This is a genomic window from Paenibacillus sp. 2TAF8 (assembly GCF_052114825.1).
Classification (GTDB): domain Bacteria; phylum Bacillota; class Bacilli; order Paenibacillales; family Paenibacillaceae; genus Paenibacillus.
This window is the reverse complement of record NZ_JBFRFN010000010.1, coordinates 115,343-230,685: the sequence shown is the minus strand read 5'-3', so window position 1 is coordinate 230,685 and position 115,343 is coordinate 115,343. Positions and strand designations below refer to the sequence as shown.

General features: G+C 46.2%; 84 protein-coding genes (1 of these 84 cut by a window edge). 14 read left to right on the top strand and 70 right to left on the bottom strand.

What is annotated here, in order from left to right; genetic code table 11:
* From AB4Z30_RS17140 to uvrB, 12 genes are all read right to left on the bottom strand, one after another.
* On the bottom strand, nucleotides 1–820 hold the 5' portion of the coding sequence (locus AB4Z30_RS17140) for a phosphatidylinositol-specific phospholipase C/glycerophosphodiester phosphodiesterase family protein (RefSeq protein WP_441928475.1). 56 nt of this gene lie to the left of the window's left edge; 820 of the gene's 876 nt are visible here — the first part of the coding sequence; its start codon is at nucleotides 818–820; its stop codon lies off the left edge, out of view.
* Nucleotides 821–1,157: 337 nt separating this feature from the next.
* Nucleotides 1,158–2,039, bottom strand: coding sequence for a dTDP-4-dehydrorhamnose reductase (rfbD, locus tag AB4Z30_RS17135; RefSeq protein ID WP_441928473.1), 882 nt, complete (start codon nucleotides 2,037–2,039; stop codon nucleotides 1,158–1,160).
* Nucleotides 2,036–3,061, bottom strand: a complete 1,026-nt coding sequence (rfbB, locus tag AB4Z30_RS17130) for a dTDP-glucose 4,6-dehydratase (RefSeq protein ID WP_441928471.1) — start codon at nucleotides 3,059–3,061, stop codon at nucleotides 2,036–2,038. The genes rfbD and rfbB overlap by 4 nt, the downstream gene beginning before the upstream one ends.
* A gap of 53 nt (nucleotides 3,062–3,114) precedes the next feature.
* Nucleotides 3,115–3,663 (bottom strand): dTDP-4-dehydrorhamnose 3,5-epimerase, encoded by a 549-nt coding sequence (gene rfbC / locus AB4Z30_RS17125; protein WP_441928469.1) that lies wholly within the window; start codon nucleotides 3,661–3,663, stop codon nucleotides 3,115–3,117.
* A 227-nt stretch (nucleotides 3,664–3,890) separates the two neighbouring features.
* Complete coding sequence (galU, locus tag AB4Z30_RS17120) at nucleotides 3,891–4,769, bottom strand: UTP--glucose-1-phosphate uridylyltransferase GalU (protein WP_441928505.1); 879 nt, start codon at nucleotides 4,767–4,769, stop codon at nucleotides 3,891–3,893.
* A gap of 149 nt (nucleotides 4,770–4,918) precedes the next feature.
* A complete protein-coding gene (locus tag AB4Z30_RS17115; protein ID WP_441928467.1) occupies nucleotides 4,919–8,602 on the bottom strand; it encodes a DEAD/DEAH box helicase in 3,684 nt (1,227 codons plus the stop codon).
* A gap of 285 nt (nucleotides 8,603–8,887) precedes the next feature.
* Nucleotides 8,888–11,401, bottom strand: a complete 2,514-nt coding sequence (locus AB4Z30_RS17110; RefSeq protein ID WP_441928465.1) for a DUF3656 domain-containing U32 family peptidase — start codon at nucleotides 11,399–11,401, stop codon at nucleotides 8,888–8,890.
* A 373-nt stretch (nucleotides 11,402–11,774) separates the two neighbouring features.
* Nucleotides 11,775–13,670, bottom strand: a complete 1,896-nt coding sequence (locus tag AB4Z30_RS17105) for a stalk domain-containing protein (protein ID WP_441928463.1) — start codon at nucleotides 13,668–13,670, stop codon at nucleotides 11,775–11,777.
* A 43-nt stretch (nucleotides 13,671–13,713) separates the two neighbouring features.
* On the bottom strand, nucleotides 13,714–14,844 hold the full coding sequence (locus AB4Z30_RS17100) for a S1C family serine protease (protein ID WP_441928503.1): 1,131 nt from the start codon (nucleotides 14,842–14,844) through the stop codon (nucleotides 13,714–13,716).
* 313 nt (nucleotides 14,845–15,157) lie between these two features.
* Nucleotides 15,158–15,367, bottom strand: coding sequence for a hypothetical protein (locus AB4Z30_RS17095; protein WP_090923015.1), 210 nt, complete (start codon nucleotides 15,365–15,367; stop codon nucleotides 15,158–15,160).
* A 1,255-nt stretch (nucleotides 15,368–16,622) separates the two neighbouring features.
* Nucleotides 16,623–19,481 (bottom strand): excinuclease ABC subunit UvrA, encoded by a 2,859-nt coding sequence (uvrA, locus tag AB4Z30_RS17090; protein WP_441928461.1) that lies wholly within the window; start codon nucleotides 19,479–19,481, stop codon nucleotides 16,623–16,625.
* Between the two features lie 204 nt (nucleotides 19,482–19,685).
* The gene (gene uvrB / locus AB4Z30_RS17085; protein ID WP_441928459.1) at nucleotides 19,686–21,677 is read right to left on the bottom strand and encodes an excinuclease ABC subunit UvrB; all 1,992 of its coding nucleotides are present in this window, start codon (nucleotides 21,675–21,677) and stop codon (nucleotides 19,686–19,688) included.
* Nucleotides 21,678–21,845: 168 nt separating this feature from the next.
* Here uvrB and AB4Z30_RS17080 point away from each other — a divergent pair, with 168 nt between their 5' ends.
* Both AB4Z30_RS17080 and AB4Z30_RS17075 read left to right on the top strand, forming a co-directional pair.
* Nucleotides 21,846–22,646, top strand: coding sequence for a flagellar motor protein (locus tag AB4Z30_RS17080; protein ID WP_441928457.1), 801 nt, complete (start codon nucleotides 21,846–21,848; stop codon nucleotides 22,644–22,646).
* Entirely contained in the window at nucleotides 22,630–23,469 is an 840-nt protein-coding gene (locus AB4Z30_RS17075) for a flagellar motor protein MotB (protein WP_441928455.1), read from the top strand. Before AB4Z30_RS17080 ends, AB4Z30_RS17075 begins: the two co-directional genes overlap by 17 nt.
* 207 nt (nucleotides 23,470–23,676) lie before the next feature.
* On the opposite strand, the gene AB4Z30_RS17070 is transcribed toward AB4Z30_RS17075, so the two are convergent.
* From AB4Z30_RS17070 to AB4Z30_RS17060, 3 genes are read right to left on the bottom strand one after another with little or no spacing between them, the layout of a single operon-like run.
* Nucleotides 23,677–24,852 carry an ABC transporter permease gene (locus AB4Z30_RS17070; RefSeq protein ID WP_441928453.1) on the bottom strand — a complete coding sequence of 392 codons (1,176 nt, stop codon included), beginning with the start codon at nucleotides 24,850–24,852 and terminating at the stop codon, nucleotides 23,677–23,679.
* The gene (locus AB4Z30_RS17065; RefSeq protein ID WP_441928451.1) at nucleotides 24,845–26,035 is read right to left on the bottom strand and encodes an ABC transporter permease; all 1,191 of its coding nucleotides are present in this window, start codon (nucleotides 26,033–26,035) and stop codon (nucleotides 24,845–24,847) included. Before AB4Z30_RS17065 ends, AB4Z30_RS17070 begins: the two co-directional genes overlap by 8 nt.
* Before the next feature lie 11 nt (nucleotides 26,036–26,046).
* On the bottom strand, nucleotides 26,047–26,982 hold the full coding sequence (locus AB4Z30_RS17060; protein WP_441928449.1) for an ABC transporter ATP-binding protein: 936 nt from the start codon (nucleotides 26,980–26,982) through the stop codon (nucleotides 26,047–26,049).
* A gap of 237 nt (nucleotides 26,983–27,219) precedes the next feature.
* Between AB4Z30_RS17060 and AB4Z30_RS17055 the strand changes: the two genes are divergently transcribed.
* Nucleotides 27,220–28,437, top strand: a complete 1,218-nt coding sequence (locus AB4Z30_RS17055) for a sensor histidine kinase (RefSeq protein ID WP_441928447.1) — start codon at nucleotides 27,220–27,222, stop codon at nucleotides 28,435–28,437.
* A gap of 73 nt (nucleotides 28,438–28,510) precedes the next feature.
* Nucleotides 28,511–29,149 (top strand): response regulator, encoded by a 639-nt coding sequence (locus tag AB4Z30_RS17050; protein WP_441928501.1) that lies wholly within the window; start codon nucleotides 28,511–28,513, stop codon nucleotides 29,147–29,149.
* A gap of 51 nt (nucleotides 29,150–29,200) precedes the next feature.
* Here AB4Z30_RS17050 and AB4Z30_RS17045 read toward each other — a convergent pair whose 3' ends face one another.
* From AB4Z30_RS17045 to ftsE, 5 genes are all read right to left on the bottom strand, one after another.
* Nucleotides 29,201–30,529, bottom strand: a complete 1,329-nt coding sequence (locus AB4Z30_RS17045; RefSeq protein ID WP_441928445.1) for a PDZ domain-containing protein — start codon at nucleotides 30,527–30,529, stop codon at nucleotides 29,201–29,203.
* Between the two features lie 64 nt (nucleotides 30,530–30,593).
* Nucleotides 30,594–32,066 (bottom strand): S41 family peptidase, encoded by a 1,473-nt coding sequence (locus AB4Z30_RS17040; protein WP_441928443.1) that lies wholly within the window; start codon nucleotides 32,064–32,066, stop codon nucleotides 30,594–30,596.
* Between the two features lie 345 nt (nucleotides 32,067–32,411).
* A complete protein-coding gene (locus tag AB4Z30_RS17035) occupies nucleotides 32,412–33,692 on the bottom strand; it encodes a murein hydrolase activator EnvC family protein (protein ID WP_441928441.1) in 1,281 nt (426 codons plus the stop codon).
* A gap of 163 nt (nucleotides 33,693–33,855) precedes the next feature.
* The gene (gene ftsX, locus AB4Z30_RS17030) at nucleotides 33,856–34,773 is read right to left on the bottom strand and encodes a permease-like cell division protein FtsX (protein ID WP_441928439.1); all 918 of its coding nucleotides are present in this window, start codon (nucleotides 34,771–34,773) and stop codon (nucleotides 33,856–33,858) included.
* Entirely contained in the window at nucleotides 34,763–35,449 is a 687-nt protein-coding gene (gene ftsE, locus AB4Z30_RS17025; protein WP_441928437.1) for a cell division ATP-binding protein FtsE, read from the bottom strand. Before ftsE ends, ftsX begins: the two co-directional genes overlap by 11 nt.
* A gap of 253 nt (nucleotides 35,450–35,702) precedes the next feature.
* On the opposite strand from ftsE, the gene AB4Z30_RS17020 reads away from it, so the two are divergent.
* A complete protein-coding gene (locus AB4Z30_RS17020; RefSeq protein ID WP_441928435.1) occupies nucleotides 35,703–37,136 on the top strand; it encodes a VanW family protein in 1,434 nt (477 codons plus the stop codon).
* Nucleotides 37,137–37,583: 447 nt separating this feature from the next.
* Here AB4Z30_RS17020 and AB4Z30_RS17015 read toward each other — a convergent pair whose 3' ends face one another.
* The 3 genes from AB4Z30_RS17015 to AB4Z30_RS17005 form a co-directional block, all read right to left on the bottom strand.
* Entirely contained in the window at nucleotides 37,584–39,146 is a 1,563-nt protein-coding gene (locus AB4Z30_RS17015) for an MDR family MFS transporter (RefSeq protein ID WP_441928433.1), read from the bottom strand.
* A gap of 187 nt (nucleotides 39,147–39,333) precedes the next feature.
* The gene (locus AB4Z30_RS17010) at nucleotides 39,334–40,161 is read right to left on the bottom strand and encodes a hypothetical protein (protein ID WP_441928431.1); all 828 of its coding nucleotides are present in this window, start codon (nucleotides 40,159–40,161) and stop codon (nucleotides 39,334–39,336) included.
* A gap of 13 nt (nucleotides 40,162–40,174) precedes the next feature.
* Nucleotides 40,175–40,798 carry a YhbD family protein gene (locus AB4Z30_RS17005; RefSeq protein WP_441928429.1) on the bottom strand — a complete coding sequence of 208 codons (624 nt, stop codon included), beginning with the start codon at nucleotides 40,796–40,798 and terminating at the stop codon, nucleotides 40,175–40,177.
* A gap of 292 nt (nucleotides 40,799–41,090) precedes the next feature.
* On the opposite strand from AB4Z30_RS17005, the gene AB4Z30_RS17000 reads away from it, so the two are divergent.
* On the top strand, nucleotides 41,091–41,879 hold the full coding sequence (locus AB4Z30_RS17000; RefSeq protein WP_441928427.1) for an alpha/beta hydrolase: 789 nt from the start codon (nucleotides 41,091–41,093) through the stop codon (nucleotides 41,877–41,879).
* Between the two features lie 211 nt (nucleotides 41,880–42,090).
* Here the strand turns inward: AB4Z30_RS17000 and AB4Z30_RS16995 are convergent, their stop codons facing one another.
* Entirely contained in the window at nucleotides 42,091–43,725 is a 1,635-nt protein-coding gene (locus AB4Z30_RS16995; RefSeq protein WP_441928425.1) for a PucR family transcriptional regulator, read from the bottom strand.
* Nucleotides 43,726–43,893: 168 nt separating this feature from the next.
* Here AB4Z30_RS16995 and allC point away from each other — a divergent pair, with 168 nt between their 5' ends.
* The 7 genes from allC (at nucleotide 43,894) to AB4Z30_RS16960 (ending at nucleotide 53,278) form a co-directional block, all read left to right on the top strand.
* Nucleotides 43,894–45,138: an allantoate deiminase gene (gene allC, locus AB4Z30_RS16990; RefSeq protein WP_441928423.1), complete on the top strand. Its 1,245-nt coding sequence runs from the start codon at nucleotides 43,894–43,896 to the stop codon at nucleotides 45,136–45,138.
* A 32-nt stretch (nucleotides 45,139–45,170) separates the two neighbouring features.
* On the top strand, nucleotides 45,171–46,400 hold the full coding sequence (locus tag AB4Z30_RS16985) for a pyridoxal-phosphate-dependent aminotransferase family protein (RefSeq protein ID WP_441928421.1): 1,230 nt from the start codon (nucleotides 45,171–45,173) through the stop codon (nucleotides 46,398–46,400).
* A 217-nt stretch (nucleotides 46,401–46,617) separates the two neighbouring features.
* On the top strand, nucleotides 46,618–47,955 hold the full coding sequence (locus AB4Z30_RS16980) for a uracil/xanthine transporter (RefSeq protein ID WP_441928419.1): 1,338 nt from the start codon (nucleotides 46,618–46,620) through the stop codon (nucleotides 47,953–47,955).
* Between the two features lie 2 nt (nucleotides 47,956–47,957).
* Nucleotides 47,958–49,262, top strand: coding sequence for an amidase (locus tag AB4Z30_RS16975; RefSeq protein WP_441928417.1), 1,305 nt, complete (start codon nucleotides 47,958–47,960; stop codon nucleotides 49,260–49,262).
* Nucleotides 49,262–50,125, top strand: coding sequence for a fumarylacetoacetate hydrolase family protein (locus tag AB4Z30_RS16970; protein ID WP_441928415.1), 864 nt, complete (start codon nucleotides 49,262–49,264; stop codon nucleotides 50,123–50,125). The genes AB4Z30_RS16975 and AB4Z30_RS16970 overlap by 1 nt, the downstream gene beginning before the upstream one ends.
* Nucleotides 50,126–50,450: 325 nt before the next feature.
* Entirely contained in the window at nucleotides 50,451–51,845 is a 1,395-nt protein-coding gene (locus AB4Z30_RS16965) for an NCS1 family transporter (protein WP_441928413.1), read from the top strand.
* 77 nt (nucleotides 51,846–51,922) lie between these two features.
* Nucleotides 51,923–53,278 (top strand): allantoinase, encoded by a 1,356-nt coding sequence (locus AB4Z30_RS16960; RefSeq protein WP_441928411.1) that lies wholly within the window; start codon nucleotides 51,923–51,925, stop codon nucleotides 53,276–53,278.
* A 75-nt stretch (nucleotides 53,279–53,353) separates the two neighbouring features.
* Here the strand turns inward: AB4Z30_RS16960 and argH are convergent, their stop codons facing one another.
* The 7 genes from argH to argC form a co-directional block, all read right to left on the bottom strand.
* The gene (gene argH, locus AB4Z30_RS16955; RefSeq protein ID WP_441928409.1) at nucleotides 53,354–54,757 is read right to left on the bottom strand and encodes an argininosuccinate lyase; all 1,404 of its coding nucleotides are present in this window, start codon (nucleotides 54,755–54,757) and stop codon (nucleotides 53,354–53,356) included.
* Between the two features lie 105 nt (nucleotides 54,758–54,862).
* Entirely contained in the window at nucleotides 54,863–56,098 is a 1,236-nt protein-coding gene (locus AB4Z30_RS16950) for an argininosuccinate synthase (protein ID WP_090922968.1), read from the bottom strand.
* Nucleotides 56,099–56,188: 90 nt separating this feature from the next.
* Complete coding sequence (argF, locus tag AB4Z30_RS16945; protein ID WP_441928407.1) at nucleotides 56,189–57,154, bottom strand: ornithine carbamoyltransferase; 966 nt, start codon at nucleotides 57,152–57,154, stop codon at nucleotides 56,189–56,191.
* 165 nt (nucleotides 57,155–57,319) lie between these two features.
* Nucleotides 57,320–58,573, bottom strand: coding sequence for an aspartate aminotransferase family protein (locus AB4Z30_RS16940; RefSeq protein WP_441928405.1), 1,254 nt, complete (start codon nucleotides 58,571–58,573; stop codon nucleotides 57,320–57,322).
* A gap of 467 nt (nucleotides 58,574–59,040) precedes the next feature.
* Nucleotides 59,041–59,868, bottom strand: a complete 828-nt coding sequence (argB, locus tag AB4Z30_RS16935) for an acetylglutamate kinase (RefSeq protein WP_441928499.1) — start codon at nucleotides 59,866–59,868, stop codon at nucleotides 59,041–59,043.
* 528 nt (nucleotides 59,869–60,396) lie between these two features.
* Nucleotides 60,397–61,635 (bottom strand): bifunctional glutamate N-acetyltransferase/amino-acid acetyltransferase ArgJ, encoded by a 1,239-nt coding sequence (gene argJ / locus AB4Z30_RS16930; protein WP_441928403.1) that lies wholly within the window; start codon nucleotides 61,633–61,635, stop codon nucleotides 60,397–60,399.
* A 143-nt stretch (nucleotides 61,636–61,778) separates the two neighbouring features.
* Entirely contained in the window at nucleotides 61,779–62,828 is a 1,050-nt protein-coding gene (gene argC, locus AB4Z30_RS16925; RefSeq protein WP_441928401.1) for an N-acetyl-gamma-glutamyl-phosphate reductase, read from the bottom strand.
* A 333-nt stretch (nucleotides 62,829–63,161) separates the two neighbouring features.
* Between argC and cls the strand changes: the two genes are divergently transcribed.
* Nucleotides 63,162–64,610 (top strand): cardiolipin synthase, encoded by a 1,449-nt coding sequence (gene cls, locus AB4Z30_RS16920; RefSeq protein WP_441928399.1) that lies wholly within the window; start codon nucleotides 63,162–63,164, stop codon nucleotides 64,608–64,610.
* 171 nt (nucleotides 64,611–64,781) lie between these two features.
* Here the strand turns inward: cls and AB4Z30_RS16915 are convergent, their stop codons facing one another.
* The 39 genes from AB4Z30_RS16915 to AB4Z30_RS16725 all read right to left on the bottom strand — a co-directional run bounded on the left by AB4Z30_RS16915 (nucleotide 64,782) and on the right by AB4Z30_RS16725 (nucleotide 115,171).
* Nucleotides 64,782–65,690 (bottom strand): YitT family protein, encoded by a 909-nt coding sequence (locus AB4Z30_RS16915; protein WP_441928397.1) that lies wholly within the window; start codon nucleotides 65,688–65,690, stop codon nucleotides 64,782–64,784.
* Between the two features lie 124 nt (nucleotides 65,691–65,814).
* Nucleotides 65,815–66,928, bottom strand: a protein-coding gene (gene prfB, locus AB4Z30_RS16910) for a peptide chain release factor 2 (RefSeq protein WP_441928395.1) whose coding sequence is annotated in 2 segments (ribosomal slippage) — nucleotides 65,815–66,855 and nucleotides 66,857–66,928 — 1,113 coding nt in all. Because the reading frame shifts where the segments join, the coding sequence is not laid out codon by codon here.
* A gap of 281 nt (nucleotides 66,929–67,209) precedes the next feature.
* Nucleotides 67,210–69,714 carry a preprotein translocase subunit SecA gene (secA, locus tag AB4Z30_RS16905; RefSeq protein ID WP_441928497.1) on the bottom strand — a complete coding sequence of 835 codons (2,505 nt, stop codon included), beginning with the start codon at nucleotides 69,712–69,714 and terminating at the stop codon, nucleotides 67,210–67,212.
* Between the two features lie 794 nt (nucleotides 69,715–70,508).
* Complete coding sequence (hpf, locus tag AB4Z30_RS16900; protein ID WP_145414115.1) at nucleotides 70,509–71,072, bottom strand: ribosome hibernation-promoting factor, HPF/YfiA family; 564 nt, start codon at nucleotides 71,070–71,072, stop codon at nucleotides 70,509–70,511.
* Between the two features lie 417 nt (nucleotides 71,073–71,489).
* Entirely contained in the window at nucleotides 71,490–71,687 is a 198-nt protein-coding gene (locus AB4Z30_RS16895) for a cold shock domain-containing protein (RefSeq protein ID WP_024631599.1), read from the bottom strand.
* A 353-nt stretch (nucleotides 71,688–72,040) separates the two neighbouring features.
* A complete protein-coding gene (locus AB4Z30_RS16890; RefSeq protein ID WP_441928392.1) occupies nucleotides 72,041–72,346 on the bottom strand; it encodes a hypothetical protein in 306 nt (101 codons plus the stop codon).
* Between the two features lie 28 nt (nucleotides 72,347–72,374).
* A complete protein-coding gene (fliS, locus tag AB4Z30_RS16885; protein ID WP_441928390.1) occupies nucleotides 72,375–72,785 on the bottom strand; it encodes a flagellar export chaperone FliS in 411 nt (136 codons plus the stop codon).
* Nucleotides 72,786–72,803: 18 nt separating this feature from the next.
* Complete coding sequence (gene fliD, locus AB4Z30_RS16880; RefSeq protein ID WP_441928388.1) at nucleotides 72,804–74,687, bottom strand: flagellar filament capping protein FliD; 1,884 nt, start codon at nucleotides 74,685–74,687, stop codon at nucleotides 72,804–72,806.
* 20 nt (nucleotides 74,688–74,707) lie between these two features.
* The gene (locus AB4Z30_RS16875) at nucleotides 74,708–75,094 is read right to left on the bottom strand and encodes a flagellar protein FlaG (protein WP_441928386.1); all 387 of its coding nucleotides are present in this window, start codon (nucleotides 75,092–75,094) and stop codon (nucleotides 74,708–74,710) included.
* Nucleotides 75,095–75,218: 124 nt separating this feature from the next.
* Nucleotides 75,219–76,457: a flagellin lysine-N-methylase gene (fliB, locus tag AB4Z30_RS16870; protein WP_441928384.1), complete on the bottom strand. Its 1,239-nt coding sequence runs from the start codon at nucleotides 76,455–76,457 to the stop codon at nucleotides 75,219–75,221.
* Between the two features lie 130 nt (nucleotides 76,458–76,587).
* Nucleotides 76,588–78,300, bottom strand: coding sequence for a flagellin N-terminal helical domain-containing protein (locus AB4Z30_RS16865; protein WP_441928382.1), 1,713 nt, complete (start codon nucleotides 78,298–78,300; stop codon nucleotides 76,588–76,590).
* Between the two features lie 143 nt (nucleotides 78,301–78,443).
* Entirely contained in the window at nucleotides 78,444–78,689 is a 246-nt protein-coding gene (csrA, locus tag AB4Z30_RS16860; RefSeq protein WP_441928380.1) for a carbon storage regulator CsrA, read from the bottom strand.
* Nucleotide 78,690: 1 nt separating this feature from the next.
* Nucleotides 78,691–79,137: a flagellar assembly protein FliW gene (gene fliW, locus AB4Z30_RS16855; protein ID WP_441928378.1), complete on the bottom strand. Its 447-nt coding sequence runs from the start codon at nucleotides 79,135–79,137 to the stop codon at nucleotides 78,691–78,693.
* Nucleotides 79,138–79,229: 92 nt separating this feature from the next.
* A complete protein-coding gene (locus tag AB4Z30_RS16850) occupies nucleotides 79,230–79,799 on the bottom strand; it encodes a DUF6470 family protein (RefSeq protein WP_441928376.1) in 570 nt (189 codons plus the stop codon).
* 13 nt (nucleotides 79,800–79,812) lie between these two features.
* On the bottom strand, nucleotides 79,813–80,733 hold the full coding sequence (gene flgL / locus AB4Z30_RS16845; RefSeq protein ID WP_441928374.1) for a flagellar hook-associated protein FlgL: 921 nt from the start codon (nucleotides 80,731–80,733) through the stop codon (nucleotides 79,813–79,815).
* Nucleotides 80,734–80,758: 25 nt separating this feature from the next.
* Nucleotides 80,759–82,315 (bottom strand): flagellar hook-associated protein FlgK, encoded by a 1,557-nt coding sequence (gene flgK, locus AB4Z30_RS16840; protein ID WP_441928372.1) that lies wholly within the window; start codon nucleotides 82,313–82,315, stop codon nucleotides 80,759–80,761.
* Nucleotides 82,316–82,334: 19 nt separating this feature from the next.
* Nucleotides 82,335–82,838 carry a flagellar protein FlgN gene (locus AB4Z30_RS16835; RefSeq protein ID WP_441928370.1) on the bottom strand — a complete coding sequence of 168 codons (504 nt, stop codon included), beginning with the start codon at nucleotides 82,836–82,838 and terminating at the stop codon, nucleotides 82,335–82,337.
* Between the two features lie 11 nt (nucleotides 82,839–82,849).
* Nucleotides 82,850–83,134, bottom strand: coding sequence for a flagellar biosynthesis anti-sigma factor FlgM (gene flgM / locus AB4Z30_RS16830; RefSeq protein WP_441928368.1), 285 nt, complete (start codon nucleotides 83,132–83,134; stop codon nucleotides 82,850–82,852).
* A gap of 170 nt (nucleotides 83,135–83,304) precedes the next feature.
* Nucleotides 83,305–83,712, bottom strand: coding sequence for a TIGR03826 family flagellar region protein (locus AB4Z30_RS16825; RefSeq protein ID WP_441928366.1), 408 nt, complete (start codon nucleotides 83,710–83,712; stop codon nucleotides 83,305–83,307).
* Nucleotides 83,713–83,944: 232 nt separating this feature from the next.
* Nucleotides 83,945–84,766: a ComF family protein gene (locus AB4Z30_RS16820; protein WP_441928364.1), complete on the bottom strand. Its 822-nt coding sequence runs from the start codon at nucleotides 84,764–84,766 to the stop codon at nucleotides 83,945–83,947.
* 219 nt (nucleotides 84,767–84,985) lie between these two features.
* Entirely contained in the window at nucleotides 84,986–86,848 is a 1,863-nt protein-coding gene (locus tag AB4Z30_RS16815) for a helicase-related protein (RefSeq protein ID WP_441928495.1), read from the bottom strand.
* Nucleotides 86,793–86,936: a hypothetical protein gene (locus AB4Z30_RS16810; RefSeq protein WP_441928509.1), complete on the bottom strand. Its 144-nt coding sequence runs from the start codon at nucleotides 86,934–86,936 to the stop codon at nucleotides 86,793–86,795. The genes AB4Z30_RS16815 and AB4Z30_RS16810 overlap by 56 nt, the downstream gene beginning before the upstream one ends.
* Before the next feature lie 143 nt (nucleotides 86,937–87,079).
* Nucleotides 87,080–87,445 (bottom strand): hypothetical protein, encoded by a 366-nt coding sequence (locus AB4Z30_RS16805; protein ID WP_441928362.1) that lies wholly within the window; start codon nucleotides 87,443–87,445, stop codon nucleotides 87,080–87,082.
* Nucleotides 87,446–87,860: 415 nt separating this feature from the next.
* The gene (locus AB4Z30_RS16800) at nucleotides 87,861–88,253 is read right to left on the bottom strand and encodes a hypothetical protein (protein ID WP_441928360.1); all 393 of its coding nucleotides are present in this window, start codon (nucleotides 88,251–88,253) and stop codon (nucleotides 87,861–87,863) included.
* Nucleotides 88,254–88,486: 233 nt separating this feature from the next.
* Nucleotides 88,487–89,209 (bottom strand): response regulator transcription factor, encoded by a 723-nt coding sequence (locus AB4Z30_RS16795; RefSeq protein WP_024631627.1) that lies wholly within the window; start codon nucleotides 89,207–89,209, stop codon nucleotides 88,487–88,489.
* A gap of 4 nt (nucleotides 89,210–89,213) precedes the next feature.
* Nucleotides 89,214–90,374, bottom strand: coding sequence for a sensor histidine kinase (locus AB4Z30_RS16790; RefSeq protein WP_441928358.1), 1,161 nt, complete (start codon nucleotides 90,372–90,374; stop codon nucleotides 89,214–89,216).
* Between the two features lie 47 nt (nucleotides 90,375–90,421).
* Complete coding sequence (locus AB4Z30_RS16785) at nucleotides 90,422–93,145, bottom strand: stalk domain-containing protein (protein ID WP_441928356.1); 2,724 nt, start codon at nucleotides 93,143–93,145, stop codon at nucleotides 90,422–90,424.
* Nucleotides 93,146–93,570: 425 nt separating this feature from the next.
* A complete protein-coding gene (locus AB4Z30_RS16780; RefSeq protein ID WP_441928493.1) occupies nucleotides 93,571–97,374 on the bottom strand; it encodes an Ig-like domain-containing protein in 3,804 nt (1,267 codons plus the stop codon).
* 276 nt (nucleotides 97,375–97,650) lie between these two features.
* Complete coding sequence (locus AB4Z30_RS16775; protein ID WP_441928354.1) at nucleotides 97,651–97,857, bottom strand: hypothetical protein; 207 nt, start codon at nucleotides 97,855–97,857, stop codon at nucleotides 97,651–97,653.
* 19 nt (nucleotides 97,858–97,876) lie between these two features.
* On the bottom strand, nucleotides 97,877–98,581 hold the full coding sequence (locus tag AB4Z30_RS16770) for a putative immunity/bacteriocin fusion bifunctional protein (RefSeq protein WP_441928352.1): 705 nt from the start codon (nucleotides 98,579–98,581) through the stop codon (nucleotides 97,877–97,879).
* A gap of 213 nt (nucleotides 98,582–98,794) precedes the next feature.
* Complete coding sequence (metK, locus tag AB4Z30_RS16765) at nucleotides 98,795–99,997, bottom strand: methionine adenosyltransferase (RefSeq protein ID WP_441928350.1); 1,203 nt, start codon at nucleotides 99,995–99,997, stop codon at nucleotides 98,795–98,797.
* Nucleotides 99,998–100,251: 254 nt separating this feature from the next.
* On the bottom strand, nucleotides 100,252–100,527 hold the full coding sequence (locus AB4Z30_RS16760) for an alpha/beta-type small acid-soluble spore protein (RefSeq protein WP_251509509.1): 276 nt from the start codon (nucleotides 100,525–100,527) through the stop codon (nucleotides 100,252–100,254).
* Between the two features lie 147 nt (nucleotides 100,528–100,674).
* Nucleotides 100,675–101,280: a hypothetical protein gene (locus AB4Z30_RS16755; protein ID WP_441928347.1), complete on the bottom strand. Its 606-nt coding sequence runs from the start codon at nucleotides 101,278–101,280 to the stop codon at nucleotides 100,675–100,677.
* A gap of 139 nt (nucleotides 101,281–101,419) precedes the next feature.
* The gene (locus AB4Z30_RS16750; protein ID WP_441928345.1) at nucleotides 101,420–104,092 is read right to left on the bottom strand and encodes a hypothetical protein; all 2,673 of its coding nucleotides are present in this window, start codon (nucleotides 104,090–104,092) and stop codon (nucleotides 101,420–101,422) included.
* Between the two features lie 123 nt (nucleotides 104,093–104,215).
* On the bottom strand, nucleotides 104,216–105,058 hold the full coding sequence (locus AB4Z30_RS16745) for a hypothetical protein (protein ID WP_441928343.1): 843 nt from the start codon (nucleotides 105,056–105,058) through the stop codon (nucleotides 104,216–104,218).
* Between the two features lie 165 nt (nucleotides 105,059–105,223).
* Nucleotides 105,224–108,847: an S-layer homology domain-containing protein gene (locus AB4Z30_RS16740; RefSeq protein WP_441928341.1), complete on the bottom strand. Its 3,624-nt coding sequence runs from the start codon at nucleotides 108,845–108,847 to the stop codon at nucleotides 105,224–105,226.
* A 516-nt stretch (nucleotides 108,848–109,363) separates the two neighbouring features.
* Nucleotides 109,364–109,705: a hypothetical protein gene (locus tag AB4Z30_RS16735; protein ID WP_441928339.1), complete on the bottom strand. Its 342-nt coding sequence runs from the start codon at nucleotides 109,703–109,705 to the stop codon at nucleotides 109,364–109,366.
* A 206-nt stretch (nucleotides 109,706–109,911) separates the two neighbouring features.
* Nucleotides 109,912–113,871 carry an S-layer homology domain-containing protein gene (locus AB4Z30_RS16730; RefSeq protein ID WP_441928337.1) on the bottom strand — a complete coding sequence of 1,320 codons (3,960 nt, stop codon included), beginning with the start codon at nucleotides 113,869–113,871 and terminating at the stop codon, nucleotides 109,912–109,914.
* A gap of 172 nt (nucleotides 113,872–114,043) precedes the next feature.
* The gene (locus tag AB4Z30_RS16725; RefSeq protein WP_441928335.1) at nucleotides 114,044–115,171 is read right to left on the bottom strand and encodes a glycosyltransferase family 4 protein; all 1,128 of its coding nucleotides are present in this window, start codon (nucleotides 115,169–115,171) and stop codon (nucleotides 114,044–114,046) included.
* Nucleotides 115,172–115,343: the final 172 nt, after the last annotated feature.

Below are 115,343 nucleotides of genomic sequence, written 5' to 3'. Positions count from 1 at the left end.
CGTCCGAGTACACACCGTACACGCCCCATTTCTCATAATTGGCTACCTGCTCGGTATCATTTATCGTGTGCACATACGTAACGGCCCCAGCCTTCTTGAGCTTGGCAACAAAATTCTGATTTACTTTATATTCCGGCATCGTTACGGCATCGATATCATTATTTTGCACAAAATCGACAACCTGGTCCTCTGTATCTTGTGTAGCGTATAACGTGTAGATGATCGAGGGGAAGCTGTAAACTTCTTTTACCTTTTCAAGCATCGGCTCATTATAGATTTGCACCACGACTCGACTTAACGCAGACGGATCATGTTTCTTCGCGGCATCCACCAATGATTGAAGCACCTGCTGAATATCTTCATCCTTCTGCTCTTTGGTGTCCGTGACGATATACATATCCGGGTATTTGGACAACACGTTCATAATACCGTCAGCATCCATAGGCTGGTATATCCCGAGGATCGGTGTATTCATGAATTCATCATGGGTGAGAGCTCCAGCCTGCTTATGCTCCGGTAATTGCTCATCCTGCCCCAACATTTTGCTCATATTGGCCGTCCACTCATGTCTGGCTACAGCTACCCGATCCGAAGTGAGCATGAAATCAATTTCGAATACTCGTGTGCCTTTTTCATAATTGGCAATCATGGCTTCATACGCGTTGGTATAAGGCTGTTCCCGAATGCTTCCCATCGCATGGGCAATTAATCGGTAGTTCGTGAATCCGTCGTGTTGCTCCTCACTCTGGCTATCATGTGCCCAGAAGAGCGTACCTACGGTAATAAACAACAATGTCAAAACGGCGGCAATACGTTTCATATCATCTACACATCCTTTGCAGACGTATTCATAACAGTCAGGAATACATGTACTAGTAACCATTGTGAATCTAACTAACTTTTGAGTCCAAATCCCAAAATGGCTGGAACAAGACGTTTTCTATCTGAACATGTTGTGTCATATTGCATTTTGGTAACTAACTACCCGAATCGGGCATAGGCAAAACAAAAAGTCGCCATAAGGCGACTCTTTACGACTATGATATAAATAGTGAATCGTGATGTTTTACAGTAAAACACGAGACGTTACACCATACTTTCTCACTCAAAGACGATCAGAGATCCATCTTTGTAAAAAAAATGATATCTCCATTCGTCTACTCCGTATCTAGCTCATGTAAGAATGCAATTAGTGCTTCTCTCCAAGGTCTCATGGCTTGAAGCCCGTTCGTTCGAATCCCCATATGATCCATCACGGAATACGCTGGACGAGGAGCCGGACGTGGAAACTCAGTCGTGGTGCACGGTACGATTTCAGCTATCTGGACTGCCGCTTGAAAAGTCCCATGTTTAGTCCCTTCCTCTGCAATTGCCTGTGCAAATTCAAACCATGTGCAGCTTCCCGCATTGGAAGCATGATAAATGCCGTATTTTTCGCTTACAGCCAGCTCAGCGATTAGACGAGCAAGATCCACCGTATACGTTGGTGAACCCTGCTGATCATGCACAACTTGAAGCTTTGGACGCATTTCCATCAGATCCAGCATTGTTTTGACAAAATTATGACCATGACTGCCAAACACCCATGATGTGCGGATAATAAACCACCGTGTGCTCAGGCTCTGAACCAGCCGTTCTCCGGCAAGTTTAGATTTGCCGTATACACTTTGCGGATTCGTCTCATCGTACTCCTGATAGGGGCTGTTCCCCATCCCATCAAATACATAGTCTGTACTGATATAGACCAGCTTGGCTTTCACGCTTTCGGCAGCAACTGTTATATTACGTGTACCTACAGCATTAATCGAGAAAGCCGTATCGATATCGGATTCAGCCTGATCAACCGCAGTGTAGGCAGCACAATGAATAATAACGTCAGGCTGATACGCATTGATCTGATCTGTACACTGTTGCTGATTCGTGATATCCATCTGATCCCGGTCACAGCCCAGTACGTGATGACCGTCTGCTTCAAGGGTTTTTACAACATCATATCCCAGCTGTCCTGCTGCTCCTGTTACCATAATTCTATATTTCATGCGCCCGATTCACCCATTCGCTGACCATATTGGAGTTTCACATACTCCTGATACGTGCCGGACTGCACGCTCGCCATCCACTCCTGATGATTCAAATACCACTTTATCGTCTCTTTAATTCCCGTCTCAAAATAGTGCACCGGTTTCCAGCCAAGCTCTGTCTCCAGCTTTGTTGGATCTATACCGTAACGCCGATCATGTCCCAGACGGTCTTGTACGTATTGAATCAGACTCGCCGGTTTGCCCAATTGCTCCAGCACGGTCTCTACAATGTGAATATTTGTGCGTTCATTATTGCCACCAATATTGTATACCTCTCCAGATTGGCCCTGATGGATAACCAGATCAATGGCACGACAGTGATCTTCCACATAAAGCCAGTCACGGATATTCAGACCATCACCGTACACAGGTATAGCTTCTTCCTTCAAAGCACGGGAGATAATGAGCGGAATAAGCTTCTCCGGGAATTGAAATGGGCCATAGTTGTTGGAACAGCGGGTAATGTTAACAGGTAAACCGAAGGTCTCGTGATAAGCTCTGACGAGCAGGTCCCCTCCAGCTTTACTTGCAGAATAAGGGCTGTTAGGCATCAAAGAGGTCTCTTCTGTAAACAGTCCTGTCGGCCCGAGTGAACCATATACTTCATCCGTCGAAACCTGTACGAATTTGGTAATCTGATATTTTTTGGATGCATCCAGCAGTACCTGAGTCCCCATAACATTCGTGCGAACAAAAATATCCGGAGTCAGAATGCTGCGATCCACATGGGATTCAGCCGCGAAATTCACAACCACATCGACACCTTGAGCAAAAATGTTCTCCATCTGCTGTACATCTGCAATGTCAGCTTTAATGAAAGTGTGCCGCGGATTGGACTCAATCGACTTCAGATTTTCCAAATTGCCCGCATATGTGAGTGCATCCACATTAATAATTTCGTAATTCGGATATTCTCGGAGCATATATAACACAAAGTTGCTGCCGATAAAGCCAGCCCCGCCGGTAACCAGTAATTTCATGCTGTCTCTCTCCCTCTGCCTCCATGTTAAGAATGTATCCGAAGGTCTTGTCATTAGTCAAAATTCAGCTCTGCATCCCTGAGCACGGGGTGCTTCTGATCTTTATCCGATAAGATCGGTTCCGTCACAGGCCAATCAATGGCAAGCGCAGGATCATTCCACAAAATACCGCGGTCATGTTCAGGCGAATAATACGCATCCACTTTGTAAGCCACCTGTGTACGTGGAGTCAGTGTACAGAAACCATGGGCAAATCCTTGGGGAACTAACAACTGACGCTGATTATGTTCACTGAGTATGACACCCTTCCATTGTCCGAAGGTGGGTGACTGTCTACGTATATCTACAATTACATCGTAAATGGCACCCGATATCACTCTCACCAGCTTGGTCTGCGCTTTCGGATGAAGCTGATAATGAAGCCCTCGCAGGACACCCGCCTCGGCTGACAAGGATTGATTGTCCTGAATAAACGTATGATGTATCCCATGATTCAGCAGCATCTGCTCATTATAACTTTCCATGAAATATCCGCGGTGATCTCCGTATACCTTCGGTTCCAGTATGGCTGCATCCTTCATAAATAGCGGAATTACCTTCATGCCATCCCCCCGCTCTGCCTTTGACAGTACTCTTCATTTTGATTATATATATGTGAGTGGCCCTCTAAGTGTTTGTTCATTCGCCTCTGTCATGCAGACACAAAAGCCCAGCCGAAACATCGTACGTCGGCTGGGCTGGGGATGGACAGACATTTAAGATAATACAAACTACAAATCGAATACTGCAATATGAATACATTGGATAGACGGAAAAATCACTGGCTCGCTTATCGTTTACCGACAATACTTTCCAGGTACTTCAATAAATCTTCCCGCAGGTCCGGACGCTGGAGCGCATAGTGAATGGACGTTTCAATAAAACCCAGTTTCTCACCCACATCATGACGCAGGCCATCAAAATGATAGGCGAGAATCTGTCTTTGCTCATTCAGACGGGACAAGGCATCCGTCAACTGAATCTCTCCGCCTACACCAGCAGACTGTCTGCCCAATATTTCAAAAATGTCGGGAGTAAGAATATAACGGCCCATGATCGCCAGATTCGAAGGGGAATCCTCCGTCTTCGGCTTTTCAATTAAACGATTTGCCCGGAAGACGCGTTCATCCGTACGAGTTAGCAATTCTCCATCAACGATACCGTACCTAGATACCTCACTCCAATCGACAGGTTGCACGCCTACAATCGGGGACTGCAGCTCGTCATAGACTTCAATCATCTGCTGCAAGCATGGGTGATCCGCTTCAACAATGTCGTCCCCGAGCAGAACGGCAAACGGTTCATTGCCAATAAACTTGCGGGCACACCAGATGGCATGACCAAGTCCTTTGGGTTCCTTTTGCCGGATATAATGGATGTCAGCCATCTCGGAAGGTTTACGCACTTCGTTCAGCAGATCCCACTTCTGTTTATCCGCGAGATTCTGTTCAAGTTCAAAGGAATAATCAAAGTGGTCCTCGATCGCCCGTTTGCCTTTTCCTGTAACGATAATAATATCTTCAATTCCCGAAGCAACGGCTTCCTCAATAATGTATTGAATGGTTGGCTTGTCCACGATGGGCAGCATTTCTTTCGGCATCGCCTTGGTTGCAGGCAGAAACCGGGTCCCCAGTCCGGCGGCTGGAATAATCGCTTTGCGGATACGTATAGGAAACACTCCTTTGGCTGGATCAATAAGGTATAGATAATTAGGAAAACGGGATGAACAAACCATAAATCATATCTAGCAAAAGCGGTGCATTTCTCTATACATTACCACAAATGATTGACAATAGTTGTATAAAAAACGAGTTTGCTCTATACCATTAACAACTCGCGAATATCCTGCTCGGATAGTGTCGTTGATCCCCCGTCGCCCGGTTCAATCACCTCGGCAATCAAATCCTTCTTCCGCTGTTGCAGCTCCAGAATCTTCTCTTCGATGGTGCCCTCAGTCACGAGACGAATCACCTGGACTACCTGTTTCTGTCCCATACGATGCGCCCGCCCTATCGCCTGTTCCTCCACCGCGGGGTTCCACCACAGATCATACAAAATCACAGTATCCGCTCCCGTGAGGTTAAGTCCGGTTCCGCCAGCTTTGAGTGAAATGAGGAACAACTCGGCTTCTCCCTCGTTAAATCTGCGGCACATGTCCACACGACTCTGTGCTGGGGTTTGCCCATCCAGATAAAACAGGTTGTTCCCCTGCGCTGTAAGGGTCTGGCGAATAATACTCAGCATACTTGCGAACTGCGAGAAGATTAGAATACGTCTACCGGCGGCCAGACAGTCCTGGACAGTCTCCAGCAGTTGCTCCATTTTCCCGGAATCCCCTTGATATCCGTCCACAAACAGCGCCGGGTGACAACATAACTGACGCAGACGGGTGATGCCAGCCAAGATTTTAATCCGATTTTTCTGGAAGCCGTTCTCTTCCATATCCTTTGTGGTCTCATCCTGAAGCTGAGACAGATAAGCTGCATATAGCTTTTTCTGTTCCACCGTCAGCTCAGAACGATGCACCGTCTCAATGCGATCCGGCAGTTCTTCCAGCACATCTTTTTTCAGGCGACGGAGAATGAACGGACGCACCATACGCGAGATGCGTTCTGGTGGCAAGTCACGAAATCTTCTGTAACTCGGGAACAGTCCCGGAAATACCGCTTCAAAAATAGACCACAGTTCATCCAGTGAATTCTCGACGGGTGTACCTGTCAGGGCAAACCGGCGCGGTGCTTGAATCTGTTTGACTGCCTGCGCCGTCTGGGACGATGCATTTTTGATTGCCTGTGCCTCGTCCAGAATCAAGGTATGGAAGGTTCTCCCGAGATACGTATCCAGATCACGACGTAGTAGCGGATACGATGTCACGATTACATCTGCTTTGTCCATGTCGGCCAGCATGCTGGCACGTTCATCCTTCTGCCCGGCGGCGATCAATACGTTCAGATGCGGAGCAAACCGTGCAAACTCATTTGCCCAGTTGTAAGTCAATGAAGCAGGCGCAACAACCAGTATCGGCGGATGCGTCATTCGTGTACGAATCGTCAGCCCGTCTTGCTGTGAGGTGTGCCAAGCACCGTCTATCGTTCCAGTAGGGTCGGCCAAGTAAGCCTGCTGAGACTCATTCATGATCCAATCATTAGACATGGTGTTGTCTGCATCAACTGATACCCCTGTCGCCTGTCCCTGCTCATACACAGGTTTCTCTTGTAACGAAGCGGTAATGTAGGCGATGCTTTGCAGCGTTTTACCCAGTCCCATATCGTCAGCCAGAATGCCTCCAAACCGGTAATATGCTAGGGTACGAAGCCACTGATACCCGCTTGCCTGGTAATCCCGCAGGACAGGTGCCAGCGTCTGTGGTAACGGAAAGTCCATCCGGTCAGGATCACGCAGATCATCAAGGAAACGTTTGAGCGAACCGCCCCATTTCACCTGACCGGAAACTTCATCTCTGCCCGGGAGTTGCAAAGCCCTTACAGCAGGCAGACGAATATGGCTGCTCTGAATGTCTCCGGCTTCCAGACCAAGCGCGTCAGCCATGCGAGCGAAGCTGCTCGCGCCTTCATTTTCAAGTGACAGGAAGACACCGCTTCGCAGGCGGAAGAAAGCTTTCTTTTCCACAATGCTGCGCATCAGTTCCTGCAACTCCTGTTCATCGACTCCCTCCATCTCAAAGGAAATCTCCAGCCAGTCCAGTCCTCTTCCCAAATCTGCGCGTACCTTCGGTGGTATAGGATATGTTGGCATCATCGCTTTCACAGCATTCGGCATGTAGATGTCGGCCAGTTTCTCAAACTCAGGCAACAGGTGATACATTACATCATAGATCGCGTCCTCACGTTCGCTTGCCCAGACACTGCCCTCACGCTCCAGAAAAGAGCGATCCAGTCTCTCGATCAGGTTTCGTTCTTTGAAGCGATCACGGATCAAGATGACTTTCTTTTCTTCCTCATCAATCAGATACTCTGCCAGCGGGTTAATGACCATCACACCATAATCAAATTCCAGACGTGCCGTAATGCGTTCCCGGTAAAAGTCGATGTACAGCTTCGGTGACAACTCGGGTTCAGCAATCTGTTCGCGCACACGGGAATCAATCGACAAATGTCCCAAAGTCCGGAGTTCAGGTACAACATGCTGTACGAACTCATCCACCTGCTGTGACGAAATATCAATGCTTTCTTTAATACCGTATGAAGTGAGCGCACTGCTCAGGTCCTCCAGACTTCGCATCTGCATCGGTTCAAGCATGTAAAGCTGACCCTCGACGACTGCCGCATCATACGCCGGAAGCAGGATCAACTCGCGCAGTCCCGACACTTCAAGCTGATACCCTTCATTAGCCCCTTCTGCGATTCGGTAAAATAAAGGTAAAGCTCCTTCACTCAGAGAAAGTGGTCCGTTCGACAGACCCGTGCCCTCCATGCGGCTATCCGCTTGCAGAAGTAGCTCGAGCAACGGTTTCCAGACGATAGGAGCGATTAGAATATCCCTTCCGTCCGAGGCACCTAAATATCCGGAAATGGACTCCCGATACGCCTCTTCACTCTGCCTCATGCGAATGAGCATGGAAAGAATAGCCTGATCTTGGGCACAGAACACATGCATTAGTGGATCATAATGGAATAACTTGGTGAAGGACATAGGCTCGCCCTTCTCGACACAACTCAAGAACTGCTTCACCTTCTGCACAACATAGAGCCTTTTGTTACCCACCTTTAATTCAAGCGCCAGCTTGGCTCCACCTTTATGCACATGTACCAGCTTGCAGATGAACTGTACCTGCAACTCTTCTCGCAGCATGGAGCGGGTAACCGGCGCAGTGTACGTTTGCTCCCGTTCATGTGGCAATCTACGATCCTTGGCAAACATGGATAGAATCTGGTCCGCCGTGCGGTAGGACGGTTTGTCCGCAGAGCGGCCCCAGCCTGAAGCTGAACTTGGACGACCCGCCTGAACAAAAGGAGAAGGAGACAACGTCTGCGGCTTATGCTGCTGCGGTTGGGACATTCCTGATGGTTCAGAGGGGACATCCCCGTTATCGTCCGATAATGCCGATGATCTACCCATTGAATCATTTGATGAAAAAGAGGAAGAAGGTGCGGATGAAGATGGCATTGAAGTTGAATAAGGCCTCTCCCAAGTCTCTTCTTCGACCAGTGTGCCGACTTTCGATGCCGTATTTTTTCCGCTGGACGGTTCTGGCGTTTCTGTACGTTCATGAATCGCGAGCAGAACAGCGGCAATATGCTTGCAGTAATCATAGTAGTTGCCATATGCGGGGCAATTGCAATGTGCTTCAATCTCTCCCGCGTCATCCAGATCAACCTGCACCTTATACGACTTTGTACCCCGGACGATGGCATCATAGTGACATCCGTCCTCACTCACAGTCAGCTTGCCAATCCTTCCTGACTGTTGATACTCTTCGCCACGTTTAAATGCCGTGACCCCGCACAGCAATTTGATATCCATGATCGTAAATGGAGCCACGCTTCACACCTCCTTGGTTGCCACTGCCGCTTTTATAGAAAAAACCCCAAGAGCTCCGGAAAGCAGAGATTGGGGTTGCTTATTAAGTTGAAACACAGTTGTTTACACGTGCACTTCGATGACAGAATAACCTTCCAATCACTGTTATCCCCAGATTTTTTTGATTCCCTTTCCTAAAAGGGAAAATCCGGTGATAAAGGCGAACGCTTCGCTTTTTCAGGTTTTTTCTGTCCTCTCCGTTTTTGTGTAAAAAATAGTTCAACTTATATAGCTTGTTATTCCGTTTCATTTCACCAGTTGACCGCGTGTAACGCCCAATTGATTTGTTGCTTTCAGGGTTTTCCATACTTGCGTACCGCTGATCTCGCCGCGCAGTGCACGGTTGTACAGGTCGATAACTTCCTTCACTTGCTCTGGCGTCTCTTCCAAGAACTCTACACGATAACGGGATACACCCAGATCCATAAAGTTCGTCAGATATTCAGCGCCGGACTGCTCTACTGCATTATATACCGTGTTACGGCAGCCCTCATCCACACGTACCGGGTGAGACATACCAATTCGGTCTTGCAGGGAAGCCCGTTTTTCTTCGCAAGGACGTCCGCAGTTCGTATAGTCCGTTCCTTCACTCATAAACGTACAGTATACACAGTGCTCCGTATGGAACATCGGTAGATGCTGATGGATGACCACTTCAGTCTGACTTGTACGAGAGTTGCCGAGCAAATCAACCATCTGCTGAATGTTCAGGTCGTACGATGGTGTAATCCAGTCGCAACCTGCTTCCAGGAACAGTTCCACGGCCTTATGGTTGGCGATGTTCAAGGAGAAGTCACCAATCAGCTGCGGATGCTTCGCGTCCGGGTTCATTCTGCGGTGACGCAGGTAGAAGTACAACGCACCTGTGTTGCGTACGAGTACCGCATCGGGCTCCAAACGCAGGATGTTATTATGATAGCCGTTCTCGCCCGGCATATGAATACGCGGCGTTGCCAGCGCAATTTTGCGGCCTGCGGCATGTACAGCTTCCACCGCTGCCGGGAACTGCTTGATGAACTCGAAGTCGGCGTAGATCATGCCGACACCCGCCTCCAGCGCTGCCTCCACTTGTGGCAGGCTGCGGCACAGCGCGGTCAGCTCTGCTTGACCGCGAGCTACTGGCGATGCCGGTTGTACCGCATCGCCGTAAACGTCCACCGCCCGTTTCACGTAGACGGGCGGTTTAGGGCGCTCGCCCGCGAGTTGTTCGACCGCCTGACGGCGAATATTATTCAACTCGCGCATCGGGATGATGACGTCACCGTGCAAGCCCACGTCCAGTTCCTCCAGCTGGAACACGGTGCCGCCGAGACGTCCGAATTGCTCCTCGAGCAATTCATGGGTCATCGGACGTTTCTGGGCAATGTCCAGTTCCATCTCTGAATCCACGCGCACGGTCGTTCCCTTCTGCACGTCGGTCCACCACGTGCTGAGCGGCTGGCCCGGGCTGCCGATGACTTTTACTTTGACCGGGAAGACACGGTAAGGCTTATCGATCTCAAAGCTTTGACGCAGACGTTTGTCGAGCGCAGGGTCATTCGTTTTCCATACTTTGTCGCCGACTTTCACACGGCGCAGATCCACATCACTGCGGCCCGGTATAATGTCCACGATCCAGCCTTCGCCGGCTTCGCCTTCGATCTTCACACCTTTACGGCGTACATCATATACACGTCCGCCTTCTTCTTTTTTCGTTGGATCACCAGCGTCAAACACAATACCGTCTCCACGTTTCACGGGTGCATCCAGTTTCAGAACCACACCGTCACGCAATACTTGATCCACACGACCAAGATAAACGCCGCGGCTTTTCGGGAACGTCCCGTCTACCAGCTGTTTGTTGTTCGTGCCGTCCAGGAAACCATGGGTGAATCCACGCGAGAAGCTCTGTTGCAGCTCACGAATTTCTTCTTTGCTTGTCCGTGTATTGTCACCGTCAAAATAACGGTCAATCGCTTTGCGATATTTGCTAACTACATTCGCTACGTACTCTGGCGTTTTGAGGCGGCCTTCAATTTTGAAAGAAGTTACGCCCGCTTCAATTAATTCCGGCATGATATCAATAGCTGCCAGATCTTTCGGAGACAACAGGTATGCCACATCACCCATCGGCTGGTGAACGCCATCTACCATCAGATCATACGGCAGACGGCAAGCCTGCGCACATTCCCCACGGTTTGCGGAACGTCCGCCCCACATTTCGGAAGTCAGACACTGACCCGAATAGGACACGCAGAGTGCACCATGAACGAATACTTCCATCGGAAGTTTCGCTTGGTCTCCAATTTTCTGAATTTGTTTCAGATTGTTCTCCCGTCCGAGTACGACACGTTCCATGTCAAACGGCTTCGTAAACTCCACCGCTTCAGGCGACGTAATCGTCATCTGCGTGGAGCCGTGAATCGGGAAGTCCGGTGAAATTTCACGAATCATTTTGACCAGACCCAGATCTTGCACGATCACAGCATCTACACCCGCATCTACGCAGGCATCGATGAGTTCCTTGGCATCTTTCAATTCATTTTCAAAGATCAATATATTAAAGGTCAGAAACCCTTTCACGCCATAACTGTGCAAAAACGCCATAATCTCCGGCAGCTCGTCCATACGGAAATTGTTCGCTCGCGCCCGTGCATTAAACTTTTCGACCCCGAAGAAAATCGCATCCGCCCCGTTGGCTACCGCCGAACGCATGCAATCCCAGTCCCCTGCAGGTGCCAGAAGCTCAACGTCTTCTCTTCGTATTGTTGCTGTTTTCATGTAAATCCTCCCCATACCGGACTACGCCGGTGTTCTTCCCTTGGTACCTGTGTTTCGGTACGCCCTGTATTGCTGTCAACGTCAAGTATCGCTATATCTATACATTAAGTCTGTATTGCCTGAAATCCAAGCCTACATTCTCTCTATCTCTCTTATCAGCAGTAATAACTCCTGAACTAGTATAGTGTACCACTTCTGCACCCACTCTTCTACGTTTTCCTGAAAAAACCGTTTATCATTTCCATCTTTTTTCATTGGCATTCCACTCAAATTTAATGCAATGCCTTCATACCCCATGCCTCCCCACTTTATAGCAAAACGAAAAAACCGGAAGGTACTGTGACCCTCCGGCAATTTCTACACAGCTTTCATTTTATTTAATAAAAGTAAATGAGTTCACTGCTTTTTCCATCATCGCAGCCTGCACTTGCGTACGGTTCGCATCATTTAGACCACTTGTGATCGTATACGTTATTCCATTCTTTTCAAACACAATCTGACGCCCGGTATACGGCACGCCCTTGTCTACTTCGTGATACGTAAAGGAGAACGCAGGCACACCTGCAAAGGTCAATTCCTCGCTACGAATCAGATTGAAACTTTTCCGAGTTTTGGCTGCCTCTGCATACGCCTCCCTCAGCTGACTAACCGTCATCTCAATCGACTTGTCCTCTGTAGCCGCAATGGAGAAGTCTCCGCCTGTGAACGTATAAACAACAGGTGAGCTTTCAAATCGGTCATTGTACGGCGTCCAGTAGCGCGGAATATCCACGCTGTAATGATATGTTTTAGACGTACGTGTGATCGTCTTCATTTTATCTGTCAGATATGGATCTTCATCCAGCTGACCAAAGTTATCTTTTACCGTATCAAAATCAATTTCTACACTCTTCATAATCTGTTCAAACCAAGCCCGGTCTGCAGCCTGTCCTTCAGGGAAGGTATACTCTGCGTAATAGCGATATCCGTTTTTCTGCAAAAGAACGTCAAACTCGGTCTGCCAGCCTGCACCGAAGTTATAGCGGAATTCATTCACCTCGGCCGTCTCACCAGAGACTTCCGTTGTAAACGCGCCTACTTGCTGATAGCTCTCTGCCGTGAAGGTATCACGCATCCACTTTTCGAGCTGATCACTCCAGTCTTTCACGGTTGCTCCAGACTTGGCTGAAGTCACACGAAGTTGCAAATACGCTCCGTCTTGATCTTGATAGACCATATTTTTATTATCCATAGACCAGCCAGCCGGAACCTTTAATTCAATACCGTAGTCATCATTCCATGCCTCTCGCATGCCTTCTTCCACCGTGGAAAGATCCTTAATCGTGCGATCAGACTGCGCATAGCTTGGCTCAAAGGAATTGAGGAATGAAGCATGCTTGCCCAAATCTTTATAATTGGTCGCTTCATAATCCGCTAAGTAGACATCATATTGACGACCGTCATGAACATACTGGCGCAACTCCCATAACACACCATCCGCATCTTTGACGACAACTCTTGCATAAGGGGTATTCCCTTTAGATACCGCTTCACGATCCAATACCGTATCTCCTGCCTGTTTGGCCACCTGCACCAACTGTGTCAGTAAGTCGTCCGCATCCAGCACAACATTCTGGTCGCTCACATACACTTCGAGAAAATAACTTTCATCCGTAGCGCCAAAGGTCATCATCCGTTCCTGTTCATCGGTTTGTAACACCAGCAGATCAGACGGATAATGAATCGACCAGCCATAATAGCTATTGCCAATTCTCGTTTTCCCCTTGTCCAGATCAATTCTGTCATCATCGGTACCCTCACCTGTTTGCAGCATACGAATGACGATCTCACCCGAACTGTTCGGCGCAAGCGTTGCACCAATTCCTGCAGCAACCGGGCGGAGAGGGACCATTAACACACCATTCACCATTTTCGGCGCAGCACCCATCTCGATTTTCGCTCCGTCAATCCAGGCAATGGAACTGTTGATCTTCAAGGCCACCACGTGTGGACCTTCTTTGATTTTGATGACGTCGTTTTTCTCCAGCCGAATTTCACTGCCAAACGCTTTTTTGAATACACCGACAGGCACCAGCGTCACGCCCTTAACCGTGAGTGGTTTCGTGATGTTTTGTTTCTTGCCGTTGATAAAAGCGCTTGTACTTCCTGCTTTGACCCGTAACTCATTCGTGATCAGATCATCAGCCGCCCATACCGGCAGGGCTGTGCCTGCCAATAACATCCCCGCTAATACCCCCGTGCTCAGCACGCGTAACCATGACTTCTTCATTCCGTTCATTCGTCCTCTCTAGATTCGGGTTGCTTGCCGGGCTTTATTGTTCTTCATCCATTAAAATCGATTCATTGGACTGCTCCTCTAGGGAAGCTCGATCCACGAGTACTACAGTGCGGGTTACAATGTCACCATCCGTTTGCACCAACAGCTTAATCTTCTGTCCAGGTAAATAAGCTTTGAGCAGTTCATTGATATCTACCACAGAAGATACACGTTTGCCCGCCACACTATAGATGGCATCTCCTTCTTGGATCTTGGCTTTCTTCGCTTCAGGACTCAGTACATCCGTAACCGTTAACGGGTCTTCTGCAGGCAGACCTACAATCGCCGACCAGCTCTCTTCCAGCTGTAATCCGAGACTTGCACGTTTGATCGTTCCATATTTGAAAAACTGATTGATGACAAAGTTCACGGTATCCACCGGAATGGAGAATCCCATGTTCTCAATGCCAACCGCAGAAAATTTCATCGAGTTAATACCGACAACTTCCCCTTTCAAGTTAACCAGAGGCCCTCCGCTATTCCCCGGATTAATAGCCGTGTCCGTCTGAATTAAGCGGTAGGAAGCTTCTACACCACGATTCAAACCACTGATCACACCAACCGTGGCTGAATTACGCAATGAAAAAGAAATCGGTGTACCAATCGCAATTACCGTTTCACCCACAGCCGCTTGCGAAGCTTTAGCAAACACCACAGGTTTAAGGGATTTGGCATCAATTTTAATTAGTGCAAGATCACTTAATGGATCACTGAATGATTCTGTAATGTTATATGTATTACCATCCGTCGTTACCACGACTGGATCAACCAACTCATCTACCACATGGGCGTTCGTCACGATCCATCCGTTAGATCGAATGATAACGCCTGTGCCATGTGCAAGATTATAGCGGTCATTTTCCGACCCGTTCTGATTTTCAGTCGTTTTGCCGATAATGCCTACCACGGACGGGGATACCTTCTCGATCACTTGCGGAATGTTTGCACTTCCTTTGTATGTATACGTTCCAGATTTGGCATCATATTGTCCACTGCCACCAAACATTTTCACCAGATCTTTGCTATTCACATACACCTGGCCGTCGATCACCTTGGCTTGCATGCCTGTCTTAGAAGATGCAGCTCCAGCCGTAGCCGCCATACCCATGGAGAGCACTACAATCATCGTCATAGCCGTCGCTCTCTTTAAAAACCTTTTCATGATTTCACCTGACCCTCTCTATACATCCTTCTTGCGCGACTGGACAGCCGATTCATGGCTGAATCTATCTTCTCTCTCATCTGCAATACTGGTATCCCTCAATGTATCATACAAATTATGCCTGTACAATCGTTTTAATTTTCGTTCTTTTTCGACAAAAAATGACTCTTCTCATCGGGATATGCAGGCATGAAAAAAACACCTTCCATCTCTATTATGGAAAGTGTTTAATACGGCTAACACGTATTCGCATCTCTATTGCATAGGTGTGTCTCTGTTAACCAAACCAGCCTGTAATCATCGCGTAGTCTGTCATCAAAAATACCAGCAGACTGACAACTGTAAACCCGATGGCAAACAAATTTTTCTTCGGTGCACGAAGCAGACGAACCAGTCCGATAAAAATCAGGATTGTAAACAAGATGACAAAAATATCAAATGCATTAAAATTCGATGTACTCGCCGTGGCAGCCTCTGCAAGCAGCATGGATAGACAGACCTCCTCACCATAATTGAACAACTAACGCATACCCTAAACTCTTCCTCTATGTTATCTGTACCCTGTTAGTAATGCAAGCCCTATCATCCAGAAAAATGAAAAAAATCCAGCTTGACCGCCTCGCTCATGAAAGCTTACCTAGTCTGATATGTAAACACTTTCATTAATCAGGCATATTAACAGCCAATAGATGATGACGTACACGGGTAGCAGATAAAATGTAGCAGGGAGATCGGAGCAGGGTGGAGAAGAAGTCATCGATGATTAGCGGCAGTTCTAACGATCACCACGGAGCTTATTAGGCCGATTATCACCTGTTTCAAAATCTAACGATCATGAGGAACCTTATTTCACTCAAAATCGTCGAAAAACAGTCTATTCCTCGATTTTTCGATGAAATAACGTCGCTGGTGATCGTTACAATTCTGAGTTGTCTGATTTTGCTCAAATAAGCTCTTCTGTGATCGTTAGAATATTTCGAGTTGGATCGGTAGATGACGGAAACTACTCTGTCGGTTTACCCGCGATCAACTCATTTAATAAATACACTTTAGCGCAATTCTTACACTTAACATAACACCTCCAGCGTAGGCCCCCTCTCATTAAAGACTCCATAACTATTATCAAATATTGTAAAATCTAAAACCCTCTTAAAGATTCTCGGCCCTTTTTAATACTTCTTTTTAATTTTTTAGTGATTACTCCTAACCCCGTACTGATTACGGCTTATTGCTTACTTATTGTTACTTACTACTTGTTACTTACTACTTGCTACTTGCTACTTGCTACTTGCTACTTGCTACTTGCTACTTGCTACTTGCTACTTGCTTAGTAATGCTAACTGTTTATTCTTCTGGTTGACACTGCTGACCTCCTTTATTCCTTTGATCAGTATGTTCCTGTTACCGACCTCTACTTCTACTTCTACTTCTACTTTGATTTCTACTTAATGTACTTATAATCTTTAAGAATCCGCTCCACCTTTTTATCGCTGATTTCTATCCCCCAAATTTCCCCCTACTCTTAAACAACACAAAAAAACCCTCCTCACCGCAGAAAAGGTTGTGGATTGTCATCCAAAGCCTATTTCTCAGCAAAGAAGGTTCATATCTTTATGATAACTCAGTGCCTAATCGAATTTCACAGTACAAGTTACAGGTAAGCCGAACCGATCATGGCGCACTTACATAGTCCGAATTACAGATTCCCCACACTCTTACTCTTACTCTTACTCTTACCCTTACTAGTCCGCCAGTTGCAGGGCTCTGCTCCGCTCCGTATCGCGTTCCAATACTGGTTTCAGATACTTACCTGTATAGGATTCCTGCACTTTAATAATATCCTCTGGTGTTCCTGTCGCTACAATTGTACCGCCCCCGCTTCCGCCTTCTGGACCCAGGTCAACGATATAATCGGCTGTTTTGATGACATCCAGATTGTGCTCAATGACAAGTACCGATTCTCCCGAATCGACGAGGCGATGAAGCACGTTCAGCAGACGGTCAATATCATCGACATGTAGACCAGTGGTCGGCTCATCCAGAATATAAATCGTTTTGCCAGTACTCCGGCGATACAGTTCGGAAGCAAGCTTCACACGCTGTGCTTCACCACCGGACAGTGTTGTCGCAGGTTGACCCAGATTAATGTAACCGAGGCCGACATCAAGCAATGTCTGCATTTTGCGATGAATCTTCGGAATGTTCTCGAAAAATTGAGTAGCGTCCTCCACTGTCATCTCGAGCACATCCGAAATATTTTTGTTTTTATATTTCACTTCAAGTGTTTCACGGTTGTACCGTTTGCCTTTGCAGACCTCGCATGGTACGTATACATCCGGTAAGAAATGCATCTCGATCTTGATAATGCCGTCTCCCCGGCAAGCTTCACAACGTCCACCTTTGATGTTAAAGCTGAAACGACCCTTTTTGTATCCACGCACCTTGGCTTCGTTCGTCTGAGCAAACAGATCACGAATATCATCAAAGACACCCGTATATGTCGCCGGATTAGAACGTGGTGTGCGTCCAATCGGCGACTGGTCAATATCAATTACTTTATCGATATGCTCCAGTCCACGAATCTCCTTGTGTTGCCCCGGGCGTACTCGCGCACGGTTCAGATCCCTTGCCAGCGTTTTGTACAAAATTTCGTTGATCAGCGTAGATTTACCCGAACCGGACACTCCCGTTACAGCGGTAAATACCCCTACAGGAATTTTTACATTCAGATTCTTCAGATTATTCTCTTTGGCGCCGCGTACTTCCAGCCAGCGATCCCCAACACTTCGGCGTTCGTTACGAATCGGTATAAACTTCCGTCCACTAAGGTACTGACCCGTTAATGAGTTTTCATCATTCATAATCTCTTCCGGTGTACCCTGTGACATAATCATACCGCCGTGAATCCCTGCGCCTGGGCCAATATCGATAATGTAGTCCGCAGCCATCATGGTATCTTCATCATGCTCAACCACGATCAATGTGTTTCCGATATCCCGCATATGCGCTAGCGTGGAGATCAAGCGATCATTATCCCGTTGGTGCAGACCAATACTTGGCTCATCCAGAATGTAGAGCACGCCCATTAGGCTGGAACCTATTTGAGTGGCTAGTCTGATCCGCTGTGCTTCACCGCCGGACAACGTTCCAGCGGCACGGCTTAGCGTCAGGTAGTCCAGGCCTACATTAACAAGGAAGCCCAAACGGCTGTTAATCTCTTTCAGGATCAGTTTGGCAATGGTTTGCTCTTTTTCGGTCAACTGCAACGAATCAAAGAATCGTCCCGCTTCACCGATAGACAGACTTGTTACATAAGCCATGTTGTGATCATTAATCGTTACTGCAAGGCTTTCGCGTTTCAAACGCTGTCCTTTACATGTCCCGCAAGGCTTCGCACTCATATATCCTTCAATGAACTCACGGATGCCTTCAGAAGCAGTTTCGCGATAACGACGCTCCAGATTGTTAACGATCCCTTCAAACGTAACCAGCGCTTCCTTACGTTGTCCAAAATCATTTTCGTAGCGGAACTTTATTTTCTCAGAGCCTGTCCCTTGTAGTAACTTGTTCATCTGATCAGCAGGCAGATCCTCGACAGGTACATCCTGCGGAATATTAAAGTGTTCACATACCGAGCGGAGAAACTGCGGATAATACGTGGACGTTCCTCCGGTCCAGGCATCAAACGCCCCTTCTTCAATCGTTTTGCTGCGATCTGGCACAAGCAGATCCGGGTCTACAATCATTTTGACACCCAAACCGTCACAATCCGGGCAAGCACCAAATGGGCTGTTAAAAGAGAACATCCGAGGCGCCAGCTCATCAATGCTGAATCCGCAAACTGGGCAGGCAAAATTCGAACTGAAGCGCAGCTCTTCTTCACCAATGATATCAACGAGCAACTGCCCACCGGACAGATTGAGAGCCGTCTCAATAGAGTCTGCCAGGCGTGCCTGAACGTCATCTTTTACAACGATCCGGTCAACGACAACATCTATTGTATGTTTTTTGTTTTTCTCCAGTTGGATGTCTTCCGATAGGTCGCGTAGTTCCCCATTAACACGCACACGCACAAAACCTTGTTTGGACACATCAGCAAATACACTTTTGTGTTCCCCTTTGCGCCCCGCAACAATTGGAGCCAGAATCTGTAACCGGGTACGTTCAGGGTATTGCATGATACGATCCACCATCTGTTCCACGGTTTGTGATGTAATCTCAATCCCGTGATCCGGACAATGCGGGTGACCGACACGTGCAAACAGGAGACGCAGGTAATCATAGATTTCGGTAACAGTTCCTACCGTGGAACGTGGGTTACGGCTTGTTGTTTTCTGATCTATTGAAATCGCGGGCGACAAACCCTCAATGGAATCGACATCCGGTTTCTCCATCTGACCTAAAAACTGACGTGCATAGGCCGATAATGATTCTACATAACGCCGCTGTCCTTCGGCATAGATCGTATCAAACGCTAGCGAGGACTTGCCTGATCCGCTCAAACCAGTCAATACGACAAAGCGGTCACGCGGAATGGTGATATCGATGTTTTTCAAGTTGTGCGCTCGTGCGCCTTTGATGACAATGTTCTCGCTCGCCAATGGTATTCATCCTCTCATTGCTTTTCTATAAACCTCTTAACCAAATTCGTCATTTTTATCAGTATTGACTCGATTTCGGGATTTCATTATCTCTTATTATCGGGTCAACGGATACATTTCTTCACTCAGCAAGAGAACGGCCAACTGGCCGTTCTCTTAACACAAAGTTTCAATCAAGGAAACTCTTCCTCTATCGATTTATATCTATTCTGCTCGCAATTCCAGCAGTGCATCACGAAGCTCGGCGGCACGCTCAAACTGCAAGTTTTTGGCTGCGTCTTTCATCTCTGCTTCTAGACGCTGAATAAGCGACTGCCGCTCTTTCTTCGACATCTTCTCGGCAGCGCCAGTCAGGTACTCGTTTTTGGATTCAGCAACCTTCGTTGCCTCAATCACATCACGTACTTTTTTGCGAATCGTCTGTGGTGTAATGCCGTGTTTCTCATTGTACTCCATCTGAATGGTACGACGTCGTTCCGTCTCTTTCATCGCTTTATCCATGGAATCCGTCACTTTGTCACCATACAAAATAACTTTACCCTCACTGTTCCTCGCGGCACGCCCGATCGTCTGAATCAGGGAACGCTCGGAACGCAGGAAGCCTTCCTTATCCGCATCCAGAATAGCCACCAGTGAAACCTCCGGTAAATCCAGACCTTCCCGAAGCAAGTTAATTCCAATCAATACATGGAAGGTACCCAGCCTCAGATCACGCAGAATCGACATCCGTTCCAGCGTTTTGATCTCCGAGTGCAGATATCTAACCTTAATGCCAACCTCCTTCAGGTAATCCGTCAGGTCTTCCGACATTTTCTTGGTCAGCGTAGTGATCAGCACCCGCTCGTCTTTGGCAATCCGGTCGTTAATCTCTGCAATCAGATCATCAATCTGTCCTTTCGTTGGACGTAGCTCAATGACAGGATCAAGCAAACCAGTTGGACGAATAATCTGCTGAACCATCGTATCGGTATGTTCGATTTCGTACGGTCCCGGTGTGGCAGATACATAGATGATTTGGTTCATTTTCCCTTCAAACTCTTCGAACTTAAGCGGGCGATTATCGAGTGCCGAAGGTAGACGGAAACCATGATCCACCAGCACAGTCTTCCTCGCTTGGTCACCATTGTACATCGCGCGAATCTGCGGCAAAGTGACGTGAGACTCATCCACCACGATCAGCATGTCATCCGGGAAGTAATCCATCAGTGTGTATGGTGTATCTCCACGTTCACGGAAGGTCAACGGTCCGGAATAGTTCTCGATCCCTGAGCAGAAACCAACTTCCTTCATCATCTCAATATCATAACGTGTACGCTGTTCTAGCCGCTGCGCTTCCAGCAACTTGCCTTGCTCACGCAACACTTCAAGCCGTTCTTCCAACTCACGCTCGATATTCACCAGCGCCACGCGCATCGTTTCTTCTTGGGTTACGAAGTGAGATGCCGGGAAAATGGCAATGTGCTCACGTTCACCGATCAATTCTCCGGTCAAGACGTCAATCTCGGTGATTTTCTCAATCTCGTCTCCGAACAGCTCAACTCGAATGGCATGTTCACCCTTGGAAGCCGGGAAAATCTCAATAACATCGCCACGGACACGGAACGTGCCACGTACAAAGTTAATATCATTTCGCTGATACTGTATTTCTACAAGACGGGACAAAATCTGATTACGTGGTTTCTCCATCCCTACTCGCAGTGACAACAACATGCTGGAATAGTCATGAGGCGAACCCAAACCGTATATACACGACACACTCGCTACAATAATGACATCGCGCCGTTCAAACAACGAACTGGTCGCTGCGTGTCGCAGCTTATCAATCTCTTCATTGATGCTCGAATCCTTCTCGATGTACGTATCTGAGGAAGGAATATAGGCCTCTGGTTGATAGTAGTCATAATAACTGACAAAATACTCAACCATGTTATTCGGAAAAAATTCCTTGAACTCACTCGCCAGCTGTGCTGCCAGTGTCTTATTGTGCGCAATAATCAACGTGGGACGTTGCAGCTTAGCAATGGTCTGTGCAATGGTAAATGTTTTCCCTGTACCTGTTGCACCCAAAAGCGTCTGGTATCTCTTCCCTTCCTGAACACCCTTCACCAATTCCTTAATGGCTGCAGGCTGATCACCCTGGGGAGAAAACTCTGACTCGATTTCGAACGTTTTGTCGCTCATAATAATATCGCTCATTGCCGTATCTCACCCTATCGTCTAAAATAATAGTCACTATATATTGTCGAAGTTCCCCGAATTTCCAGTTGGGAAAACTTATAGTAATAGGAATATTTGTTCCCGTTCAATTATACCTTGTTCGTTTTAGTGATGCAACGTGAAATCAAGATAGGAGTGGGTTAATTTATGGATATTGCGACACTTATCGGTATCATAGCCGGAATTGCCGCAGTTATCAGTGGTTTTCTGTGGGAAGGCGGTCAGTTATCTGGCCTGTTGCAGAAAACGGCTGCTTTAATCGTGTTCGGAGGTACAATTGCTGCCGTAGTAGCCAGCTTTCCTTCATACCGTCTGCGCACGATTCCTGCTGCTTTACGCATGGCGTTTGGACGTCATGCTCATGATTCCAAACAATGGGTTGAAGAACTGATCGAGATGTCATCCATTGCCCGCAGATCCGGTGTGCTTGCCCTGGAACGCAGAGTAGTTGATCATCCACATCCATTCTTACAAGATGGTATCCAGATGGTTGTTGACGGTACAGATCCGGATGTTGTTCGGCAGATTCTGGAGATGGAGATTGATTCTGTAGAACAGAAGCATGAAGGTTATGCCAAAATATTTGAATCTGCCGGCGGTTATGCCCCAACGATGGGTATCATCGGAACCGTAATGGGACTGATTCAAGTGCTAGGAAGCTTAACCGATCCAACAGGACTCGGACCAGCCATCGCTGTTGCTTTTACCGCCACCCTGTATGGAGTTGCCAGTGCTAACCTGATCTTTTTACCCATCGCTTCCAAAATCAAATCCAGAGGGGCTGACGAAGTTCAATCCATGGAGATGATGCTCGAAGGTGTGCTTGCCATTCAGAATGGTGAGAATCCGCAGCTTGTACGCAAACGGTTAGAGTCTTTTACACTCTCACACCGCCGATTCGTACAGCCTCCGCTTGCAAAGGAGGGATTGGATGAGTCGTCGCAGTAAACGGCGTGCCAAACGTGAAACTGCTGATCATCGGGAGCGGTGGATGATTACCTATGCCGATCTCATTACGCTGCTGCTGATCTTTTTTGTCATCATGTATGCCATGAGCAATCTCGATTCCGGTAAATATGATGTCGTGACTCAATCCCTTCAAAGCACTTTTAATAAATCGGACTCCATTCTTGAGCTTGGGGATGGACTCGGCGAGACACCTGGTCAAACAATTACCAAGACACCCCCATCCCAGGTTCAGGGAGGATCAGAGGATAACCCAGACCCGGCATCAGATTCGGGTAAAGATAGCCCAGATGAAAACAACCGTCCACTCACAGAACGAGAAGAACAGTTCAGGACACAGGAGCAGGAACTGCAAAATCTATTCAATGTGATTACCCAATATATTGAGGATAATCAACTGGATAATCAAATTTTTGTCGCGGACAAGCCGCAGGGCATCTCCATTACGCTAAGTGATCGTTTTTTATTTGACCAAGGGCAAGCCGCACTGAAAAAAGATGCTGCGCCCACACTGAGCAAACTCGCCAGTTTGTTTCGCAGTCTTCAGATGGTAGTTAGTATTGAGGGACACACAGACAATATTCCAATTGGGGCAAATTCCACCTTCAAAGATAACTGGGAGCTATCCGGAGAACGGGCGTTATCGGTACTCCGCTTCTTTCTGGATCAAGGTAAACTTGACCCCGACCACTTCCAATACGCGGGTTATGCGGACACTCGCCCAAACGGAGATAATAAAACCGCCGCTGGAAGACAGAAGAATCGCCGGGTTGAAATTACGGTACTTCGCCAGTTGCAACCTTAGTTGATGGCCGCGAGTTGTAACCGTACTGCAAGTCTCGGACAACCATTAATGTGAAATTAGGTAATAAAGTTCATTCGAAAAGTAGAACATCAAAAAGCACGTACTGCGATATTCATCCCGGCAGACGTGCTTTTTCTGATCATTTTATACTTGCATTATACTCAATAACCAGTAATCGTAACCCTGCTCTCGTTCTGTTCTCTTATTCTACGCATCCATCCCTGGCTGATCCGGACGAAGGATGACCGAACCGACAGCTAGCAGTATCACAGCCATGACAAACAGGATTAACAGCGGCAGGGCGATGTCCGCCAACGTGCCTCCGGCAGAGATCGTTTCTACAGCCTGAATCGTCCACTTCTGGGGTACAAAGTTCGCCAGCTTCTGCATATACTCCGGCATGATGGATAATGGCCAGAAGCAACCCCCAATCATACAGGTAGGTACAATAATGAGGGAGTTTAACATACTGGCATTTTTGGTTTCACGAATGAGTCCGCTGACAGCACTTGCAAGTCCCATTGATACCAGCATAAATGCTCCAAGAATCAGGAAGTGAATACCAAACGGAATCCCTGCATCATAATGCAGCACCCATCGGCTTATGCCGAGCACGAGCGTAATCTGGATGACTCCAATCGCAAGACTGCCTAGAAAATTACCAAGCGCGATCTCATATGATCTGACCGGAGCGGTATACATTCGAGCCATGGTTCGCTGCTTTCGGTCTTCCATAATAATAGCAACCGCACTCGTTAATAACCCCATCATGAACATGATTGTAAATCCGGTGACGTTATTTAAGCCCGGCTTGGGATACAGCTGCAGATGTAATGCTTCCCCAGATAGATGATGCTTCCCGATCTCTTGCAGGAGCTGTTCGAGTTTCCCCTCCTGATCCTTAGCGTCAGCGTTAGAAGGCGACATGGCTGCAGATGTTTGTACCGCAGTAACAGATTGTTTCAACCCATCGGCAACCCCTTCGGCGGCTGCCCGAAGGATGTATGAGCTTTCGCTGACACGCATTTCAATCCACTGGATCTCTGCGGGCTTGCCCTGTAGCAATGATTGGGTGTAATTCGCGGGAATCACAATTCCCATGCTTCCTTTTTGCCGAACGATATCAGACTTCACTTCCGCCTCGTTACTCACAGCTTTGAAGCTGAAGTCCTTTGTGCGAGCAAGCTCGTTGATCATCCATGATCCTGCAATCCCCTCATCCATATTGACATAAGAAACGACCGCACGACTTGCCTGCTCACTTCCAAAAAGAGCAACTGCACCAGTCACTACAAGACATGGCAGCAGTAAAAATGCAACAAACCCACGTTTACGCCCCAGTGTTCTCCGGATCATTAGCCAAGCGATATGCAGACTATTCATAACGGTATCCAACCTTTCTGTATACCACTGCTGCAGCGGCTGCGAGCACTGCACACACAGCCCCGAGCATTAAAATATTGTGTATGATCTCTTGCATGGTTGCATTCAGCATCATACTAAGAAAACTTTGAAGCGCCCAATGGTTCACTGTGAATTCGCTGATGCGCTGTACAAAATCAATGGCGATCGGAGTAAATCCTCCGCTAATAAAAGTCATCACGATGATAATACCCTGCATTAAAGCAGTAGCTGAGGCAGCACTTTTACTAACCAAGGCCACAATAATGCCCAGGGTCATGGATGCCAGCGTAATAAGTATACAGATCAGTACGATCAACCAAGGATGACTCCCCCAATTCACGCCAAATAACAGGTTCGTCATCACGATAATAATGATTGCTTGTAAAAAGGCAAGCAGACTGTTGCCTGCAACTTTGCCTGCAAAGATCACTCCATTGCCTACTGGAGTTGCCTGAAGACGCGCAAGCGTTTGTTTGTCGCGCTCCGTAAACAGGCTGTTAACGGTGGTCATACCAGAGTACAACATAAACATCGCCAGCATGGCTGCTGCGTAATATTGTGAAGCGCTGTAGGTTTGACCGGAATGTCCCGGGCTACTGACCCTAATATTGGGCTGTGCAGAGGTTGATCCCTTGCCATCTGGCGTGGCAATCGCCATCATCGTTTCTGCCCCGAGGACTTTTGCAATGGCAGCCTGTCGATTTAGCTCATCCGCAAAGCTGGTGAATAAAGTCTGTGCCACTACATTAAGTGTGTTGTCTTTTCCAAGTATCCATTGCAACTTAACGGTTTCTCCTGCCATCCATTGCTGCACCATATCGGAAGTTATGATGACCGCAAAATCAAGATCCCCTTGTTTTAACGCATCAACCGTTTCGTCCTGCGAAGACATATTTTTAACCTGTATCATTTGGGCCACCTCAGGCGTAGCCACAAAGGCATTCAGAGCTTCGCCTACCGGAGAGGATGCCGCTTCGTTCGATTGCACAATCCCCACGCGCAACGTATCAGGCGTCGTATCTTTTCCAGTCCCCATCGCGCTCGATAATGCCGTTCCTAAGATGAAAATTAATAATAAAGGCAGAATAAACAAATTAATGACCACAGAACGAATTTTCAGAATACGTCTGAGTTCAAAGATACAAATATGCCATATGCTCATGCCATCTCCTCCTAGTCTCGAAGCGTACGCCCGGTCAGATTGAGGAAAAGCGTTTCGAGATCCGGCTCTTCGACCCGGAGGGATTGGATGGATATGTCATGCTTGCTGCAAATAAACAGCATATCTTGCAGTGCCTGCTGTGCCGAAGGCAGCATAATCGTTAATGTGTCTTCCGTAACTTCTACTGCCCGTACACGTGGGTGAAGCTTAAGTTCTTCTACAACACCGGCATCAATGCCCGAAGTTGCAAGTACAATTTTTTCCTCCGATGCAACTCGTTCCCTTAGTTCGGCCTCAGTTCCACAAGCAATAATCCGGCCTTGATCCATGATGGCTACCCGATTACTGATCGCTGCAACCTCCTCCATATAATGACTTGTATAGATGATAGTCGAGCCCATCTTGTTGAGCGTTCGCACCGATTCAAGAATGTGATTGCGGGATTGCGGATCAATGCCGACGGTGGGTTCATCCATAATAATCAGATCGGGTCGATGACTGAGCGCACATGCGATGTTGAGTCTGCGTTTCATGCCTCCCGAGAAGGTAGATGGGGCATCCTTGGCCTTATCTTGCAAACCGACAAATTCAAGAGATTCCTGTACTCTCTCTTTGAGCATCTTGCCTCGTAATCCATACAGCCGGGCAAAAAATGTAACATTATCCGCAGCACTCATCGTTTCATACAAAGCCAAATCTTGCGGAACCAGTCCAATCTTACGCTTCACATCGAGTGGTCTCTCCTTCACCGATATGCCATCCAGTCTGATCTCTCCCTGATCCATGCTGAGCAGACCTGCAATCATGCTAATGGTGGTGCTTTTCCCCGCTCCATTCGGGCCAAGCAGACCAAAAATCTCTCCCTTCTGTACACTTAAGTTGAGGTGATCCACCGATAACTTGCTGCCGTATCGTTTTACAACGTGATCCATTTCCAATATGTTCATCTACGTATGCCCCTCCCATATGAGCTCTTACCGCGATATTCCTAAGTCTATTGTAACGAATGTGTCCTCTTGGCGAAGGTACATAAAGTCATCATCCAAAGGTGACTTAAGTCATCTCCTGATGTTGCGGTGGCCTATGTTATAATCAAGGATGCGTTATCGGGAGTTCTATCCTGGCTTTCTTCCATCTGCAAACACTTTATTCTTCAATCCATATAAAAAGGATGTAATTTACATATGCCCTTGGGATTCCTGCAATATGGTTTATTAGTTGTACCTGCTGTGTTGTTCAGTTTGACCCTTCCTTTACATGGCGAAGCACAGTATACCTTTTACATCCTGATCTCGATCGGACTCGCTGTAGCAAACCGCTTTACTAGTTCAGGCGCAGGGCAAACGCTGTTATTTCTGGCAGAAATTTTGTGGGCAAGCTGGTTGATGGCACTATATGGTCCCTTTATGATTTTCATCTCTCTATCCGTTCTCTATGTTTATATGTATCGACTCGGTGGATCTATAAGATGGTTCATTTTAGGGATTCAGCTGATTACAACGAATCTCGCATTGTACTGGCATGTTGCAACTCCAACTACGCTCAGTCCTGGAGCCATAGAAGTTCAAATGAATACCATTAGCTGRTTCTCGGACTCTGTGAAGATAAGCATTGGTGTGAACCTGCTCCTATGGATGACGGCGGCCCTCTCCTGGCAAGGAGCCAAAGCGGCACACCGTCGTCAGCAACTGGAGCATGTGTATGACGAGCTACGGCATAAGCATTATGAGCTGCAAGAAACGCGTGCACAACTGCTTTTATTTTCCAAACAATTAGAAGATGCGGCTCAGGCAGAAGAACGTGTTCGAATATCCCGTCAGCTTCATGATGATATCGGACATCGTCTAATCCGCACAAAAATGATGTCAGAGGCTGCATTGCTCACGCTACCCTTGAATAACGAACAGGGTACCGAAATGGTCAAGCAGATTCGAGATCAACTTGCCGCAAGTATGGATGATATGCGTAACACGCTTCATAAACTTCGTCCTGATTTTCATGCATCCGATACCTACGCATTGGATCGTCTATTAGAGGAAGTCGGCCGCGATACAGGGATACAGACCCATTACGAAATTGTTGGTCAACCACACGCTCTCTATCCAAGTACGCAGATTGTGTTATTCAAAAATGCCAAAGAAGCTGTGACGAATGCCATTAAACACGGTAAAGCCACTTCCATTCGTTTGCAGCTGGCTTTTGGACATCAGGAGATTTGTATGAGCATCAGTAATGATGGCAGCACACATTCCCTTTTAGATGCCGGTACAACAACGGGCTTTGGGCACGAGGGTATGCGCCAGCGTACACAGTTCATTGGAGGTACCATTGAGGTTCAATCCACTGCCCCATATACCGTTATCACTCGAATCCCCATTACAAACAAAATGAATTTACTGTAAGAAGGAAAGGAATATGCTCATGACGGAACCAAACAATAGTAGCCAGAAAGAAGCCTTGTCTGGGCAACCTTCAATGATCCAGGTCCTTCTTGTCGATGACGATCCCTTCATCCGGGAAAGCCTGAACGTGGTGCTCGGCCTGGATACGGATATCCACATTACAGGTACAGCTTCCAATGGGACGGAGGCACTTGCCTGCCTTGAATCAGGAACTCCAGCAGATGTTGTACTGATGGATATTCGTATGCCCGAATGTGATGGGGTCGAAGGAACTCTTCTGATCAAAACCCGTTTTCCCGCTATCCAGGTGCTGATGCTGACGACCTTTGACGACGATGAATATATCATTCAAGCATTACAGAACGGATCGAGTGGTTATCTGCTCAAAAATGTCCCTCCTGCCCGTATCGTACAGGGCATCAAAACCGTCCATAACGGGGATATGCTGATCCATCCGGATATTGCACGCAAACTTGCGGGTTTGCTTCGCACGCCAGTCCCTCCTTCGGTAAACGAGCCACTTGAAACGCACGGGCTTACCCGCATGGAGCTTTCTGTTGCCGAAGCTATATCTGAAGGACTATCCAACAAAGAAATTGCGGCGAAGCTGTTTCTCAGTGAAGGTACGGTCAAAAACTATGTAACTGAAATTTTGGGCAAACTGCATTTGCGGGATCGCACCCAAATCGCCATCTTTATGCTCAAAAAATAATGCAAAAAGGTACTTCCTCACGCCAGCAAAAGCGTTTGGAAGTACCTTTTATTACATTTCGACCGACCCTTTGTCACTCGCTACAGGGGCTGGTGGCAAAGCAAGTGGAGCCTCATCGGTACGCTGCTCTTTCCGGCGTGTGAATAATTTGAGTGTCATCACATGAAACAGCGTAACCGCACGCGGCTGAACCGCCCAACCCTCGTGTTTATCCGGTGCCATAATCACACCAAGCTGGTGATGCTCGCCTTCGTAAATCGCCCGCTGCATAAACTTGCTCTCTCCCTGATGATTACGAACCTCCAGCTTGCAAAAAGCCGGATTCATCCGCAGTGCCCGGTGCAGTTCTTCTGGAGAGTGCACAAGTACCCCATTCACTTTATATAGTGTTTCCCCGGCTTCAATCCCGAGTTCTGCTGCAGGACTATCCGGAATCACACTCAATACCTTGAGCCCATGTTGTGGGTGAACAAATGCAGGACTAAGTTGTTGCTCCTCGAGTGCACTATACCACACCAGAAGCTCATGCCCGGCAAAAGCAACCAAAGCTGCAATCACCGTCAAAGGTGACCACCATACGGCAAGCAGGCTGAATACAAGCAAAGCCAAGCTATACAGCATTGAACGTTTGGCTGAAAGCTGAAGTTTGCGCCCAGGCAGCATACTCTGTGTGTTCTCGCTAAGACCAAGCAAGATCGGCAGTGCCATCAGCGTATAGCTCTGGCCTGTATGAAATAGCGGAGTCCACGCCAGTTCTGTAATGCCTCCGGTTGTCGGTACAAGAATCAGCAGCGGAATCGCCCAGAAGAGTTGCATCTGATATCCGCCTACCAACTTCCCGCGTTTGCCTTCCATCAGAAACGGTGAGGCCATAGAAACACCTTGCATTCGAGCTAATACAGCTTCGCCAAAATGCAGCAGCGCAGCCAGAACGAGCAGCGCAGGCATGTCCAATGCACGCACCGTGTCCACAGCCTGTCCAAGTATACCGACAGGCTGCCAGTTGGAGGCTACATTCAGAGCAAATTGTAGAATCCCCAGTGCCCCCGCTGCATAGGCAAAGCACAGATAACGGATACGAATTAAAGATAAAACCAATGCTGCAATCCATATGCTGATTATACTGCCCAGCGTAAGATAAGTTCCAAGGAAAAGAGATATCATGGACACCAGCACTCCAATGACAATTCCCCCAAGGACAGCTCGAATCGTTTGCGTGATCGAACTTTGCATACGTACATGGAAGAGTTTACGTTCCTGGAGCAGTTGACGATGATAAATTAAAGCAATCAGAATAACTGCCATATAATAAAACGGCTGAATCAACAACTGTAACAACGCTTCCCCTAATGTAGCTAACCAAGGCCATACCCATTCCATTGTAGCGTTTCGCTCCTCTCCTTCAGCCGGTTCAGAAAAAAAGAAGGCTGAAAATCAGCCTTCTTTATGGCTTCGACACCGCGGACGAAATATCCTTTGAGACATTTTCGATCGCGCGTTTCAGCTGTGCATCATATTGAGGATTGGCAATTCGTTCAATCAGAGAAGCTTCCAGAGATTCTGCCGTTTTTTCATCAATCTGGCCTGTAACCTGAATGCCTTTTTTCTTCTGGAACGCCTTGACGGCTTCTTCGGTTTTCTGGTCGTAGTATCCGTCCACACGATCCGGCTTGAAGTCAAGTCCTCTCAGCATCGTTTGAGCACTTTTCACATCCATGCTGTTGCTGTCATATTTCAGTGGCAGCTTCTCCTTATTAATCGGTGCAACCGAGAAATAGTCTGGCTGGTTCACTGCAATATCGGGTTTGATGCCTTTTTCATGAATCCAGGTACCGTTTGGTGTCAACCACTTGGCGATCGTAATCTTCAGCAGGCTACCGTCGCCCATCTGTTTATCGTAGCTGGTTTGTACAGTTCCTTTACCAAAAGAATTTTCACCCACAAGCGTAGCACCCGCGGACTGTTGCAAAGCTCCTGCCAAAATCTCGGAAGCACTTGCACTACCCTTGTTCATCAATACGGTAATTGGATAAGATTTGGCTGATCCATTCGATTTGCTTTGTTCCTTCTTACCGTTTTTATCTTCAACCTGAACGATGACTTTGCCTTTCGGTACGAACTGTTCTGCAATATCAATGACGACTTGCAGTACACCGCCCGGGTCGTTCCGAACATCGATGATCAGGCCTTTCATATTCTGTTTCTCCAGCTTAGCAAGTTCTTCCTTGAAGCGTTCACCTGTATTCAGCGAGAACTGCGTAATGTTAATGACACCAATATTGCCATCTTCCATATGTGCATAGACGGTTTCCAGATCAATATCATCACGAACAATCGTAAATTCAATCGGCTCTGTCGATCCCGCGCGTTTCACCTGTACTTTGGCTTCGCTACCCTTTGGACCTCTAATCTTGTTAACCGCTTTGTTGAGTTCTAGCCCTTGAAGCGATTCGCCGTTAACCGACATAATGATGTCTTTCGCACGGATACCTGCTTTTTCAGCAGGTGAACCTTTGATTGGGGAAACGACAACGACATTACCGTCTTGTGAGGAAACCTCTGCACCAATGCCGGTAAATGAACCTTCGATGGACTCCTCAAACTGGGCAGCTGTTTCCTGTCCCATATAGTTGGAGTACGGATCACCGAGAGATTCCATCATGCCATTGATCGCACCATCAATCAGTTTGGTACGGTCCACATCTTTATAATAGTTGCCGGAGATCAAATCCATTGCGGTTTCAATCTTCTTCAAATCGTTTTTCTGCTGTGAGCTGCCGGTTACACTTGCCAGCAGTCCTTCGCCGGGTTTAACCTGGCTTGTAATGCCAGGGTAAGTCATTAACACGATGGTTAACAGACTCCCGCCAAGCAGTCCCAAAATAACGAACAGCAGCGCCGATCTTTTTTTCATCATCCGTATGTCACCGCCTTTAGTTTTGAAGCGCATCCGATTCGGACTGCCCCGAATCATTTCCCTGAACATGCCAGCTTAGTATATGTCTAGCTTGTACGGATTATGATTTTTCCATTCGAAGTTTAAACTATATAATTTGAACTGAAAATTTTACACAGCCCACTCCAATGACAGAATAACCTTACAATCGCTGTTATCCCCTGATTTTTGGATTCCCTTTTTTGAAGGGGAAAATCCGGTGATAAAGGCGAACGCTTCGCTTTTCCAGGTTTTTTCTGTCCTCTCCGTTAGAGTGTAAATAAATAGTTCAACTTATATAAGTTGCATCGCATTAAATCAGACAATCTACAAATAGTTCATCGGATTCACAGCTGATCCGTTATCTCGCACTTCAAAGTGCAAGTGAGGTCCAGTCGAGTTACCTGTATTGCCAGACTCGGCAATTGTATCACCTTTGTTTACCGTATCTCCCTTGCTGACCTTAAGTCCACCTTCACGCAAGTGACCATAAAGTGTCCACAGCCCGCCGCCATGGTCAATAATAACTGCATATCCATAACCGCTGTACCATTCAGCCATGATCACAATTCCACCAGAAGCTGCATGAACTGACGTACCTACTGGAACGGCAAAATCGACACCATTATGCATTTTGCCTACTTCTCCCGTAATCGGGTGAACCCGCGGACCAAAAGATGAAGAAATACGTCCACCAGAGACCGGTCTACCAAAAATACCGTTGCCTGATGAATAGGTCACTTCACTGTTGCCGTTCGAGCTTACACGCGTTGGCGCTTTAGCTGCAGCTTTGGCACGTGCCGCTGCTTCAGCCCGAGCTTTGGCTGCTGCTGCTGCCTGTTGCTCACGCAATTTATTTTTTTCCTGTAACAAAGCTGAACGCTTGCCGGCAATCTGCATCAACACAGCATCCTGCTCTGCCGTCAACTCTTCAGATTGTTCAATTTTAGCATCATATGAAGCCAGAAGCACTTGCTTTTCCTTTTCTTTCTCGTTCAACTGCGACTTGCGTTGTTTCTTCTGTGAATACAGGCTTTTAGCTTCTGCATATTGCCGATCCAAATCTGCCTTTTTCTCCACTACAAGCTGCTTGTCCTTTTTATGTTCATCCAGCAGATGTTGATCCTGATCCACAATCGTTTTAAGCGAGTCCGCGCGGGTCAGAAAATCGGTAAAGCTGGTGGAGGACAACAGGACATCAAGGTAAGAGACTGCCCCATCTGTGTACATCAGGCGCACACGAGATTCCAGCAGCTTTTCTCTTGCAACGATCCGGTCTTCTGCCGCTTGCAGATCTTTTTTCGTTGTACGGAGATCTTCCTCCGTATTCTCAATCTGCAATGATACACTCGCCAGCTCATCACTTACGACATTAATCTGTTCCAGAACAACCTTCAGATAATCATTGGTTTTATTTTTGTAATGCTGGGCTTCCTTTTTGTTGGCCGCAGCTTTCTTTTGCTCCTGCTTGGCGGAAGCCGCCTTGCTCTCCAATTGTTTAATCTGCTGGTCAATATCGCTGATGCTATTCTTGGCATATCCGTCAGAAGGTTGAAACGTCATACCGGCCAGTAACATGAAGGCCAGCAGCGAAGCGGTTTTTTTCAAAATGATGATCTCCCATCCTATGAATTCACAAGAAAGCAACCTGCACAGGTGGTGAACAGCATGTTCTTTGCTTTCTTTTATCAAAACAACAGTTGCGTCTTTCCTACATATCGTCAAACAGCGTTCAATAATGAACCTGTTTTGCCATTCTTTTCGACATTTTCTACACTTTGAGCGACTTGCGAATGGACAGTGTACTGCCCAAAATGCCTACGAGCACGCCCAGACCGATCAGCAACGTTCCCATCAGTGGCCAAATTTCACTTAACGGAATCAGATTCAGCATCTGCATGAAGACATCCTGACCAATCGTCGACATCAATTGACTGTATCCGAAGAACAGAACGGCGACTGTAATGATGGAACCGATTAGTCCAATTAACGCCCCTTCAATAAAGAAAGGCCAGCGAATAAAGGTGTTGGTCGCCCCAACCAGTTTCATAATACCAATCTCCCGGCGGCGAGCCAGAATCGTTACGCGAATCGTATTCGAGATCAGGAACATCGACATCAGGCCCAGTCCCCCGACAAAAATAAATCCGATATTACGAACAAGCTTCGTAAATTTGAACAACACATCTACCGTTTCCTTGCCGTAGTTCACTTTCATGATCGGCTTCTCGGCATGTTTCTCGTTTAATTCTTCAATCTTCTGCGCGACAAAATTGACCGTTTCCGGCTCAATCACTTTGACTTCAATCGTATCAGGCAATGGGTTGTTATCTACATCGAAACCACCGAGAACATTGTCGGCATTTTCGCCTAGACGATCACGGAATTCTTTTAATCCTACATCCTTCGGAACAATTCGAATCTCACTGACTTCAGGCATGGCACTGATCTCCTCACCAATGACATTGCGCAGGTTCTCGTCCACATTCAGTTCCAGAAACGTACTAATCTCTACCTGGCTGTCTACCTGATTGGCCATAGAGTTCACGTTAAGTACAAGCAGCATAAACACGCCAAGAATAAACAGAGAGACGATAATCGACATGACGGATGCCACGGACATCCAGCCATTGCGGAATACGTTCTTGAAGCCCTCCCGCAGATGTCGCAAGAGAGTACTAAAATTCATAACCGTATTCCCCTCTCATCTGATCCCGTACAATCTGTCCGCGTTCAATGGCGATAACCCGTTTACGCATCGTATTTACAATGTCTCTGTTGTGCGTGGCCATAACAATCGTTGTGCCCCGGAAATTGATCTCGTCCAGCAACTGCATAATGCCCCATGACGTCTCCGGGTCCAAGTTCCCTGTAGGCTCGTCCGCAATAATGACGGAAGGATTGTTCACAATTGCCCGTGCGATTGCAATCCGTTGCTGTTCCCCGCCTGAGAGTTGTGAAGGTTCCCGGTTGGCCTTGCTGCGCAGCCCTACCAGATCGAGCACTTCCATCACCCGTTTCTTGATATGCCGCTTAGGCGCTTCAATAACTTCCATCGCAAACGCGACATTCTCAAATGCCGTCATCTTCGGCAGCAGACGGAAATCCTGAAACACAACGCCAATGTTACGGCGCACATAAGGAATTTTTCGTGGTTTTAACTTGCCAATATTAAATCCATTAATGGATATTTGCCCTTTGGTCGGCACTTCTTCTCTGTACATCAGCTTCATAAATGTCGATTTGCCTGCACCGGATGGACCAACGATATAGACAAATTCATTGCGGTCGATCTTCACCGACACCCCTTGTAATGCGTGGGTACCGTTGGCGTAGGTCTTCCACACGTCCTGCATTTCTATCACATCATCACTTCCTGCTCGCATAGTTAGCCATTATCATTTCGACACAATCCCGGCATTTCCTTTAAAAAGACCTGAAATTCATCAGGAAAAATCCATCCTGTCCCTCTTTTGATGGTGAAGCATGGATTCATATGAAGTTTATTGTAACAAATTTGTTACCTATTGAGTACCCGAAAGTTTTCCACTCTTGGATCATATAGATAGAGAGTGTTACGAATTCCGGAACAACAGAAGCCAAAAGGAGCGTTCGGTTATGAAAAAAATACATGTAACGGTCATTGCCCTGTTCTCCCTGCTCTTGATCGGCTCCGCGTCCTATGGATTGCTCTATATGTACGTGAATCAGCCCAACTTCCCCAAAGGAATACAGGTCGGTGGCTGGGCACTCGATGGTAAACTTCGAAAGGATGTACTGGCAGAACTGAATACCCGCGTTCAACAACTGCAGGACTGGCCCGTCACCATCGAAGTGGCTGAACCAAACCCAATAACGATGTCACATACCGCCGCCGAACTAGGAGTGAGTTACAGTGCAAACAGTTTCAAGGCTGCAGTAAAACAGCTGGATGAGGGGAACCTGTGGGAACGGGCGTATGCACGGTATCAATTCCCCAAGACCTTCCCACTCGATATGACCTACAACGAACAAACCCTACAACAATTGCTTAGCCCTGCTTGGGAAAAAGAAACCTTCGGTATCCCGGCGGAAGCGATCCGCCGGATCACCGTAAATGATCAAGTGCAGTACATTCCGGAGAAAAGTGTGCGCCGGATTGATTGGAAAACACTCAGCACCCTCATGCAGACTAAGCTACATAGAGATCTGAACGATGTGATTGAGGGAGTAAAACCAGAACCCATCCGTATTCTTTTACCTCTATACACCTTGAAACCAGAGGTAACGATCAATTCGCTGAAGCAGGAAGGCATCGAGCGAAAAATCATTCAATTTTCCACAGGACTGGGAAACAGCAGCCAAGGTCGGATACATAACGTCAGCGCGGCTGCTCAGGCCATCAACGGGATGGTTTTGCCACCTGGAGGTGTGTTCGACTATGAAAAGGTAATTCGCAAAGCGGAGAAGGAATACGGTTTTCGGGAAGCACCGGTCATCGTGAATGGCCGGCTGACACCCGGAATCGGCGGAGGAATCTGTCAGGTATCCAGTACTGTATATAACGCTGCTCTGCTAACGGGCCTGGATATTGTGGAACGGCGTAATCACTCATTGCCCGTTAAATATTTACCGAAAGGGCTGGATGCCACATATGCCTCAGGCGCCATTAACTTTCGTTTTCGAAACAGCACCGAGAAATCCCTGTTGATCCACGCGAAGGTGCAAGGCGGGCGCATGGTCGTGAAATTTTTCGGCACATTCCCGGAGAACGTCAGTTATGCGGTGGAGTCTCGTACGATTGAAACGCTGAGTGTACCCGTAAAGTATGTATCCAGCAACATGCTACCAGACGGCGCCCAGCAAGTGCTTCAGAATGGACAGCCCGGGTACATTGTTGAGACGGTACGTACGAAAAGAGTCGATGGCAAGGTAGTAGAATCCAAGACGATCTCACGCGACACTTACAAAGCACAAAACCGCCTCATTGCCCGATCAGGCCATATTAGCATACCTGATCCACAGCAACCTTCAGTGGTGGAGGATGGCATTCGTGAGGGGAATCAGCCTTAAACTTAGGTGCAAATAGATAAGTTAAAATACATTTTGTTTACACGTAACACTCCAAGGACAGAATAACCTTCCAATCGCTGTTATCCCCGGATTTTTTTGATTCCCTTTTCCAAAGGGGAAATCCGGTGATAAAGGCGAACGCTCCGCTTTTCCAGGTTTTTTCTGTCCTCTCCGTTATTGTGTAAATAAAAGTTCAACTTATTTTTGTTCAAAGTAAATATAAGCCTTAAAAACACCAAACGAATGATCCTTCAAAAGTATAATACACCTGCCTTATACCCTTGTACGGGATATGAGACAGGTGTATTGGATTTACTAATTTGTGAAACCCGTTTAATTGCATACCTTTTGTTTCCTTAGCTTAAGTTTGAAAACGATATAAGCCAAGATCACACTGTATTGATTCTTCAAACACACGGTCGAATATGACTCTGCTATCCATCTACGTCAGTGCCCAGCCGTATACTCGTGCTGCTCTTCTCCTACAACCATCTTCTCGTTCCCCATGAAGAAGGACGCGATCAAAGCGAGGACTGCCGGAATAACCGCCCAAGCAAACAGCTGTACAATGGAAGATGACAATGCATGTGTGATGGAATCCAACACCTGCGGAGGAATCCCTTGACGCAGTTCTGGTGATAGCAGTGCATGCGGATCAGTTAGATCCATCCCCGCAGGCAGACCACCAGCAGGCGCTCCAGCCGATGCACCAGCTTCTCCAGCAGCACCAGACATGCCATCCGTCATTTTGCGTGTAAAGACCTGACTCTGTACAATGCCAAAGATCGTGATGCCCATCGTCATGCCCAGAGAACGCAAAAAGTTCAATGTAGAGCTCGCTGCGCCGCGTCTTTGCGGTTCGAAGGCATTCATAGCCGCGTTACTAAGCACAGAGAAGGATGCACCGACACCAAGGCCAATCATGACCATGTATACCCGAATCGTCCATAAGGATGAACCTTCATCCAATGTCGTCAGTAAGCCCAGACCTACGACAAGCAAGGCCAGCGTTGGAATCATGATATTACGATATTTCGTTTTGGTCATGAGTACACCGCCCATGGAAGCCGTCACGACGGAACCTAGCATCATCGGCAACAGAACAAGACCCGAGTTGGTCGCTTTACCCCCGAGTACACCCTGGATAAAGATCGGGATATACACCGATGCTGTAATAAACGCAGCACCACTGAACATGGCAATAACGTTACTTGACCAGTACACCCGCTTGCGGAACATGCTGAATGAAATAATCGGCTCTTTGGCCTTCGTCTCTGCATACAGGAAGAGCAGCGCCAGCATGACGAATCCGGCAAAAAGACCTAGAATCTGTGCAGAATCCCAGGCAAATGTTTTGCCACCCAGCTCCAGAGCAAAAATCAGGCAGACCACCGCACCAATGAGTGTAACAGCACCCAGCCAGTCAATCTGCTGTGACTGATGCTGATGAGATTCTTTATAGAAAAATGCGATAAACAGAAATGCAATCAACCCGAGAGGCAGATTGATGTAAAACACCCATTCCCATGTTGCATACTCTGTAATATAAGCCCCAAGCAACGGCCCAAATACACTCGAAAGACCGAATACTGCTCCAAACAACCCACCCAGCTTACCCCGGGATTCAGGTGCAACCACATCGAACATAATCGTAAATGCAATCGGCACCAGTGCTCCTGCACCAATCCCTTGAATCGCTCTGTACATCGTCAGTTCCACGATGGATGTCGCAGTTCCACACAATGCGGAGCCAATCATAAATACGATAATCCCGAAGACGAAAAACTTTTTACGTCCATACATATCCGACAGTTTACCGAAGATCGGCATACCTGCCATCTCGGCCACCATATAGGCAGAGGTTACCCAGACGAACTTGTCGAGTCCGCCGAGCTTACCCACGATATCCCCCATGGCCGTAGCCACAATGGTATTATCCATAGAGGCCATTAAGATGCTGAGCAGCAAACCTGCCAGCACAAATCCAATTTTATTGTTGCGTGCAGCCATTATTGTTAATCTCTCCATTCCCGTTCTATTCATATGACTGCATTAGTATATCCGAAAAGAAATAACAAGCAATCAGTCCAAGGACCGATTGCTTTATGGCAAAACCTTCTATCTCGAGGGATAACCATCAGCTCTATCCTTTAAAAGTCATAAGGGTCGTCTCTCGCTCTTATATCATGCCTATTGGCTAGATTCGCGTACTGTTGCCCACCTTTGCTTCCGGATCAACGGATAGTTCACCAGAATACTCCACAAACCGGATATTACAGCCTCGACCGATATGGACCCGATTCCCTCGAACCGTATCTGCTTCGGTATCTTCCAGTACAATTTCATCGCCCTCAATCAGCTGAGCCCTGAAGGATGGTGCCCCGCCTAATCCGAGTGCTTTCCAGAATCCGCTGCGTTCCTTGCGCCGGATGTCGATCCGCTCGCCGCCTACTTCCCTTGCTGAAGAGGACGTGTATAATCGAATCTCCACACTGTCCGCATTAAGAAGTCCGCCCACCTTAATATTACCCTGAACGTCGATTTTCTCTCCCTGCACATCTCCATCAATAGTCGCCATACCCCCGATATCAATACGTTCACCGTTCACTCCACCGCGCACATTACACTTTCCGTTCACGGTAAACTCAGGTGTAGACAGGTCTCCATTAATCGTGGTCATGCCATCCACACGTACCCGGGAGCTAACCAGCGGACCATTAATCGTACACATTCCATTAACCATTGTGCTCTCGGCTTGAGCTGCACCGTGGACTCCCAGTGTTCCGTTGACATCAAGAGACTGGGTGCGAAGTTCTCCCTCCACTTTGGCCATACCATTAACCGTTGTGCTTTCAGAGACGAGGGAACCATAGATTTTCAGCGTGCCGTTAACACTCAGGGAGGAACAATCCAGATCACCATCCAGTTTAGCCATACCGTCGATATTTACCCGATGATAGGAACCGCCTGTTGTTTTACGAGACCCTGTAACATTCAGATCATTTCTCAAGTGACGTTCTTCCATTATAAAATCCCCCTCAGCCTAATTTAATTTTCAATTCTTCCATGAACGTTGCCAGCGGAATGCGGAGTACCACTTTTACCCCATGATCAAAATAAAGCTCTGCTCCCGAGTTCACCACCATAAAGGTAGGTACGCCCATCTTGCGAATAAGCAGCAGTTCACTTGCCCGATCTCGGAACCGATAGTAGTGCTCAGACATCACATCAATCAAGAGCAATCCCTCCTGCTGCGTGATATCCCCGCTGAGAAGCAACTTCTCAAGCACATATAGCATCATAATCTGTTCCAAACCGTATAATGCCTGCTGGCGTCCAGCCTCATTTAACAGATCAAGCGAAGCCAACGAAACAATGTTTCGGTCTAGCAATTGCTGATCGGACATCTCCACCTCACCAAGTGTTGGCGAAAACACATCCGCCAGTTCATCCAGCGACAGTCCGTCTTTCATATGAATGATCTTGTCGATCCGCTGTAAAATCTGCTGTTTTGGAAAAAATGTTTCCTGTCCCGTAAAAGAAGACTTTCGAATAAACCATTCCTCGGGAATGAGGTTTTTCCGTTTCCATCGATATAGTTGACCGTATGAAATACCTGTCAGGTCAAGCAGTTCTTTTTTGGAGATCAAATCATCTGTCATTTTAGGACCCCCTTTCCATTAAATACAGTGTAACAAAACATTGTTACGTTGTAAAGATCCGAGAATCATATGTGATAAAAATAAACTTTTCTTTGTTTGTTGTTTGTTCCTAAACTTGATTGTAAACAAGTTATTTTTGCAATTATCGAATACGTTTTATAACCTTTCGTTGCGTTTACTTTATTTTGGGTATAACCTTGAATAGTAGCTGGTATTGTCCCGCTTTCTTACCTTTTCCATTGCATAGAAACATCTTTTAAACATCCATTCATGAAAGGGGTTACTTTTTGGTATGGCACTCATTAAATGCGATTTCTACTCGGACGCCCTCGGATTAAGCACAAGCATGCATGTCATTCTGCCACAGCAGACCCACACTCAGATCGGTATGGAAAATGTGAAAGGTTCCGGTCTGCACCCCACCCTGTATTTGCTTCACGGAATGTCAGACGATGACTCCATTTGGCTACGCCGTACTTCGATTGAACGTTATGTCGCTTCACTTGGCATTGCGGTCGTTATGCCGCAGGTCCATCGCAGCTTCTACACGGATATGGCAGAGGGAGGGCGTTACTGGACATTTATAAGCGAAGAACTGCCAACACTGGCCCGCTCGTTCTTCCCGCTTTCAGCTAAACGCGAAGATAATTTCGTAGCTGGCCTATCCATGGGTGGATATGGTGCCTTTAAGCTAGCTTTACGCAAACCGGATCAGTACGCTGCGGCAGCAAGTCTTTCGGGCGCTCTTGACATGGCTGCTCATCTAAATAATGACGTCCCGTCCGCTTTACGGCAGGCTGAACTGTTACGCATCTTCGGCCCACAATTTGCAGGCTCAGAGAACGATTTGATCCATTTGCTCCAGGAGAGTAAACATAACACGGCCCCACGACCACTCCTCTATCAATGCTGTGGAACAGAGGATTTTCTGTATGAAGATAATCAGACGTTCCGCAAAGCCTGTGCCGATACAGACTTCAAGTTAACTTATGAGGAAGAGCCAGGAGAACATGAATGGGGTTACTGGGACATGAAAATCCAGGATGTGCTGAAGTGGCTACCGCTGTCTAAAAGAGACTGAGCAAACCATAAACAAATGTGCTCATCATAAAAGCAGGCTTGAAATGAACCACTCTCGGTTACTAACAAATACCCCGGAGTTGCAGTTCATATCAGCCTGCTTTTGCATTGCCATTTGCTTAATCTATCTCTACATCTACATCTACACTTCATGTTGGTTCGAATTTAAATTCACATTACGCTTTCGACCAACAATCCATTCAGCTACTTTTTTACCACTCTGCTTTCCCATCTTCCGGCAGCAAAGCTTTGATCCGAAAGGCCATTCGCAGTCGCAACGTCTCTTCCGGGTCTTTCAAGCTGCGACCAATAATCTCCTCGCATTTCTCCAACCGATAAATTACGGTATTCCGGTGAATGTAAAGTCGCTTGGCTGTCTCGGCAAGATGACAGTGTGTTTCCAGATATACGGACAACGTATGAAGCAGCATATGATGATCCTTAAGTGTCTCGTCCTCGAAGCCTTGCATCGTATCCGCATAAAACTTCCTTAGAGGGTCATGAGGGATCAGACGCAGAATTTCAGATACTTCCTTCGGCTGATACAATTCAATAAAGCTTGTTTTCCCCGATATACTTCCGAAATAGAGCGCCTCATTGGCCTCTTTAAAAGATAAAGGAACTTGAGTAAGCAGCTGGGCATAACTACTGAGACCAAATGACAACTCCGATTCGTAATACATGGCTATTTTACGTTGTAGACGTTCCAGCAACTCGATAAAGAAAGGTTTGATCAGATCCCACTCTTCTACCAGCGGCATAAGTAGCACATAGGATCGGTCATGGGTGAATAGATATATCGGATGACGGAAGTTCCCGAGCTCCCCTTGAAGATGCTCGGCAATCTGATCCTGTTCTGCCTTGTACTGCATGAAAGTCGTCGTTCGATCTTTGCCGCTCAACTTGCCAACCGCACAAAGGTATCGTTGCTCGCTGGACAGTCCGAACTCCCGCGCCCGGCTTGCAATCTCCTCGTTGCTTGAGAAGACCCCTCCAATGAAGTTAGTAAAAAACTCGTTCTGGATCCGGCGCCGGTTCTGCTTCAAAGCATTGTCCTTCATTAATTCAAACGCAATCACGTTCGTTGCCTGCTCAATGGTCAGAATGCTTGAACGTTCAGACGGTGATACATACCCCGCAATACAGAGGAAGTGCAGCTGCCGATGGGTGTATACAGGAAACAAGGTTAACGTCTCACGTTCCTCCCCGAGCAGAGAAAACGCGGAGAACAGGGAAGGTGCAACATGAAATTGACCTCCACCGGATAACAGCACCTCCAGATGCGCTGCCGTTCTAGCAGGAACTCGGCCGAAGATCGGCTGGAGATATGGCCCCAGTAGAAACACAGGCAAACGCAGCAAGGAAGATAGTTGATCTAGCAGCTTCGGTATTCCTTGACCACTCATGATCTGCTGAGTGAACTGCCGATGGGTCTGTATCGCATTATGCAGCTCCGTTGTTCGCACATCGAGAATATGGCTCAGCGATTTATTGACAATATCACCAAGTGAAGGATCAACGGGAAGTTCCATCAGAGGCAGATCTAACTCATTTGCGAGCTGAACCGCTGATTCAGGGATGCTGCCGAGGAATCTTTTGCTTTTGATACCAAGCCCCGCGCATTCCTGGTGCCCCATCTCACGAATCAGTTCAAGCAACGCCGGCAGATCGTCCTTGAAGTGAAAAGCGGTCGTAATTAACAATTCATTTCTTTTTAAGTACGGAATGATATCAGGAGCATCCATCATATTGACGGTATGGACTTCCCTCTTCAAACCATCGTTTCCCCCTACTACGATTGTTCCGTTGAATACAGGCAGCTTCAACAGGTCACTCATTTTCATCATTCTCCACCCCTATGGTTAACATGCACAATGAATTCAGATATTCTTCTACATTTTCGTGAATGATTTTTAACTTTTTTTATTTTACGATGAATTAAACGCAATGCCAAGTTAATTAATCTAACATCGGTTGGAAAGCTAGCGCTGCCGGAATGGGGGATACTGCATTTGATGATTGAACAATCGAAACCATCTGCCTTGTCTAAGCAGATCGAAGAGATGGTCGAATGGCTGGCTTCGTATGGAAAAGACAACAGCGGCGGTGTGACCCGTTTGCTCTATGACCCGGCTTGGAGCGCGGCTCAGAAGGCGATCCAGGCTAGAATAGAACAACTCGGATTATCCGCACGTTATGACGATGTCGGCAATTTATTCGGCAGACTCTCTGGACGTGATCCTGAGGCTAACGTGGTATTAACCGGATCTCATGTTGATACTGTAATCGGCGGTGGCAAGTATGACGGAGCCTACGGAATCATTGCTGCACTCATTGCGGTGGAATATTTGTTGACACATCACGGCCTACCACTCAAACCCATTGAAGTGGTGTCGTTGTGTGAGGAAGAGGGCAGTCGTTTTCCCATGACCTATTGGGGCTCAGGTAACATAACGGGAATAAAAGACCGAGAGGCCGTTCACCACATCAAAGACATAAACGGAATACCGTTTGAACAGGCAATGCACGGGGCTGGCTTCGGACTAGGACTTCATCCACAGCCAACACGCAAAGACCTGGAATGTTTTGTAGAACTGCATATCGAACAAGGCCAGGTACTCGAACGGGAAGAGAAATCCATTGGTATCGTCAGTCACATCGTGGGACAACGCCGCTATAACATAACGGTATACGGTGAGAGCAATCACGCCGGGACAACACCCATGCAATGGCGTCACGATGCGATGTTTACCTCAGCCGAGTTGATCCGGTCGTTGATGCATCGGGCCAAAGCACATGAATCTGGACTCGTCGCCACGGTCGGTCGAATGGAAGTCAAACCGAATGTAGGTAATGTCATTGCACGCGAGGTCACTTTCAGTTTGGATATACGCCACAGTGATGCGGAGACGATTAAGCAATTTTGCGAGTCATGCTTTGGCGAATTTGAGATCATTGCAGCTGAACACGGAACACAGGTCGTATACCATAAATGGATGGATGAACCTCCAATTGCGATGGATAACACGTTGAACCAAACTACTGAGAATATTTTAAAAACCAGAGGAATCTCGTACAAAAAAATGACCAGCGGAGCCGGGCACGACTCACAGATTTTCGGTACGTATTGTCCAACTGGACTGTTATTCGTACCAAGCCAGGGCGGCATTAGCCATTCCCCTGCGGAATTTACCCATACGGAAGATTTACAGCGCGGAGTAATCCTGTTAATCGACCTGTTATATAAGCTGGCATACTGAACGAACAACCAGAAACCAGGAGGCGATATGAGATGACACAGTACCGGGAAATTCACGCACCTTTGAGAACGATTATGACACCAGGGCCAGTCGAAGTTGACCCTAGAGTTTTACGAGCCATGGCAACGCCCATCCTGGGACAATTTGATCCGGAATTTACCCGAATGATGAACGAAACCATGGACATGTTACGGCAGACATTCCAAACGACGAACCAGTGGGCCTTCCCGGTTGATGGGACTTCACGTTCTGGCCTGGAAGCTGTATTGTGTAGCCTGATCGAACCGGGCGACAAAGTGCTGGTCCCTATCTTTGGACGCTTCGGACATCTACTGACTGAAATTGCAGAACGCCACGGTGCCGAGCTTCATCTGATGGAATGCCCGTGGGGAGAAGTATTTGACCAACAAGCGGTGATTGATGAGGTAAAACGGGTTCAACCCAAAATTGTGGCCATTGTACATGGCGAAACCTCCACCGGTTGCATGCAGCCACTGGATCAAATCGGCCCGGCTTGCCGTGAACTCGGAGTATTGACGGTGGTTGATGCTGTCGCTTCCATCGGGGGCGCACCCGTCAAAGTGGATGAATGGCAGCTTGATGCCGTCATTGGAGGTACTCAAAAGTGCATTTCAGTACCTTCAGGTATGGCACCAGTCACCTATAACGAACGAGTAGAACGCATTCTGACAAGCCGCAAAAAAGTGGAACGTGGCGTTGCACTCGAGAGTGATCGCCGGGATGTCGCACACCCGATCCGCAGTAATTACTTTGATCTGAGCCAGTTGCAAGACTACTGGGGTCCACGCCGCTTGAACCATCATACGGAGGCCACGTCCATGTTGTACGCTCTGCGCGAAGGATTGCGCATTCTGCTGGAGGAAGGGCTTGAAGCACGTTTCGAGCGTCATCGATTGCATGAAAAAGCACTGATGGCAGGTATCCGAGGCATGGGGCTAGAGCTGTTTAATGATAAAACCTGGAAACTCCCGGTCGTCACCTGTGTAAAAATCCCTGCAGGCATTGATGGTGAGTCTGTACGCACTACACTTCTGACCCAGTTCGGTATTGAGATCGCCAGCTCATTCGGACCGCTACATGGGCAGATCTGGAGAATCGGTACCATGGGTTACAGTTGTCGGAAAGAAAACGTACTATTCGTCCTATCCGCACTGGAAGCTGTGTTAATCCGCCATAAAGCTCCGATTGTGATTGGACGCGGGGTTCAAGAGGCCCTCGACGTTTACGAGCACGCAGAATAAAGCTACCGGGTAAAGCTCTGAGGCATTATAATACCGCATAGAAACAGGGCTGTTTTCCAATTAGGATCAAGGCTATTTTTCAATATTGAAAGGATTCCGGGAACTGCCGGAATCCTTTTGTACAATTCAGACTTCGTTCAAGATATATCAACTGCATCACGGATTGCCTGAATGCATGGGAAACATTTTCAACGAAGATCCACACGGAAGGTGACACATGCTTAAAATCAACTGGCTACGCTCCGGACTGGGCGGGCTACAATGGCTATTTTTCTTATTTACTAACACAGTAGTCATACCTATTACAGTTGGGGCGGCATTTGCACTGCCCCAGGAACGAATTCAATTTCTGATCCAGTGTTCGTTTATCCTCACTGGAATCGCATGTGCTGTACAAGCATGGCTTGGACATCAAAGGTCCGTCATGGAAGGACAATCCGGATTATGGTGGGGCGTCATTCTAAGTCTCAGCGCGGCAGCACCCTCTCTGGGCATATCGCTGACAGAACTGGGCGGCAGTTTAGCCATCGGTATATTAATCTCTGGTGTGATCACAATCCTGATCGGTTTGTGTGGTCTGGCCACCCCATTATCCAGATTATTCACGCCAGGAGTCATGGCCGTCTTTATGTTCTTACTCGGTTGTCGGCTGAATATTATTTTCCTCGAAGGTATGATGGGCATTTCATCCGGCTCTTCCGATAAAGCATCTGCGATCCAGCCAGACGTTTTCCTTTTGGCTGCAGCAGTGGCTGTTTTCGTTGCTGTCTTATCAGCAAAGGCACGACCAGCAATTGCTCAGTATGCTTTGCTTATTGGCATTTTGGGTGGGTGGGCATTACACACGATGATCTTCAATAACCTAAGTGGAACAGCCCACTCGGGAACACTGGATGCAAGCTGGTTTCCGCTCGGAGAACCAACAGGCGGGCTAAACGCTGGTGTAATCGCGATTGCCGTCATAGCCGGCCTAATCAACACGTCGAATACGTTTGGTGCCCTGAAAGGTACAGACTCTATTTATGAGCAAGAAGCATCGAGCCGCCAGTATAAACGCTCTTTCACTATCAGCGGTATCCTTGCAGTGATATCCGGGATGATTGGGCTTGTCCCATATGCACCTTACGTTTCATCTGTTGGCTTTCTCCAGCAGACCCGTATCCGAGACCGGGTTCCATTTGTCATTGGTGGCCTGTTGTTTGCCGCTATCGGCCTAATTCCTGCTGTGAGTAGTTTACTCACACAACTTCCGCTCAGTATCGGGAGCGCTGTACTGTTCGTGACGTACCTTCGCCTGTTAGGTTCATCTCTCCAGTATTTCGGACAGATTCATATGGATTCGGCGAACCTCTACCGGACGGCTGCACCTCTATTCATAGGTATTATCGTTATGGGATTACCAGCGGAGATTTTTACTACCTTACCTCCATTACTGCGTCCACTCCTCGGAAATGGGCTATTGGTAGGCATTTTACTGGCCTTGTTGCTAAATCAAGTTCGCTCTCGCTCTTCCCTAAGTACACTGAACCCTAATATAAAAATGAAAGGGGAATAACTATGGAACTTCCAAACCAGAAACAGAAAGAAGCCGCAACACCAGCTCCCAATCAAAAGGCGGATCTGCTCCGGTCTAATTCATGGGGAGCCTATGTTAATGCCGAAATCAAATTGCCAGCTACCCACGCTGGCCCACTTAGTGGATTGACTTTTGCAGTCAAAGACGTCTTCGATATTCAGGGAAAAACAAGCGGAGCAGGCAATCCCGATTGGCTTCGCACACATGAGCCTGCAGAATCTACTGCACCTGCCCTGCTTATTCTATTGGAAAATGGCGCAAACCTCGAAGGCACAACACAGACGGACGAACTCATGTACAGCTTGAACGGAGAAAATGCCCATTATGGCACACCAACCAACCCCCTCGCTCCGGATCGGATTCCAGGCGGTTCATCAAGCGGATCTGCCGTTGCTGCTGCTGCGGGGCTAGTTGATTTCGCCATTGGAACGGATACGGGTGGATCCGTACGCATTCCCTCTGCGTATTGCGGTCTCTACGGCTTCCGCCCAACCCATGGAGCCGTCTCGGCAGAAGGTGTTATTCCTCTTGCACATTCATTCGATACAGTCGGCTGGATGAGCCAGAATCCAACGATTTTACGCAATGTAGGCAACGTCCTACTGAAAGAAAAGCATCTATTGAAGGAAAAAACATCAGAAATCACGTTAGGAATGACATCCGAAACAGAGATGAAGCCATTCTCTCGCTTCTTCATAGCGACAGAAGCATGGAACCTGCCAGAAGCTGAGGATCGTTCGATTCTTTTTGGGACATTACACCAAATGGAGGGCTGGAAGCCAGATGGCTATGAAACAATCGACCTGACGGAACCTGCCGAGAGTTTGGCGGACTGGTCCGCAGCGTTCCGCGTTCTCCAAGGGCTGGAAATTGCGCGTGAACACGGTAACTGGCTAACAAAGGAACACCCTACATTTGGCCCTGGTATCGCAGAACGTTTTGAGTGGGCCAGTTCCCTTGAGGAGTCTGCCAGCAAGGCCGAAGCGGAACTACGCGCTCGTGTACGGCGTAACCTCGTTCATTTGTTAGGAGACCATGGACTACTGGCCATTCCAACCGCCCCGGGCCCAGCTCCCCTTCTGGGACTAAAGGGTCCTGAAGCAGAGGCTTACCGTGCGAAAACGATGCAACTTTCCTGTATCGCCGGGCTCTCTGGCCTGCCTCAGGTTACAGTTCCTGTTCTCCGTCCTGATGGACTGCCCATTGGGCTATCTTTTATCGGCGGTACGAATACAGATCTTAAGCTATTGCAGTGGACAGCCAAACAATTTGCGGAAGAGGTGTGATGATGAAACTCGTAACGATTGAATATCAAGGGCGAGAGCAAGTTGCCTTGTACACGGAACGAGGTATCATTCCGCTGACGTCGCTGAATGAACAGCTTGGTATGAACTGGGATACAGATCTGTTCCATTTACTGCAAAAAAACCAATTCGCCACGCTGCATAACTGGTACAACAGTAACGGACAAGAGAAACTCCATTCACTGCCTTCTCTACCGGTGAATGAAGTGCCCTACCGTGCACTCTATCGCCGACCCGGAAAAATCATCGGTGTAGGCATGAACTATTGGGACAAAGCCATCGAATTATCTGGACGCCCACCCGAGGATGAACCCGTTATCTTTCTCAAACCTGACTCATCCCTGATTGGCTCCGGGGAAACGATTCGTCTACCGGTTGGAGCGGGGCAGATCACTGCTGAGGCAGAACTCGCGATTATCATCGGACAAACATGCAAAGAGATTGGTGAAGAGCAAGCAATGGGCGTTATAGCAGGTTACACAACCTCACTCGATATGACTGCCAAGGATATTCACGCCCGCAACCCCCGGTTCATGCAGCGTGCCAAAAGTTTTGACACGTTCCTAAGCCTTGGCTCTTCTCTTTCAACGCCTGATGAATACGAAAATCTGAACGAGCTGGAGATTCAAACGGTGCACAATGGCCATGTTGCCCACAGCAATACCGTTAATCATATGATCTTTTCTCCTGCGTACCTGATTTCTTTTCTGTCGAATGTGATGACACTTCATCCGGGAGATGTCATCTTAACAGGCACGCCGGGATCAGTCACCATTCAATCAGGCGATTTCGTTGGCTGTCAGATTGCTGGACTTAGGAAACTAGACAATAGGGTAGAGAACTAAAACCCGAACATTGTAAGGTTTTCCGAACATAAAAATGTGCTTTTCATGCCACTCTTCCTCAACATCACACACGATGTCATATTTTTTCATGCAAATTCAACAGAAATTACGATAACAATCTACGTTTTTGTCAATGAATTGTACAAACAAGATGATAAAATAAGAGATACAAAGAACAGGTAAGGATACATAACACTATTAAGTTATTTTATCTTACATGTTTTATATCATCTGTGGTGTGCAGACAGGAATGGATGGAATGACTCGTTAATTCAGAGATCGACCAGCCTTGCGGCACCCCATATCAAAGAGGAGTGGGGCAGATATGTCAACGAATTTGGCAGGACAAGTACTGGAACAGAGGCAGCTACACGAAGAAATCAGCATCGACGACTCTTTAAAACCGAAACAGGAGAGCGAGAGAACAATCGGATCAGTACCCTACATGTTCATGTGGATCGGGGATGGCGTGAACCTCGGTAACATGACCCTCGGAGCGAGCCTCATTGTTGCTGGTGTTGCTACGCTCAATGTGTTTCAGACATTTGTAGCCGCGATGATTGCCATTGGTATCATTTCCGTGATCTTTGCGATCAATGATCGTTTCGGTTATCGAACAGGCATCCCCTATGTCGTTCAACTACGCATGTCCTTTGGCATCAAAGGATCGATCATCTCCTCATTTTTACGTGGTGTACCCGCCATTGTCTGGTACGGTTTTCAGAGCTGGGTCGGGGCAACGGCCTTGAATGAAATTGTTAAAGTGTTAAGCGGCGGCGGCTTTGACAGTATTCCAATCTGTTTCGTCTTGTTACAGGCGGTTCAGATCGTCCTGTCCCTTTATGGATTTCATGCGATCAAGTGGGTGGAGACCCTCGCTTCCGTAGTCATTATGCTGGCACTTGTCTACGTATTCAGCTTATTGCTCAACTCCCACAGCACAGCCATTAGCGAAAACTGGGTAAATGCAAAAGGAACATGGGGACTCCCATTCTTCGCTTTCATTATGGTGTTCCTAGGTAATTATGCAGCTATCTTCCTCAGCGCAGGTGATTATTCCCGCGAACTTAAAAGTGGCATCAGTGATAAAAAGCGCAGCATGCTGTACTTCTTCCCTATCGTTATCGCTTACGGGTTCGTCCTCACCATCGGGGCAATGATGGCGGCAGCAACAGGCATTTCCAATCCAGTCAAAGCATTTGCTGTTATTGTGGACAACCCATATATCACCGTATTCGTTTCAGCCTTCATCGTGATTGGCGCAGTTGCCGTTAACATGGTTGCTAACATCGTACCGCCAGCTTATGTCATCTCGCTTGTTACCAAGCTCAAATACAAAGCATCTGTCGTCATCACTGGCTTACTTGCCCTCTGCTCCTTTCCGTGGGTACTCGTACAAGATTCCTCAGCACAAGGATTGAACACGTTCATTCTGATCTACTCTGCATTCCTAGGCCCCATTGTAGCGATCATGCTGGTCGAATATTACATCTTGCGAAAACAAAAGGTCGATACAGCAGAATTATATCTGGATAACGGCGATTTTAAAGGTTACAACCCTAGCGCCTTGTTAGCCATGCTGATCGGAGCCGGAGCTGCTTTCTTGCTCGTTGACATCGGCTGGATCATCGGATTCATCACGGCTGGCCTTGCATATCTGCTACTCAGTAAATTTGCTTTTAAAGGCTCTTCATTCAAAAAAGGTACGATCTACGAGTAAATACAAATAAAACACAGGCCTGACTCAACGATCCGAGCCATACAATGCAAATATCACCAAAGAGGAGAGGGATGGATATGGAACATTATGATCTGATCATACGTGGCGGAAATGTGGTGCTGCCAGACGGAGTCGCACAGGTTGATATCGGTGTGAAGAATGGCAAGATCGCGGCGATTACCACCACACTTGAAGGGGAAACTACACACGAGTGGAATGCCACCGGACAGCACGTGCTTCCAGGTATGATTGATGTACATGTGCACTTCAGCGAACCTGGCCGGGAGCACTGGGAAGGATTCACAACCGGATCTGCCATGATGGCTGCAGGCGGCTGTACCACCTTTTTCGATATGCCACTCAACGGAATCCCCTCCACAGTCACGGAAGAAGCACTACTGGAGAAGGCACGGATCGGCAATGAAAAATCTCTCGTTGATTTCGGCCTCTGGGGCGGGCTCGTTCCTGGTAACGAAGATGATCTGCAACCGTTAGCTGAATCTGGCGTAATTGGTTTCAAAGCCTTCTTATCTACCACAGGTAATAAAGAATTCGAAGCCGTAGATGATATGACGTTATTGACTGGCATGAAAAAGATTGCGGCTCTCGGCAAAATTCTGGCTCTGCATTCGGAAAGCGCGGCAATAACGAACTGGCTGAAAGCTGAAAAAGAGGCGGCAGGACTGGTCAGTGCCGATGACTATCTGGAGACACGACCGATCATCGCAGAAGTTGAGGCGGTTGAACGCGCACTCTACTACTCCGAAATTACAGGCTGCGCCCTGCATTTTGTTCATATCAGTTCCGCAGCAGCCGTGGCCAAAATCGAGGCGGCCAAAGCCCGAGGCATGAACGTCACCGTGGAAACTTGCCCACATTATCTGCTCTTTAACCACGATAGCTTGCGGGAAAAAGGTACGATCGCCAAATGCGCACCTCCACTCCGGGAAGCAGATGAACAGCAGCGGCTGATCTCCCTCCTGGCAGAAGGTAAATTCGATATGCTGTCTTCCGATCATTCACCATGCCCTTACGATATGAAGGACCCGAAAGATTATAATCTCTTTCAGGCATGGGGCGGAATCAGCGGTGGACAATTCACCCTGCTCTCGGCACTGGAACTTGCACTCGCAAATCATATTCCACTTGAACACGTCGCTGCTTGGACAGCTTTGAATCCGGCAACACGTTTTGAACTTGCAGATCGCAAGGGCAGTATCGCCATCGGAATGGATGCAGACCTTGCTATTGTAAATCTGAATGAAGCATTCACCGTGACGGAAGAAAACTATTATGCCAAGCATAAACAGAGCCTCTATATCGGGCATACTTTCCCCTCTAGTGTGGCAGGTACGATTGTCCGCGGACATGTTGTTGTGCAGGATGGCAAGGTGCTCCCCTCTGTAACAGAAGGCAGCTGGCAGAAGCCATAAGGCGGTAGGGAACGAAAAGAAGAAGCATGTCAGAGAGTACTCTCTCGAACATGCTTCTTTTTTTCGTATGGGTTCTTAACCCCGATTCTCTATCCACTGCTCAGTCTGTCCCAGCACCTTTTCACTACGAGAAATAGCTTCCGCCACTTGGTTAGACGCTGTTCCACCGTAAACATTACGAGCGTTAACTACTGCTTCAGGCTGTAACACAGCATAGATCCGATCATCGAACAGCGGTGAGAATTGCTTGAATTCATCAATCGTCAGATCAAGCAAATATTTGCCGTTCTGGATGCAGTATAATACCGTTTTGCCAATCACCTCATGCGCTTGACGGAAAGGCAGACCCTCACCTACGAGGAAATCGGCAATATCCGTTGCGTTGGAGAAGTCCTGATTCACGGCCTGACGCATGCGATCCTTGTTCACCGTCATTGTTGCGACCATCGGTGCAAACAATTGAAGTGCACCCTCTAACGTTGCTACCGTGTCAAACATGCCTTCTTTGTCTTCTTGCATGTCCTTATTATAAGCCAGCGGAAGAGATTTCAGCACCGTCAGCAATCCGATCAGATTGCCGTATACACGTCCTGTTTTACCACGAACAAGCTCAGGTACATCCGGGTTCTTCTTCTGCGGCATAATGCTGCTGCCTGTGCAGAACGCATCATCCAGCTCTACAAAACCAAACTCCGTACTGCTCCACAGTACCAGTTCTTCACTCAGACGGGACAAGTGAGTCATGATCAGGGAAGCGGCGGCCAGGAATTCCACGATGAAGTCACGATCACTTACCGCGTCCAGACTGTTCTCATATACRCCATCAAAACCAAGCTGCTCTGCTACAAAATGACGATCAATCGGGAATGTTGTTCCTGCAAGCGCTCCTGCACCAAGTGGCAGTACATTAATCCGTTTGTAGCTGTCCATCAGACGCTCCGCATCACGTTGGAACATGGATACGTAGGCCATCAAGTGGTGTGCAAACAAAATCGGCTGAGCACGTTGTAAATGGGTATAACCCGGCACAATCGTATCCAGATTATCTTTAGCCTGTCCGATCAGCGCTTCCTGCAAAGCATGCAGCATGCCAACAAAACCAACAACACGCTCACGTAGATACAAGTGCATATCGGTTGCCACCTGGTCATTCCGGCTACGGCCTGTATGCAGTTTACCGCCGACAGGGCCAATCGTTTCAATCAGGTTCTTCTCAATATTCATGTGGATGTCTTCGTCGGATACGGAGAATTCCACTTCACCTGCACGGATTTTATGCAAAACGGTAATCAGGCCTTCTTTGATCGTTTCCACATCTTCTGCCGGCAAAATTCCGCATTTGCCCAGCATCGTTACATGGGCCAAACTGCCTTGAATATCTTCTTCCGCCAATGCTTTGTCAAAATTGATGGATGCGGTATATTCTTCAACCAGATGGTTGGTTTGCTTCGTAAAACGTCCTCCCCACAGCTTGCTCACAGTGAGTATCCCCTTTCGCTCATGGACAAAGCCGCCCCTGCCAGAATGTGCAAGAACGGCCCGCCTTGTCAGTAATTATGATGTAGCGTGAACACACGCCGTGAATTATTTTTTGTTTTGCTCCACACCGGAATGTACTTTCAAACGCAGTGCATTCAGGCGGATAAAGCCTGTTGCATCACCTTGATCATACGCCTCCGATGGATCAGCTTCCATGGTAGCAATGTCCGGATTGTACAGGCTGACAGGGCTTTTCACGCCTGCGCCAATAACATTTCCTTTGTACAGTTTCACACGAACCGTACCGGTTACGTTCTTCTGGCTTTCCGTTACCAGAGCTTGCAACGCCAGACGTTCCGGTGCAAACCAGAACCCGTTATACACGAGTGTGCTGTAACGTGTAATCAAACTGTCACGCAGGTTCATCACTTCACGATCCATCGTAATGGATTCCATTTTGCGATGTGCCGTGAACAAGATGGTTCCACCTGGTGTTTCGTATACGCCGCGGCTCTTCATGCCGACAAAACGGTTTTCTACCATGTCTACACGGCCGATACCGTGTTTGCCGCCCAATTCATTCAGTTGCTCCATCACTTGCAGCGGGCTCAGACGCTCTCCGTTCAGGGCAACACAGTCACCTTGTTCAAACTCCAGTTCGAGGTACTCCGGTTGATCCGGTGCATCCTCAGGCGCGCTGCTCAGCAGGAACATATCTTTGTTTTCGTCCGCGCTTGGGTCGAACCAAGGATCTTCAAGCACACCGCTCTCATAGCTGATATGCAGCAGGTTACGGTCCGTGGAGTAAGGTTTCGCCGCAGAAGCGGTAACCGGAATGCCATGTTTTTCAGCGTAAGCGATCATTTCAGCACGTCCCGGGAACTGATTGCGGAATTCTTCCAGACGCCAAGGCGCGATCACTTGAATGTCCGGTGTCAGTGCCGCTGCGTTCAACTCAAAACGAACCTGGTCATTCCCTTTACCCGTAGCACCGTGAGCAATCGCTGTAGCACCTTCTGCACGAGCGATGTCCACCATACGTTTAGCAATAAGCGGACGTGCGATACTCGTACCGAGCAGATATTGGCCTTCATAGAGGGCACCTGCCTGGAACATCGGATAGATGAAATCTTTGGCGAATTCGTCGCGCAGATCATCGATGTATACTTTGGAAGCGCCCGTAGCGAGTGCTTTTTCTTCGAGTCCATCGAGTTCGTCCTTCTGACCGATATCCGCTGTAAACGCGATAATCTCTGCATCATAGGTTTCTTTCAGCCATTTCAAAATTACAGATGTGTCCAACCCGCCGGAATAGGCGAGTACGATTTTTTCCTTAGCCATGTGATATGGTCCTCCCCAAGATCAATTACTGTATTGCATCTATCATCGCCAAATTGGCGTTTAAAATCAACCCATTGCCGCAAATCGCGACTATTCGCTCATCAATGCAGCCATCAGAGCCTTTTGTGCATGCAGACGGTTCTCTGCCTGATCAAAGATCAGCGAGTTCGGGCCGTCAATGACACCTGCGCTCACTTCTTCACCGCGGTGTGCTGGCAAGCAGTGCAGGAACATGTAGTCCGGCTTCGCACCTTTCATCAATTCCTCATCGACCTGATACGCAGCAAACGCCTGCTCGCGAACCTTCTGCTCTTCTTCAAAGCCCATGCTCGCCCATACATCGGTGTACACGATATCGGCATCCTTCACCGCTTCCTGTGCATTGTACGTCACAAGCACTTCCGAACCGCTCTCCTGTGCAATGGCACGAGCCTGCTCCACCACAGTGCTGTCTGGCTCATATCCTTCCGGTGTTGCTACTGCAACATGCATCCCCATTTTTGCTGCACCCAGCATCAGGGAGTGTGCCATATTGTTGCCATCGCCCACGTAAACCATTTTCAGACCTGCCAGTTTTCCTTTATGTTCCAGTACCGTTTGGAAATCTGCCAGCACTTGGCATGGATGCGCTGCATCACTCAGGCCGTTAATCACCGGGACATCGGCATGCTCTGCCAGTTCAATCACATTATGGTGTCCAAACGTACGGATCATAATGCCGTCGAGGTAACGGGACAGTACTTTGGCTGTATCATGCGTCGTTTCGCCGCGTCCCAACTGAATGTCATTTTTGCTCAGGAATAATGCGTGTCCGCCTAACTGGAACATACCGACTTCAAAGGATACACGCGTACGTGTAGATGATTTTTCAAAAATAAGTCCGATCGTCTTGCCCTTCAGGGGCTGGAACGGTACACCGTTTTTTTGCTTGCCTTTGATCTCAATCGCGAGATCCAGCAAATAACGAATTTCTTCTGCCGTATAGTCCGTGAATTCGATAAAATCCCGGCCTCTCAGGTCAATCTTCTGAACCTTGTCTGTGTGTTGTACTGCCATATCTTCGTTCCTCCTCATTTCCGGTTCCCTGCACCCGCATGGGCAGAATTTTCACACTACTTTCCGCTGCCTGTTACCATGCGGCTACAGGGATTCTTTCACTTTAATCTGTGCCGGGGGCCGTAACGGCCCCGGTTCAGTATTTTATTTTTTCGTCATGAGAGATTATGCCTTCGCCGCAACGTGTTCTTCAATCAATGTCGCCACCAGGGACACGGCCTCGTCGATCTCTTCTTTACTTACATACAAGTTAGGAAGCAAACGAATCACATTAGGCCCAGCCGAGACGAACAAAATTCCACGTTTCTGTCCTGCCAGTACAATGTCACCGATTGGCTCTGCACACTCAATACCAACCAGCAAACCCATACCGCGCACTTCTTTCACGAACGAGTTGCCCGCCAGACGATTGCGCAAAGACGTCATCAGATAGTCACCCATCTCGGCTGCACGCTCTGGCAAGCGATCCTCCAGCATCGTCTCAATCGTTGCAATAACGACAGAGGAAGCAAGTGGTGTACCGCCAAATGTCGTTGCATGGCTGCCCGGTGTAAATGCATCACGCAGGAACCCTTTACCCAACATTGCGCCAACAGGGAATCCACTGCCAATGCCCTTCGCAACGGTGAACACGTCTGGTTCAACACCATAATGCTCGTGAGCGAACAGCTTGCCTGTACGTCCCATGCCTGTCTGTACTTCGTCCACGATCATGAGCAAGCCGTGCTCATCGCACAGTTTACGCACATGCTTTACAAATTCCGGCTCCACCGGATACACTCCGCCCTCTGCCTGAACCATTTCCAGCATAATCGCTGCGGTCTTCGGTCCAATTGCTGCTTCCAGTGCGGAGATATCGTGCAATGGCACCGTTACAAATCCCGCTGGCAGTGGCAAAAATCCTTCTTTCACCTTATCTTGTCCGGTTGCCGTCAGCGTTGCCAATGTCCGTCCATGGAACGATTGAGCAAAGGTAATCACTTCATACCGATCTTCGCCCTTCACCTTCTGCTGATAACGACGTGCTACTTTGATTGCCGCTTCGTTCGCTTCAGCACCACTGTTACAGAAAAAGACCGCATCCGCGCAGGTGTTGGCTGTCAGCAAGGCTGCTGCCTTTTCCTGTCCCGGAATCTGGAACAAGTTAGATACGTGCCACAGCTCATCGATCTGAGCTTTCAACTTCGCTCCCACTTTCTCTGGTGCATGGCCCAGGCTCGTTACAGCAAGTCCACACATGAAATCGAGATAGCGGTTCCCCTGATCGTCCCATAACCAGCTGCCTTTACCTTTGACCAAGCTAATGGGGTACCGTGCATACGTTTGAAAAAGTGAGCTTTCCGTCGGTGCCGTTGCACCTGTTGCTACTGCCCCTGCTACGGCTGTGCCAGAACCTGGCTGTTCGTTTCCTTTTGCCATGACCATATCACTCCTTGTCGATTCGTACACGTGTAAGGTGAATCAAAAACATAACACTGGCCACTTGGATGAAAAAAATAACCTTTTGATCGCATATACCCATGGATTTTTCGATCATATTAATTGAACTAAAGATAGTTTACACAGACCACTCCGATGACAGAATAACCTTCCAATCGCTGTTATCCCCAGATTTTTTGGATTCCCTTTTCTCAAAGGGAAAATCCGGTGATAAAGGCGAGCGCTACGCTTTTTCAGGTTTTTTCTGTCCTCTCCGTTTTTTGTGTAAACAAATAGTTCAAAGATGATAAGAGTGAAAATCCATAATACATGCGACCGCTTCGCTTCTTAAGGCTTTTTCTATCCTCTTCGTTTATTTGTGTTATGATGAACAGATTCACAAAAGTCGTGTACAAATTCTTTTTTATATAAATAAAACACCTAAAGTCTGAATTTCGAGTTGCATTCTACTGCATTCGGATAATTCGTGTACCGATTGTCTCGCCGCCAAGTACACGGCTCAGAATCTGCGGTTCGCTGCCGTCCACAATAATAACTTCGCGTACCTCGCCGTGGATACACGCAATTGCTGCGCGTACCTTCGGGATCATGCCGCCATAGATTTCGCCGGTTTGAATCATATCCTCGATCTCCTGAACAGATACGGATGGCAGCACTTTTTTCTCGCCACCAATCGTCTTCATAATGCCCGGTACATCTGTCACAACGATCATTCGACTAACGCCTAGATGTGAAGCCACCGCTCCAGCAGCAGTATCTGCATTAATGTTGTAACGCTGTCCACTCGCATCTACACCCACAGGTGCAATAACAGGCATATAACCCATATTCACGATGCCTTGAATAATCTCAGCTTTGACGCTTGTTACATCACCAACCCAGCCGATTTCGGCGTGGTTTGCTACCGGTTTTGCTTGAATTAGACCGCCATCGACACCAGATACGCCCAAAGCCTGACCGCCTACACGCTGGATTAAACGGACGATCTGTTTGTTAATGCTGCCTGCCAGCACCATTTCAACAACGTCCAGCACAGGCTCGGTGGTTTTACGCAAACCGTTTACGAACTCCGTTTCGATCCCAAGCTTTGCCAGGTTATCGGAAATTGCCGGGCCGCCGCCATGAACGATAACCGGGCCGTTTCCCGATGACTGCAAGTCACGCAAGTCTGCAAAAAAGGACTCTGGCAATGCAGCCAGCGTGCTGCCTCCACATTTCATTACAAACATCTGTTTTTCCGTACCTGTTTCCGTTGCAGTACTGCCGTTTGGCATGGTTGAATTCACGAGGCAAAGCTCCTTCCTAATCAAATTTAAAAGGATTAACACCTATATAAAAGACAAAAGATACAGATAAACGCTAGCGTTCCAGATTCGGATCGTTCTTTCGATCGCCGTTGTCTCCAGGTTTTTCTGATTCCCCTTTTCCAAAGGGAAAACCCGGAGACAAATGCGAACGCTCCGCTTCTACAGAATCGATTCCGCCTCTTCCACTACATTCGTTTATTTTTCATTTAAAAGTTTAATCCTTATAACTGATTTTTACATCTATGATGGTAGGCAGCTTTCTAGGGATCAAGCTGCAAAGTTCAAAACCTTTAATAACGTTCAGGTACTTTAATAAACTTTCAGGTAAACCTAATTTTCAAGTCAATCTCGATATCTTATCCATTTGAAATGAATTAACATACTGATTGTGATGAATCCAAGCTGTGTATTGGTACATTCACATCAATTATCAATAAAACTTCAAATTAGTCCGATCAGGAATAAGACAATGTATATTCATGGTATATCGTCTACTTATGTTCGGTACGCGGCGTTAATTCGTACATAGTCATACGTCAGGTCACAGCCCCAAGCCACAGCGTTACCTTCACCGTGGTGCAGATCTACCACAATGCGCACCGTATCCGTCTGCAAATATGCCAATGCCGCTTCTTCATCAAATACAACAGGACGAGACTGCGCGAGTACCGAGATGTCTCCGAGACGGATATCTACTGTATCCGGGTTCACTGGCTGGCCTGCACGGCCTACAGCAGCGATAATCCGTCCCCAGTTAGCATCAGCTCCAAACATCGCGGATTTCACTAGACTTGAGCCGATTACCGTCTTGGCAATCGCTTGTGCAGATTCATCGCTGACCGCACCCGTAACTTCAACTTCCACCAGCTTGGTTGCTCCTTCACCATCCCGTGCAATTGCTTTGGCGAGTACCTGGCATACATATGTGAATCCGGCAGCAAATGCCTCCCAGTCCGGGTGATCCATCGTCAGTTCTTCATTACCTGCATAACCGCTGGACATCGCTACGAGCATATCGTTCGTGCTCGTATCACCGTCCACGGTAATCATGTTGAATGTATGGTTGGTCGCTTGGCGCAGCAGGCGTTGCAACGCTTCTGCTCCGATGACCGCGTCCGAGGTCATAAATGCCAGCATTGTGGCCATATTCGGATGGATCATCCCCGAGCCTTTGGCCGCTCCTGCAATCGTTACCGTCTTGCCGCCGACAACGACGGAGACGCAAGCTTCCTTTTTCACCAAATCGGTAGTCAGAATCGCTTGTGAGAATTGTTCTGCTTCGTTCGTTTCTTTGCCCAGCTGTTCTGGAAGCGCCTTGATGCCCGAATGTACCGCATCCATCTTCAGCAATTCTCCGATGACACCTGTGGAAGCCACAGCCACGTCCTCTTCAGCCACACCCAGTTCACGAGCCGCTGCCGCACGCATTGCATATGCATCCTCTTCACCCTGCTGTCCTGTACATGCATTGGCATTACCGCTATTTACAATCACAGCCTGCAAACGTCCGTTGCTCAGGCTTTCCCGAGTGACTTTGAGCGGCGCAGCCTGAAACACGTTGGTCGTGTATACGGCTGCAGCTGTCGCGGGAATATCGCAACGAATCGCTCCGATATCATTGCGTGTAGTTTTTTTCAAACCACAGTGCAGCCCACCTGCGGTGAACCCGCCCGGCGTAACAATTGTCCCATTTTCAACTACGGTAAATGCCTGTTGCTCCACTTTTGTTCCCATATCGTATCCCCCGTATGCGTTCAGCCATATGCTGATGAACCGCCTGCTTTAACTGAAACTGCCCAACTGCTACCCATGCGTATGACGCTGAAATGGAACACCGCTTCTTTGCGCTTCCCCCTGCGATGTTCACCAGCCACATATTATGGATATACCGGTGTCATGTTCAGCCCGAGGTTTTCCTCCCATCCCATCATCAGGTTCATATTTTGAATCGCTTGCCCGGATGCACCCTTTACCAGGTTGTCAATAACCGAAATGATCGTTAAACGCCCTGTGCGCGGGTCTGCGGCAAATCCAATATCACAATAGTTTGATCCAGATACTTCTTTCGTTGAAGGCCAGATGCCAGGTTCACGCACACGTACAAAAGGTCTGTTCTCATAATATTTACGATATAAATCTACAATCTCCCGATCACTATGTTCTCCCGTCAACTTCGCATACATCGTACTCATAATGCCCCGTGTCATCGGTACAAGTTGTGTTGTAAAAGTAACTGTCACCGGGCTTCCGGTAATGTTGCCGAGAACTTGCTCGATTTCAGGGATATGCTGATGTTTATTCAATTTGTAGGCTTTAAAATTTTCGTTCATTTCTGCGTAATGGTTAGTCAGGCTTGTTCCGCGCCCTGCACCGGATACGCCCGATTTTGCATCAATGATAATGGTCGAAGGATCAATCCAACCCGCCTCCACCGCAGGAATCAAGCCCAGCAATGTCGCTGTCGGATAACAGCCAGGATTGGATATAAAATCTTTACCCTTCACTTCATCCCCGTACACCTCAGCCATACCGTATACAGCTCTCTCCAACAAATCTGCTGACGGTGCAGGGTGTTTGTACCACTGCTCATATACCGATCCGTCTTTCAAACGGAAATCACCAGACAGGTCGATCACCTTCAGCCCTGCTTCCAATAAACTCGGTACGAGCTTGGCACTTACGCCAGACGGGGTCGCGGTGAATACGAGATCTGCACGGCTTGCAATCTCTGCCGGATCGACGCCGTCGAGTGGCCTGTGAATCACGTCCGTCAAATGCGGAAACCCATCTGCGATGGACTCCCCGCTGCTCGATGAAGAGATTACCGATGTAATTTCAACCTGCGGATGATTCTGAAAAAAACGAATCAGTTCCACCCCGCCGTAGCCGGTGGAACCGACGATTGCCACTCTTAATTTGTTATTCACTCTCGCTCCCCCAATCCTGTTGTATGCGCTACTTGTGCCTTGCTCAAGGTTTTTGTCAAAGCTTGAGCAGACAATTCCGTCGCTTCTATGCATATTTGTGTATTATTATACGACTCTAGTTATATAAATACAACCATCTATCATCAATTTAACACGGATTTCCAACAAATCCGAACGATAACTTTTTACCTTAGGGACGAACAAGGTTTCTTCTGTTAAAATACATAGTAGAAGGAAACATTACATACAGAGTCTTGTTCATACATACACCCTATTTATTAAGGTGAAATTGAACCAAACTCCGAAGGTCATTATGAGACATGGGGGACTAAAGTGCATATCGAATCCATCTTACTTGTTGTGCTCCTGGGACTGAATATTATCTTCGCTGCCGCAGTCGTCTTCTTTGAACGCAAAGATGCCAGTGCTTCCTGGGCTTGGCTGCTGGTATTGAACTTTATTCCGGTCTTCGGGTTCATACTTTATCTTTTGACGGGTCAGAATCTGACTCGGTATCGTCTCTTTCAATGGAAAGAGCGCAAGAAGCTTGGCTTGGAGGAACGAATTGAAGCGCAGCTTGCACAGCTGCAGGACAATCGAACGCCTTTCTCCAATAAGGCAACCGAAAGCAGCCAGGATATGATCTATATGAATCTCAAACAAAATGGCGCACTCCTGACAGAGCATAACGCGGTTGAGATCATCACCGATGGAACCGAAAAGTTCCAGCGGCTTCTGGATGACATCGAGGCGGCACAAGATCATGTGCATGTGCAATATTACATCTATCGCGGGGATGATCTCGGCAAAAGAATTCGGGATGCGCTGATCCGTAAAGCACGCGAAGGTGTGAAGGTTCGTCTGCTGTACGACGCGCTTGGCTCGCGACGGGTAAGAAATCGATTTTTCAAAGAATTGCGTGAAGCGGGTGGACTTGTTGAAGTCTTTTTCCCTTCCAAATTCAGTCTGATCAATCTGCGGATGAATTACCGTAACCACCGCAAAATCGTGATCATCGATGGTAATCTTGGTTATACTGGCGGATTTAACGTAGGTGATGAATATCTCGGACTCAATTCGAAATTCGGCTACTGGCGCGATACCCACCTTCGTATTCGAGGTAATGCGGTTCATGCGCTGCAAACACGTTTCCTGCTCGACTGGAACGAAGCTTCCAAACAACATGACACGCCGTATGTTCCCTCTCATTTCCCTCAAATTGAGGGTTCAGGTCAAACCGCCATGCAGATTGTATCCAGTGGCCCTGACGCCGAGATCGAGCATATCAAGAACAGTTACCTGAAGATGATTAATGGTGCCAAACATTCAATTCTCATTCAAACCCCGTATTTTATACCGGATGCAAGTGTATTCGAAGCGATACGGCTTGCCTGCCTGTCGGGTATCGATGTACGTATTATGATTCCGAATAAACCGGATCATGCGTTTGTATATTGGGCCACGTTGTCTTATATCGGGGAGCTGCTAAAAGTAGGGGCTAAAGCGTTTATCTACGATAATGGGTTTATTCACGCCAAAACACTGATTATTGATAGTTTGGTCGCTTCGGTCGGGACTGCCAATATCGACTACCGCAGTTTCCGGTTGAACTTTGAGGTTAATGCCTTTATGTATGATGAGACGATTGCAACGACACTTGTACAGACCTTTGAGCACGACCTGCATGTATCGCGGGAGTTGTCGCTGGAGGAATACCAAAATCGCAGTTTTACGATACGTGTCAAAGAAGCTATCTCTCGTCTGCTGTCTCCAATCTTGTAAACTCGGCAGGAACCTATATAAATAACAGAACATGATTTACACAGACACTACGAGACAGAATACTCTTCCAATCGCTGTTATATCCTAAAAAATAAAAGCAGAACCTTCCTTCCCAGTAATCTGGGTAAAGAGAGGATCTGCTTTTATTATTCTACCTCATGCTTCTAATACTTAAATATGCTCTCCGCGCTTAAATCCTTCTCCAAGCACTTCATGCGCATTACTAATGATGACAAAAGCACCCGGGTCTACCGACCGGATCAGCGTTTTTAGTCTCGGCACTTCATTTTGCCCAACGACCACCATCAGCACGGTCCGCTGGTCATCGGTATATCCACCTTTTGCCTCCAGCTTGGTCAGACCACGATCCAGATCAGCCAGAATGACTTTGGTTATCGCCTCCGTCTGGTTGGAGATGATATATGCCACCTTGGAGTATCCCAGTCCCATCTCGACGGCATCAATCACTTTACCCGTCACGTACAAACCAATTAACGCATACAGAGACTGTTCCAGCGACAACACAAAGGCTGCCAAAATAATGACGGTCGCATCCATGATCACAACACACAGCGAGTAACTAAGCCCACTGTATTTCTGTACAATGCGAGCCAAAATGCTCATACCTCCCGTTGAGCCTCTGCCGCGATACACGATCCCAATCCCGAGACCCACACCAATGCCCCCGTACAAGGAACCAAGCAACGGATTGGCTGTCGGGATCTCCCAATGACTCGTTAAATAGACAAAGAGCGGTAGCACAATACTGCCAAGGATCGAACGCACACCGTACTGTTTGCCGATCAGCAGAAATCCTGCGATTAATAGCGGAATGTTAATAGCCCATTGGGTATACGCCGGTTCCCAACCGAGCCATTCGTCTCCGAGGATGGATAAGCCCGATACACCGCCAGAAGCGATTTGATTGGGCAATAAAAATAAATTAAAGGCTACCGCGATCAAAAACGAACCCACGATAATGAACAGGGTATCGATGACGTTCCGCCAAGGCCCATTCAGGGGGATGAAGGTGGTTAACCTCTTTTTGCGTTGAGGGAATGAATGCTGTTGATCTTGCATGTGTCGTGCTCTCCTTTATATAACGTATCCATAATCTTCTTCACATTTCATAAAAATGTTCAAAAAAAAGCCCCTGTATACACCAGCATGCGCCTCTGCGCACGGGTCCATACAGGAACTTGAATTAATCGGTTTCTACTTTAATTTGGCTACGCAAATAACCGTCGATGAATGCATCGAGGTCGCCGTCCATCACTGCTCCTGTATTTCCTGTTTCCACGCTCGTACGGTGATCCTTTACCATACTATAGGGATGGAATACATAGGAGCGAATCTGGCTACCCCACGAAATTTCCGATTGATCCCCTCGGATTTCATCCAGCTGTTGTTTTTGCTCTTCAATTTTACGCTCATATAATTTCGAACGAAGCATCGTCATCGCACGCTCACGGTTTTTGATCTGTGAACGCTCATTCTGACAGGTCACAACCACTCCGGTCGGAATATGTGTAATCCGTACAGCAGAATCGGTGGTGTTAATGTGCTGTCCACCCGCGCCGCTCGCACGGTAGGTGTCAATCTTGAGGTCTTCGGTACGAATGTCGATCTCAATCGTATCGTCGATCTCTGGCACCACATCACAGGATACGAAAGACGTATGTCTACGACCTGATGAGTCAAAAGGAGAAATCCGTACCAGACGGTGAACCCCCTTCTCCGCTTTCAGATAGCCATATGCGTTATGTCCTTTGATGGACAATGTCACACTCTTGATGCCTGCTTCATCGCCCGGAAGATAATCCAGCACTTCAACCTTGAAGCCCCGCTTCTCTGCCCAGCGTGTATACATCCGCAACAGCATTTGACCCCAATCCTGTGACTCCGTACCACCAGCACCTGGATGAAGCTCCAGAATGGCGTTCATTTTGTCATATGGCTGATTCAGGAGAAGCTGCAGTTCGAACTCATCGAGCTTGCCAACAATCGCAGCAACACTGTTGCCAATCTCGGTTGCCAGCTCTTCGTCGCCTTCTTCGTCAGCCAGTTCAGCCATCATCAATGCATCGTCATAATCCTGTTGCAGCTTCGCGTACTGATCTACTGAACCTTTTACGGCATTCATCTCAGCAATGACAGCCTGTGCTTTCTCATTGTCATCCCAGAAGTCCGGAGCTGACATTTTCTCTTCGAAGTTCTCAATCATCTCTTGTTTGAGATCTAAGTCAAAGAGACCCCCTAAGATTTGTTAATTTCTTGCCTATTTCACGCAGGTCCTGCTTCACGCTTGGATCAATCATGTGCAATTCCTCTTTTCATTAAGATAAGCTCCCCGCATTCGGGAAGTTCGATCAGATCAAGTCTCGGATGCATCTTCATAAGGCTGCGCATACTGTTACCAGTTGGCACGCCTGCCTTCACTCAGCGTCATATGATTATTCATATGCACCAGTCATCGGCTATGCATCCTTCACTTTATCCTATTGAACACCCGGCTGCAAGGAGCCGCATTAGTCAAACGATATAGATTAAACTAATCTATCTTACATTGGGCACTTCGATAAAAGAAATGAGACAAGAACTACTCTTGACCGTGGCAGTGTTTGAACTTTTTACCGCTGCCACATGGACAAGGGTCATTACGGCCGATTTGGTCAGAAACCTTCACCGGACGTTTCTCCGTAGGTTCACCGCTTGTCGAGATCTGACTCTCGTCCACAACAGCCTGACGCTCTTGGTTGCTTTCGATCTGTGCTTTCATCACATACGTCGCAACTTCTTCCTGAATCGAAGCGATCATCTGATGGAACATCTCGAAGCCTTCGAACTGGTACTCACGCAGTGGATCTGTACCACCGTATGCACGAAGGTGAATACCTTGACGCAATTGATCCATCGCATCAATGTGATCCATCCACTTGCTGTCTACCGCACGAAGCACAACAACCTTCTCGAACTCACGAACCATCTCTTCACCGATACGTTCTTCACGAGCGTTGTACTTGTTCTGTACTTTCTCGAACAGGTACTCGATGATCTCCTCAGCTTCTTTGCCCCATAGGTCATCTTTAGTGATGGAGCCTTCATCCAGCAATTTGCTGTTCATAAAGTCTGCCACTTCCTGAAGCTCCCAGTTCTCTGGAATATCATCGCTGCAGTGTGCTTCAACGATACGTTCAATGGAAGGTTTGATCATATCCATAACGATCTGTTTAATGTTTTCAGACTCCAGTACCTCGCGGCGCTGCTTATAGATAATCTCACGCTGTTGGTTCATCACATCATCATACTGAAGAACCACTTTACGTACGTCAAAGTTATTGCCTTCAACGCGCTTCTGCGCAGATTCTACGGCACGAGTGATCATGCGGCTCTCGATCGGCTGATCTTCTTCAAAGCCGAGACGTTCCATCATGTTCAGCACGTTGTCTGCACCGAAACGTTTCATCAATTCATCGCCCAGCGACAGGTAGAACTGCGTAGAACCCGGGTCACCCTGACGTCCGGCACGACCACGCAACTGGTTATCAATCCGGCGTGATTCGTGACGCTCTGTACCGATGATATGAAGGCCACCAACTTCAGCTACACCTTCACCCAAAATAATATCTGTACCCCGTCCGGCCATGTTCGTTGCAATCGTTACTGCACCCGCCTGACCAGCACCGGAGATAATTTCAGCTTCTTCCGCATGGAACTTCGCATTCAAGACCTGGTGTCTGATGCCGCGACGTTTCAGCATGTCTGACAGACGCTCCGAGTTCTCAATGGATACCGTACCCACAAGAACCGGTTGGTTTTTGCTATGACGTTCCACGATCTCTTCTACCACCGCTTTGAACTTGCCGTCAATGCTCTTGTATACCACATCCGCCATATCATCCCGTTTATTCGGACGGTTCGTTGGAATCTGTAGTACTTCAAGTCCATAGATTTTCTTGAACTCTTCTTCTTCCGTTTTCGCTGTACCTGTCATACCCGCAAGTTTCCGGTACATCCGGAAGTAGTTCTGGAATGTGATTGTTGCCAGCGTCATGCTCTCGTTCTGAACCTCAATGCCTTCTTTGGCTTCAATCGCTTGGTGCAATCCATCGCTATAGCGACGTCCAGCCATCAGACGACCTGTGAATTCATCAACGATCATGACTTCTTCATCCGTAACTACATAATCCACATCACGGCGCATAATTACGTTTGCTTTCAGAGCCTGTACGATATGGTGGTTGAGCGTCACGTTAGCATGGTCATACAAGTTCTCAATGCCAAATGCTTTCTCCGCTTTGGCTACGCCACCCTCAGTCAGCGCTACGGATTTCACTTTGATATCCACCGTAAAATCTTCTTCTGGCACAAGACGCTTCACAAAACGATCCGCTGCATAATACATATCCGTCGATTTTTGAGCTTGTCCCGAAATGATCAATGGTGTACGTGCCTCATCGACGAGGATCGAGTCTACTTCGTCAATGATACAGAAGAACAATGGACGTTGTACCATTTGCTCTTTGTACAGCACCATGTTGTCACGCAAGTAGTCAAATCCGAATTCATTGTTCGTGCCGTACGTAATATCACATGCATACGCATGCTGTTTCAATGCATGGTCCATACCGCTGAGGTTAACCCCAACTGTCATGCCCAGGAATTCATAGATTTGTCCCATCTCCTGGCTATCCCGCCCAGCCAAATAGTCATTGACTGTGACTACGTGTACACCTTTGGACATCAATGCATTCAAATATACCGGCAGTGTCCCTACCAGCGTTTTACCTTCACCCGTTTTCATTTCAGAAATACGGCCTTCGTGCAGCGCAATCCCGCCCAGCATTTGTACATCATAATGACGTTTGCCCAGTACACGGCGTGATGCCTCACGTACGGTTGCAAATGCTTCAGGAAGAAGTTCATCCGTCGTTTCGCCCTTCTCGATGCGGGCACGGAATTCCTCCGTTTTGCCTTTCAACTGCTCATCAGACAACGCCTGAAATTGTGGTTCCAGTTTATTGATCACATCGACCGTCTTCATCAGACGTTTCACATCACGCTCGTTCATGTCTCCGAAGATCTTTTTGACAAGTCCTAACATGGTATACCCCTTTCGTGCAAAACAGAATAGACCCCCTGCTGCCGCCATGCGACACCATCGGATGGATTGATCATCCATTCCCCCCTGGGGGTGACAAACAAAAAAACAATATAAGATGAATCAACTCCAGGTTTGCCACGGTTACTCATGAAGCTGATCCGGTGTTCACTCGAATCTGGTGTATCGAAACTTGCCAGAATTCGAGCTGTTGAATCATGTTCATGGTGCTGTGCCTGTCATTGATTATGATTAGCGATCATTCGTTGACAATTCTCCATCAGGACAATGATTCTCTTTGCATAAATTGTAACAGTTTGTAAGGGTCGCCGCAACACGCCGCAGCAGACTTCTTTGAACTTCAACCCCTGTATAAACCGAGTTTTAGTGCAAAAAATCATAGTCGTTAGCGGAAGCGACAACATGACTGTTGTATTTCCCTAGATGTTGCAAGGTGTACGTCTTTATTTGTGGGAAATATGGAAGTTTATTTCAGAATGTTTTTTCATTTTAATAATTCTACTTCGTTATATATATTCCTGCTGACTCTCAATCTATTAGACGCAACAATATAGCGAATAGTTTCATTATTTTATTTCCAGCTTCAGGCGAATACTTCGCTATCACAGGTATTTCTCTCTTCCCCCACTACATAGACAAGCAGTCGCTACGCACAAAAGAGCCCCATCCCTTAAAGGATGGAGGCTCTCGTTAGGTTCAGTTCAGGAAGCAATCAGCTCCTGCTTATATTCAATCGTAGGTTGTACTATTCAATTGAAGCGATGCTGTAAGTATACTTAACCTTGCTCAATCAGGCCATACTTGCCATCGTTCCGTTTGTAAACCACGCTCACTTCTTCATTCTCAATATTGGAAAATACGAAGAAGTTATGACCAACCATGTTCATTTGGAGGATTGCCTCTTCCACGTCCATTGGTTTCAACATAAAGCGTTTTGTCCGTACGACTTCCAAATCATCGTCATCCGTATCTGTGTCCAGTTCGGCTGTAGCCACTGTGCCTGACGGATCTTCCACGAAGAGTGTCTTCAGGCTGCCTTCCTGACGGAATTTACGGTTAATTTTCGTTTTGTGTTTGCGAATTTGACGTTCCAGCTTGTCTACAACGGCGTCAATGGATGCGTACATATCATCGCTCTCATCTTCTGCACGGAGCACAAAGCCTTTCAAAGGAATCGTCACCTCGACTGTATGCAATCCTCTTGTCGTGCTCAGCGTAACGGCACCGTCAGAGGTAAGGGGTGCATCGAAATACTTCTCGAGTCTACTCAACTTTTTGTCGACATAATCTTTCAAAGCTTCGGTAACCTCGATTTGTTGACCTCGAATACTTAAATTCATAGGGCACTCCTCCTTTATCTTTGCCACTTCATTATAACACGAATGTAAGCGCCATGTAAAAACTCCCGGTGACCGAATAATGACATCTGCTCCCGTCACATCAACCAATGTAGCTTTAACGCCATATTTCGCGATAATTCGCCATTTTCGGGCATATTGGAGTATTAGATAAAATCATGTCAGGCGCTTGATCATGTATTTAACCGTTTTGGCGGTTACTTAATCTATGATGTAAAACTATCTTTATTATGACCCTTTAAGTTCCCCTGTTTAAGTTCAAGGATTGACGGGCAAATCTCCCATATTTCAAAAATCTATGAATACAAAAAAAGACCCCGGATCACCGGAGTCTGATGCTAGCGATAATTCAATTTGGTAACCATCTAACCATATATGTAGGTCGGATTGTCCGGATGATTATAATTTGATTACGTTAGCTGCTTGCGGTCCACGTGCGCCTTCGACGATGTCGAATTCTACGGATTGACCTTCTTCCAAAGTTTTGAAGCCTTCGGATTGAATTGCGGAGAAATGTACGAATACGTCGCCGCCATCTTCAGTCTCAATGAAACCGTAACCTTTTTCTGCGTTGAACCATTTTACTTTACCTTGCATGCACTAACATTCCCTTCGTCATCAAATGAAGTAAGCTCTGGCCAAGACCCCAGCCCACAATTCAGATGATATCACCTAATCTTATCCATTGTCAATTGGTAAAGAAAATGTTTTATTGGTATTTTTTGTAGATTTATAGGGAGAAATGTTGAAAGCTTCAGGATTTAAGGCACCGAATTCATTTAGTACTTGTTCCTATACGAAACCCTTATCGAGTCTATCCCTTCCTTCGTATAACTCAATGATTAATCATGGATTGTCTTTAAAAATATGCAAAAAAAAACTCTTACATCTTCTGACAAAGGAATTAATCCTAAAATCAAAATAGTGTAATGAAGTTTTTTTTGTAATACCTATTTTCTTTTGTCCATTAAGAAACTGTCTGGCGTGTATCCTGACTCATACGCACTTCTCTGTACTTTAGCCTGTCCACGCTTATGCAGCCAATCCTGAGCCTCCAGCCGGAGCGTGTTCATCCGAGCAAGAATCTCCGAGTCCCGTTCTAACAAGCTATGCAAAGTTAACTTCTCATATTCACTAGCCGGTGTATAAGAAAAGTGTTCAATGAGTTGATCTATAATTACTTGCCGCTCTTCAATAAAGGATTCAAGTTGTTCAAAGTTTAGATCATATAAACTAGCCAGGATGTCTTTAGTCATGATTTCCAATTGACTTATACATTCTGATCTATCCATGAGCACCAGCGGATTGTTCTCCTTGACCAGCTACCATTTTGGAAGCTTGCACCCAAGTCTCACGCAGTTCAGACAAGTAACCTACTGCTTCTTCAGCCTTGGATTCATCGCGCTGAATATTCGCTTCAACGAGCAAATAATTGGTATATTCATACAAGGAAAATAAATTTTTAGAAACGTCGTACGACTGGTCCAAAGTGCTCATTAGCTCACTTATAATCGTTTGAGCTTTACCCAGATTCAGATTCGTTTTTTCAATATCCTGTTGCTGCATACTAACAATGGCTGTTTTAATAAAACGAATAGCCCCGTCATACAACATGATGACTAACTGTCCAGGATTGGAAGTTTGGACAGAGGATTGACGATATTTATCATACGGAGAAGTGATCAAAAGTCTCACCCTTTATTTTAAAATGGATTAACCTAATTTAGCTAATAAACTGGACGACTGTGCCTGCATGTTTGACATTGCTTTTTCCATAGCAGCAAACTGTTTATAGTAACGATCCTCAGTACTTGCCAGATTGCGCTGCATTAGAGCAATACGACTGTTGTATTGTTTCATTTGTCTTCCCATCGTATTTTCTTCACTGAAAGTACTTGTGACATCCGTTGTAAACCGGTTTGTACCTGAACGGTCGGATATCCGCTGGATCGCAGCAGTAACTTTATCTGATAATTTATCGAAAATCCCGTCATTCGGTGCGCTATCAGGACCCTGGAGAAGATCTATGACTGCCTGAGGATTTGAACTGAGTGCAGTTCTTAACTTGGACTCATCCTGAATAACAAGTTTTCCATTTTCTGAGTATAATCCAGTAGTTATACCCATGGCATTTAGAGGACCTAACTTTTCTGAAATGATGGACCTCATATCCGAGAGAACCGATTTAATGATGTCGTTGTTCTTTAACAATCCACTTTTGGATTTTTCAGTCCATGTTATAATTTCAGACTCTTTCATTTCTTTTTTCTGCTCATCCGTAAGTGGTTTGAAATCTTTGTATTTGGTTTCACGGATCGTGCTATTCAAAGATTTAATTAAATTATTGTAGTCATCGATAAACCCTTTAATAGATTCTAATGCTTTATCCGGGTCCGTTTGATTCTTGATGATAACAGGATTATCGACGCCATTTTTCACTGTTTCTTCCTGCAGCGTCAATGTCACACCATTAATTGTAAATGTGTTCTTTCTAATGTTCTCCAGACTTTGATTATTCACCTTAACAATCGCGTCCACACCATCTTGTACTTTAGTCAGGGGATTTGTATCCTCTTTGAAAGGAACTGCGCCTTTGAAAAGTGAAAGAAATTCATAAGAATTGCCGCCCATCTTGATCTCTTTCCCTGGATCTGCAGTGAATGTTAACTTACCTTTATCATCAAATGAAGCTGTAACTCCAGGTTGGGTTTTACTATTTATTTTACTAACCACACTAGATATGGTATCTGTTTCATTAAAAACAAAGGTCGCATTATTAATCACGAAGCTGTAACCTTTCATTTGTGCCCCTGGTTCAGGGTCCTTTCCATCTTTTAATTTCTGAAGGTCGCCCAGTGTCTGAGTACCCGTTACATCCAACCCGGCACCGTTTGTTTCTATTACTGTCTTTTTGGAAAAGAGAGCGATTAATGAGTTTTTGCCTGCAGGTGTCTCTATTTTGATATCTCCAGCGGCTCCACCTGAGCGTGAAGCGAGTGATAACTTCCCGGTTGCTTCATCGTAACTTGCAAATACATCTGCTGATAAGGATGAATTAATGGTCGATATAAAGGAAGAAATGGTTGTACTTCCGTTAAAGAGTGAATTCCCATCTTTATCCTTGAAGGTCATTCCATTGATCGTGATATCGAAGCCTTTCTTCAAGTAAGCCGTACGGTCCTCATCGCTCATTGCCGACAGCTCCACTCCATCAAGAGAAGCGAGAGTTGTATTTCTATTCACACCCTGACCCAGACCAGACGTTTCAAGCGTTTTGGCACTTGCCAGTTTTTCAACAGTGACTTTCATCTCCACTGTAGTTGCACTAGCTGTAGCATCCGCTTTTACAGCGGTCGTATTGCCAGAAACGACAGATTTATTCGCATTCAACGCAGCAGGATTACCATACTTCGTTGTTAGTTTATTGACTCGAAAATCGTACAATTTACTGCTTAAATCACGGTAACTCTCTCGCTGCCATTGCAGAACCTGCTTGTCCTGATTTAATCGGTCCAGCCTGAGATTTTTGGTAGCCATCATACTTTTGACCATACTATCAATATCCATGCCTGAAAAGCCGTTAACACGTGTAACCATTCTGCACCTCCGGATCTACATTATATCTTCTCATCCACTAGAATTCCGGCTAACTCCATCATTTTCGCAACCAGATCCAGTGTTTTTTCAGGAGGTATTTCACGAATGAGTTCTCCTGTATCTTTATTAAGGACTTTGACCATAATTTCATGTGTTTTTTCGTGAATGCTGATGTCGAGTGTTGTTTGCGGGCCCTGAAGTGATTTTACGGCATTCTCAATGGTCTTGATCAAATGCTCTTGACCAATGGACAGAGAGGCCCCCTGCTTCTCCAATTGGCTTAAACTCAAACCTTGATTCACAACTGCGTTCAATTCTTGTCGTTGTACTTCAGATGCTGAAGAAGAGTCTCCCTGTTGACTGACTGATGATGACGTTTTAGCGGATAATGAGAACTGTACATTCATCTTTACCACTACCTCCGGCTGCATATTTACTTTTTATATCGGCTCCCGTGAACGTTCTGATTAGAGCAATATGAAAAATATGTATAAAAAGACCTCGGATTGTCCAAGGTCTCAACATTTTAGTTTAATTTTTGATCATGATCGACATATAAGCCATCGATTTAAAATTGTTGCTTTCGAGTAGGTCAAGTACGTTATTCAAATAATTTGAGTTATGCTCAACGGTCTTAGCAAAAGATTGTACCAGCTTCACTACAAGCTCTGTAGTTAAACCTTTATGGAAACCAGACATACCGATTAAATGCAGTTTGATCATAGAGAAATGAACAACCATCATAACATAATCGTCGAATACTTGATTTCTGCCAAATGGGAACAGATTCTTGAATACATAATTCACAAGATAATTTTCGAGTATATATTCATGTTCCACCATGAACGGTGCATAGTATTTTTCACTCGCAGTTCTATACCGTTCAGCAATTTCTTCCTCAGTAGAATCCTCAGTATACATAATCCCATTCAACGTTTCTATAACACATTCCATGTATCTGCCGCCTCTTACGCCGTGACCAAAGCGATAATCCATGAGCTCTTTAGATAGCTTGAGCTGCAGAATGTTGTTAACCGGGATGTCCATTAACGAATTTTTGGTATTAGGGTCTTCCAGCATACTTGAATATAAGGTAATCGTATCCTCTATTGCATCATAATTATCTTCATTAACTTGAGACTGAATTTTCTGATAGAACAAACCTAGAAAGATCAGTCTCTCAGCTAATGTATAAGCACGATTTTGTAAAACTTGGATCGTAAAAATTCGTAAATTCCAGAAGTATGGCATTAATTTGTTTTTTCCGTTGGGATTATCTGTAATAATTTGCTTGTTAATCCACACTTTATTATTCAGTGGCTCTTCAATTTCATTAAATTGAATTCCCTCTGGCTTCAGCAATGTAATCCTTGCTGCCTCAGGGCAGGATAGCGTTGTTGATTTCTCAAGCACCCCGTCAATGCTATTGATGCTCCTTGGATAACTGCTGCATACGTTAGACAGATAGTCTTCTCCTAAACCAAGCTGTATTTTGCATAAGTTTTCTTCAGAAAGAAAACCACATCTTCCCTGTTCATCCATATTAATTTTCGCATATTTACGAACAGTAGGCTCTGAACGATGCCTGGAGACATTTTTATCAAATAAAGGCTTCAACTCGATATTACGAGATTTAGCATACTTTTTATAAGTTTGCTGATCAATGTCCACTCTCCAGCCAATGCAACATGAATCTTCACAAGCAGATCCGATACAAGCGAAATCCTGCATATATTCCGGAACTAGAATCGTTCTATTTTTAACGGTCATATAAACTCTCCTTATACACCTTTTGTAAATAAAAATAGATACCCTCACATGGAAGATATCTATTTTAACTTGCAAATCATTAAACTTCCGAAGGAATTGGATAACCAATTCCTCCAGAAAGAGATTAAAATTAACGAAGCAATTGCAGAACGCCTTGTGGTTGTTGGTTTGCTTGTGCCAACATCGCTTGAGCCGCTTGAGCCAAGATGTTGTTTTTCGTTTGGGACATCATTTCTTTCGCCATGTCTACGTCACGGATACGGGATTCCGCAGCAGTCAGGTTCTCGGAAGAAGTTCCCAAGTTGTTGATTGTGTGCTCCAGACGGTTTTGAACAGCACCCAGTTTGGAACGTTCGCTGGAAACAGTAGCAATCGCTTTGTCTACAATAGTGATCGCGTTAGCAGCGTTAGCTGAACTTGTCAAGTCAAGTGCTTTTTCTGCATTTGTGTTGTTCGTTCCATCTGTAACGTTGTTCGCTGATGAGAAGCCTGCTCCTGATCCAACGATACCCAGAGCTGATGCACGCATATCATTCACACCCAGCGACAGGGACTGATGCTCATTGGCACCGATTTGGAAAGAAGCAGATTTGTCCTCTGTTTGACGTCCAACAGTTTCTGTCACCGTTTTAGCGTCTGCCATTTTAAGTTTAACTGTTGCTGCGAAAGAACCAGTTGCGCCGGCACCAACAGTAAAGTCGAATTTGATTCCGTTAGCATCATATTTCAATGTGTCAGTAGCTTTAAGGGAGAAGTCAGTCGTCGACAAAGTTTTGTCACCAGCAGCATTTAGGAGTGCAACTGTAGCCTTATCTCCAGTCCAAGTCACTTTGACTTGTGCAGCGCCATCTAACAATTCTTTACTTGCGCCATCAACTGTGATATCAGTCAAAGTTGAGTCAGCAGTACCTGTTTGTGTAGTAACAGCTGTTATACCTGAATTAGTGCTGATTGCACCGTTGGTAACTAGTTTATCTCCATCTGTAGCTGCAACTGCTCCAGAAGCTTTGTACAAATCAACAGTAACAGAGTCGCCACCTTTCCAACTATCTGCCTGTTCTTTTGTGAAGGAGAAGGAAATACCGTTGTTATTGTAGCTGTATGTTTTGGTGTCCATATCATATGCTACTGTATCAGCATCTACTTTGATCGTTTTGTCAGTACTGTCTTGGGCTTTGATATCGACAGTAAAAGTACCGTCTGTTCCCTTAGTAATTACTACTTTTTGATCAGTGGTGTCTTTATCTAGAGTTGCCCAATCCAAACCGTTATCTGCTTTTCCAGTGAATGAAACATTGAAATTTGCTTGCGGACTAGTACCGCTCCATGTCACTGGATTGTCACCAACCTTAGCCGTTTGTGCCGCAGCCAAAGTTACTGTCGTTGTTGTTGGAGTTCCTGCGTTAACAACTTTTTGTTCAGACAAATCACCGTTCAACAATTTCTTTGTATTGAACTCAGTAGTGTTACCGATCCGGTTGATTTCGGAAGTCAGTTGGTTCATTTCTTTTTGCAGTTCTTGACGGTMTGGAGTTGTGTTTGTATCGTTGGAAGATTGAACGGAAAGTTCACGCATACGTTGCAGGATGGAGTGAGTTTCGTTCAATGCACCCTCAGCTGTTTGGATCAAAGAGATACCATCTTGAGCATTACGAGTCGCTTGGTCCAAACCACGGATTTGTCCGCGCATTTTTTCGGAAATTGCCAAACCTGCAGCATCGTCACCAGCACGGTTGATGCGAAGACCGGAAGACAATTTTTCGATGTTTTTGTTCGTGTTAGCAGTGTTAGTGCTCAGTTGGCGGTGAGTGTTCAACGCCGCAATATTGTGGTTGATAATCATTGAGTGTTTCCTCCCTGAAATAAGTTAGTTCCACATCCTTGTGGTAAACGCCGCGACATTAAGGTCGGCCGCCCTGCCGAAGCAGCGTCTAAATTATATATCGACAGGAGGTTTGCAACTGTTTATAGCAAACTGGAATATTTTTAATCTTTTTTTGCTCCAGAATTACGAAGCCGTTCCATAAATGCCTCCACATTGGCGGCAAGCGGTGCAGCAGACTCCCGGTTAGCTTCCTGAATCGAAGCATATATTTCCTGACGGTAGATATCGATATGTTTAGGTGCAGAAATACCAATTCGCACGGTATCTCCCTCTACCGCTAATACCGTAATCTCAATCTGATCCTGGATGATGATGGATTCGCCTTTTTTTCGTGATAACACTAACATCTCATACACCACCCTTTGCGGATTCCAATTGTTCTTCCGGCCAGATCAGACAACGTGTTTTATACCCAGACTGATGAAGCACCACTTGTTTACCCGTCTTAATCTCCGGGTTCAAAACCACGGGGGCCAGCAGGTTCATCGTAGATTGACTGACTTGCTTCTGAATCGTGACCATAGCATATACCTGGACTTGTTCTTGAATCTCAAGCTCCTCCCGATCTGCTTCCGGCAATTCAAAACTGTAATCCGGTGCAAACAAGAAGGGGTTAACCAGCAAAAATGAAAGCTCCGGTTCTTGAAGAGATTGCAAGTATATAAAAGGAGTTTCYTCCCAAGGGATCAATGCGAATTGATGCTCATTCTCGAACCCTGGCAACCCCTTAGGAAAGTGGAATATCTCCTGCTCCTGAACTTCAATGTCTCCCCAAATGCTTGTCTGTATTATCATAATAACGAAGCCTCCCATGCGAAGAATTTACATAAAAAAAAGCTGTAGATGTCTGCTTCAAGACTGTCTACAGCTCTACTTATATATTCGGTCTACATTCCTATATCAATAGCTGGCGGCGTATACTGTATCGATGCATATTGCTTCACATAGATGTCCAGTTTACCCCTCTGGTATTCGATTTCCGGCCGATTAATGGTAACGTTCATTTCTGAAACTGCTGGTGTATACTCCAGTTCCGGCGCACGGACATTGAAACGTATGTCTACATTGTCCATCGATGCCGGTCCGCGTATTTCCGGAAAAGAAGTCCCTTGCCAGTCTTCCCCAATAATATTAGCGATTGTATTGCCAGGCTTATGAATCTCAGCCAATCGATCGCCCTGCTGCACTCGATTGGCAATGTTCTGTAAAAAAATCTGCTGGATGCCCGAATATATTCGCGCATTCATATCAATCATATTTCCACCGTTATAGGCTGCAAAGGCTTTCGACTGATCCACATTCAACTCCGGAGCATGGCTTTGTACCGTCAACTTGGCAGGCCTTGTATGAAGCTGCACATCAGCCTTAGGCTGACGCAATGAAAGCTGCCCAGGGTCAGCATCAATCTGAAGCAAAGAAGGCGTTGTTCTAATCTGGAGAACGGGAAGAGTATTCATACTGCTCCTCCTTTTATCTCAAGAAATCCACAAGTGAAGGTGAAATGATCTTGGCACCGGCTGACAGGGAAGCATTATATATATTCTCCTGTATTTTCGATTTCATGATAAGTTCTGCATAATCTGCATCCTCGACCTTAGCTTGAAGGTCTGTCAAATTAACACCCAGATCATCCAAACGCCCCATCATCAGATCAATCCGATTCGTTTTCGCTCCAATCTCGGAGCGAATTGCCAACATTTTATCCATTCTACTATCAATTGTACCAAGTTGGCCCGAAAGTTCTTTTTGATCACCGTTCTTTAAGGCGTCGATAATGTTATTAAGAACCACAAACAAATTATCATCCTCAGTTTCGTTGCCAAACACTTCGTTACCCGTTACATTGATGGGAAGCTGCACACTTTCACCAACAATAAAATTAATTTTCCCTGTATCTGTGATCACAGAGGCAACATCTGTTGTATCTGAAACACCATCTGCATCTTTGGTAAACTGATATGGTTTGATATCATATGTCTCGCCATTGAAGATGTATTTACCGTTAAGCTTACTGTTTGCTACATCAATAAGCTGCTCCTTTAACTGCATAACTTCTTCCTTAACGCTATCCATGGCAGACTGAGGGTTCGTTCCGGTAGAGGCTTGAACCGTCAACTCACGCAGCCGCTGTATGATGCTTCCGGCCTGATCCATTACGGTATCATTGAAATCCAGCCAGGATGTAGCACTGTCCACATTCTTCTGATACTGTTCATTAGAAGATAACTCGGCACGGTACCGTAGAGAATAGGTGATGCCTACAGGGTCATCTGAAGGCTTGTTAATTTTGCGTCCGGTTGCCGACTGTAACTGTGTATTATTCATCTGTTGCGCATTACGGTTCAAGTTAAGCAACAGCTGTGAACTAAGCATGTTATTCGTTATCCTCATCGCTTGAAGTCACTCCTTTCGTTCATTATCTACCCACTGTACCTGTAGAGTTAATTAATTTCTCCAGCAGTTGATCGTATGTCGTCATAAAACGCGCTGAAGCACTGTATGCATGCTGAAACTTGATCATATTGGCCATCTCCTCATCCAGGGACACCCCGCTCACCGATTGACGCCGCGTTTCTACCTGTTGAGTAAGAAATTCCGTATTGGATGTCTGACGAGCAGCTTCCTGTGACTGTACACCCAGTTGTCCCACAATAGCACTGAATTGCGCACCTATTGTTGCATTACGCAAGCCATCAGCTGTCATCATCGGGGTATCCTTGAGATTGGCCATAAGGAGCGCTAATGTGTTGTTACCCTTTACTATACTTTCCGTTCCTGAGGTACTATCTGTCGTCGTACGTAATGAGGTTGCAATTTTGTTTGGATCCGCCACGATCTCGGCATTCAATGAAATGTTGCCCGCCGTGATGGCTCCCCCGCCCGCTGCGGTAAAAAATGGAAGACCTGGCGAAGTACCGCCACTTAAACTGTATCCAAGCTGATGGAGAGCATTCAGACCTTTAATGGTGACTTTCAGATCTTTCTCCAAGAACCGTTCACTGCCTGTGTAATTTTTCCCGTCTATAACTGTATTGTCTGGCAAAACCGAATTTGCCGGAATGGTGATCGTTATATTCCCGTTTGCAAGGGTATCGGCAAGAGAATTCATTTGAGTTTGGTAATCTGTCACTAAGGTGTCTCTGGATTTAATCATTCCATGAACTTCACCACTAGTAAGTGTACCTGCAGCAAATGCATCATTAAGGAAAGCGGCATCCACAGCAACTGCTGGCCCCGCACCCGCAACAAGCGTTTCTCCACCCATCTGGATCTCATAGCCTTGTGGCGAGTCCAATACGCTAATATTAACAATTTTCGATAATTTATCTGCCATCAAGTCACGTTGGTCACGCAGGTCATTAGCATTATCGCCGAGTGATTCCACTTTCACAATAGCACTGTTCAGATTCGCTATGTTACCAAGGTAACCTTGAATCTCACTCGACTTCACCTCAATGTTATTATTCAAATCTCGGTTTAGATTGTCCAGTTGGCGGCTAATCTGGTTCATTGCATCCGTAAGTGCAAGTGTCGTTTCTTTGACGATCCGACGTGCTGTTACGTCCTCCGGGTTTTTGCTCAGATCAGACCAGGATTTATAGAAGTTATCCATGACTGTCCGGAAACCCGTGTCGGACGGCTCATTGACAATGGCTTCGAGCTTTTCCAACGTATCCCGCTGAATGGACCAACTTCCGAAGTTGGTATTTTCGTTACGGTATTGGTCATCCAGAAATTTCTCCCGAACACGGGTGATGGAATCAAACTCTACCCCGGTTCCAAGTTGACCCGGTGCAGTACTGTGCAAAAATGCAAACGGCTCCATAGGAATGGATGCTTGCATATTGACTTTCTGGCGCGAGAACCCTTCTGTGTTAGCATTAGCTATGTTATGACCTGTTGTGCTAAGAGCGGCTGTCTGTGTCAACAAACTGCGTCTAGCTGTTTCGATTGAATGAAATGTAGATGTCACCTGGTTTCCCCCTATTTAATCAAGCCCGAGTGTCGAATAGACCCATTCGACCTGGATTGCCATGCTTATCAGCAGGATGCTGATAAGTTGCATCCTGTTCCGGCCTCGAAGCAAACATGTCCATCGACAGATCAATAAACATTAGCGATTGCTCGATCAGCTTTTGATTCAGTTGATTAATATCTTTCAATTCTTGTAATGTTCCCGCCAGCTTCTTCTGAACTTCAAACAATCGCTGTTTGTCAGCCGGATCAAAGATCAGCTTGGAAATCTCGGTAATATTCAGGTTCAACATTGACTTGATGCCACGCTCCTGAAGAAGTTCATGAACAGCATGTAATCGTTCTGTATCAAGCGGCTCCTGCTGTTTCATGAACTTGGATTCCTTATTCATGATAGCAATAAGCTGGTCTACATCATTTTTAACGATAATCTCTCGTTTAACCTGACTGAGTTCCAGCATATCACGGTGACTTTGCTCCATCTGCTCTAAAACTGCAATTAATCTGTCCAGTGCTGCCATTACATAATCACCTATTCCTTATCAAAAGACTTAAAATACGGTAGCAGCTTGTCGGCAAGCTTGCTACTGTCTACCTGATATGTTCCCGAGCTTACCTGCTCTTTCAACTCCTGAATCCGTTGCAACCGTCCTGCATCTTGCGTACGTCCTTGTTCTTCAAGCATCTTCATCGCCTCCGGAGAAATGGATAACTCATCCTTGCGGCGGCTTTTCTTGGCCTCAGCCTGCTGGTTGGATTCAACATTCCTCTGATATGAATTGATGGCTCCAATTCGACTCGATTCATTGATTTTCATACGAAGTGCACTTCCTTTCAGATAAAATGTAATGATTTACGTTTTTCTTTCTTTATCTTTATGTGTTTGAAATGAGTTAGGATAATAAAAAAAACCGATAATCTTTAATAAGTTTATCGGTACGTTTCAAAACATTTGTTATAGCATTATTCGTATTTAAGACCACGTTCCTATGAATTGCGCAGTTTGTCGACAGCATTGTAGGCTCGTCCGCCTACTTGGTTGTTATCCTTCTGACCTACTTCACGAGCAGCACCAGCCAAGTCTTTCGTTAATCGAGTACGGCAGGAATCACACATGTGACCTTCACGGATCAACGTTCCGCATACTTCACAAGGATACATCATATTCGGGGCGTTTTCGATGGAAATCCGTCCCTCTCGAATAAACTTCGTGATTGTTTTAATCGAGACTTCTGTCGCATCCGACAGTTCCTGTATGTTAGTGCCTTTATTCTCACGCAAATAGTCTACACAGATCTGGTATTCCTGTTCCATCTCCTTGATACAGTTCGAGCATACATCTCGGAAATTCAATGCATACAATTTGCCGCAACGAGGACAATTTCCTAAGTTCATCGCTAAAACTCCCCTCTCCAACTTCCTTTTCCGAATAGCTAATACCTATAGATTACCTTATTTTCTCATATGAAGTCCATATATTATTTACAAATATAAAATGAGGAATATTGCGTAAATATGAAATCTATTTTAAAGTCGAAATCTCTTATTTCACACGGTTATCTTGCCTTAAATAAATCTAATAGAAGTATTTTTACGTTTTGACTATCCGAGCAATGAAAATAACCAACTATGATCTGGCTAATGTAAGTGTGTATATCTCCACGGAGACACTGACATTACTTGCGGCATGTAGAATAACATGTCCACAAGCATCTAACGTACTGCCGGTCGTGTAGATGTCATCAATTAGAAGTAATTTAAATGGCTTGTTGTAATTTTGGAGCAGACTGAAGTCAAATCCATCCGGCTTGATAGAAAAGGCATGCTTCATCGTCTCGAACCGCTCGGCGCGAGACTTGAAGCTTTGTTTCCCTGTGTTGATCTGGCGCTGCAACAGATCAACACAGGGCAAACGAGCGGCGGTGGCAAGCCCTGTTGCCAGGCGCTCCGCCTGATTAAAGCCGCGTTCGGCCAAGCGCTCCACGCTCACGGGTACATACGTGACAGCGTCAGGACGCCATAGCGGCTTCCTGGTTTCTTTTTCACAAATGGAAGTCAGTTCATCACTCATCGCCTGAAAGGCCTGAATCAGTAGTGCAGTTAGCAGCGAGGCATAGCGCTCATGACCTCGGAATTTGTATAAGCTTATCCAATCTTTCATCAGATCGTTATACTGGACGGCGCTGCGATTGCAGACAAAGGAACGGTTCTGCATGTGTACACGCACACAGTCTGGACATCCAACACCGCGGCCACAGCGGTGACAACGGATCGAACGAATCCATGGAATCTGCTGCACACAACGTGGACATATCCCCGGATAATGTGAGGAAAGAACCGCACGGGTTTCGCAAGTCAGACATTGTGAACCTGGCGGGCCGAGCAGTTGGTAGAGATGTCCGGTTAAATGTTGAATACGTTCGAGCATATGAAAGATATAACTAAACATGAATTGGTTCTCCTTTCTTAACGAAATAACGAGAAGAAGTGGCGAGCTTAAGTATGTAGAAAGTTTTCAGTCAGGATGTGGGACGAGCGCTAGCTTTAGTGAAAAGCTCTAATGGTTTTGTTAAAAGATAGATCATTCTGGTGCAAATCATTTTTCATATGGAAGATTAGTCTACCGTTAGCGTGTTCAAGTTCAGGTAAGTACGTTGATGTAATGTGACTATTTGGGGACTGGTGAGTGCAGATAACCTTTCCGGCGGGCAATGGCATTCATTTTGCGAATCTGGGCTACGGCTCTGACCTGAGAGAGTGTACGGCGGGATGCGGCAAATACGACACGACCTGCCGGATCATCCAAGGAGCGCCCTGCCCGGCCTGCCATCTGTACGAGCGAAGCTTCGTCGAAAAGTCCGTTGTCCGCATCCAGAATAAACACATCGCTACGCGGGATGGTCACTCCTCGCTCCAGAATGGTGGTGGTCACGAGCAGACGTATGGAGCGTTCCCGAAATGCAATGACTTTGGCAGCCCGCTCCGCATCCTGCGATGAGGTCCCTTCAATTGAGATATTCGCAAAATTCCGGCGCATCAGGTGCACAAAAGCCTCAATCTGGGCGATACGTGTCACAAAAACAAACACCTGGGCATCACGTTGTAAGGAAGTGCGAATGTGCTTCACGATGACGGCTGGAAGCTGTTTACGCTTGATGCACTGCGCCACGGTAGGCATGTTGATCAGTTTCGGTACTGGCAACGGATGCCGGTGAAAACGGACAGGTACTTTCGCATGAGCAAGCTTGCCTAGAGCAACCTCACGTTGTAACCGGGCTGGCGGCGTAGCGGACAAATAAATGAAGTTGCCCTCTGGTTTGCAACACGAAGCGGCGGCGTGAGCCAGCATGGGATCGTTATGGTAAGGAAACGCATCCAGCTCGTCAATAATCACCAGATCAAACCCTTGGTAAAAGCGCATGAGCTGGTGAGTGGTCGCCAGCGTTAGCCGCGCGTCTTTCCACCGCTCCGAACTTCCGCCATAGAGCGTCGCGAGCGAGGTGTCCGGGAATGCTTTGGCAAGGCGCGGAGCCAGCTCCAGCACGACATCCCTGCGCGGTGTAGCGACCAGCGCTCGCCCCCCTTGATCCAGGGTGTGCTGGATCAGAGGGAATATCATCTCTGTCTTGCCGGCCCCGGTCACGGCCCAGAGCAAGAACCGCCCCGGCCCACCCCCTGCGGGCGACCGGGCCAAAAACGCAAGCGCCGCGGCTGCTGCCGCGCTCTGCGCTGCGCTTAGCCCCCACCGGGCGAGCCCGCCGCCGGTGGGGGCCAGGGCCGTGCCACGCGATGCTTCGCCGCGTGCGGGCACGGCCCCGTGCGCTGCACTGCGTAGCAGCAGCGCACAGGCACGGCTGCGCCCTAGCGCGAGGCATGCCTCGCAGTAGGCGCACGCCGCCAGGCCGCAGGCAGCGCAGGGCACGCGCTGCCTGGCTTCGCTGCCACAGCGGTGGCAGCGGGGCGCGCTTCGCGCGCGGCCGAGCCACGCGAGCCGGCGGCGCGTGGCGGGCCCTTCGAGGGCGGCTGTGAGCTGCAGCCGCCCCTGCAAGCGCGCGAGCTGCGCAGCCGCGCGCCAGCCCCCGGGCGGCATGGCAGGCTCCGCCGCCAGCAGCGCCTCGGCCTCGGCCGCCAGTAATTGGCGGCCGCTCATCCGCTCAGCCAGCAATGCTGCGCACTGCTCCAGCTGAGCCCAATGCTCGGCAGGATACGGCTTCGGCATCCCGCCAACCCTTTCCCGTGTCCCACTTCCTGTTCCTATACTTATCCCCCTTCCACCTTCCCCATCAATTCCTTTTCCCATTTGATCCCCTCTCCATTTGCCCGAACCATTTCCATTCCAACTTTTTGCTCCCGCCTGCTCAGCCCAAGCCTTTTTCGCCTCCACTTCACCCGAAAGCTGTTCATACAAGTCCAGCTTTGCGTTCAAGTAACTTTGCCACGCCTCCATCCGCCACTCATTCATGTTACGGACTGGCTCAAATTGATCTACCAGCCATGAAGCCTGACTTAACGGCAGCTGCGTGCTTAACATCAGCCATTGCTGAACGGGCTGTCCACTTATGCCCTCTAGCCACCACACCACATCCACCTGAATGTCCAAAGACATCACCATTCTCCATTTCTCACTCACCCGACATACATAAATCCCCACCTGCATCTGTTCTGCCCCCCTGTTTGTATCCGAAAACGCAAAAAAGCACATACTAACCGGCATTTTCGCCGGAGCATGTGCTTCATGTCCGTTATTCCTATCACATTTTTCTTATTTTCCAACCCATACTTTCGGTAACTCATTGGTGCTGGATTGAATATAAATAGATTCTCCTGGCTGTAATACCTGTCCATTTACTTCAAAAGTAAACGTTGTTTCCAGTGAAGTACCGTATACATCAGGAATCTCCCCTACTTCATCATAAGAATCAACACCATCCACATTTATAACATGACCCTTATGATCATTAACACCACATTTAATAATTCCATTCGTACTATGACCATCTTCTAAAGCATTCTGCCTCTCAATCTCACCGCGCCCGATTCCTTCAGCTACTGCTCTATCCATACTTAAAGGCACTGCAAACGCCAAAAACACAAACAGTAGTAACCTTCGAATATGTACTTGATTCATAGGCTCTTTTCCTTCCTAAATCATCTTCAAATGAATACTTCTTCAAGAAATCAAACGCAACCCATCTGAAAAACCATATAAAGTAATTATATGGTTCATTTTCCTGCTCGTCAATCCAACCTTATCATCATGCATTCACTCGATTAAACATTTGGAATTTCCCCAACGAATATGCGCAACTTTTTCCAGTTTTCTCAGTCTATACTTTTAAGTTAAGATTTCTGACTTCAAAGAGCTTCTTCAGGCGTCATCTGAAGTGATAAATCCAGTCTTTAACCATAGATTGCAATAAAACCCATATTCAATTTAAAGGCAGACTTGGCTACAATTACAAAAAAAAGACTACAGCATCACGCTGTAATCTTTCTCAACTTGAATCGGCATATTAATGTCTGCATCATGTAAAATGTGAGCATTACCTGCTTCCAGCTACATCACTGGAATTACGCAGATCGATGAGGCGATAGCTGTCCTTCGTCTGTCCGACATGTTCAAGTTCTGCTGGCACAGCGGGCAGATAAGATAGCTCCATGCCTTGCCTTTGCATCATCTTCTCAATAATTGTGATCGTTTCCGCCTCTTTAGGCTCGGCGACCACCGTTAGGGAAAAGCTCTTCCCACGATATAATAATTCCAGGCAAAGTGCTCGAATAATACCTTCGATCCGTCCTGCCTGATTGGAAGGAATGAGCAGAATCTGCTCGAAGCCTTCGGACTCCGGGCGGGAGATATGGCGCTGGTGCATTACATGAACGGCCATTGCCGCCAGGAAGTATATGAGCAGAATCATAGTCAAATGAGCAACCATGGCAACTGCACCTCCTCGGAAGGTCATGTTCACCCATGGCGAACATCCCTGTATACCGCAGTATATGCTGCGTATTCCGAAGGGTTACAGCCAACAACAAGTCAGTACTCGCTTGAACAGATGTTCAGCACACCCTCACACTTTGTTCATGTGCAGTGATAAAGTCCATCAACCCGCAAACCAATCCAGTACTGGAAAGGGCGCGAGTGAATAGCTGTCTAACCATTATAAAATTAGAGCGTAACCCAACCATATTTGATGGAGTTAATAACAGCCTGTGTACGGTCGTCCACTTCCATCTTCTGCAGAATGCTGCTGACATGGTTTTTGACTGTTTTCTCACTGATGAACAAAAATTCACCAATCATCTTGTTGCTCTTACCCTCAGCCATCAAACGCAATACCTCAGCTTCACGACGTGTCAGCGGATTATTGTCTCCAGCCACAAATTTAACGCCTGCTTCCTTCGAAGCTCCTTCGCTCATTGCRCCTGTCTCGTTAAGATACGTCATACGACGAAGCTGCATAATCAGTTTGCCAGTAACTTTGGGATGAATGAATGCATGCCCTTCATGGACCGAACGAATTGCATTAATCAGAGATTCTGCTTCCATATCCTTCAGCAAATATCCGTTTGCACCCTTACGGAGTGTTTCGAATACATAACTTTCATCGTCATGGATGGACAAAATAATAACCTTTACATCCGGGAACAGCTCGCGCAGTTTCTCGGTGGCTTCAACGCCGTTTTCCACAGGCATGTTAATGTCCATCAGTACGATGTCCGGTTTATCCTGATTACAGAATTCGAGCACCTGAATACCATCGCCACATTCGCCGATGACCTCAATGTCGTCCTCCATATTTAAAATGCGTTTCAAGCCCTCTCGGAACAGCTGATGATCATCAGCCAAAAGAACTTTAATTGATGCTTTTCCAGTATCACGGTTTTCCATCCTGCTACTCCTTTCCCTTATCCACGTTTGTCGGGATATGAATGACTATTTTGGTTCCCTGATTCTCTGCGGATTCAATCTCTATTCTTCCTTCTAACAGTTCAACCCGTTCTCTCATCCCGATCAGACCGAAGTGGGTGTGATCCTTGCTTTTCTTCGCAAGAAGCTCCGGTTTGAACCCAAGCCCATTGTCTTGTACGACAATTTTGACGAGCTGAGCCTGGTATGTAATTTCTACGACAACATATGTGGGATAAGCATGCTTGGCAGCATTAGACAGACCTTCCTGCACGAGACGATAGATCGCAGCCTCCATTGCAGATGAGAGACGATGTTCCTTGCCTCTTGTTTCAAAAAGCGACCGGATTTTTGTTTTTACTTCAAAATCCTGCACATACTTCCGAAGCGTTGGAATCAATCCCAGATCATCCAGTGCCATAGGACGCAGATTGAATATAACTTTTCTCATTTCTTCAAGACTGGAACGAACCTGGCCTTTCAAATCTACTATTTCGGCCTGGACCATCTTAAAATCCTGCTTCATGAGCATTCTTTCTACAATTTCCGTCCTAAGCACTAGATTCGCAAGCATCTGCGCAGGCCCGTCATGAATCTCCCGGGCAATACGTTTCCGCTCTTCCTCCTGGGCCAAAATTATTTTCAATCCAATCATTTGTCGATTCTTGGCAGACTCGATAATCCGGGTCACTTGACCCAGCTCTCCTGACAAGTATTCTAGCACAACGCCCATCTGTGAACCAATTGTCTCGGCACGCTCTACAGAAGCCTCCACATTTTTGGCACGCTTCTGCAGATCATCCCGACGGGCCTTTAGATACATTTCCTTCTCACGATAAATCATCAGATCCAGCTGAAGTTGTGTCGCTTTTTCATACGCCTGCTTGATATCATGCTCCGAATAACGGACAAAGTCACGACTCACTTCTGTAAGCCGGATCCGGGAACGGCGGTAATTCAGCTCCAATTGATCTACTTTCTCGATCGTTTCCGCCGTTTCCTTCAACACTGACTTGAGCTCCTCGTTGAGCGTCTTCAGCTCATCACGAGTGGAGTCCATAATTTCAAACATTTGATATTTGCTGTTTTCCATGACTTGTATGGCGTTTTTTATGACGCGGTCTATGGCATCGGCTTGTAAATCCACGTTTGTTCGACTCCATTTCTATCGTTTCCGGTATATATCATACCATATCACGATGAGATGGTAACGGTCTTCGTGTTCTGTTCCCATTTTACAGTCAGCCCAAGTTGCTCGGATACGAGTCTGAGAGGGACTAAAGTCCTACCCCCACTTACGTAAGGTGCAACTGTTGCGCTCTGTCTTTTGCCATTGAGAACAAATTCTTTCTGACCTACCACCAGATCGATCAGCTTGCTTCCGCGAATGACAGTGATTCGCTGATTTTTGCTATCCCAGTTCGCCTGTCCGCCAAAGGCATCCAGTACGTGTTTGATCGGCACATATGTTGTTCCATTTTTAATGACCGGTGCTGCATCAATGGACTTTGTTGTCCCGTTTACTGTCATAGACTTCTGTCCAAGTACCAATGAAGCAGTCCCCGCAGGCAATCCAACTTCGCTGGATTTGGAAGGCATGGTGAACGCAATGTTGTCGAACGCAACCGTTCCTGTCATTGCGCGCTCATCCTGTCCCTCTTCCACGTTAACGACGTATACACGCTTCAGTTTTGCCGGATAAGCCATATTTAGCCCATTCAGGTCTACATTTACCTTTTTCCAGCCATTCCAGTCGATTGCTTTGGCGAGATCAGCATATACCGTTTTACCTTTGGCATCTGTAAATTCCGCACGCAGCCAGTTCAGGCTCTTGTCGCCCATCACATCCATCGACATCGAAGTTGCAGTTGCAGATACGTCTCTACCTGTTGAGCCGTTCAGCTCAGCGTAGGCGTACATTTTACCGGTTCCACCTGTCATATCGTAACTGAGTTGCAACACCTTGGAACCAGCCTTTTCACCCGTTCCTGCTACGACTGCGGCTGATCCGGTTACACCTGCTGCATTTGTGGTGAAGTTAATCGGATAGTTCGCGTTTTCGAAATTCTCCCAGATGGTTTCGCTCGCTGCTGCAGAGAGTACAACAACGGTGCTGTAACCATCATAACGGCCGATCGCATAACCCACCTGTGCTCCATCATTCACAGAGGATACCGTTAACTGGTCACCTGCCACTTTTCCTTTGAACCCGATGAATTCCCATGTCAGAGAATCGGCTGGTACAGTCACGCTTTGCCCACTCTTCGTTGTAGCCGTCACCGGAATAGAAACGGTTGTACCTGATTGGAGCGAACCAAGACCAGATCCAGCTGTCAGGGAAGCCAGCTCACTACCGCCCAGTACCGTGACTTTGATCGAAGATGAAGCTCCGCTGCTTGTAGCCGTCAATGTTGCTGTACCTGGCTTCACACCTTTGACCGTTCCGTTGCTGACGCTGATAATTCCATTATTGCTGGATTTCCAGGTCAACGGAATATTGCCTGTCGAGATCGGGTTGTAGTACGTGTCATAACCTTTTGCAGAGTACTTGCCTTCCTGACCTGCAAGCAACGTCTGGCTGCCGCTTACCGCAAAACCTTTCAGCTTACCTTCAGGTGCTGTGGAGAATACACCAAGTGTATTTACAACTTGACGCTGCTCGGTACCATACTCGGTATTAAATGTCAGACTGGCTGACTGTTCACCTAGCGGACGTGTAACCATCGTTGTTGATCCGCCGCCATCCAGATTCATACCTTTCCAAACCCCGATACTCGTCATGAACGACTGCAATTCGGTCAAGGACATACCGCTGCTGTTGCCGTTTTTCTCGGCTGCAATAATATACACATATCGCCCATCCTGAGAATATCCTACCGCGGTTCTGGCACGAACACCACCTATGCCGGAAGAAGCAATATTCCGCGAGAAGGAAGCAGCCTGACCTCCGTTCACCAGAATCGTATGACCGCCAATCATCATTTCCAGATTATTCGGGTCAACAGACTGTCCTGTCGTTTTGGCAACCAACTTGTAATCTGCTCCAACTGTTTGTCCAACAGACAGGTGACTCATGACCCATGTTGCCGCTGTACCATGTGCACGGAGGATATACCCGTCCGGCGGTACGGTCATATTTAAGGCCTTTTTATCCGAAATTTGCGTGATGACACCATTCTGAACGAGCACCTCCGTCGGTGTGGTGGAAGGATCATTCGGACGTTTGGTCGACGTCCATGCAGGTGTATAAATATACATGGAGTTCACATGGCTGTATGTACCCGCTCCCGTTTCAACCGTATAGTCCTCCTTATTTATCCCACGCAGAGCGAATGTTGAACCATCCTGCGCCTTTACTGTGCCGTCAAATGAATATTCATCGATCATCGGCTTGCCATCTTTGGTTACCGTGAGGGCATACATGCCCTTCAGTTCCGAAGGCGTAGACACCAATACACCGTCAGATACCTGGCCGCCAATCGGTGACATTTCCCCGGATACGTTAAAATAATCTCCGTTCACCGCAGCCACTGCGCCGTTTTCCTTCGCCATACCACCCGTGCTCTGTTTGCTGTTTAATTTGCTGCCTTTACCTGTCATTACATCTAACTTCACGTACGGATTTTGCAAATCTACCTGAATCACATCGGCAAGCACATTCACTTTTGAACCTGAACGTGTTGTCGTATATCTGTATTTCATGAGCTTCGCACCCGAAGTCAAAATTTCTTCCCCGAGCTTGCTCGTATTCGTCGATGCTGCTGCGGCTACGGATTGCCAGGAAGTCCCTGACCACATCTGTCCACCTGCACTCATTACAGGTGCAATCCAAATCACACCTGCCAGTGTTACAATTGCCCATTTCTTAGCCTTGTTGTACTTAACGTCTTCTCGCTGTTTCCCATGTTTCCCCAGCATGTTCGAAACGTCTCTCCCATCTTGTATATCAATCTTAGATATCGCACATATTCTGCCGTTCGACAGTACATAGAGCGATCTCTAGCATACCCTTCTATTAATAGACTGTTTTTAGTAGAAAAAGTTACGCCCCAAGCCAAGAATAAGGTATAAATTGGCTACTATATAAGTTGAACTAAAGATTTTACACGGCCAACTCCGATGACAGAATAACCTTCCAATCGCTGTTATCCCCAGATTTTTTGGATTCCCTTTTCCAAGGGGGAAAATCCGGTGATAAAGGCGAACGCTCCGCTTTTTCAGGTTTTTTCTGTCCTCTCCGTTATTGTGTAAAAGAATAGTTCAACTTATATAGTTTGAGATTCGTCTTCCATCCACAAAAAAAAGACACTTCAAGAAATTTACTTTCTTGAAGTGCCATCCACTTATAGATAACCCAATTGATCCAGAACCCGTTTGAGCATTACCGCTGCTTGCGCGCGACTTGCATTGCCTTGAGGTGCAAACGTATTACTTGTCATTCCTTGAATAATACCTGCTTGTACCGCTTTGGCAACGGAATCTTTGGATTGGATTTTTTTGTTGTCTTTGAACTTGGACAGTGTTGAATTCGCCGAGGATTGCAGTGATAGTGTTTTCCCCCCGTAATTCATGGCCCGTGTCATCATAATCGCCATCTGTTCACGGGTAATCGGATGATCCGGCTTAAACGTGCCGTCCGTATTCCCCATAATGATTCCGGCCTCTGCTGCAGCACCAATATAAGCACTTGTGATGTTGCCGCCCCGAACATCCCGGAAACGACTGACTGCACTAGCTTCTCCCTTTAATCCAAGTCCTCTCGCTACCAGTTCGGCAAACTCTGCACGGGAGATGTTCTCATTGGGACGATAATAGTTACCGTTAGGCGTGCTGATAATCCATTTAGCAGATAATTCCTTGATCACCTCGCTTGCCCAATGTGACGAAGTGTCTGGATAACTGACTGCGCGATTGATCGGCACAACTGCCTGGTTACCATTCAGCTTGGCTTGAATAACGACTCCGCCTGGTGTGCTTTTGAAAGAACTTGGTACATAGGACAGCTGGAACGTTGTCATATCCAGAGCAGCCATGCTTGAAGTTAGGGTTGGTGTATTAGCTGCTACTTGCATGGATAACCCACTTTTAAGTTGCTGCTCCATCTGTTGTTCTCCAGCACCTTTACTTGCAAACACATGTACATCTGTGTAGTTGGCGAGCTTCTGTGCACCTGCCCCAGCGATCAAACTTTCCATCGTACCCGAATCTGATAGTGGCATAGTTTCTAGTTGAACGTACAAAGAAGGTAACACCGTCTTGGATGAACTGCTCTCGTTAATTGGCATCAAAACCGATGAAGCTGCAATCGTACCCACGCTGCGGCTCATTCCTGCCAAATCCAGATTGGACAGCGCTACTGTCCAGAGACGGTCACCATATTTCACTCCAACCGTACCATTGCGGTAATTCCCGGCAAGTTGGGTAAGTGTCGTGATTGGAAATCCAACATACGCAGAGTACTCGCTATCTGGAACCTCAAACACAACAGGCTGGCTCAGCTTGCCTGATGCAGATGCATATTCGAAAGCCTGGCTTAACTTCGCCGCATCTACATTAAATTGACGAGTCGTACGATTGTAGTGCGACATCGCGGAAATCGAAGAGGCTGTGCTGTTATTCATAACAAGCAGGGACTGTCCGTAACTGGATGCATCCAGTTCATTCATCCAAACCGGACGTCCTCCTGTCTGATTCGTTGCAGGCAAGTTGCTGCTGCTCTGCTGTAGTGTCAGCGGCCCAAAAGCCGGCACCGTTGTATTGGACGAATCTCGCAGGGGTACGGCTCCAGGCCTGTAACTAATCGTACCTGAAAGATTGTCCGTACCTGTGTTCGAGGAAAGCTCCAGTTTCAACGTTACTACAGATCCAGAAGCAGATGCTGACAACAACTTGGAACTGCCATTGTTCAGCAATACGCTGAATTGAGCTAACGTTAGAGCAGTCTCCGGCTGAATCGCCTCACGGAATTGAATCTGGATCGTATCCCCCTGAATAACAGCCGCCACAATTTTGGCATTGCCATAGGTATAACTGACAGGAGTCAGATTAATATATCCTGCAGGATTATTATTCAGATCGGTTAACCGCATTGATCCAGGCACATAGGATAACGATACGTTCTGTGTATCTTTAACCGGTGAAGCAAGAGTCAGTGTAACGAGATCATCTTCGATCTCTGAATTGCTTACAAAAACAGGCTTACCGTCAACGAGTACCGAGTACTGGCTGTTCTGTGGTTTATTCCCCGGTTTCAACGGCTCATTGTACCGCATCCATAATGTATTGCCACTCACTTCTGCGCTTCTGAACTCAGGCGGCTTGGTGTCAATCGAATTGCGGACATAGAACCCGGTGAACCCGGCAAGTGTCTGACCACGGCTATCTTTTACAGGCCAAGAACCCGGAGTATATGTGACACGAACAACCTCGCCATCCGTAATCGATCGGCTCAGATTAAGAGTTACGCTGGAGCTGTTATTAACAGAGATGCTGTTCACCCCAACAGCGATCTGATCAGCGGTTACGCTAAACTGTCTTGCGGCATCACTTGAAGTAACGTATACCGTTTCAGGATAATACAGAGTGATCGTGCTGTAATACACACTTCCTTCCCGCGGTTTCGACATCACGGAGTCTAGCCCGTTATCTACGTCACGTGCGCCAAACGACGCAGCCGCATTGTTAGACTGATCCGTAACCCGGTTGCTCGTTCCCGGTGTGTATGCAATTCGAACAAGCTGCCCTGCTGCTACACCCGTATCCAGGACAACATATACACTGTCACCCGAGGTGTATGTCTGGCTGATATTACGTTTCTCACCATTCACCGTTACAGCATATGAACTGCTAAGGGGGTTAATGTTGGACAACCACTTGTCATATGTCAAACGAATCGTATTATTGCTATGCATACTGGCATTTTTCAGGGCTGGTGCGGTTGTATCTTTGCTCAGTGTTTTGAATGTCCATGAAGTCGAACCGTTCAGTCCCGTAAAGATGTTGCCCGCTCGATCCCGGTATGCATTGGCAGGCAGGTCTACCACATAAGTGGTGTTGCCCTCCAGCTCGCTTGTAGGCGTAATGATCAATTGTCTGCTGTTAGAGCTATTAAACACAGTTCTCGTTGAAACAATCGCTCCATTGGATTTCTTGAGAACAGGAGCTATAAAATACCTTGTATCCAGTTCCTTATTAAAGGTCACACTTAAGCTTCCAGATAAAGGTACGTTCGTAGCCCCATTTATAGGTAATAGTGTGCCAACCGTTAGCGCAGTTGGATCAGAAATAATGTTAAATCCCCACACATTACCACTGATGCCGCTAATATCGTTTTTATTGGCATCCTGCAGATAGCCTTCGGGCATAACGATATAGTATGTAGTATTATTATTCCAATCTTTGTCTGGATCGATCTTAATCGTGTTTGTCCCTAAACCTGTGATCCGAGGTGCTCCAGCATTAACCGGAATTTGTTCAAAGATCGTACCGCCAACCCGGCCTTGATAGATGGTCATTGTACCTCTGCCAGCCGTTACAGGTCTGTCAAATGTCATTACGATATCGGTCATCGGAGTCATAATCGTTGCATTATCAGGAACTCTGCTGACGAGCGCAGCAGATCCAATACCTTGTGTACTGAATGTCCATTCTTTCTTGGTCAAGCCTGCAAAAGGTGTATTATCATCCGCATAAACCAATGTTTTATTATTAATTTCTACGTAGTATGTAGCGCCTGGAAGCGGTTTGGAAAGTGTAATGCTTACACGATACCCGCTGACTGACGAATCTGCGCCAGCTCCAGCATCCGGTGTAGGAGGATCGGTAATAGGTTGCTGCGGATCAATGGTTACTTGGCCACCGGTTGAGAGGATGGAATCGACGACGAAATCATCATCCAACCGTTTCACCAAAATCATATTATTCGCAGTATCTGCCTTCTTCACCGGTCTATCAAAATCAATGATAAGCGGAGCAGAGGTATCTACATTCGTTGCTTTGGCTGCTGGTATCGTATCTTTAATACCCGCAGCAAGTTCGTTAGCGGCATAAGAGCGCGACTCAGCGCCATTCCAGCCGGTAAGCCAGCCTTGAGCAGTTAATAGTACAATTAATAATCCCAACATGCTCTTTTGAGCCATTTTTCTCATATTCACTGACGTTCCTCCTTATTCCCATGACTTCATATGTCTGATATACAGACCTCTTTATGTATTTCGGTTACAAAAGGAATAACTGTTAGTTATTTGGGGGTATTTCCCATAAAATATTTAGGGCTCATTGATCAATGAATAACTTCCACTTCTAGTCTTAGTGAAGAATACAAACAGAATAAAAAAGCCTTCATTGCGTTGTTATCTGAGACTTCACAAGTCAAAGATTAACAGCATATGAAGGCGTCCATAGGATCAATTACATTCTCCAAGTTATTTACGCTTTACAAATAACGAAATATCGATCATTAATCCAACGAGAAACCAACCGATATACACCAGATATGCCCCTTCAAATGGATTAAACCAGGAAATAATACTGAGCTTTAAAGTGCCATAACGGAAAAAGGTATATAAAATAACAAGTACAAGAGGCAGAATCCACAACGAAATAGATCTGAGCGAAAAGAATTGCTTCATTTTTGATCACATATCCTTTCTATGCTCCAGAACATGCAAACGCAAAAGCCCCTCCACATAGAAGATCACACCCTACTCCTATTGCAGGATTTACAATGTGCCAGATGCCGCAATATGAAACACATGCAAAAACACCAGTTAAACTACAGGCAAAGCTTTTTCCGTTAAATGTAAAGTCATTTGCAGAGTAATCCATACCATTACCAATAGAGTAGTTTTTATAGTCTAGAACAAGACTGAAATTTTGATCTTCATCAATATGAACTACACTTAAATCAATTATTTTTTTATTTTTAAGATCTATCCAAGCTGACTGTGTTATAAGTTCGCCTGACAGCTCATTCTCCAAAACAGCATATTTGACTCCAATATATTCATAGGCAACACCATTTATCTCAACATTTTTAAATCCTTTATACATCTCTGAGTTGCTTAATAATAGATATTCATCATATTGATAATACTCTAACTCATCATTATACTGTTGAAGCTTCTGATCCATTAAAGAGTTAACATACAGCCTGTCTCGGTTAGAAAGAGAATCTACGATTTCAACGCCTTCGGCTTTCAACTTCTGCCTGATCTCTTGAATACTCATATTCCCACTTTGAGAGCACTGGCATTCGTCAGATGGCTCCGCTTTGACAACATTTGATTGTCCTCCAACAAGAAATAATAGAACCAAACTCAACACAACCGATAAGCATATTAATTTCTTCAACATTGAAATTACCTCCTCATTAATTTGTATTTCAAATCATGATGTATGCATATGTAGCAAAGAAAAACCTAACCTCCTTTCCATAATATACATTATTTATGTTATTTTAAAAAAATAAGTTTGTAAACCTTTTCTTATTTTATTTATCAAATTTTGAAACAAAAAAACTCTTGATCCCCAATGGGAATCAAGAGTTTTAGATTTTGCCCGAACGTATTACAGTCCCGCTTGTGTTTTCAACAGTTCTGCTTTGTCCACTTGTTCCCAAGGAACATCGAGATCTGTACGGCCAAAGTGACCGTAAGCAGCCGTTTGTCTATAGATTGGACGACGCAGATCCAACATACGAATGATGCCAGCTGGACGAAGGTCGAAGTTGTTACGTACCAGCTCAACTAGCTTCTCTTCGCTAACTTTACCTGTTCCATATGTGTCGACGTTGATGGATACCGGATTAGCTACACCAATGGCGTAAGCGAGCTGGATTTCCACTTTGTCGGCCAGACCCGCAGCAACCAGGTTCTTCGCTACATAACGAGCGGCATAAGCTGCCGAACGGTCTACTTTTGTCGGATCTTTACCCGAGAACGCACCACCGCCATGACGTGCATAACCACCATATGTATCAACAATGATTTTACGTCCAGTCAGGCCTGCATCACCCTGAGGTCCGCCAATAACGAAACGCCCAGTCGGGTTGATAAAATATTTCGTCTGCTCGTCCAGCAACTCAGCTGGAACTACAGGCAGGATTACTTGCTCTTTGATATCTTTCTGGATTTGTTCCAGAGTTGTTTCTTCCGCATGCTGCGTAGACACGACAATTGTATCCACACGTACCGGCTTGTCACCGTCGTATTCAATCGTCACTTGTGTTTTACCATCTGGACGCAGATATTCGAGCGTACCGTTCTTGCGCACTTCCGCCAGGCGGCGTGCGATACGGTGAGACAAGGCGATTGGTAACGGCATCAGTTCTGGTGTTTCGTTGGTTGCAAAACCAAACATCAGACCTTGGTCACCTGCACCAATGTTTTCCGTTTCACGTGCCATTTGCTCTGGATCACGATGCTCCAGCGCTGCATTGACACCTTGTGCAATATCAGCGGACTGTTCGTTAAGTGACGTCAGTACCGCACATGTATTATAATCGAAACCGTACTTGGCACGAGTGTAGCCGATTTCCTTCAGCGTATTCCGCACAATAGCTGGAATGTCCACATATTCAGATGCAGAGCTGATCTCGCCAATAACAAGCACAAGACCTGTCGCTACCGAAACTTCGCACGCTACACGAGCATTGGGATCATTTGCCAGAAATGCATCCAACACAGCGTCCGAGATTTGATCGCAAATTTTATCCGGATGTCCTTCAGTTACAGACTCCGATGTAAAAAGATGTCGGCCTTTAATAGACATGAAGTTTCAACCTCCCATAACTATAGTATGGCGATTGCCCGAACAAAACATAACGGCGATTCGTTCACTAGACCCTCGAAGGCGCTTTACAGTAGAATAAGGACACTGATCCGCAATCACGAAGACAAGGATTTTTCAGGTAATTGCCTTAACAAAAAATCAACCTTTCCCTAGTGGAAAAGGTTGCATACCTCATCTGCCATCTTATCGTATTTGTCAAGTGGTGTCAATTAAGGACACTTAATGTATGAGTTCTAGAGGTGCTGTTCTGCCTGACGAATCAAGCGTTTGGTGATCTCTCCACCAACCGATCCATTCTCCCGGGATGTGAGATGTCCCCACCCTTTATACTGTCCGTATGAATGATCACTAATCGCGCCAAGCTCCCCGCCGAATTCGGTATCTGCACCTGCCAGACTTCCGCGGCCGCCATATCCTACATTCAAACCAAACTCGGCAGCAATTTCATACTTCATCTGATCGAGCATCTGACGACTTTCCGGTACAACCTTCTTATTACTTCTAGCCATTGTTCCTGCACCTCCATATGTTGTTGTCTACAGGTATAGAGTGAGCAGGAACATGCCCGGCTAGCCGTATTAATGATTGTTAGAACTGGTTAATCTGAGCAATAAACCGCGTATGAAAGAGAATAATTCCGTGCCAAACTGCACAACCTACTTCAACGTATATCCACCACGTACCATAACTGTCAGGCTGTATTTGTTACCATCCAGAACCGTAATGCCACGTCCGTCCTTTGGAAAAGAAAGTAGGTGATTGGTCGGCGCAGCCTGACCGTTCGTCAGGTCTATCCCGTCCGTCAGATCGGCTACACCATTGATACCCTCACTGACGATCACGGCTTTACCGCTACGTACAATGAACTCCGCGCCGGATTTACCGAGCAGCTGTTGACCCGGCTTCACGGTTACAATCTCCACGGCATCGGTTGCACCCGATACCAGTGGTGGCAGTCCCGGATCTGTGCTCGATCCACCTGTGTTGCCAGTTCCTGCAGATCCATTGTTGCCAGCGGATGTGTTTGGAGTTGTCCCAGTGTTCCCATTCGTTCCATTACTCGTGCCATTACTAGTCGGAAGCTTCCCACCCAAAGCTTGTTGAATCTGCTGATCAACGTAACTCTTCGTTACCACCGGGTCATCTGCGGTTCCTGGCTGAATGGTGCCTGCACCGATGGCTGTACCGTTATATACCGACCCGACCCATACCCCAACACCAATCGTCAGCGCAGCCAGAGATACTTTCATATATGGTTTCATCTGTAATTTGTTCCTCCTCTGGTAATCTATTAACTTTAACTATAGAGAAAAAAGAGCGATGGGACAAGCAAAACCTCGCTCCCATGCATAGGGAAGCGAGGTCTGCAGCTGTAAAAGCTGTTGAAGATGATGATACCAACTATCGATTAGAGTTAGAATTATTGTTGTTACCGTTACCGTTATTGTTGTTCTCTGAACCCTCTTCCGGGAATAAAGGCTCCTCTTTTGGCAACTTGGATGTGTCATAGCTGTATCCTTGTTCTGCCAAGCGGATACGTTGCCCTTCAAATACATCATAAAGTGCAACACGATATGAACCACCACGGATTTTATCAAACACCCTGTCATCAATACTCCAGGTAAACGTCTGGTTAATACCTGTTTTCAGATCCGTGCCTAATCCAAGCTCCTTGTCAAATACCTTACCCGAACCGTCCGTTACGGACAGGATGTATTTATGTGCACTCTCGCCGCTATCTACCGCCTCTTCCTGAGTTAGGGAGTAGATCATTTCAAATGACACCGCAGTACCGCCTGTCAGGAAACCTCTAATATTGGCGCCTGAGAATTTGAACGGATACAGATCAATATCATTTAATGATGACAGTACCGGCAACGATTTTGGCTGAATTTCGAAGGAAGTGGCATTCACATAAGCCGTAGCATCGCCATCGCCTGTAACGAATTTGTTATCCGCGACCCCTTCACCCACGATCAAACGCATATCAGATAACGTTTTGACGCTTTTCGGCACTTTCGCCCAGAACGTTACAATACTCTTCTGACCCGGTCCTGGAATACGGTTCGCCTGCTTCGCTTGTGCTTTGTAATACATACCATCAGCTGTTTTATAGTAACCTACCAGTTTGCCGAGACCATTCTGTCTCAGTGATTTATTGGTCATCTCGAACTCGGTATATACGATATCCGAAGACGCGCCCGGGTACACATAAGTTCTACGTACGCCCAGCTCGGTTTCTTTCTCCGATGTACCTTGCGTGAAGAATTTACCTGAAGACACATAAGCCAGCGGTTGAATTAGTCCAGAGGTAGTGAGCGTAATCCAATCGTTTGTCTCTTGTTCCCCTATTTTTTCCAGCAAAGTCAGCTCCAGACGTTGCATGTTAAGCTCTGATGGAATCTTCGTCAGGAGATATGCCTCCGTTACCATACCTGGACCCAGCAGTTTCCCGCCTTGGGCTTGAATCAGTTTGGTATCCCCGTCGATGCGAGCCGAGTCAATCGTAAACATTGCGCCCAGCTCCGGCAATTGTACCGTCTTCGCCGAAGCGTTACGGATCGTCACCTTGGCCGCAATGATATCACTATCCGTCCATGGAAGACGCTGCAAAGAACCTACCGACACACCAAAGGTTCCTTTGCTGTTTTTGATTACCGTCTCCGTAGTAAGTCCGTCCCCGCTCGTGACCGATTCAGGAATGGTGTAGATGCCTACAGGATAGGAGAATTCAAACCCGGAAGCACCTGTACTCGTGCCCGTTCCTTCTTTGCTCTCGTCCTTGGAGGACGGAGTCATCACCACAAATTTGATTTTGCTTGTATCACCATCTCCTTGGATGGTCGAGGTCAGCTTAATTGTCTTGGTTGATCCTGGTTTTAACTTCAGATCATCCAGTGCCTTGGTTTCGATTGGATAGGAAGTACCATCTTCCGTACGAATCTCCAACGCATATTTAGGTATCTTCACTTCTTTCTTACCTTGATTCTTCAACACCCATTGCATCGTCAGATCGTATTCCTCATCTTCTCCACGTATACGAGCAGATTCCAGAAGAGTCGATACTGTCTGTCCATCAATCGAAATCAGGTTGGGCTGATTCGCTTCCGTATTCACATTGGTTTGACTTGCTTCAGGAAGCTGTAATGCAGCTACAGGCAGAGCAGTCTTCTCTTCGCCCTGTTCTTCCACAAGCAACAGTTCAGACTTGTCCAGCTTCACCGCCGTCGGTATAGAAGCCATTAAACTTAACGTTTTGTTCGCTTGTGCCTGAATGCTTATACCTGTGCTATCCTTGTCCAAAGTTAACGGATAATTCGTACCGCCTGGAGCACGTAAAATCCATTTCACATTAGGATTGTCCAACAGTTTATAGCTGATGTTGCTCAGATTCACGCCAACTTTAACATACTGTTTCTTATTCTCACCCGGGTACACTTTGATACCGGAAACCTTCACTTTAACAGCTGAATCACTAAGACGAACGGTCTTCGTTTTGCCTACGGGTGTCGTGATACTGTACGAAGCAGGAACAACAAATTTCCCGACGGTACTTTCATAGTTCGGCTTACTGAAGTCCCATTTCACAATCAGGAAGTTCAGATCATTCAGCTTCACTTCACGTCCAACCTTCATAACATAAGTCAGATCGACCGTAGAGCCAGGGGATACAGACTTTTTCTCCTGATCCTTGGCAATCAGCTTCGGCGAGAAACTTGTGCCTCCGCTAGTTTTTACTTTACTCCAGTAATCCAGCATCATCATCGGTTTACTGTCATTGTTCTTATACGTCAAAGTATACGTCACGGTATTCCCGTCATTCTGGGACAGAATATTCACGTCCGTCAAGCTCACCGTACTGCGAGCCGTGACCTTCACCGCAGGCACATTCGCCAAGGTATGTACGACTTTATTGGCAGCAGCCGACTTCTTGTTCGCTGCCGAATTATTTGCATTACCGGAAGCCGTCTTGCCCGTATTCGCCGGACTTGCTGCAGCACCAATAGTTCCCCCACTCGAACTGATTAACAACACACTCGATAACAAAGTCGTTATGACCTTTTTATGATCCACTTCCAAACCTCCCATAAGTTGCTTGTTGCTTTATAGTATAAACGTTTGAGAGGGTAAGAAAGTTACGATGTTGTTGGTTTTAGTGAAGTAAATACTGAAACAATATAGTGGACTACTAAAATATCACATTATCGTATCCATATTCTTTGTCGTAAAATATGTGGCGGATTGCGTTGCCTGTATACCATTTGCACGTATATATAGCGCATCTTTCACTTGTACCGCATGCACATCTGTATAATCACCTAAAAAGGTGACTATAATCTTGTTTCCTTCTACCGCTGTTGTGTAATCTACCATCGGAACCAGTGTAGGTACATTTGTTAACCCTATTTGCTTGATCGTTAAATCATATGCGTACAGGTCTGCATCTGCTGTATCCAAATTCTGATTGAAGGGAATGTTGATTTGTTTGTTCGTTTGATCAATAAATGTCCCCTCGGCTAAGCTTACTTTAAGAACTTCGGGATTAGTATGTATATTCTTTGTTGCATAGTATACGGGGGATTGCGTTGCTGGTATGCCATTTGCACGTATATATAGCGCATCTTTCACTTGTACCGCATACTCATCTGTATAATCACCCAAAAAGGTAACTATAATCTTGTTCCCTTCTACCGCTGTTGTGTAATCTACCAATGGAATCATTGCAGGTGTGTTTGTTATACCTATTTGTTTGATCGTTAAGTCTAATGCATACAGGTCTGCATTTGTTGTATCTAAGGTTTGACTGAAAGGTATTTCAATTTTTTTATGCATTYGCAAAATCTCTGTTCCCATTTCAAGGCTTACTTTAAGAATACTGGCATTATCCTCTACTAACACTATTTTATTTTTTGATACAAACTGCTCAGCACTATCACTCGTCATGTTGCCAGAGCCAGATGCAGCGACAACAATTCCCCCACTCGAACTGATGAATAAGATACTTGATAACAATGTGGTTATGACCTTTTTATTATTCACGTTGAAACCTCCTTAAAGATGTTTGTTGCTTTATAGTATAAACGTTTAAGTGGGAAGAAGGTTACGGTGTTGTTAGCTTTATACAACTCACTACCAAAAGTCTACATATAAAGAAAAACTGTTAGAGAATATTATTCTCTAACAGTTTTTTAATAATGCCAGTTATTAAAGAGTTTCTACAACTGGTGTAGTGGAGTTATTAGGTTTCAAAATGGAAACTTTAGTTCCAGTTTGAGATCCGGCAGCACTATCCAATGCATCATTAGAACTCACTTCAACTTTCAATTCTGTTTTAGCAGCATTTAAAGTGATTTTGTCAGTACCAATAGTTTGAACAGTACCATTTGTTTTTTGAATAGCTACACCATCAAATGTGTTAAGTGCTTTATCAACAGTGATTGTGAAGAATGCAGATTGTTCATTCAAGCCACCTGCTGTAGGAACAGCTGTTGGAGAAACCGCATCAGCTACTGCAGTCGCAGTTCCCTCAGTAGTTGCAGTGAACAGAGCTGAAATATCAGCATTAGTATTCAATGCAGTAGAGATTTGTTGAATTGTAGTAGCTGCATCTTTAACAGAGACAATGATAGCTTTACCAGTAATAGAAGCAGTTGCTTCTGTAGTGAGTGTACCATCAACTACTGCAGTTACAGTATAACCATTCGCAGCAGTGCCTTTTGCTTTAGCAGTAAGAACTACTTTGTTAGCAGGGCTAGCATTAACAGTCAATTCTGCTTTTGCAGAAGCTGCTTCAACTTTGTTAGTTACAGTTGATACAGCATCGATACTAACTGGGGCAACTGCAGCAGAAGTAGCTTGAACAGTGTACACGCCAGATTTTTCAGCGCGAACTCCGTTTACACTTTCGATATACTGTGGTTTTTCAACCACTTGTACTGTGTATTTACCGCTATAGTCTTTAGCTTGGCCTGTTGCAAGAATTTCAACTTGAATTCCGTTAGCAGTCCATGTAGTTCTGTAGTCTGTTACATTAGCAAGACGAGTTTTGTTAACTTCATCATCCATTCTGATTTCCAAGTCACTACCGTATTGTGCAGCATTTGCAGATGCCAGAGTTGTAGTGAATGGAACTGTGAATGTGTTGCTAGAAGATGGAATAACTTCATTAGTGTTTAGTGCAACTTTTGGAGCTGCTCCACCGATAGAAGAAATAACACCAGACTTCACATTGTTTCCAGCATATGTTCTGAGCCCGTTGTTTCCAGTTACAGAAACAGAGTTACCAGCAGCATTCAGATCATTAGAAGTTTTGATTACAACAACATCGCCACTGTCTTTAATGGATACGCTAGATACAGTTGCACCACTTACAGTAAAGTCAGTTACATAAGCTTGGCTGATTGCTTGATCGAAAGTCACTTCGATTGTTCTGTAATCTTTTTGTTCTGCTTTAAGTGCATTTGCATCTTTTACAACTACAGTTTTTGGAGCAAATGTTTGAGACAGTACGTTTCCTGCAGCAGATTTAACACCTACTACTGTAATATCACGAACAGTACCGAATGTATTTCCAGTAGTAGGGAATGATGTTCTAACATTGCTTTGAACATATTCTGGGAACACAATCACTACAGCACGACCTTCGAGAATCGGACGAATAGTTGCTTCAGCTGGAAGGCTCTTCGCAATTTTATCTGTCCCATTACCTGTAGCACTCATTTCATAATAGTAGTGACTAGGATCGGAAATACTAGCCAAATCCATTTTCTTATCGAAACTAATTACCAACGTGCGGTTAGTATTATTAGCGTCGATGTCTTTAACCAAATTAGGACGGTTTACGTCATCAACTTTGAACGTTGTGGAGTAATCTTCGATTTGGTTACCCAGAGTAGTTCTGTCTTTAACTCCAGTAACTTTCAGAGAGAACTCACCATCTGGAAGATCTTTAGCAAATGACAATTCATACTCTTTGTAATCAGAACCTGCTACAGGAACAGCACTGCTTACCGGATATACATCGTCACCTTTTTTGATTGAATAGAAAGTTCTGTCAGTTGCATTTACAGCTTTGTCGAATTTAATTCTCAAAGTTTTTGCATTGTACTCACCAAAACGTACATCAGTAACTTTTGGACGAGTCAAGTCAACAGAAGCAGTTACTTTGTGTTCTTTTACGGCATTTGCATTACCGGAGTAGTCTTTCACATCAATGTGCAAAGTAGTTTCGTAGCCTGGCAGACGGTTGTCGTTCACTCCGAAATCAACTTCATATACATTTCCTGCGATTTGTGTAGCTTTACCAGTTTTCTTAGTTGAACCAGACAACCAGTAGAAACTTTCAGACTTAACGCTATCTGGATCAACTTCTTCATTGAAAGTTACAGTAACTTTTTCCAATGTAGCAGTGATTTCAGTAACCGTTGGTCCTTCTTTATCTTCAACTACTGTGAAGTCATTAGTAGCTGCCAAAGATTTCAGACCTGCATAGTCTTCAACCAAAGAAGTAGTCAACTTGTGGCTACCAATTGGAAGGTTACCTGCGTAGTCTTTCAGGATAACTTCTCTCTCATTAGCACCTTTAGTAACAGAACCCACGAATGTTTTATCATTCAGTTGGAAGTTGTTGGATGCAACGTTACGAACTGGCTCAGAGAATGTAACTTTGATTGCTTTATTACCCAGTGATTTAACTTCACTTACTGTAGGAAGTGTGTTATCAGCAGAAGTGAACTTAACGCTGGAAGCAGGCAACACAGTACCAGTGGAAGATTTAACATTTTTCACAGAAATTGTGTATTCCATTGCTTGGCTAAATGTTCCTTCAATCAAGATACGAACTGTTTTACCATCTTCCAACAATGTAGCGGATTTAACCGGCTTAACACCTTGTTGAGTAATGGAGTAGTTGTCTTTGTCAGTTGCAGTAGTTTTGTCTACTTTACCGTCAAAAGCAACGTCTACTTCTTTCAGGTTAGTGGATGTAGCAGATTGCAATTTAGTTGCAGCTTCTACTTTCCAGTTAACTGTGTGTTTGAAGTCACGATCTTTGTATTTGAAAGAAACTTCAGTATCAGTGTTAGCTACCAATGCTTTTTCCAAAGTTACTTTAACGGATTCGCCATCAGTCATTTTGAAAGTAACGACTTTACCGCCTTCGCTTACTTCGTAAGAAGCAACTTTCAAGCTTTGAGCTTGATCAACTGCATAAGCTGCACCAACAAGCAATTGACGGGAAGCGTTAGCTGTGAAGTTAGCGTTAGCGTCTACCAGACCAGCGTTGATTGCTGCTTGAACATAACCTTTAGCCCATGCTGGAGCACTGTTGTTAGTTTCAGCTGGGATTTCCAGGTCCAGTGCACGAGTAAGGATCGTCGCCATTTCAGCGATTGTCACTTTACCGTTGAAGCTGAACAATTGTTTTTCTTTATCTGTACCTTCCATGATACCTGCAGCAGTTACTGCTTCGATGTAAGGAACAGCCCAGTTTTTAGCTGTGTAGTTTTTGTCTTTGTAAGACAGTTGGCCAGTTACTTCTTTCAGGCCGAGCAATTTAGTGATAACTTTCGCGAATTGACCGCGAGTCATCTCTTGGTTCAAACCAGCAGTACCATCTGGGAAGCCTTCGAAGATACCTTTTGCTTTCAATGCATCAAACTGTTGTTGCGGGGAAACTGCTGTATCACCAAATGCTACAGAAGCAAACATTGAGAATGCCATTGCTGTAGACAATGCTACGGATAAAATTTTCTTCATAACCTTTTTTTCTCCTCCTTGGGTGTTCATAACATTTGAATTTTCTTTAATAGGGTCGCTCGTGTTCCTCATATATTGTTGCACCCCCTTTCCAGAGTTCTGAGCAAGTTAATATAAATGATGTCTGTGAGCATATCACAGAAACTTGAAACCTAGTTCAACAATCAGGTTCACACGCAAATAGAGTAGTTTCCTAATCCTACCTACGTATTATACAATGGGTCTTCCGAGTCGTAAAGCAATTTTTTCTAATAAATAGACAAGATTCTTCACGAGGTCATTCTTGGTAAGTTCCCCAATGTTTTTGACTCTACATCTTAAACGCAGTAGATTTCAAAAAGTTGCGCCTTCCACAAAAAAAGTTTTGAATTTATTTATGTATTGAAGCAGCGCGGGGTTGGATGCCATTCAAAACATGTGGAAACCCTTGATATAACAGCATTTCTAGGAACTGCCCCTCGTTTGAGTTCTCTTGCCAACGTTTATTTATACCCTGATCCGAGACGCGTGAAGCGACAAATTCTACTAAAATAAAAAAATAAAAAAGCATCCGTTAGGGATGCTTTTTGAGTAATTCTATGACTTGTCCTAGCGAATTTTCATCGCCAAATCGATAATCTGTGCACGCATTTTGGGATCACTGTTCAATTTCAGATACATGTCATCAATCGCAAGTCGGTTCTCACGATACGTCTTCTCGTGTTTCATCGTTGTATGAGACCAATCAATCAGTTCGTTTTCGGCCAGAACCAGATTATTATACGCATCATGGAAGCCGGTCGTCTGTACAAGCCCTTCCATTACTTCCTGAGAAATCTCCTGAGTCTTACGTGTATCTTCCAGTTTTTTCTCCAGAATGACTGCTTGCTTCTCGAATTGTGTCTTTGCCTTCATGTAGCCCAACTGAGCCTTAGAATAAATCGGTTTCATAAGCTAACTTCACCCTCTAGATCATTGTGTATTTACCGCTATTGTATCTTAATCTCAAGCAAATTACAAAAATAGTTATTGGTAATAATCCTTTTCCTTCTATTATAAATGCGTTCTTTGCCAGTTCATTTACAGTGATAAAAAGGACACGTTCCCTTCACAAAAGGGACATGTCCTTTCAGAATCATATCGGTATGGAATAAAAATTAGCTCAACGTTTTAGGGAATAGACCTGTACTTTTCTTCAGCAGCTCTACAGCAATTTTAGCAGCTTCAGCCCGGGTCATATTACCTTTTGGATTGAATTGGAACTGAGGTTTCTTAGATCCAGCGACTGTAACCGGACTTCCATCCATAATTTTGGCCTTGGTTACAGCTTGTATAGCCGGTCTTGCATAATACTCGACTGAACCAGAGTCAATAAAAGACTTCCCTAGTGCCTGTGACAACTTGTCGTCATTGGCAGCTAGTTTAGCATTCATGGCACGGGCAATCATTACCGCCGCATCTTCTCTCGATATCGGCAACTGCGGCTGGAAGAAGCCGTCACTACGTCCGGTAATAATACCTACACGCGCTGCGGTTTCAATAGCTTCATAGTTCCAAATCTCTGCCCCAGTACCTTTTCCTACATCACTGAAGGTCTGACGTGTTGGAGTTGTGATTGGAATATTCATGCCTTTAACGAGCAACGTTGCGAATTCACCGCGCGTGATCCGATCATCCGCACCGAATGAATTACTCTTCAGCGGCTTCATCAGCCCTTTAGAGTACATCGCATTAAGATAGTTTCTTGCCCAAGGATGGTTCGTAATATCAGCATAGCTTTTGCTCTGTTTCATTACTTTATAATAGCCAAACTCATCAAACGGAACTGTAATGGTATGTTGCTTGGTATCCACTTTACCACCAATAGGGGTCCATGTGCCCGTTCTCGTTTTATCAGAAAGGCGGAATACGGTAATCGTAGAACCAACATCATCTACAATGGACGGATCATATTTCAAAACCAGTGTTCCTCGATTAGACGGTGAAAGAATACGCTCAGGAGCAAATGTAGAGAAGATACCTTCCATACTGTAAGGAGTGATACCATCCGTTGCGGATTTGTAACTGGTATCATTTTTGTTCCCCTGTTCGCCAACGCCCCCGTTAACCCAGTAAATATCCGAGATCAAGGAAAAGTCACCTGTGTCCAATGTAGAAGCGAAATTACCTGAGATCGCAAGCGGTATTTCAATCTTCGGCTTGTTCTCGCCACCAATCTCGGTGTCGTATCCATAATCATTAATCTTCTCTACAATCCCTTTTTTCGGTTCCGCAATACCGAACAACAATTTGTTGTTTGGATAAAACTTGGTTACACCGATGGAGTTCTGAGACTGTAGTACAGTGCCTTTCGGGAAAGACAACTGCAGGTTTTTATTAAATGCCGTATATTTATTGGCTACTTTCGGAGCCATGTACTCCGAATTTGTCGTTACTGCACTTGTGTAGTAGATGGAGATTGTATCATTAATTTTCCCGCCTGGACGGGTAATTTCAATCTTCACCTTGTTCTCTTTATCCGGCTTCAGATCTACGTAATCAAGCACAAAACGATTGTTTAAGTCTGTGCGTTTCTCAGCTGTGTCTTTACCAATTTTAACTTGTGTTGCACCTTCTGCTTCAATATCGAAGCGTACAAAGTTTTTGTTAACGACGATCTGATCACCCACCGTAGGCTGAGGAGCCAAAATGCGATAAGGTGTCGGTTCACGCACAATTTCGATTCTTTGAGTGGAGCGTGCCCCCGTACTGTTAATTAATTCAAGCGTATACACTTGGGTTCCGGGTGCATCGAATTTCAATCCGCGAATCCGGCCAATGAATGCATCCTGATTACCTGCGAAATCCGATCCTGTAAAATCAGCCCCCCCCGTATCCTTGCTGTCCAATACATTGGTGTCAGTCAATGTTTTGCTGCTGAAAATGACATTGGATCCAAAGCTCAAATTAACATTTTGAGCTCCGGCACCTCTGAATACCAGGTCAAACTCTTTTTCACTCGTCACATATTTTCCATCTTTAAAAATAAAGTCAGGAGTCACCGCAAAAATTCTGCTTAGTTTCTCTTGTGTATAGTTGCTTACCGTAGTGTTATCAAAGAGTTCTCTACTTGTTGGTATACGCGTCGGCATGAATGAGGAGATCGTTGAATGGTACGTATCTACCACATTAATTTTCAGAACATTGGTAATGGTTTTGGGTCTGCCACCCGCATCATCAACCACGGCGCGAATTTCAATTGTATTTTCACCATAGTATATTGGGCCAGTCCGTTTGATCGGCAAGCTGAATTTGAATTTTTGCTCTTTTTTAAACTCGATTACAGGAATAGGCGTTGGAGGATCAACATCTAGACTTGGCCCCGTCACCGAAGTTGCAACAGTCGTTGCAGTCAATTGACCATTCACGATCATTTCTGCTTTCAGATCAGCCAGATCTTTGAAGCCCAGCAGTTCTCCTTCTACAGTGACATACTGCTTCCCTGAAGATGAGTCAAACGGATAGGTTTCTCCTGTCTGCAAGCTACTAACATAGATCGAACTGATCGTTGCATAGGTAACTTCCACGATTTTAGCCAGTTCAGGCTCTGTATCATCGCCAAAGGAGAAGCGAAGCTGCTGTTTACCGCTTGCAAGACCATTGATTTCATACACTTGCTGGTTATCTGTTAAGCCATCAACATTCGTAAAGTTTGTCATATCCACCGTCTTGCCCCCTGAAGGCAGATAAACGCCTTTAAGAACGGGCGATGGGATCTTCTTGAGTGAGCTGCTGGATTCTACGAGAATATACATTTTGTCCTCTTGTAATGTCGCTCCGTTAAGCGGTACTTTGGACGTAATTGCAGACCCTGGTTTGAAGTTAGGCAGATAGTATAGGTTAGTGATATCTTGTGAACCTGGCGAGTATAAGTAGCTTGTTGTATATTCTGCACTAAATGCGCCTTGAGCCACCCTTACAGTAAGCGATTGATTCTTGCCTGCAGTCAGGTTGTATACATCATTAGAAGTAAATGTTACCATACGATATCTTACAGATCTTCCGTCAGGACCTGTAATCAGCTGTTCATCATTAGCACCAATAGTAACGGCGTAGGTTTCTCCTTGCACGGTTACTACACCTTCATCAGCGAATTTACCACTGCCTTCAACATACGGAATCAATACTTGTCCAGACAATTTTGCTGTCGTTTCATTCGGATCCGTAAATGTTGTCTTTTCGTCCCTGCTCAATACGGATTTTGTTTCAGTCCCGATCTTCACCTTAAGATCTACAAATGGTTTTGTTTTATCAAAATAATATACGATACGTTCTGTTTCAATACCGTTAGGCTGACCTTCAATTTTAAACTTCAGAATGTTTTTTCCCGGCAACAACTTAATCTGTGATGCGAAGAAGCTTCCATCCGAAGTAACCGGTGGATCAATAGGTTCTGCACCATTAACCGAGAGCGAAACCTGCGTTGCGTTTTTAACCGTACCTTGGAAATCGACGCGCTCTGTATCCACTACCGTCTCTGTTCCTTCATTCAAGTTGTAGCTTACACCACCGCCTGGAACAGTTCGATCTGTATACAGTACAAAGTTCTCAATATAAGGAGCCGGATCATACATCACATAGAAACTGTCAGAGCTTTCTACAGAGCTGTTACCCTGTGTTCCGATAAACGTAATCTTGTTAAATCCTGAAAATAATGCTACATCATTTGCTGTAAATCGATTACTTCCACTATCCGTAATAGCTGTTGTTACAGTACGAGTCTCGTCTGGAGTCCATGTCTTAAGGGTTCCTTGTTCGACTAATTTCAACTGTTCAACTTTTACCTTCAGACTTGATCCACTCACCATGGCGAATGTACCTGTAATTGTCAGCGCTGAGGTAGGGCTCTTATATACCTTATCACGGGTTAGGAAATTCGAATTATCCTTATTTGGAGTAGAATCAAAAACAAGTGAGAGTCTGGAACTTTCTCGAATTGTCTGATCTGATGGCGTGAAGTATGTGGAAAATGCGTCAGCTGCCGAAGCAACGGCCCCACCGAATAGACCTTGTGGGAACAATGAGAGCACCATGGTGACCAACATGATCCAGACCAACGGCCGTTTCTTTTGTTGCATTACGTATCATCTCTCCTCTTTTTAAGTCAGTTACCTCTATGTATCGGCAAAAAGGTTCCAAATATTTAGTAAAAACCTCAGAAAAAACAAAAAACCTTATCCGATTTCCGGATAAGGCCAGGATATATAATATAGGATCGAACAATAGCAGGAGATAACCCATTTTGTTTGTTTAGGATTTCGAACGAGTCTGTGGATTCAGCTTCACACGCATGCGCATCAGGAAGTTGATCACAGGTCTTCTCGTTTTACTTACAAGTCCGATAACTTCAGCACCTACTTGCAGGAAGAACATCATAATACAGATCACCACAAAGGTTACCCAGTTGGCTTCAAACATGGCTGCCGAGGACTGAATAATCGCAAGTACACCGAAGAATGCAGCAATACCATAGATGATCAGCACCGTCTGACGATGACTGAATCCCAGTTCACGCAAGCAGTGATGCAGGTGACCTTTATCCGGTGAGAAGATCGGCTTCCGTTGTACCGCACGGCGAATAATCGCAAACAATGTATCCGAGAGCGGCACACCGATGATGATCAGCGGTGTAATGAAGGACACGACTGCAATCTGTTTGAATCCAAGCATCGAAAGCATCGCCAGAGAGAAACCGAGAAACAGTGAACCGGTATCCCCCATGAAAATTTTCGCTGGATGGAAGTTAAAGAACAGGAATCCGATAATGCTGCCGAGCAGCACCAGACACATCAGCGCAATCATCATATTGCCCATCAGGAAGGACATCACCGCGATGGTTCCGATGGCAATACCGGATACACCTGCAGCCAGACCATCCAGTCCGTCAATCAGGTTAATTGCATTCGTCACACCAACAATCCAAAGAATCGTCAGTGGGATGGATACCCATGTTTCGAGGGAAGAATAGGCATCCTGAAACGGAATATTAACGAAGTCTACACGGATATTAAATCCAAATACAACGACGGATGCAGCCACGATCTGTCCGAGCAACTTCACTTTGGCAGACAGCTCGAAGCGGTCATCCAGCGCACCAATCAATACAATGATGGAACCACCGACCAGAAATGCACTAACAAAGCTCATATCCCGAGTCGTAAACCAGGCAGAGACAAACGGCAACAGTGCCGCAACCGTAATGATAAATGCCAGGAAAATACCCAACCCGCCGAGACGCGGCATAATCCGGGTATGCACTTTACGCGCATTCGGTGTATCCATTGCACCGATGCGGACTGCGAACTTTTTAACCAGCGGTGTCAGAGCTAAAGCAAGTCCCATCGACACCAGAAATCCAATGATAAAGATCGCTACCATTTGAACATTCGACCCCCAATTATAATACCTGCAAAAAATTATAAATCCCCTGATCTCTTTTTTTTCTATATATGAAGAAACATTGTTTTTCACTTTTGATGAAAATCTATTGTTGATTCTGAGGCATCAGTTACACGATACGAAGAGTGCAAGGGAAAACCTGTAGAAGCGA

Excerpts from the sequence above, each read along its gene's own strand:
- AB4Z30_RS16835 (WP_441928370.1), bottom strand. The coding sequence starts at position 82,838 with ATGGCAGCACTGGACAGATTAATTGCAGTTTTAGAGCAGATGGAGCAA.
- AB4Z30_RS16740 (WP_441928341.1), bottom strand. The coding sequence starts at position 108,847 with ATGAGGAACACGAGCGACCCTATTAAAGAAAATTCAAATGTTATGAAC.
- AB4Z30_RS16960 (WP_441928411.1), top strand. The coding sequence starts at position 51,923 with ATGGAACATTATGATCTGATCATACGTGGCGGAAATGTGGTGCTGCCA.
- flgL (WP_441928374.1), bottom strand. The coding sequence starts at position 80,733 with ATGAGGATAACGAATAACATGCTTAGTTCACAGCTGTTGCTTAACTTG.
- AB4Z30_RS17050 (WP_441928501.1), top strand. The coding sequence starts at position 28,511 with ATGATCCAGGTCCTTCTTGTCGATGACGATCCCTTCATCCGGGAAAGC.
- AB4Z30_RS16965 (WP_441928413.1), top strand. The coding sequence starts at position 50,451 with ATGTCAACGAATTTGGCAGGACAAGTACTGGAACAGAGGCAGCTACAC.
- AB4Z30_RS16850 (WP_441928376.1), bottom strand. The coding sequence starts at position 79,799 with ATGAATACTCTTCCCGTTCTCCAGATTAGAACAACGCCTTCTTTGCTT.
- AB4Z30_RS16875 (WP_441928386.1), bottom strand. The coding sequence starts at position 75,094 with ATGAATGTACAGTTCTCATTATCCGCTAAAACGTCATCATCAGTCAGT.
- argF (WP_441928407.1), bottom strand. The coding sequence starts at position 57,154 with ATGGCAGTACAACACACAGACAAGGTTCAGAAGATTGACCTGAGAGGC.
- AB4Z30_RS17015 (WP_441928433.1), bottom strand. The coding sequence starts at position 39,146 with ATGGCTGCACGCAACAATAAAATTGGATTTGTGCTGGCAGGTTTGCTG.
- argB (WP_441928499.1), bottom strand. The coding sequence starts at position 59,868 with ATGCCAAACGGCAGTACTGCAACGGAAACAGGTACGGAAAAACAGATG.
- AB4Z30_RS17005 (WP_441928429.1), bottom strand. The coding sequence starts at position 40,798 with ATGACAGATGATTTGATCTCCAAAAAAGAACTGCTTGACCTGACAGGT.
- AB4Z30_RS16760 (WP_251509509.1), bottom strand. The coding sequence starts at position 100,527 with ATGGCTAGAAGTAATAAGAAGGTTGTACCGGAAAGTCGTCAGATGCTC.
- uvrB (WP_441928459.1), bottom strand. The coding sequence starts at position 21,677 with ATGAGCGATATTATTATGAGCGACAAAACGTTCGAAATCGAGTCAGAG.
- AB4Z30_RS16980 (WP_441928419.1), top strand. The coding sequence starts at position 46,618 with ATGCTTAAAATCAACTGGCTACGCTCCGGACTGGGCGGGCTACAATGG.
- AB4Z30_RS16950 (WP_090922968.1), bottom strand. The coding sequence starts at position 56,098 with ATGGCTAAGGAAAAAATCGTACTCGCCTATTCCGGCGGGTTGGACACA.
- hpf (WP_145414115.1), bottom strand. The coding sequence starts at position 71,072 with ATGAATTTAAGTATTCGAGGTCAACAAATCGAGGTTACCGAAGCTTTG.
- metK (WP_441928350.1), bottom strand. The coding sequence starts at position 99,997 with ATGTCTATTAAAGGCCGACATCTTTTTACATCGGAGTCTGTAACTGAA.
- AB4Z30_RS17060 (WP_441928449.1), bottom strand. The coding sequence starts at position 26,982 with ATGAACATATTGGAAATGGATCACGTTGTAAAACGATACGGCAGCAAG.
- AB4Z30_RS16775 (WP_441928354.1), bottom strand. The coding sequence starts at position 97,857 with ATGAAGCAATTCTTTTCGCTCAGATCTATTTCGTTGTGGATTCTGCCT.
- AB4Z30_RS16805 (WP_441928362.1), bottom strand. The coding sequence starts at position 87,445 with ATGAATCAAGTACATATTCGAAGGTTACTACTGTTTGTGTTTTTGGCG.
- AB4Z30_RS16735 (WP_441928339.1), bottom strand. The coding sequence starts at position 109,705 with ATGAAACCGATTTATTCTAAGGCTCAGTTGGGCTACATGAAGGCAAAG.
- AB4Z30_RS17095 (WP_090923015.1), bottom strand. The coding sequence starts at position 15,367 with ATGCTGCTTGCAGAGGCTGCCACGGCGAGTACATCGAATTTTAATGCA.
- AB4Z30_RS16985 (WP_441928421.1), top strand. The coding sequence starts at position 45,171 with ATGACACAGTACCGGGAAATTCACGCACCTTTGAGAACGATTATGACA.
- AB4Z30_RS16940 (WP_441928405.1), bottom strand. The coding sequence starts at position 58,573 with ATGGCAAAAGGAAACGAACAGCCAGGTTCTGGCACAGCCGTAGCAGGG.
- AB4Z30_RS17105 (WP_441928463.1), bottom strand. The coding sequence starts at position 13,670 with ATGAAGAAGTCATGGTTACGCGTGCTGAGCACGGGGGTATTAGCGGGG.
- AB4Z30_RS17070 (WP_441928453.1), bottom strand. The coding sequence starts at position 24,852 with ATGAATAGTCTGCATATCGCTTGGCTAATGATCCGGAGAACACTGGGG.
- AB4Z30_RS16975 (WP_441928417.1), top strand. The coding sequence starts at position 47,958 with ATGGAACTTCCAAACCAGAAACAGAAAGAAGCCGCAACACCAGCTCCC.
- AB4Z30_RS17065 (WP_441928451.1), bottom strand. The coding sequence starts at position 26,035 with ATGAGCATATGGCATATTTGTATCTTTGAACTCAGACGTATTCTGAAA.
- ftsX (WP_441928439.1), bottom strand. The coding sequence starts at position 34,773 with ATGAATTTTAGTACTCTCTTGCGACATCTGCGGGAGGGCTTCAAGAAC.
- AB4Z30_RS16820 (WP_441928364.1), bottom strand. The coding sequence starts at position 84,766 with ATGTTTAGTTATATCTTTCATATGCTCGAACGTATTCAACATTTAACC.
- rfbC (WP_441928469.1), bottom strand. The coding sequence starts at position 3,663 with ATGAAGGTAATTCCGCTATTTATGAAGGATGCAGCCATACTGGAACCG.
- rfbB (WP_441928471.1), bottom strand. The coding sequence starts at position 3,061 with ATGAAATTACTGGTTACCGGCGGGGCTGGCTTTATCGGCAGCAACTTT.
- AB4Z30_RS17045 (WP_441928445.1), bottom strand. The coding sequence starts at position 30,529 with ATGGAATGGGTATGGCCTTGGTTAGCTACATTAGGGGAAGCGTTGTTA.
- AB4Z30_RS17040 (WP_441928443.1), bottom strand. The coding sequence starts at position 32,066 with ATGATGAAAAAAAGATCGGCGCTGCTGTTCGTTATTTTGGGACTGCTT.
- rfbD (WP_441928473.1), bottom strand. The coding sequence starts at position 2,039 with ATGAAATATAGAATTATGGTAACAGGAGCAGCAGGACAGCTGGGATAT.
- flgM (WP_441928368.1), bottom strand. The coding sequence starts at position 83,134 with ATGAAAATCAATGAATCGAGTCGAATTGGAGCCATCAATTCATATCAG.
- AB4Z30_RS16755 (WP_441928347.1), bottom strand. The coding sequence starts at position 101,280 with ATGAAACCATATATGAAAGTATCTCTGGCTGCGCTGACGATTGGTGTT.
- allC (WP_441928423.1), top strand. The coding sequence starts at position 43,894 with ATGATTGAACAATCGAAACCATCTGCCTTGTCTAAGCAGATCGAAGAG.
- AB4Z30_RS17075 (WP_441928455.1), top strand. The coding sequence starts at position 22,630 with ATGAGTCGTCGCAGTAAACGGCGTGCCAAACGTGAAACTGCTGATCAT.
- AB4Z30_RS16995 (WP_441928425.1), bottom strand. The coding sequence starts at position 43,725 with ATGATGAAAATGAGTGACCTGTTGAAGCTGCCTGTATTCAACGGAACA.
- AB4Z30_RS16815 (WP_441928495.1), bottom strand. The coding sequence starts at position 86,848 with ATGTTAAGCACGCAGCTGCCGTTAAGTCAGGCTTCATGGCTGGTAGAT.
- secA (WP_441928497.1), bottom strand. The coding sequence starts at position 69,714 with ATGTTAGGACTTGTCAAAAAGATCTTCGGAGACATGAACGAGCGTGAT.
- csrA (WP_441928380.1), bottom strand. The coding sequence starts at position 78,689 with ATGTTAGTGTTATCACGAAAAAAAGGCGAATCCATCATCATCCAGGAT.
- AB4Z30_RS16810 (WP_441928509.1), bottom strand. The coding sequence starts at position 86,936 with ATGGAGAATGGTGATGTCTTTGGACATTCAGGTGGATGTGGTGTGGTG.
- AB4Z30_RS16770 (WP_441928352.1), bottom strand. The coding sequence starts at position 98,581 with ATGTTGAAGAAATTAATATGCTTATCGGTTGTGTTGAGTTTGGTTCTA.
- fliB (WP_441928384.1), bottom strand. The coding sequence starts at position 76,457 with ATGACCGTTAAAAATAGAACGATTCTAGTTCCGGAATATATGCAGGAT.
- AB4Z30_RS17110 (WP_441928465.1), bottom strand. The coding sequence starts at position 11,401 with ATGAAAACAGCAACAATACGAAGAGAAGACGTTGAGCTTCTGGCACCT.
- argJ (WP_441928403.1), bottom strand. The coding sequence starts at position 61,635 with ATGGGAACAAAAGTGGAGCAACAGGCATTTACCGTAGTTGAAAATGGG.
- AB4Z30_RS16895 (WP_024631599.1), bottom strand. The coding sequence starts at position 71,687 with ATGCAAGGTAAAGTAAAATGGTTCAACGCAGAAAAAGGTTACGGTTTC.
- fliD (WP_441928388.1), bottom strand. The coding sequence starts at position 74,687 with ATGGTTACACGTGTTAACGGCTTTTCAGGCATGGATATTGATAGTATG.
- AB4Z30_RS16800 (WP_441928360.1), bottom strand. The coding sequence starts at position 88,253 with ATGGTTGCTCATTTGACTATGATTCTGCTCATATACTTCCTGGCGGCA.
- AB4Z30_RS16825 (WP_441928366.1), bottom strand. The coding sequence starts at position 83,712 with ATGAACTTAGGAAATTGTCCTCGTTGCGGCAAATTGTATGCATTGAAT.
- AB4Z30_RS16780 (WP_441928493.1), bottom strand. The coding sequence starts at position 97,374 with ATGAGAAAAATGGCTCAAAAGAGCATGTTGGGATTATTAATTGTACTA.
- AB4Z30_RS17020 (WP_441928435.1), top strand. The coding sequence starts at position 35,703 with ATGAAAAAAATACATGTAACGGTCATTGCCCTGTTCTCCCTGCTCTTG.
- AB4Z30_RS16725 (WP_441928335.1), bottom strand. The coding sequence starts at position 115,171 with ATGGTAGCGATCTTTATCATTGGATTTCTGGTGTCGATGGGACTTGCT.
- AB4Z30_RS17010 (WP_441928431.1), bottom strand. The coding sequence starts at position 40,161 with ATGGAAGAACGTCACTTGAGAAATGATCTGAATGTTACAGGGTCTCGT.
- AB4Z30_RS16890 (WP_441928392.1), bottom strand. The coding sequence starts at position 72,346 with ATGACTAAAGACATCCTGGCTAGTTTATATGATCTAAACTTTGAACAA.
- AB4Z30_RS17080 (WP_441928457.1), top strand. The coding sequence starts at position 21,846 with ATGGATATTGCGACACTTATCGGTATCATAGCCGGAATTGCCGCAGTT.
- AB4Z30_RS17100 (WP_441928503.1), bottom strand. The coding sequence starts at position 14,844 with ATGATTGTAGTGCTCTCCATGGGTATGGCGGCTACGGCTGGAGCTGCA.
- AB4Z30_RS16970 (WP_441928415.1), top strand. The coding sequence starts at position 49,262 with ATGATGAAACTCGTAACGATTGAATATCAAGGGCGAGAGCAAGTTGCC.
- AB4Z30_RS16785 (WP_441928356.1), bottom strand. The coding sequence starts at position 93,145 with ATGCTGGGGAAACATGGGAAACAGCGAGAAGACGTTAAGTACAACAAG.
- AB4Z30_RS17000 (WP_441928427.1), top strand. The coding sequence starts at position 41,091 with ATGGCACTCATTAAATGCGATTTCTACTCGGACGCCCTCGGATTAAGC.
- AB4Z30_RS16730 (WP_441928337.1), bottom strand. The coding sequence starts at position 113,871 with ATGCAACAAAAGAAACGGCCGTTGGTCTGGATCATGTTGGTCACCATG.
- AB4Z30_RS16915 (WP_441928397.1), bottom strand. The coding sequence starts at position 65,690 with ATGCAAGATCAACAGCATTCATTCCCTCAACGCAAAAAGAGGTTAACC.